This window comes from Bacillus cereus group sp. BfR-BA-01349 (assembly GCF_022663795.1).
Classification (GTDB): Bacteria; Bacillota; Bacilli; order Bacillales; family Bacillaceae_G; genus Bacillus_A; species Bacillus_A cereus.
Genome location: NZ_JAKUGE010000002.1, coordinates 172,237 through 270,932, shown reverse-complemented (window position 1 = coordinate 270,932; position 98,696 = coordinate 172,237). Strand labels below are relative to the sequence as shown.

Sequence of the window (98,696 nt, the reverse complement as noted above, 5' to 3'; positions counted from 1 at the left end):
AAACTTCACGGCCTTTCCCCGATAGAATATCGGGAAAAGGCCGTGGCATAATACTCTTTTTATTACTGTCTACTTGACAGGGAGATGACCAGGGCTCGCCTTTTTTTATTCAGAAATATTGAAAATTCTATTTTTCAGTATTTAAAATGAATTTACCTACGATAGCTGCGAAGATACCACCAAGAATTGGTGCTACGATGAATACCCATAGTTGAGAAAGTGCTTCTCCACCAACAAATAAAGCTGGTGCGATACTACGAGCTGGGTTAACAGATGTTCCAGTTAACGGAATTCCTAATAAGTGAATTAAAACTAATGTGAAACCAATTACTAGTCCAGCTAAAGAAGAACTTCCTTTTTTACCTGTTACAGCAACGATAACTAAAATAAATACGAAAGTTAAAATGAACTCAACTAAAAATGCTCCAGATAAACCAAGAGTTCCGAAACCATTTTGTCCTAAATTATCTAAAGGTGTTTTAGCAGATTTTAAAATTGTTACTAACGTTGCAGTTCCTAATAAACCACCTAAAATTTGAGCTAATACATAATAACAAAGTTCCATAGCGTTCATTCGTTTGTTGATGAACATAGCTACTGATACTGCTGGGTTAATGTGACATCCAGAAATTGTTCCGATGCTATATGCCATAGCTACAATAGATAGACCGAAAGCCATAGCGATTCCTAATGTTCCAATTCCTTCAATTCCGCCGCCAGTGACAGCTACTCCAGTTCCGAATAATACAAGTACAAATGTACCAATAAATTCAGCGATTGCTTTTTTTAACATAATTTACCTCCTATTAATGCGCATGAAACGTATTATAACATAAGTTTTAGTATAAGCAGCCAATGAAATACTATTCTGATAAGGCGAAATAGGGGGACAATAAAAAAGAGTATGGTTCATCTCTATAGAACCATACCCTTTTTTTATGCCGATTTTTTCTGTTTAACGACTGGAACAGAACGGTTTAAAATACTATTTGCAACCATTCCTAACATGATAATAATCATTCCGATGAGAGAAAGTCCTCCAGGGAGTGAACCATTTAAGAAAATGATTTCTCCAAGTACGGTAAAGACCATCGTTCCAGCTTGTGTTGCTTCAACAGCTCCAAGTAGAGCGAGGTTATCTTTTGCTAAGTCAGTAGCAAAGAAAAATGTCATCGTTGCAATAACGCCGGAACATAATGCTAACAAAAATCCTTGAAGTATTTGGTTGGATGTTGGAATGCCAGTAGTAGAAAATCCGTATATACCAAGCAAGATTGTTATAGGAAGACTTCCAATTGCCATTCCTAATACACGTTGGAACGTATCAAGGCGTCCACCAACAAGCTCCATCATTTTTCGGTTACCGAACGGATATAAGAAAGCGGCTAATACGACAGGTAAAAAACCTGAAATGAACTGAGTCATTGTAATATGGCCTGCGGCAGTTGCTTGCATACAAATTACACCAAGTAAAATAAATAATGCAACATATAAGCTACGAAGTGGAATTTTTCCACGTACAAGTTTCGTACCTGATTTTGTTTCTATTTTCACGAAAAATAGTGGTGATAGTAGTAAACCAGCTAAAATCGTAACTTGCCAAGTTCCAGCAACGAGCCAAGCTGGAGAAAAGACAGCTGCGAAACTTAATAAAGAATAAAAACCAATACCGGCAACAGAACCCCATCCGATCCATGCCAATGGATGTTTTTTTAAATCTTCCCATAATCCCCTAAAGTTTTTGCGAAATAAAACGATAAGGAATAAAATAGGAAGAGCAAATAAAAAACGGAAGGAAGCTGTCCAAGCCCAGCTCGTTGCAGATACATTCATTGCTCTATTAATAATAAAGGTTGCAGAAAAAAAGGCCGATGATAAAAGACCTAATAAAATTGCGCGCATGAAGTATAACACTCCTTTCGAAAATAAATAATTATGTATAGTATGATATACTTTTAATTATTAAAAGTAAACTATTTTATACTTTAAGGTGGTTTTATATATGAAAGAAAATGAAGATATGCAAACGAAAGAAGTCATTCAACAAGTTGGACAGTTATTGAGACAAATTCGAAATGAACAGAAATTAAGTTTAGAAGAATTAGCTCATAAAACAGGAGTTAGTAAATTAACATTAGGAAAGATCGAAAGAGGGGAAACAAATCCGACACTAGCTGTCATTTGGAAAATAACGAAAGGGTTATCAATTCCTTTATCCAGATTAATGGTTGTTGGAGAACCTGTAGCTGTTGCGCGCTGTGGAGAAGGATTTGCAGTAGATGAAGGACAAGCGTGGCATTTAGAAACGATGTTCCGTTATACGAAAGAAACAGGGATGGAAATGCACCGCGCTTGTTTACGATCAAATAGTATATATGAGCCAGAAGCTCATCATGAAGGTGCGATTGAGCTTGTAACGGTAATGAAAGGGAAAGTGTCTATTCAAGTGGAGAATGATGTATACGAATTAAATGAGTTTGATTCCATTCAATTTGAAGCGAATAAGAAGCATATTTATAAAAATGAAGAAGAAGAAGTAGCGGTATTACATTTAACGATGAAATATTCTTCATGAAAAAATCACCTATAGGATTCTATAGGTGATTTCTCTTCTTAAGTATGTGAAATAATGCCGTTAGTACGAACGTGGCATAAGTAATAAACAAATGAAATAAACTAAAAATCCTGTCCCAAAACATAAAACAGCAATAACCCAAATGATACGAATAAGAGTAGAGCTAATATCAAAATATTCTCCTAAACCACCACATATACCAAATAGCATTTTATCAGTTTCGGATTTACATAACTTTTTTGACATATTCCAATCAACTCCTTTTTATATCAAACTGCATACTTTTATTCTATATGGAAATTTATGAGAAGACTATGGGGTTGTATTACATTTTTTTGTGAGAAGTGATCGTATTAATTGTCTTAATTTTCAGTGGATATTAAACTTGTAGTTATGAGGTGATTTTTAATAAAGGGTGGGGAAATAGAGATGACAGTATATTGGTTGACTAACGTAATGCTTGAATCAGGATATACATATGAAGAAGAGAGAATTTCACAAACAGAAACAGAATTATGCAGTTTACTTATTGAAGATGGTCGAATTAAAAAAATTATAAAAGGGATTGTTCAAGAGGAAGATATAGTAACTTTTGATGCTAAGAACTTATTAATGTTGCCAGCTTTCAAAGAGATGCACATTCACATTGATAAAACATATTATAGTGGCCCATGGAAAGCTTGTATGCCAGCAGAAAGTATTTTTACACGTTTTAATGAAGAAGAAAAAATTTTACCAAAGCAATTAGCGACTGCCCAAAATAGAGCGGAAAATATGCTAGAGTTACTACTGCAAAATGGTGCAACGAATATTAGAACGCATTGTAATGTCGATCCGATTATTGGGCTTGGTAATCTGGAGGCGACGTTAGCGGCATTAGAAACATATAAAAATCGAGTGTCTAGTAGAATTGTTGCGTTTCCGCAACATGGATTATTGCGCAGTGATTCTGTGCAACTCGTGAAAGATGCGATGCGTATGGGTGCTCATCTAGTCGGAGGAGTAGATCCAGCTACAGTAGATAATGACATTGAAAAGTCATTACATACAATTATGGATATCGCAGTAGAATTTAATGCGGATGTTGATATTCATTTGCACGATGCGAATAATCTTGGAACGTTTACGATGAAGAGATTGGCAAGTTTAACAGAAGAAGCAGGATGGCAAGGCCGTGTAACGATTAGTCATGCACTTGGACTTGGTGGTGTTACTGATAAAGAGGCTGAAGAAGTGGCAGAAAGACTCGCAAATGTAAATATTGATATTACTTCAACAGTGCCAATTGGTAAACAAGTAATCCCAATTCCGTTATTAGATAAAAAAGGTGTTAAGGTTGCATTAGGCAATGATAGCATTACAGATCATTGGTCACCGTTTGGAACAGGTGATATGCTTCAAAAGGCGAATCGATTAGCAGAGCGTTTTGGGTGGAGTGACGAAAGGTCTTTAGGAAAAGCACTCCGCTTTATTACAGGAGGAAAAGAAACGTTAAATAATGAAGGGAAGCGAGTATGGCCGAATGTAGGGGATGAAGCGAGCTTTGTTTTGACGAATGCGACATGCGCTGCTGAAGCAGTAGCGCGTCAAACAGAAAAACGTTTAGTCGTGTATAAAGGAAATATTGTTGTTGGAAGTTTAAATGAGGTGGAATTAAATAATCTTGTGTAGAAGAATCGTTTAAATATTTTGAGGAGGGTTCTAATGGTGAGTATAGAACTCTTCTTTTTTATTCTTACAATATATTTTTATAGGAAAGCTAGAAGGGATGAAAAAATTGGACAATCAACATAACCAAAATCATATTATGGGAACTTTGCAATGGTTTATATTTTTATTAGCAAATTCAATCGCACTACCAATTGTCGTTGGCGGATTATTTCATCTTACGACGGAAGAAATATTTTATTTAATGCAGCGTACGTTTTTTGTAGTTGGTATATCTTCTTTTTTACAAGGGTGGCTTGGGCATAGACTGCCAATTGCGGATGGGCCGGCTGGATCTTGGGTTGGTGTATTTACCGTACTTGCTTATGCAACGGCCGGACAGGATCAATTACATAGTACACTGCAAATTTTAGAATTAGGAATAATAATCTCCGGTGTTATTTTAATAGGATTAGGAGTAACTGGTTTTATAGGACGTATTTTATTTTTATTTACGCCGCTTGTGACAGGGACGTTTTTACTTTTATTATGTTTACAATTAAGTGGTGTATTTTTAAAAGGAATGTTAGGAATTACAGCTACTATTTCTCAAATCGACGGATTTACAGCAATGATCGCGTTTAGTATATTTCTGTTCGTTATTATACTATCTAATTTTGGAAAAGGCTTTGTCAAAAGTTATGCAGTTTTAATAGGATTAATTAGTGGGTGGATTATTTTTCTCATTGCAGGAAAAGTGACAATCCCATCTCAAGTAACTCATTTTGTGCAACTTCCACATATATTTGCTTGGGGACTTCCAAAATGGAATACTGGTATGGCTGTATCCAGTTTCGTTATGGTATGTATTTTAGTTTCGAATACGGTGGCAGCTATTATAGCAATTAATCAAGCAACTATTCATAAAGCGACTATTGAACAAAAACAGTTGAAAGATGGAACATGGGTTGGGGGGATTTCACATCTCATCTCTTCTGTATTTTCAACTGTAGGTGTCGTTCCGTTACCAGCAACGGCAGGATTTATACGTTTAACAAAACAAAAGTATATACGATCGTTCTTAATGGCATGTGCATTACTAGTCGTAATGTCTCTTTTTCCAAGTATTATTCGTTACTTAGCATCTTTACCATCAGCTGTTGCATCGGCTGTTTTAATGGCTTCGTTCGTACAGTTAATTGGAATTGGATTTAATAATATAAAACAAGTGCCGATGAGTGAAAGGAATGTAACGATCTTAGGCGTTGCAGTATTATTTGGCAGCGGCGTAATGTTTTTACCGTCTGGAGCACTCCAATCCTTGCCGTCTATTATGCAATATATATTCGGTAATGGTTTATTTGTAGGTACGGTTGTAAGTATATTGCTAGAACAAATATGGCGCGTTGGAAAGTAAGTGGATAAAAAGAGTGTACGCACTGTATAAAAGTCTAAAATAACATAGGAAATAAAGCCCATTTTTATTCACCACCTGCACATTTCGTTCATACAATATCTTGACTAAATAAACACCCAACTTACACATACACAGCTCTGGCTTAAGCAAGGAGGGTTATACCAGTTGAAGGAAAAAGCGTATCAATCTAAACCTTTACTCACAAAGAGAGAGAGAGAAGTATTTGAATTGCTGGTTCAAGATAAAACAACGAAGGAAATTGCAGGTGAACTTTTTATAAGTGAAAAGACAGTTCGCAACCATATCTCAAACGCAATGCAAAAGCTAGGGGTTAAAGGACGTTCACAAGCAGTTGTGGAGCTTCTTCGTATGGGAGAGCTCGAATTATAAGAAAGCAGCCGACTTTTATATAAAAGTCGGCTATTTTTTGTTTGCTTCACTTGCTATATGAATGATAAGAACACTCCATACATAAATAGGTAATAAGGAGGGGATATGTTGAAAAGGATACTGTTAGTTTCAACAAGTGCTCATGATATGAATGGACACCCGACTGGTTTGTGGCTGGAAGAGCTCGCAGCTCCTTATCATGTATTTAAAAAGGCTAAGTTTGATGTTGATATTGTGTCAATAAAAGGTGGGAGAGTACCTATAGATAGAGTGTCTATTCCGAATGGTATACCTCGCGAATCCAAGCATGTAGCTTCTTTATTGCAAAATACGAGGCCGATTTCAAATGTTCATTTTTCGGATTATGATGCGGTTTTATTTTGTGGTGGGCACGGGGCGATTGTAGATTTTCCAGGTAATCCATATGTAGCAAATTTGATTGAGAATATGTATAACAATAACCGGATTGTAGCGGCTGTTTGTCACGGAGTAAGCTCTTTAGTCGGTGTGAAAAATAAGGATGGCTCGTTTTTTGTTGCGGGTAAGCGTATAACAGGTTATACAAACGATGAAGAAAGAGCTGTACATTTAGAAAAGCGCGTTCCGTTTTTGTTAGAAAGTAAGTTGAAAGAAGAAGGAGCTTTGTTTTATGTAGCCCCCAATTTTACGCCGCATGTAGTAGTAGATGGTCATTTAATTACAGGACAAAATCCACAGTCTAGCGTGGAAATAGGTAAGGCTATAAAAAGGGCTGTAAATAAATTATCGTCATTTTAATTTCTGCTCATTTCTTCTTATTAATGGGAATGTCTTCTTTTCAAAAAAAGATGGAGCAATGAATATGCACTTTATATAGAAGAAACCGACTTTCTTATAGAAGGTCGGTTATTTTTCTATCTTGCAAATTACGAAAAAAAGGAGCAAAATAAAAAAGGTCCTAGTCTATACATGGGCAAATGAAAATTTTCATACAGAAGCATTTGAAGTGAGCGAACTTAAAGTGTGTAAAATATAATGATAAACATAAAAGATGATGAATGAGAAAACGGGTGATGAAGTTGAATAGAGCAATCGGTGTTATCGATTCAGGAGTTGGCGGTTTAACAGTAGCGAAGGAATTAATTCGTCAATTGCCGAAAGAGCGTATCATATATTTAGGAGATACAGCACGTTGTCCTTATGGTCCACGTTCTCGAGAAGAAGTACGTCAATTTACGTGGGAAATGACGGAGCATTTACTAGATTTAAATATTAAAATGTTAGTTATTGCGTGTAATACAGCAACTGCAGTTGTATTAGAAGAGATGCAAAAACAATTACCAATTCCAGTAGTAGGAGTTATTCACCCAGGATCACGTACAGCTTTAAAAGTGACAAACACGTATCACGTTGGGATTATTGGAACGATTGGAACGGTGAAAAGTGGTGCATACGAAGAGGCGTTAAAGTCTATTAATAACCGTGTTATGGTAGAAAGTTTAGCTTGTCCACCTTTCGTTGAACTTGTAGAGAGTGGGAATTTCGAAAGTGAAATGGCGTATGAAGTTGTAAGAGAAACGCTGCAACCACTGAAAAGTACCGATATTGATACACTTATATTAGGTTGTACACATTATCCGATTTTAGGACCTGTTATTAAAAAAGTAATGGGAGATAAAGTGCAACTAATTAGTTCTGGTGATGAAACAGCACGTGAAGTAAGTACAATCTTATATCATAGTAAAATGTTGAATGAAGGAGAAGAACAAAGCGATCATCTCTTCTTAACAACAGGAAAAATAGGCTTGTTTAAAGAAATTGCATCAAAATGGTTTGGTCAACCGATTGAAAATGTGAAGCATATTCATTTAGAAAAAGAATAATAGTAGAATTTATATAAGTGAGCTCCTGAGAAATCAGGAGCTTTTGTTTTATCTTGCTATTTGCTGGGTAGTAAGACCCCTGCTGATTAAAGTTTCAATTTATAAGAGGCACAGATTGTTCTAAAACGTGAAACAGCTCGTATACATAATAGTACAAACTTAGATTTTAGGGGGGGAATGGCATGCCTAAATCCACTTTTAAATGGGTTGTTGGTGCTACTGTGAGCGCTGTTTTACTAACAGGGTGTGGCTTTATAAATCAAGAGAAAGCAACTGAACAAATTGATCCGCCAAAACAAGTTACGTATACAGAGGGTGGGAAGAAAGAAGTAGCTAAAAAAGATAAGCAAGGGCAAATGGTAAATAGAGAACTATACCTTGTTGATAAAAATGGTTATGTTGTACCACAAACGTTAGCTATACCTACTCCGAAAGCAAATGAGACTGTGAAGCAAACGTTAGAATACCTTGTGAAAGATGGACCGGTAACGAATTTATTACCAAATGGGTTTCGTGCAGTCATTCCGGCGAATACAACGATGACCTTAGATTTGAAAAAGGACGGAACGGCAGTTATTGATTTCTCTAAAGAAATGAAAAACTATGCGAAAGAAGAAGAGCGTCAAATCGTTGAATCTATAGCTTGGACGTTGACGCAATTTACAGAGATAAAACAAGTGCAGTTCCAAATAAATGGTGAGAAATTGGCAAAGATGCCGGTTGGTGGTACACCGCTTGGTGAAGGAGTGAGCCGTGCAAATGGTATTAACTTCGATGATGAACAAGTAGCAGATGTAACAAATACAAAACCAGTCACACTGTATTTTATGGCGCAAAATAATAATAAACAGCAATACTACGTACCAGTCACACGCCGCGTTGCGGAAGGTAAAGAAAATGACTATGCAGCAATTATAGATGAGCTTGTAAAAGGTCCGATCCATCAATCGCTCCTGAATGATTTTAATCCAGGCGTTAAGCTTATTACGAATCCGAAATTACAAGACGGAAATCTTACATTAAACTTTAATGAAAATATATTTGTAAACCCAGATAAAAATATGATTTCAAATTACGTATTGAAGTCGTTAGTTTTATCTTTAACAGAAAAGAAAGGTGTGAAAAATATTTCTATTGAAGTAAATGGAAAAGCAAATCTTATAGATGAAAAGGGCGGAAAGTTAATAAAACCTGTAGATCGTCCAGAAAACGTGAATACAGGTAGTTTTTAATCTTGAATAATTTGATATACTTAAGTAAGAAAGGAGAATTGCTTTTTGGGTTCTCCTTCTTTTATTGTATACATATCATACATTTAAATTTGGCTATACTAACGAGTAGTAATTAAGAGGAGGTTATTTTTATGCGAGTAGATGGTAGAGAGAAAACAGAATTACGCCATATACATATTCATACGAATTATTTAAAACATCCAGAGGGATCTGTATTAATTGAAGTTGGGGATACAAAGGTGATTTGCTCAGCAACAATTGAAGAGCGTGTACCACCGTTTATGCGTGGAGAAGGAAAAGGATGGGTAACAGCTGAATACGCGATGATTCCGCGTGCAACAGAACAACGTACGATTAGGGAGTCAAGCAAAGGGAAAGTAACAGGACGTACAATGGAAATTCAACGTCTAATTGGACGAGCATTACGTGCGGTAGTTGATTTAGAAGCGCTTGGCGAGAGAACAGTTTGGATTGACTGTGATGTCATCCAAGCAGATGGTGGAACGAGAACAGCTTCTATTACAGGTGCATATGTAGCGATGGTATTAGCTTTCGAGAAATTATTACAAGCAGAAAAAGTATCTAAAATTCCAGTAAAAGATTATTTAGCAGCAACGTCAGTAGGAATTGTTGAAGAGCAAGGTGTTGTTTTAGATTTAAACTATGCAGAAGATTCTAAAGCAGACGTTGATATGAACGTGATTATGACTGGAAAAGGCCAGTTTGTTGAGGTGCAAGGAACTGGAGAAGAAGCGACGTTTAGTAGAGCGCAGTTAAATGAACTACTTGATGCTGCGGAACAAGGCATTTTCCAACTGATTGATATGCAAAAAGAAGCTTTAGGTGACATCGTATCTCATATAGAGTAGAGGTGGAAAGTATGAAACAAGTTGTTGTAGCGACAAAAAATATGGGTAAAGTACGTGAGTTTGCTGAGTTATTTGAGAGATTTGATTTAGAAGTGAAATCATTACACGATTTTCCTCATATTGAAGAAGTCGAAGAAACTGGTGAAACATTTGAGGAAAATGCGATTTTAAAAGCGGATAGTCTGAGCAAACAGTTGAATGCAATTGTAATCGCAGATGATTCAGGTCTTATTGTAGATGCTTTAAATGGAAAGCCAGGCGTGTATTCAGCTCGTTTTGCTGGAGAGCCGAAAGATGATCAAGCGAATATTGATAAAGTGTTACAAGAATTAAATGAAATACCGTTTGATAAGCGTAAAGCTCGCTTCTACTGTGCATTAGCAGTAGCTTTCCCTGAAGGTGATAAAAAGCCTGTTATTGTAAACGGGACGTGTGAAGGATATATTTTAGAACAGCGCCGCGGAGAAAACGGCTTTGGATATGATCCGATTTTTTATGTGGAAGAATATAAAAAAGCGATGGCGGAACTAAGCTCAGATGAGAAAAATGCCATTAGCCACCGCGGACGTGCTCTTCGTAAATTAGAAGAAAAAATCCCGGAATGGTTTTTAGGAGAATAAGGGAGAGAGATTGATGAAAGCTTTAATCGTAAGCGATAGTCATAGCTCTGTGAAGGAATTACAGCAGTTAAAAGAGAAATATGAAGGGAAAGTAGATATCATGATTCATTGCGGTGATTCGGAGCTAACGCCTGCTCATGAAGAGTTGTAAGGTTTCCATGTTGTAAAAGGGAATTGTGATTATGCTAACTTTCAAGACGAAATCGTAACTGATGTAGATGGCATTCGTTTCTTAGTTGTGCACGGACATCGTCATAACGTGAAAATGACATTGCAAACATTAGCGTACCATGCAGAAGAGGTAGGGGCGCAAGTTGCGTGCTTCGGACACTCTCACGTATTAGGTGCAGAATTAATCAACGGCGTTTTATTTATTAACCCAGGCAGTGTTTTATTACCACGTCAGCGTGTAGAAAAGACATTTGCTTTATTAAAAATGGATGAAAATCAAATGGAAGTTCGTTTTGAAACGTTAGACGGACAGCTAGTTGAACAAGCAGTTTTTAAAAGAGGATAAGAAAAATTATCCTCTTTTAAAAAAGGTGTTGACTTTATGTATGGTTATACATATAATAAATATTGTCGATAGGGCAACGGCGCTAACGAAGAAAAATAAAATAACATATGCGGGTGTAGTTTAGTGGTAAAACAGGAGCCTTCCAAGCTCTGGTCGAGAGTTCGATTCTCTTCACCCGCTCCATGTCCCAGTAGCTCAGCCGGATAGAGCATACGCCTTCTAAGCGTACGGTCGGGAGTTCGAATCTCTCCTGGGACGCTAAAAAAACCTTTTGCGGTGACGTCAAAGTCCGCAATATATAAGCTCTCTAATTCGTAAGTTGAATCGTACAATGTGCGGTCGCTAACGAGTTAGGGGGCTTATTTTTTTATGTGACAAATTGTATTATAAAAAAATACACCCCCAATTGTTAGTTATGTCTAACAATTTTATTTTCAATTATGTAACTAATTGCATTCATTCTCCCTGTTAGTAATTTCTAATATTTGGAACAGTGAAATAACCATACATGGTATAATTTTCTTATAAAATGCTTTATAAAGAAGGAGGATCAATGCATGAGTTTAAATATGTATTTGGGAGAAGTACAAAGCCAAACTCATAGCATGAACGCTGTATGTTCCTCTACCATTCAAGGTATGGAACAAGCCATTCAGTCGATTGATGCTTTTACAAGCGATACTGTTCTACAAGGGCAAACTTACGATAGTGCAAAAGCATTCTTCGCAGAAACTTTTCGTCCTTTAGCATAAGGAATCATTTATTTATGTGAAGAATTAATCCGTCAGAATGATGCCTTTCCAAATCAATTTCAATCACAAGTTGCTTCCACAGATGTAGTTGAACAAGAACTGTTAGAACAAATTCGAGAGATTGACCGAATGATAGCAAGTACAGAAGCACTCAATCAAGCTATGCCAATCTCGGGCATGGACGCTATGGTAAATCTTTTTATTGAGATGCGGCGTAAAATTCAGGAAAAATTAGAACATCTATATGAATTTAATCGAACGTCTAGTAATAATTACGCAACAGTACTTCAACTAGCCGCTAGTATTGCAACAGGTCTTTCAGAAGTACAAAGTGGAAAAGGATTTAGTCCTGCAAGTGGTACATTTAGTACGAAAGAATTAAATATGGAGTGGGTGACTTCTATTGAAGCGATTGCAGAAGATAGGAATCGTCAGGCTGATAATTCAATTGAAGAAGGTGCAATGTGTGGCAAACCAAAATCTGATTTAGAGAAAGCTTGGGATGGTCTTTATGATGGTGCAGGAAAAGGTGTTGGAGATGCTTGGGAAGGATTTAAAACGTTAGGTGACGATGAAACATGGTCAGACATGTGGGATGCAGTTGTCAATTATGACGAAACTCTCCCTGCCATGTGGAATGCCTTTTCAGATTCTTTTATGGATGATGTTTGGCATGGTGATGTTGAAAGTGGCTTTCGTTGGGGTTCTTACCTTGTAACATCGGTCGGATTAGGATTCCTTGGAGGTAAAGGGTTGGATAAAGTTTCTACACTTGCTAGAGGAGCTAGATTCTCTAAAATAACTCAGATTACGCCACCACGTTTACAACCTGCTTTTGCAGGTGTTGGTCTAACTGGTGAAGCTATACTTAGTACATTACCACCATCGGGACGCTGTAAGTGGTTATCTTATGTTTGCTAGACCTTCATGGAGGCAGTCTGAACTTGACGTAGGGAAAGAGAACCCCAACTATCGAGAACAAGTTATTTTTAAAGATGGCGAAGAGTTAGAGAAAAAAACAAAAGGTTCTTCTATTCCTGATTTATATAGTGAAGGGGTTAAACATGCAATCGAAGTGAAAAATTATGATGTGTCTACATCAGCTAAGAGAACGAGATTAGCGTATGTTATCGGGAAACAAGTGGAGGCGAGATTAAAAAACTTACCTGAAGGAACTACTCAATCAATGGTTGTTGACATTCGGGGACAAGAGATTGGTGCTAGAGAGATTTTAGAACTAAAGAAAAAGATTCTTGATAAAACAAATAATCAAGTAACAGTGAAAATTAAAAAACAATAATATAAAGGAGGGAATTGAAGATGACAGTAGGATTTGGCGTAGATGTTATTTTTTATGAAGTAGGTCATCCTGATTTGTTACACAGCTTTTTTTCAACAATGTCTTACCATACAGAACCTGAAGGGTGGGGGACAAAATATCCTTTACTTATGAAAGATTTGTACTTTGAAAAATTAAGTTGGGAAGATGTAAAAGAAGCGAGAGAAAATTTAAAAGAGATTCAAAGTGTATTACAAAAAAAGAAACCCGATGAAGTGGTATGGGATATTGAAGATTTAGAAAAGAGACCTCCTTGGGATGGGCAACAGCTTCCACCACAAGTGACAGATTTAACTACATATTATGCCACATCTAGAGGAGTTACCTATTTCGACCTGCTATTTCACGCATTTGATGATGCACAAGAAGTAGAAATAGATATTGTAATACGAAAAAGTTTAGCAGATAAAACACCTTAACTTTTACTGTTAGCATCTTAAACTGAAATAAGGTGATTGAATATGGCAACAGGATTTAAAGCAGATTTTCTATGGTATAGATTAGGTACATCGGATTTTGTACATTCATTTTTCTCAACTATTAGTTTTCATTTAGAAAAAGAAGGTTGGGGAACAAGATATCCACACTTAATGAAAGAACTATATAATGGAAGGTTAACACTCAAAAATATCCCAAAGGCGATTGAGGAAGCGAAAGAAGCTCGTGAAAAATTAAAACTATTCTCACCATCAGAAGTAGTGTGGGACATTGAAGATTTATCTAAGCAACCACCTTGGGGAGATAATATTTCAACAGATATAACAGACTTATCTAACTATTTCTACACAAGTGGCGGTAAAGACATGTTTGAAATGTTATTTAAGGCATGTAACGAAGCTCTAGAATTAGAAGTAGATTTAGAAATAGAGACATTATAACAGGAAAAAGCATGTGTTTTATAATTTTTTTGACTGCTTATGAAAAAGATTGCGTCGAGAAATTGTACTATAATTCAATTAGAAATTGATTATATGGGGTAGGGAATAGGTCAATTAATTGAAAAAGCATCATCTTGACGATAAGGTATATAATAAGGTAGAATTTTAACAAATGGTCAGTTGGCCGAAACAATGAACGATTCAACAAACGGATTATACTAGTGTTTATATATTTAGGTTAAAGACGGGTCGGGAGTTCGAATCTCTCCTGGGACGCTAAAAAAACCTTGTTATCTTTTGATAACAAGGTTTTTTGTTTGTCTACAAATTGATGTATGTGCAAGAGGTTAAAAAATATTATAACGGGATATATGATAATGAGTATATGCAACAGATTAAAGTGCATTAAAAAGAGCGCTTAAAAAAGCTCTTTGCTAGTCAGTTATATTATTTGTTTGTTCAGGCTCATCAAATGGTTTATGCACGTATTGAAAACCATATCCAGCTTCAACGAGAACCTCATCAACCTTTTCTAAAAATTCTTTGCCCCATTCAGTAAAAAGATATTTCCCCAATATCTTAATAACAAAACGATACCCTTTTACTTCAGGATACCTTTCGTAAACCTCGTCACTTTCTATAAAGCCCAAATACAAATTGATTTTTTCTTGCAGTAATTCAATATGTTTTTCCTCATCAGACCAGTCTAATTCATCAGCGATGACTAAATAGGCTATTTTTTCTTCTTTATTGTAGCCCATAAAATCAACTTTTTCTAATTCGTATAAAGACATAAGTACACCTCTTATCTATTGTTTTCTTCTAATTTCACCTTTAGTTGGAGGTATTTCCGTACCACCTACAAAAGGTGGTTGCCCTTTGCCTATAACTGTTGCGCCCTATTCCTCTTATTTAATTTAAAGAATCAATAGGTTTATGGTGGAACTCAAATCCATATCCAGATTCTCCTAACTGTTCACTTACAATATTATAAAACTTTTTACCGCTCTAGTACGATTGAGCAACCGTTATCGAAACTTATTCCTGTTAGTGTGTTACAATTAATAGAAGCGGAAAACGAGAATCTCCAATTGACTGGACCTGTGATTGGTTAGATGGTTTAAGAAGGTCGTATAAAAAGGGAGATGGCGCAAAGATGGCGAGATCAAATGAGAATGATTTAACGGAGAAATTGGCAGAAGGTCACCGGAAATATGGTGATGGCAATTTTACAGTACAGAACATCGGTGATGAAACTAACCCGAATTGGACTGTCGTAAAAAATGTGAGGAAAGGATCGGCAGGCATTCGCGAAGGAGAAGATATATTAAGACTGCGATCAAAATATATAAAGTAGTAAGGAAATGGGCGGAGCGGGAGTTCGAATCTCTCCTGGGACGCTAAGAAAACCTTGTTATCTTCTGATAACAAGGTTTTTTGTTTGTTTTAAATTAGTTGTTAATAAACTTGTCAAAGACAAAACCATAATCTTTCACATTATATTGTTTCTTCGTATCAACAAGCCAGTTAAAGGCGATCTCGTTCATCTCTTTAAATTGCTCTGCTAAGTTTACTTGTGCGTTTGAAATACGGCTGAAAGCATTAGATGCCATATCTAAACTTTTGTGTGCATATTGTAATGTAATATCGTTGTCGTATGAAATTTCTTCGATTTTAAGTAAAGCCTTATATAAATCTTTTAATTCTTCAATATGTTTTTTATGAACATCAATTGAGTAATGCTCATCGCCCATTTGAAACTTAATTTCTACATCTAAATCAATCGTTCCGGCAGTTTCAAGTGCTACGTTTTTAATTTGATATTTGCTATAACTAAAGCGGCGTAGTGTACGTTTTTTACTTGTCGCACTTGTACCATCTAGATGGAGTAATCCTTTGTTTGTGAAGCAATATTCATCTGATTTCGATTTAATTAGAAAGTAAATTTTCTCTCCATCTTCATGCATTACGTAATCATCAGCATCGACTTTATCGTAATCTTTCGGTGTAATGACAGAACCTACATCGCTTAATCCTAAAACATCGGCAGCTACTTTTTTGAACATATATAATCCCCCTTGCAAAAAAATTCTTAATTGCACAAAAATATATTAACATGATTTTAACAAAGGGTGTTCTTTTAATGAGAAAATATTGGGAGGTAAGTTAAGAAAAGGAACGAATATTATTATAAAATATGTAAAAAGGTGCTGAGAAGAAGTGTACCATCATACAAAAACAAAAGGAGATTTAGCTGTTTTAAAGGCACAAGTTGATTTGTATGAAAAAGGATACATGATTTTAATGCCACAAACAGAGCATTCGCCGTTTGATCTTGTAGTGTATAAAGACGGGAGATTTAAAAGGGTACAAGTGAAATATAGAGAATTGAATGCAAGAGGGATACTAGAAGTTAGATTCCGATCTAGTTATTCTACGACAAGCGGAGTCACTACAAAAGAAGTGAATAAAGAAGAGATAGATGTGTATTGTGTATACTGTCCTCAAACAGATTTTTGTTATTATTTCAATCCAAAAATTTTTAGTAAATCTATTAGTTTAAGAGTGGATTCTCCGAAAAATAACAAAGAGAAAAAGTTAATTTTGCAAGTGATTATAAATAAATTCCGTGAAAGCACCTCAAGCGATATGAGGTGTTTTTCAATCTCTTTTTGAAATCTTACAATTCTGTAAGGTAACTGTAAGGTAGTTCGATGGTAAGAAATTGCTAATCTTATATAATGAAGATAACAACGATAAAACGAGGAGGCAGAAATGATGAAAGGATTAGTTGTAACGGGCTTGACGGTTGCTTTTGGATTTGTAGCGTATGAGAAATTAACGTATGTAGTTGATGTTGTGAAACATTTGATTGCTTAGAGAAAACAGCCATGAGAGGGAAAGGGAATGAGTGAATGAATGGAATGGTTATTTGGAATTATAGGTACTTGTAGTGTAGTGTTATTGTTCTTTGTCCCAAGTGGTATACTTAGTTCGACAACAAGTTTGTTCTTCTTAAGTTTGTTTGCTTGTACGATGCTTATTATTATGTTTTTAATGAAGCGAAGTAAACCAATCTTCTATTTTAGCATGATTGTTATGGCAATTATTGTTCTCCAAATTATTACCCTTGTAATATACCCCACAATTATAAAAGCTTTCCATTAATGATGAATCCTCTGCGTTTGTTGCTGGGGATTTTTACTTGTACAATTTTAATTTTTAGTAGAGATTTATTTGTATTGGAATGTAAAAATTAAATATTTTCATATTTCAAACAAATAGTTTTGGGATGTTGTGTTCTCATTACGCATTTGATATATTTACTTTGAACATAATTAAAATCAAGAAAAAGAGGCGGACGTATGGATAAAAAAGAAAATACGGTCGTATTGTTTCCGCAGCTATCAGAGCGCTATATTGATGAAGGTTTTTTAGCGCTGAAAGAGCGGAAGTTCGAAGATGCATTGCGCTGCTTTGAAATATTACGTCAGTATAATGCGGAAACGGAACAAACGGAATTAGCTTCAGTTATTTGTTTACTCGAATTAAAACGTATGGAAGAAGCGAAAGACAAATGTGAACAGTTGCTTAAAACAGGAGTTGTCTTATTTGGTGATATTCTTGAAACGTACGTGACTATTTTAGTTCAAACAAATGATTATGAAGGTGTTATTGAAACTGTTGAAAAGGTTTTACAAACGAAAGATATAATGCCTGATCAAAAGGAAAAATTAGCGCAGCTTGCTTTATTTGCAGAAGGTATGCTAAATGAGGGAGACGCATCGCTAGTGGATTCAAATTTTGAGTTGGATGAGTTTACTAATGAAATTTTTGGAGAAAACTTTGGACAGAAGCTAAGAGCGATTCAGCGACTTTCGTTAAAAGACTTAGATCTTGCATTACCTGTTTTAAAGAAATTTTTAATAGACGAAGAGCAACACCCCTATTTGAAAACTTCTATTTTGTATAAAATGATAGAAAGTCAGGTAGAAGAGGAAATAGAGGTAGAAAAGTTTGGGAATACGATTAAGGTAATTCCAGCATTTACAGGTCATAATGAGGAGCAATCCAATAACATTATACATAAATTATCAAGTCGATTAGAGCAAAATTATCCCGATATATTTGAAGCGATGGTTACATATTGGAAAGAATTGCAAATTAGCATTTTCCCATTCGCTCTATTAATGGATAAAGAAGAGATTTGGTCAGCTGTTTTAGAGAGAATTGGAAGAAAGCGTTTCGGATTGGCTATTGATGAAGAAGAGCTTATGGCAGCATACAATATCGAATTGGAAGAGTTTCATATTGCCTATCAATGGTTATTACGTGTTGAAAGAGAAGGATATTTGCCCGTATAATTATGAAAAAGAATCGTTCAGTTCTTGAAACGAGCATATTCTATGTTATAATATAAGGGTTGCAAAAGGCAGAAAACTGCCTGTTTGTAAGAGAAGAGAAGTGTAATTCTCTTACTTAATATGTTTCATATTATTCTCGAACAAAATATACCGTAGTTGTCTTCTGGGCAATTAGTAGATTGGAACATTATATCTGAAAGCTTTTGCTAGAGGATTATTTGTGTATTTGTTATTTCAAAAAAGAGATAATGAAGATCTTAATCTATAGAGGTATGTGCATACATTATTATAGTTGGAGGGAAAGAATAAATGTCTACAAAATGGGAAAAATTAGAAGGTAACGTTGGCGTTTTAACAATCGAAGTTGATGCTAAAGAAGTAAACAACTCTATCGACGCTGCGTTCAAAAAAGTAGTAAAAACAATTAACGTACCAGGTTTCCGTAAAGGAAAAATGCCTCGTCCATTATTCGAACAACGCTTTGGTATTGAATCTTTATACCAAGATGCTTTAGATATCATTTTACCAAAAGCATACGGTGAAGCGATTGAAGAAGCTGGTATCTTCCCAGTTGATCATCCTGAAATCGACATCGAGAAGTTCGAAAAAAATGCTAACCTTATCTTCACTGCAAAAGTTACAGTGAAACCTGAAGTTAAATTAGGTGAGTACAAAGGTTTAGCAGTAGAAAAAGTTGAAACAACTGTAACTGATGAAGATGTAGAGAACGAATTAAAATCTTTACAAGAGCGTCAAGCTGAACTAGTTGTTAAAGAAGAAGGAACTGTTGAAAACGGTGATACAGCTGTAATCGACTTCGAAGGTTTCGTTGATGGCGAAGCATTTGAAGGCGGAAAAGGCGAAAACTACTCTCTAGCAATCGGTTCTGGTACATTCATCCCAGGTTTCGAAGAGCAAGTAATCGGTCTTAAATCTGGTGAGTCTAAAGACGTTGAAGTATCATTCCCAGAAGAGTACCATGCTGCTGAATTAGCTGGCAAACCAGCAACATTCAAAGTAACAATTCATGAAATCAAAACAAAAGAACTTCCTGAGTTAAACGACGAGTTCGCTAAAGAAGCAGACGAAGCGGTTGCAACTCTTGATGAATTAAAAGCAAAACTTCGCACAAACTTAGAAGAAGGCAAAAAGCACGAAGCTGAGCACAAAGTACGTGACGAAGTAGTAGAATTAGCTGCTGCTAACGCTGAAATCGAAATTCCAGAAGCTATGATCAACACTGAGTTAGATCGTATGGTTCGTGAATTCGAGCAACGTTTAAGCCAACAAGGTATGAACCTTGAGCTTTACTACCAATTCACAGGTACTGACGCTGACAAATTAAAAGAGCAAATGAAAGAAGATGCACAAAAACGTGTAAGAATCAATCTTGTTCTTGAAGCTATCATTGAAGCTGAAAACATCGAAGTTACTGAAGAAGAAGTAACTGCAGAAGTTGAAAAAATGGCTGAAATGTACGGTATGCCAGTAGACGCTATCAAGCAAGCTCTTGGAAGCGTAGACGCTTTAGCTGAAGATCTTAAAGTGCGTAAAGCTGTAGACTTCTTAGTAGAAAACGCTGCATAATAAAATAACAAGGCACGATTAAAATCGTGCCTTGTTTTATAAATATAGAAATATATTTATAAAACTTTTCGATGGAGAAGGAAAAGTTCCTTTACAAGTCGAATATACATATTTCAAAAGTTTTAAAAATTTTTTATTTGTACATAACTAGTCATATTATTTGTATTTCTCGCCACGTAGTGACATAATATGTATTTACATACGATACATTTATCGTGTACATACGAAGGCAAGAGGTTAGCACTTTGTAAGGGGTGTGAAAATATGTTTAAATTTAATGATGAAAAAGGGCAATTAAAATGTTCTTTCTGTGGTAAAACACAAACGCAAGTTCGAAAGTTAGTGGCAGGTCCAGGTGTTTACATTTGTGACGAGTGTATCGAACTTTGTACTGAAATTGTACAAGAGGAGCTTGCGAAGGACGAAGAAGTAGAATTCAAAGATGTATCGAAACCGGTAGAAATTCGTGAAATCTTAGATGAGTATGTCATCGGGCAAGATAGCGCGAAAAAAGCACTAGCGGTAGCGGTATATAACCATTACAAACGCATTAATTCTAACAGCAAAATTGATGATGTAGAATTAGCGAAGAGTAATATCGCACTTATCGGGCCAACAGGTAGTGGTAAAACATTACTTGCACAAACGTTAGCGCGTATTCTAAATGTTCCATTTGCAATCGCGGACGCAACATCTTTAACAGAAGCTGGATATGTTGGTGAAGATGTAGAAAATATCTTACTAAAATTAATTCAAGCAGCTGATTATGATGTAGAGAAAGCGGAAAAAGGAATCATTTATATTGATGAGATTGATAAAGTGGCACGTAAGTCCGAAAATCCATCAATTACACGTGATGTATCTGGTGAAGGTGTGCAACAGGCACTTCTGAAAATTTTAGAAGGTACTGTAGCAAGCGTTCCACCTCAAGGTGGTCGTAAGCATCCGCACCAAGAGTTTATTCAAATTGATACAACGAACATCTTATTCATTTGTGGTGGAGCGTTTGATGGCATTGAGCCGATTATTAAACGTCGCCTTGGTGAAAAAGTAATTGGATTTGGTTCTGAGAAGAAAAATGCTGATGTAAATGAGAAGCATGTTTTATCTCACGTATTACCAGAGGATCTTTTAAGATTTGGTTTAATTCCAGAGTTTATCGGTCGTCTTCCAGTTATTGCGAACCTAGAGCCACTTGATGAAGATGCTCTTGTTGATATTTTAACGAAACCGAAAAATGCACTTGTTAAGCAATTCCAAAAACTATTGGAGCTTGACGATGTTGAGTTAGAGTTTGAAGAAGGTGCACTAATCGAAATTGCGAAAAAAGCAATTGAACGTAAAACGGGTGCTCGTGGACTTCGTTCTATTATTGAAGGCTTAATGCTTGATGTAATGTTCGAACTTCCATCTCGTAAAGATATCGAGAAGTGTATTCTTACAAAAGAAACAGTAGCTGATAATGAGCCGCCAAAATTGGTGTTACAAGACGGTACTGTACTTGATACAAAAACATCTGCATAATGCGAATGCGAAAGGGAAACAGCAATTTTTATAATTGCTGTTTTTCTTTATGTTTAGCTACGTTCCTCCGCGGAAATACTAAGAGATAAAATATTGCGGGAGGAAATAAATAATGAGCTGGACAAATATATTTTTAGTTGTTCAACTTGTTTTTGGTGTAATTGTCGGATTGTATTTCTGGCATTTACTTCGAAATCAACGAACACAAAAAGTTTCAATTGATCGAGAATCGAAAAAAGAATTAGAACAACTTCGTAAAATGCGTGAGATTTCTTTAACAGAGCCGCTAGCAGAAAAGGTGCGTCCTACAACCTTTTTAGATATTGTAGGGCAAGAGGACGGGATTAAGTCGTTAAAAGCGGCTCTTTGTGGTCCGAATCCGCAACATGTAATCATATATGGCCCACCAGGTGTTGGGAAAACAGCGGCAGCACGTCTTGTATTAGAAGAAGCGAAACGAAATCCTAAATCTCCATTTCGTACGAATGCAACATTTATTGAACTTGATGCGACAACAGCTCGGTTTGATGAACGTGGTATCGCAGACCCTTTAATTGGTTCGGTGCATGATCCGATTTATCAAGGTGCTGGGGCGATGGGGCAAGCAGGTATTCCGCAACCGAAAAAAGGTGCTGTAACAGATGCACATGGTGGTATTTTGTTTATTGATGAGATTGGCGAGCTCCATCCGATTCAAATGAACAAAATGTTAAAGGTGTTAGAAGATCGAAAAGTATTTTTAGAAAGTGCGTACTATAGTGAAGAAAATACAATGATCCCAACATATATACATGATATTTTCCAAAAAGGCTTACCGGCAGATTTTCGCTTAGTTGGAGCAACGACACGTTCGCCAGAGGAAATTCCTCCTGCTATTCGGTCACGTTGCTTAGAAGTATTTTTCCGTGAATTAGATACGGAAGAAATTCAAAAAGTAGCGAAAAATGCCGCGGAAAAAGTGGAAATGCAAATAGGTGAAAATGGTATTGAAATGATTGGGATGTATGCAAGGAATGGACGAGAAGCGATTAATCTCGTGCAAATCTCTGCGGGTATGGCGATAAATGAAGAACGTTCTTTCATTAAGGATGAAGATATAGAGTGGGTTGTTCACTCAAGTCAGCTTACACCGAAATATGAAAAGCGCATTTATCCGATTCCAAGGATTGGTCTTGTAAATGGTCTTGCTGTATACGGACCCAATACAGGTGCGTTATTAGAAATTGAAGTAACAGCAATTCCGGCGAAAGATAAAGGATCGGTAAATGTTACGGGAATTGTGGAAGAAGAAAGTATTGGTAGTCAAACGAAATCGATTCGTCGTAAAAGTATGGCGAAAGGCTCTGTTGATAATGTATTAACAGTACTTCGTTCTTTAGATGTGTTGCCAGAAGGATATGATATACATATTAATTTTCCAGGTGGTATCCCAATTGATGGACCTTCTGCGGGAATCGCTATGGCAACAGGTGTATATTCTGCGGTGCACCGCACGTATGTAAATAATGAAGTAGCGATGACAGGGGAAATAAGTATACACGGAGAAGTAAAACCTATTGGTGGCGTGTACGCAAAAATAAAAGCTGCGAAAAAAGCGGGAGCTAAGAAAGTCATTATTCCTGCTGAAAATATGCAACCATTTTTGTATACGATTAAGGGAATTGAAATTATTCCTGTTCGTAAGTTAAAAGAAGTATTTGAGTTAACGTTTATGCAAGAAAATATGCATAGAGAGCTAGATGTACATACTCACGTAGACGAAACAGATGCACAATCTATGTAAAAATAAACAATAATAAAATTTGCCAGACTTCGTTTAAGTTTGTATGCTTAATCGGAGTCTTTTTCTTTTCGTGAGGTAGAAAAACAAGCTATTTACAATTGCGCGGAATCTCAGCAATTGCATCTAGGTGTATTGTAATATAAAATAGTTGAACAGGAGTTTAATTTATTATGGAGGTGCTATGTCTAGTATGAATACGAACGAAAGAATCGTGCCCCTCCTACCATTAAGAGGCGTTCTCGTATATCCAACGATGGTTTTGCATCTTGATGTAGGACGTGATAAATCGATACAAGCACTAGAGCAGGCGGCAATGGATGAAAATATCATCTTTTTAGCAATGCAAAAAGAAATGAATATCGATGATCCGAAAGAAGATGACATATATAGTGTAGGTACAGTGGCGAAAGTGAAGCAAATGTTAAAATTGCCGAACGGTACGCTTCGTGTCCTTGTGGAAGGTTTACATAGAGCAGAAGTAATAGAGTTTATCGAAGAAGAAAATGTAGTACAAGTGTCTATTAAAACGGTAACTGAAGAAGTAGAAGATGATTTAGAAGAGAAAGCTTTTATGCGTACGTTACTGGAGCATTTCGAACAATATATTAAAGTTTCGAAAAAAGTTTCAAATGAAACTTTTGCAACGGTAGCTGATGTGGAAGAACCAGGGAGATTAGCTGATTTAATTGCTTCTCACTTGCCAATTAAAACGAAGCAGAAACAAGAGATTTTAGAGATTGTATCTGTAAAAGAACGATTACAAACACTTATTTCAATTATTCAAGATGAACAAGAGTTACTTAGTCTAGAAAAGAAAATTGGGCAAAAAGTGAAACGTTCCATGGAGCGCACGCAAAAAGAATATTTCTTACGTGAGCAAATGAAGGCGATTCAAACTGAACTTGGCGACAAAGAAGGCAAGGGCGGAGAAGTAGAAGAACTTCGTGAGAAAATTGAACAGTCAGGAATGCCGGAAGAAACAATGAAGGCTGCCCTGAAAGAATTAGATCGTTATGAAAAGTTACCAGCAAGTTCTGCGGAGAGTGGTGTTATTCGCAATTATATTGATTGGTTATTAGCGCTTCCGTGGACAGAGGCAACAGAAGATATAATTGACCTTGCTCATTCGGAAGAGATTTTAAATAACGATCATTACGGTCTTGAAAAAGTGAAAGAGCGTGTACTTGAATATTTAGCTGTACAGAAGTTAACGAATTCATTAAAAGGACCTATCCTTTGTTTAGTAGGCCCTCCTGGGGTCGGCAAAACTTCGTTAGCGCGTTCAATTGCAACATCATTGAATCGTAACTTCGTCCGTGTATCTCTTGGTGGTGTGCGTGATGAATCTGAAATTCGTGGTCACCGTCGTACATATGTTGGAGCAATGCCAGGACGCATTATTCAAGGTATGAAAAAGGCGAAAACAGTTAATCCAGTCTTCTTATTAGATGAGATTGATAAAATGTCTAACGATTTTCGTGGAGATCCATCAGCGGCATTACTTGAAGTATTAGATCCAGAACAAAACCATAACTTCAGTGATCATTACATTGAAGAACCATATGATCTATCAAAAGTTATGTTTGTAGCAACTGCTAATACACTTTCAAGTATTCCAGGTCCATTACTTGACCGTATGGAAATCATTTCGATTGCTGGCTATACAGAACTTGAAAAAGTACACATTGCTCGTGAGCATTTGTTGCCGAAACAATTAAAAGAACATGGCTTACGAAAAGGTAATTTACAAGTGCGTGATGAAGCGCTGCTTGAGATTATTCGTTATTATACACGTGAGGCTGGTGTTCGTACGCTAGAGCGCCAAATTGCAAAAGTTTGCCGTAAAGTAGCGAAGATTATCGTTACAGCAGAACGTAAACGTATCGTTGTGACAGAGAAAAAGATTGTTGATTTACTTGGTAAACACATATTCCGTTATGGGCAAGCTGAAAAAACAGACCAAGTTGGTATGGCAACAGGTCTAGCTTACACAGCAGCAGGCGGCGATACACTTGCCATTGAAGTTTCTGTAGCGCCAGGAAAAGGGAAACTAATTTTAACAGGGAAACTTGGGGATGTTATGAAAGAATCAGCACAAGCTGCGTTTAGTTATATACGTTCTCGTGCAGAAGAGCTTCAAATCGATCCGAATTTCCATGAGAAAAATGATATTCATATTCACGTTCCAGAAGGAGCAGTTCCAAAAGACGGACCGTCAGCAGGTATTACGATGGCAACGGCACTTATTTCTGCGCTAACAGGTATTCCTGTAAGTAAAGAAGTGGGTATGACAGGTGAAATTACACTTCGTGGTCGTGTATTACCAATTGGTGGTTTAAAAGAAAAAACATTAAGTGCTCACCGCGCAGGCTTAACAAAAATTATTTTGCCAGCAGAAAACGAGAAAGATTTAGATGATATTCCAGAGAGCGTAAAAGAAAACCTTACGTTTGTGCTTGCATCTCATTTAGATGAAGTATTGGAGCACGCATTAGTAGGAGTGAAACAATGAAAGTAACAAAAGCAGATATTGTAATTAGTGCTGTTAAACCAGAACAATATCCAGACAGTGATTTACCAGAAATTGCATTAGCAGGTCGTTCAAATGTGGGGAAGTCTTCCTTTATAAATAAAATTTTAAATCGTAAAAAGTTAGTGCGTATTTCTTCTAAACCAGGAAAAACGCAAACGCTGAACTTTTTCTTAATCAATGAGATGATGCACTTTGTTGACGTTCCAGGTTATGGATATGCGAAAGTATCTAAATCCGAGCGCGCTGCATGGGGGAAAATGATTGAAACGTACTTTACAACGCGTGAGCAATTAGACGCAGCTGTATTAGTAGTTGATTTACGTCACCAACCAACAAGTGATGACGTGATGATGTATGATTTCTTAAAGCATTATGAAATCCCAACAATTATTATTGCGACGAAAGCCGATAAAATTCCAAAAGGGAAATGGCAAAAGCATTTAAAAGTTGTAAAAGAAACGCTTGCTGTTGAAATTGGCGATGAAATTGTTCTATTCTCTTCTGAAACAGGACTTGGAAAAGAAGAAGCGTGGAAAGCAATTCATAAATTTACAAAAACAAAAAACGCGTGACGAATGTCGCGCGTTTTTGTTTTGCTAAATTTTTTAGCGTACGTTTAATGTAACTTCAATATTTCCTCGTGTTGCTTTCGAGTAAGGACATACACCGTGAGCCGCTTCTACAAGTTCTTGTGCTTCGTTATGTGAAACGCCAGCCACATGTACATCAAGTACAGCAGATAGGCCGAAACCACCATCTGTATCTTTTCCGATAGAAACGTGAGCAGTTACTTCTGTACTTTCTACTTTCACACGTTTTGTACGAATGACAAGTTGTAATGCACTATCGAAACAAGCTGCATAACCAGCTGCAAATAGTTGTTCTGGATTTGTTGCTTCTCCGCCTGCACCACCTAGTGCTTTCGGCATTTTTACATCAAGATTTAATATGCCATCATCTGAAACTACTTTCCCATTTCTTCCACCTGTTGCTGTTACTGAAGCAGTATATAATTTATCCATATTTATTCCCCTTTTCTATCATTAATTGTTTTCATTGTGTCAATTAGTTTATTTAGCTGAATTAATAAAGAGCGATATTCTTGCTCTGTAATTCCTAAGTTTGTAGCCATCGTTGTCGGTAATGAACAAGCCTTTTCCTTTAAATCTTTGCCTTGTTCTGTTAATTCAATACAAACTTTTCGCTCGTCTTCTTTGGAACGAACACGTTTTACAAGTTTTAATGATTCCATGCGTTTTAACATAGGTGTTAACGTACCAGAATCTAAAAATAGACGTTCTCCAATTTCTTTTACTGTTAGTCCATCTTGCTCCCATAGTACGAGTAAAGTAATGTACTGGGGATACGTAATACCCATTTCTTCTAAATAAGGTCGATAAAAACGAGTAACCTCTCTAGAGCAGGCGTAAATAGAAAAACAAAGTTGGTTATCTAGATGCAAAGAGTCCTCTGTCATAAATAACTCTCTTCTAATTAAGTTGTGCGCAATTTAATTTCGTAAAACCAATATAACGAAAAAGAAATACAATGTCAAATACATTGTATTGAGAAAGTCTTTGTTGCATTTTGGAACAATCATACATATTTTCCTTCATGATGAAAGAAGATAGGGAAGATGATGTTATAATTTATATGGAATAGTTTCCATCACTTGATTATGAGGGCTTTTTTTGGTAACGTACAAATAGAGTTATTAATTTATAATCATTATAAAGTAGAAGTTTTTTTATTAGTGTTACTGAATCTCCTTTATTACATACGGAGAATAATTAAAAAATAATCAGTTGTTCACACGATTGTCAGATTCATAAGAGGAAAGTTGTATTATGATAGTAGATAAAGTGATAAAACGGGTGAAGGGGGACATGCTGCGTGCATATTCTTGTTGTTAGTGTAAATTATCGAACAGCCCCTGTAGAATTTCGTGAGGAACTCACATTTCAGGCAGCAGAACTAGAGCGAGCGATGACTACATTACAAAATCAAAAGAGCGTGTTAGAGAATGTCATTGTATCAACTTGTAATCGCACTGAGATTTATGCTGTTGTCGATCAATTACACACGGGACGGTATTATATTAAGAAGTTTTTAGCTGATTGGTTTCAGCTTGAAATAGAAGAAGTCGCGCCATATTTAACTATTTTTGAACAAGATGGTGCAATAGATCATTTATTCCGCGTAACGTGCGGTTTAGATTCTATGGTAGTCGGAGAAACGCAGATTTTAGGTCAAATAAAAGATAGCTTTTTAGAAGCGCAACAAGTTAAAGCAACAGGCACAATTTTTAATGAATTGTTTAAGCAAGTCATTACATTAGCAAAACGTGCCCACTCAGAAACAACAATCGGGGAAAGTACGATGTCTGTTAGTTATGCTGCTGTTGAGCTTGGAAAGAAAATATTTGGCGAGTTAACAGATTGTCATGTGCTTATTCTTGGTGCTGGTAAAATGGGCGAACTTGCACTGCAAAACTTATATGGAAGTGGTGCTCGTAAAGTAACAGTTATGAATAGGACGCTTTCGAAAGCAGAAGTAATGGCTGAGAAATATATGGGACATGCAAAATCGTTAAGCGAATTACAATGTGCATTATTAGAAGCAGATATTTTAATTAGTTCAACTGGTGCATCTGAGTATGTCATTACGAAAGAGATGATGACAAAGGTGGAGAAAATGCGCTGTGGTCGCCCTTTGTTTATGGTTGACATTGCAGTGCCACGTGATATTGATCCAGCGATTGATGAGCTAGAAGGTTCTTTCTTGTATGATATTGATGATTTACAAGGAGTAGTGGAGGCAAACCGTGCTGAGCGTTTGAAAGAAGCAGAGAAAATTCAATTTATGATTGAAGAGGAAATTGTTCTATTTAAAACGTGGTTAAGTACACTTGGTGTTGTTCCATTAATATCAGCTCTTCGTGATAAGGCACTTGCAATCCAAAGTGAAACGATGGTAAGCCTAGAGCGAAAAATACCAAACCTTAGTGATCGTGAGAAAAAAGTTATTAGTAAGCATACGAAAAGTATTATTAATCAATTATTAAAAGACCCAATTTTAGTAGCGAAAGAAATAGCTGCTGAAGAGGGAGCGAGCGAAAAATTAGCGTTATTTGCGAAGATTTTCGATTTAGAAACGGAAGACGTAGAGAATTGTGCGGAAGAAGTAGAACATAAAAAAGTGTGGACACCATCCGTTCCATCTTTATAATTTGGAAGGATGATCGGATGAGTTTTTTAAATAACAGTATTATTTATCATATTGCAATTATTTTATATGCTTGTAGCATTAGTTTATATTTTATAGATTATTTCCAAAGTAACCGAAAGGCGAACCGATTTGCTTTTTGGTTACTTTCGATTGTATGGGTCCTGCAGTCTATTTTTATGTTACTTAGGGCTACAGATTCAGAAACGAATCCTATTTTAACTTTATTATCAGGGATATATTTTTATGTTTGGTTATTGATTACGATGTCGTTAGTCATTAATCGATTTATGAGAATTGACTTTTTAGTCTTTTTTACAAATGTTGTTGCATTTGGCGTAAGCGCTTTTTCTATTTTTACACCGCTCGGAAAGATGTCGCCAGTACTTGCGGAACAATTAGTTTCAGAACTTGTATACGTGCATGTCGGTATGGCAATTATTTCTTACGCAACGTTTACTGTATCGTTCATTTTTTCTATTATGTACTTATTACAATATCGCCTATTAAAAAAGAAAAAATGGAATGCGAGATTAAGAAGATTAGGGAATTTACCGAAGCTAGAATCTATGTCTTACGGATTAAATTTATTTTCTGTTCCATTTTTCTTACTAGCAATTTTATTGGGATGTATATGGGGATATACAAAATTGGACAATTTCCATTGGTATGATACGAAAGTAATCGGATCTTTTGTCGTTCTATTTGTGTATTGCACAGGTTTATATTTACGAGCGGCAGATGTGTTGCAAGGTAAGAAAATTGTACAGTGGAATATCGGATCGTTTCTCGTAATGCTAGTAAACATTTTTCTATTAAGCAGTTTATCCAATTTCCACTTTTGGTATTTATAATGAGGAGAGAGAATTATGCGCAAAATTATTGTAGGATCACGAAAGAGTAAACTAGCATTAACGCAAACAAACTGGTTTATTGATCAGTTAAAAGCCCTAGGTCTACCATATGAATTTGAAGTGAAAGAAATTGTCACAAAAGGTGATGTTATTTTAGATGTTACTCTTTCAAAAGTAGGCGGCAAAGGCTTGTTTGTAAAAGAGATTGAACACGCGCTACTTACGAAAGAAATCGATATGGCTGTACATAGTATGAAAGATATGCCAGCCGTACTTCCAGAAGGTTTAATGATTGGCTGTACACCAAAGCGTGTTGACCCTCGTGATGCTTTTATCTCAAAAAATGGAGCATCGTTTAAAGAGTTAGCGGAAGGTGCTATTTTAGGTACGAGTAGTTTAAGACGTAGTGCACAGCTACTCGCTGCGAGACCAGATTTACAAGTGAAGTGGATTCGCGGGAATATCGATACACGTTTACGTAAATTAAAAGAAGAAGATTACGATGCGATTATTTTAGCGACAGCTGGATTACAAAGAATGGGCTGGGATGATGAAGTTATTACAGAACATTTAGATGAAACGTTATGTGTACCTGCTGTAGGACAAGGTGCATTAGCGATTGAGTGTCGTGAGGATGATAAGGATTTATTGCAGTTGTTAGCGCATATTAATGATGCGATAACAGAAAGAACAGTGGCGGCGGAGCGAGTATTTCTTCATAAACTTGAAGGTGGATGCCAAGTTCCAATCGCTGGATATGCAACCCTTACAGAAAACGATGCAATCGAATTAACAGCTCTTGTCGGCTCTATGGATGGCTCTGTTTTATTAAAAGAGACAGTAGTGGGTACTGATCCTGAGGAAGTAGGATTAGAGGCCGCGGACCGTTTAATTAAGCAAGGCGCCAAAGAACTCATTCTTGCTGCAAATAAGGAGCAACAATAAATATGAACGCTCTCGCTGGAAAAACGGTATTGATTACACGTGCCCAGCATCAAGCGAAACAAATGAGTGTAGCAGTGAAAGAAAAGAGCGGAATTCCATTGGAAATTCCGCTTTTGCGTATGGAAGGTATGTCTCATAGGCAAATTCAACATATTGAAGAGCAGCTACATTCATACGACTGGGTTATTTTTACGAGCAGAAATGGTGTAGCTTTTTTTCTAGATAGTTTAAAAAAGAAACTACCACTAACCATTAAAATCGCTGCGGTAGGTGTGAAAACAAAATTAGAGTTAGAAAAAAGGGGCTATCAAGTTCATTTTGTTCCGACTTCATTTGTTGCAGAAGCATTTGCAGAAGAGTTTCTAAAAGAATTAAGTGGAAATGAACGTATTTTATTTCCGAAAGGGAATTTAGCAAGAGAGGTAATTCCGGTTGCACTTCGGGAAATTGGTGTTTCTCTAGATGAGCTAACCGTATACGGTACGAAAGTGAATATAGAAAAAAAGCAAGAGCTTATAGCGGCATTGAAGTTAGGGAAAGTAGACATTATTACATTTACGAGCCCTTCAACTGTTACTAGTTTTGTTCGTTTACTTGAGGGTACAAACTGGAGAGAATGGACAAAAAAATGTACAATTGCTTGTATAGGACCTATTACGGAAAAAGAGGCAAGTCTTTATTTTCCGTCTGTTATTGTGCCGAAAGAGTACACTGTAGAAGCATTACTACAATATGTTTGTGAATCTATAAAATGAAAGAATGGGGATAGAAATCTATGAACTCTTTACAATTTAATCGTCATCGTCGTTTAAGACAAAGCGGGGGCATGCGTGCGCTTGTGCGTGAAACGTTTTTACATACGGAAGATTTTATTTACCCTATTTTTGTATTAGAAGGTGAAAATGTTCGTAATGAAGTTCCTTCTATGCCAGGCGTATATCAAATGTCTTTAGATTTATTGCAAGCTGAAATGCAAGAAGTTGTTGATTTAGGTATTCGTTCTGTTATTGTATTTGGTTTACCTGCTGAAAAGGATGAAGTTGGATCATCAGCATATTGTGATCATGGAATTGTACAACGTGCTATTCAGCAAATTAAAGGTGATTTCCCTGAGCTAGTAGTAGTTGCAGACACATGTTTATGTCAATTTACAAGCCATGGTCATTGCGGTGTAATTGAAGATGGTATTATTTTAAATGACGAGTCTCTTGCAGTTCTTGCGAAAACAGCTGTAAGTCAAGCGAAAGCAGGAGCGGACATTATTGCGCCATCAAACATGATGGACGGCTTTGTAACAGCAATTCGCCATGCATTAGACGAAAATGGTTTTGGACACGTGCCAGTTATGTCGTACGCTGTGAAATATTCATCAGTATTTTATGGACCATTCCGTGATGCTGCGCACGGTGCACCGCAATTTGGTGACCGTAAAACATATCAAATGGATCCGGCAAACCGTATGGAAGCATTCCGTGAAGCAGAATCAGATGTAATGGAAGGTGCAGATTTCTTAATCGTAAAACCAGCTCTTTCTTACTTAGATATCGTTCGTGATGTGAAAAACAACTTTAATTTACCAGTTGTCGCTTATAATGTAAGTGGTGAATATTCGATGATTAAAGCGGCAGCGCAAAATGGTTGGATTAATGAAAAAGAAGTTGTTCTTGAAAAATTAATTAGTATGAAACGTGCAGGAGCAGATTTAATTATTACGTATCATGCAAAAGATGCAGCAAGATGGTTACAAGAAGGAGGCGCTAAATAATGAAAAAGTTTGATAAGTCAATTGCAGCGTTTGAAGAGGCGCAAGACTTAATGCCTGGTGGCGTAAATAGCCCGGTTCGTGCCTTTAAGTCTGTTGGGATGAATCCGTTGTTTATGGAGCGTGGAAAAGGCTCTAAAGTATATGATATCGATGGGAATGAATACATCGACTACGTATTATCATGGGGTCCTTTAATTCATGGTCATGCAAATGATCGTGTTGTAGAAGCGTTAAAATCTGTTGCTGAAAGAGGTACAAGCTTCGGTGCACCAACAGAAATTGAAAATAAATTAGCAAAACTTGTTATTGAGCGCGTGCCATCAATTGAGATTGTGCGTATGGTTAACTCTGGAACGGAAGCAACAATGAGTGCACTACGTTTAGCTCGTGGTTATACAGGTCGTAATAAAATCTTGAAATTTATCGGTTGTTACCACGGTCATGGTGATTCGTTATTAATTAAAGCTGGTTCTGGTGTGGCGACTTTAGGTTTACCAGATAGCCCTGGTGTACCAGAAGGTGTAGCGAAAAATACGATTACAGTAGCTTATAACGATTTAGAAAGCGTAAAATACGCGTTTGAACAATTCGGTGATGATATTGCTTGTGTAATTGTAGAACCAGTAGCAGGAAATATGGGGGTTGTTCCTCCGCAGCCTGGATTTTTAGAAGGTCTTCGTGAAGTAACAGAACAAAACGGTGCATTGCTTATTTTTGATGAAGTAATGACAGGGTTCCGAGTAGCTTATAATTGTGGCCAAGGTTATTATGGCGTAACGCCTGATTTAACATGCTTAGGTAAAGTAATCGGTGGTGGTTTACCAGTAGGAGCATACGGTGGTAAAGCGGAAATTATGCGCCAAGTTGCGCCAAGCGGACCAATTTACCAAGCTGGTACTTTATCAGGTAACCCACTTGCAATGGCGGCAGGTTATGAAACGTTAGTACAGTTAACGCCAGAATCATATGTAGAATTTGAGCGTAAAGCTGAAATGTTAGAAGCTGGATTACGTAAAGCAGCTGAAAAACATGGCATTCCGCACCATATTAACCGTGCAGGCTCTATGATTGGTATTTTCTTTACAGATGAACCCGTTATTAATTACGATGCAGCAAAATCTTCAAACTTAGAATTCTTTGCGGCTTACTATCGTGAAATGGTAGAACAAGGTGTATTCTTACCACCATCTCAATTCGAAGGTTTATTCTTATCGACAGCACATAGTGATGCAGATATTGAAGCGACGATTGCAGCAGCTGAAATTGCAATGTCAAAATTAAAAGCGTAATGTATTAGAGAAAATCGCTCTCCATAAGGGGAGCGATTTTTTTTATTCATAAAGTAAGCTTTCCGCACATAAATCTGTAATGACATATAGTTTGGGAGGGGGAAAAGAAGTGGCTGCAGATCATTCATTACGATTTTCATTAAAAGAATCTGTGTGGTTCCAAAAAGGACAGGAAGTCGAAGAACTTTTGTCAATTTCGTTAGATCCAGACGTTGAGATAGAAGAGCTTGATCATGAAGTAATCGTGAGAGGACAATTAGATTTAACGGGAGAGTATGTTGCACGAAAAGATGATTCGGCGTATTCATTAAGAGAACTATCGCCAGCAAAGTCAATTGATTATGTAGAAACAAGAGAAGATGGGGTTAATGAACTTGTTCATTCCTTTCCACTTGAAATATCAATTCCGAGAAATCGAGTGAAAGTAATTGAAGAGCTATATGTATCAATCGAGGAATTTGATTATGAATTAAAGGAAAATGGTTGCTTACAATTATTAGCGGATATATCTATTACCGGTTTGTGTGATGAAGAGAGAGGCGAGGATGAAGTTGAAGAGGAAGAAACGGTGTATGCTGAGTTAGAAGAAGATTCAGCGCAAGAGGATGAAAATAGACCGGCGCCGCATGTAGAAGAACCGGCATATAAGGAATCAGATGAGTGGGAAGATTACGCATTTGAACCGTTCCAATTAGAGGAAAGAAAAGAGCAGGAATTAGAAGAAGAGAAAATAGAAGAACATGAATTTGTGGAACGTGAAGAGGAGCAAGAAACAACGCCGCAATTTGAACTGTTCGGACGAAAAGATTTCAAGAAAGAAAAAGCGAAAAAGCAGGAAGAACAAGAAGAAGAGTACTCACAGCGAGATGAAAATGCGCTTTATTTAACAAAACTATTTACGAAAGAACCGGAAGAAGAATTTACAAAGTTAAGAATGTATTTCGTGCAAGAAGGAGATACAATTGAATCTATTGCAGACCGTTATGAAACGTCTGTACAAAATTTATACCGTGTTAATCAAACAGAAGATATATTTTTAAATACGGGGCAAATTATTTATATTCCCGTTTCAAGGGTAAAGACGAAATAAGGAAGTGAGTGTTTTCACTCACTTCCTTTCTTAGAGGCTATGTTTTGAATAGAAAGGGTTATTCGTATGGATATTGAGTTGCGAAATCACTATGAACCTATCGTGAGGCAATATAGATTGGATACGCAGCATATGGAAGAGCACGGAAATGTAATGAAAATTTATACGAATCAAGGTCCATATGCACTCAAGAAAATAGAAGGCAGAAAGTTAGAGCGGAATAACTTTCTGCATCATATTCAATATTTGAAGGAGAAAGGTTTTTCAAATTATGTACCTATATATCATGCGACGGATGGAAGTTATATTTTAAGTGACGGGACGTATAATTATTATTTAATGCCTTGGTTAGAACGTGCAGAAGGAAACGGTGAGGACAATGATCAATATCATAAAATGTTTCAGACACTTGGAACGTTGCATCAAAAAACTGTGAAGGAAGAAATGTATACGGAAGAAGATTTAGAAAAACATTATACAAGTATATCCGATCGTTGGGAAAATGATGGTGAGATGTTAGAAGAGTTTCTCGTAGAATCTGAATCAAAATGGTATATGTCCCCGTTTGAATTGCAATATTGTACGTACTATCATCATGTAATGAGAGCGCGTGAATTTGCAACGAAGCAATTAAATGAGTGGAACGATGCGATGAAAGAAAAAGAGAAAACGCGTATTACTTTTGTGCATGGTAATGTGTCACTTAATCATTTTTTATTTGACTATGAGCGGAATGGCTATTTTATTAGTTTAGAAAAATCGAAGTTTGCAACGCCTGTGCAAGATATAGTAGGTTTTTATTCACGGTCTTTAAACACATATCCAATCGCAAGAAGTGATCGGTTTGAATGGTTTCAAATGTATCAAAAAAATTTCCCTTTTACGAAAGAAGAGCAACTACTTATGTTTGCGTATATGACGTATCCATCGCAATTTATTCGGCAAATCCAGTCCTATAAGAAAAGAAGAGATAATCGCAACGAGGAAAATGAACTGCGCGGAGTAAAGAGTTTGCAACAATCGCATTGGCTCGTTAGCAATATAGAATATTTCCTGTCACAATTACAAGCTGCCCAGCAAGGGAACGGATAAAGTAAAGGCATTCCCCGCTGATGATTAGCCTTCACCAATTGGGCGTTTACGGGCACCAGGGCTCCCATCTAACTTCTTTGCTTCAGCTGAGTTTTAAGGTGGAGGTCTTACTGCCCGCAAATAGCGGGGGAAAGAAGATAAGTAGAGGATTCTACTTATCTTCTTTTTTTGGCACGAAAAGCTGTAGTTTTAAATTTGTCTTGACGAATAAGGTTTCGTTTTTTACACTATTGTATATAATAATTAACAATCATATAAATGCCTTGAAGGGGAAGAGTATAACATGAAACGTCTTCAGAGAGGAGAATCATTAGCTGGGAGATTCTCTAGATAGTTATGTTAGAAGGTAGCCCTGGAGCATCTTTTCTGAACGGAATAGTTCTTATTAGGAAAAGACGGATTTGTCCGTTATCAAATTAAGAGTATAAGCAAATTATGAATTTGTTTGTAAATAAAGGTGGTACCGCGATGTCCCTCGTCCTTTTTGGATGAGGGACATTTTTTATTTTAAGGAGGGAAAATAATGTCAAACACGGAAAAGAATTTACCAACTAAATATGATCATATGTCCGTTGAAGAAGGCCTTTATCAATGGTGGCTTGAAGGCAAATATTTTGAAGCAACAGGAGACGAGAAGAAACAACCATATACAATTGTAATTCCACCTCCGAACGTAACTGGTAAGTTACACTTAGGTCATGCTTGGGATACAACTCTTCAAGATATTTTAACTCGTACGAAGCGTATGCAAGGATACGATGTGCTATGGCTTCCAGGAATGGACCATGCTGGTATTGCAACACAAGCAAAAGTAGAAGGAAAACTTCGTGAAGAAGGTATTTCACGTTACGATCTTGGCCGTGAAAAATTCCTTGAAAAAGCTTGGGAGTGGAAAGAAGAATACGCTTCTCACATTCGTCAACAATGGGGAAAAGTTGGTTTAGGACTAGACTATTCTCGTGAACGCTTCACATTAGACAAAGGTTTATCAGATGCGGTTAATAAAGTATTCGTTCAATTATACGAAAAAGGCTTAATTTACCGTGGTGAATATATCATCAACTGGGATCCAGCAACACGCACAGCTCTTTCTGATATTGAAGTAATTCATAAAGAAGTTCAAGGTGCATTCTACCATATGAACTATCCGTTAACAGATGGTTCTGGTCACATTCGTCTTGCGACAACTCGTCCAGAAACGATGCTGGGTGATACAGCAGTAGCAGTTCATCCCGAAGACGATCGTTACAAACATTTAATCGGAAAAACAGTTACACTTCCAATCGTAGGCCGTGAGATTCCGATTATTGCTGATGAGTACGTAGAAAAAGATTTCGGAACGGGCGTTGTAAAAATTACACCAGCTCATGACCCGAATGACTTTGAAGTAGGTAACCGTCATGACTTACCACGCATTTTAGTAATGAACGAAGATGGAACAATGAACGAAAAAGCTGGTAAGTATAACGGTATGGATCGTTTCGAATGCCGTAAAGAATTAGTGAAAGACTTACAAGAAGCTGGCGTATTAGTAGAAATCGAGCCACATATGCATTCAGTAGGTCATAGTGAGCGTAGCGGTGCAGTTGTTGAGCCTTATTTATCAACACAATGGTTCGTAAAAATGGCTCCACTTGCTGAAAAAGCAGTAGCGCTTCAACAAAAAGAAGAAGAAAAAGTAACGTTCGTACCAGAGCGTTTTGAAAACACATATTTACGCTGGATGGAAAATATTCATGACTGGTGTATTTCTCGTCAATTATGGTGGGGACACCGTATTCCAGCTTGGTACCATAAAGAAACTGGTGAAGTATACGTAGGTACAGAAGCACCAGCAGATATTGAAAACTGGAATCAAGATAATGACGTACTTGATACATGGTTCAGTTCAGCGTTATGGCCATTTTCAACACTTGGTTGGCCAAATGAAGATTCAGCAGACTTCAAACGTTACTATTCAACAGATGCACTAGTAACGGGTTATGATATCATCTTCTTCTGGGTATCTCGTATGATTTTCCAAGGTTTAGAGTTTACAGGAGAGCGTCCATTTAAAGATGTATTAATTCACGGTTTAGTTCGTGATGAGCAAGGTCGTAAAATGAGTAAATCTCTTGGTAACGGTATTGATCCAATGGATGTTATCGAGAAGTACGGTGCAGATGCAATGCGTTTCTTCTTATCAACAGGAAGTGCACCAGGTCAAGATTTACGTTTCAGCATGGAAAAAGTAGAATCTACTTGGAACTTCATTAATAAAATTTGGAACGCATCACGTTTCGTATTAATGAACATGGATGATATGAAGTATGAAGAAATCGATTTAACTGGTGAAAAATCAGTAGCAGATAAGTGGATCTTAACTCGCTTAAACGAAACAATCGAAAGCGTAACACGTAACATGGATAAATATGAGTTCGGTGAAGCTGGTCGTTCATTATACAACTTCATTTGGGACGATTTCTGTGATTGGTATATTGAAATGGCGAAACTTCCACTATACGGTGAAGATGAAGCAGCTAAGAAAACAACTCGTTCTATTTTAGCTTACGTATTAGATCAAACAATGCGTCTATTACACCCATTCATGCCATTCGTAACAGAGAAAATTTGGCAACATTTACCGCATGAAGGCGAGTCTATTACAGTAGCTGCGTGGCCAACAGTTCGCGAAGATTTACAAGATACGGAAGCTGCGGCAGAAATGCACCTTCTAGTTGATATCATTCGCTCTGTTCGTAACATCCGTGCAGAAGTAAATACGCCAATGAGCAAAAAAGTTCAAATGCAAATTAAAGCAAAAGATGAGGCTGTACTTGCTCAACTTACGAAAAACAGCTCTTACATTGAGCGTTTCTGTAACCCAAGCGAATTAACAATTCAAACGGACTTACAAGCGCCAGAAAAAGCAATGACTGCAATCGTATCAGGTGCAGAGTTATTCTTACCGTTAGCTGATCTTATCAATCTTGATGAAGAGAGAGCTCGTCTTGAGAAAGAACTTGAGAAGTTCGATAAAGAAGTAGAACGTGTACAGAAGAAACTTTCTAACCAAGGTTTCGTAGCGAAAGCTCCTGCAGCGGTTATTGAAGGAGAGCGTGCGAAAGAGCAAGATTACCTAGAAAAACGCGAAGCAGTTCGTCAACGTCTAGCAGATCTTGAAAAGTAAAAATGTTTTTAGAGACTCACTATATTGGTGAGTCTCTTTTCTTTGCGTATAATAGAACTATGAAAGTTGTCTTTTGAAAGGGGAAAAACATACGTGATACATACATACGAAGAAGCGATAGGGTGGATCCATAGCCGATTGAAATTTGGAATTAAGCCAGGATTAGAAAGAATGAGATGGATGTTAGAAGAACTTGGAAATCCAGAGCGTCATATAAAATGTGTTCATCTTGCTGGTACAAATGGAAAAGGTTCAACGTTAACATATATGCGTTACATGTTAGAAGGCGCGAAATATAAGGTAGGAACGTTTACCTCTCCTTACATCGAATCATTTAATGAACGCATTAGTGTGAATGGAACACCAATTGCAGACGAAGAGATTACTGAACTTGTAAAGATGGTAAAACCAGTCGTGGAAAAACTAGATGAAACGGATTTAGGGGAAGCGACAGAGTTTGAAATTATTACTGTTATGGCGATTTGCTATTTCGGAAAATTCAATTTCTGTGATGTTGTTTTATTTGAAACAGGGCTTGGTGGACGTTTTGATTCTACCAATGTTATACACCCTGTTCTCACGATTATTACAAATATAGGTCACGATCATATGCATATTTTAGGAAATACACTAGGGGAAATTGCATATGAAAAGGCGGGGATTATTAAGTCTGGCGTGCCCGTAATTACTGGTGTACAAGATGAAGAAGCTTTGCAAGTCATTCAAAATGTTGCAAAGGAAAACCATGCAAACTTATACGAACTTGGCAAGCATTTTACAGCGTTACATAAACAGTCTAACGAAGATGGGGAACAGTTTGATTTTACTTGTCCTTTTTCCGCATTTGAAGATTTGCAAATCTCAATGAAAGGCATTCATCAAGTAGGAAATGCAGCGCTAGCACTTATGGCAGTAATGTATGTGAAAACATATTTATCATTTTTAATTGAGGAAGATGAGATAAGAACGGGATTACGGGAAGCATATTGGATTGGGCGCTTTGAAAAGCTGCAAAGTAACCCGGATATTATTATAGATGGTGCTCATAATCCAGAAGGTATCGAAAGCCTTGTGAAAACAGTAGAAGCACATTACAAAGATAAAAATGTAATAGTGTTATTTACTGCCCTTGGTGATAAACAATTACATAACATGGTAGGCCAATTAGAAACCATTGCAGATGAAATTATTTTTACAACATTCGCCTTTGATCGTGCTATTTCTGCTGACAAGCTTGCATCATATTCACAGAAAGAATCAAAATTAGTTTTTGAAAATTGGAAAGAGGCAATTGATACAAAAGTTGAAAAGATAGCAGAAAATGATGCTTTTATCATAACAGGTTCTCTTTATTTCATTTCTGAAGTACGAAAATATATTCGCGAGAAAAACTAGATAGTCTTTGCTATCTAGTTTTTTTGTTCTACAAATGAAGTCAAATGCATACATATAAGATAAATATATAGGGTTATTTGGCGAATTCCTCTGACAAATATCTCGTTTTTTTATGAAATGAATATGATATGATGCGGACAACGATAAGAGGTGAGGTGTGAGTGTATGGACAAGCAATCACGAACGATCTCAGTGAAAGTGAATGGAACAGAAGCGAAGTATGAGGAAAAAAAGAAAGATGAATTTGAATGGATGGTAGTAGAAAGTGAACGACCGAAAAATGTTGTTCCGTTTCAAAAAGCGAAATCAATGTCTGTGGAAAAATACCGAAAGAAGTGGAGTAATACATTAATTGTAATCGTTGCAACTGCAATCATTATCGGTACGGCGTTTGGAATGGGGATGCTTCATTTACTTACTGGACAAGGAACGACAGGAGGAAGTGAAGTGACAGCTTCAAGGCCGACTGGAAATGGAGAATCAAAGGTGGGTGGAACGGCAGAACAAACACCAGCACCGAAAGAAGAAAAACAAAAAGCACAGACAGGAACGTCATTGGATCCGATGAAATTATTTTTTGTTCAAGGGGGGCTTTATTCTTCTGAAGAAAAGGGACAGGCAGCTCTTGAAGAATGGAAAGGCAATGGGGGCATTGGTGCTTTGAGACCGAGCGGTGATAAGTATGCAATAGTTGTTGGTATTGCTAGCGATGAACAGTCTATAAATCAATTAATGACTAAGTATAAAAATGATGGTGTCTCCGTTTTAAAAAAGAGCTGGGATATAACAGATAAAGCATTGCTGAAAGATGATAAAGAAGTAGGGACATTTTTAACAAAAGTGCAGCCATTATACACTCATTTAGCAAAATATGCTTCTAGCGTACAAGTTGGTGGAAAAAGCAGCCCAAAAGATATAGAAGCAATTGAAAAAGAATGGAAAAAGGTTGAAAAAGAAGGGGAAAGTATGAAACGAGAAGAAGCAAAGAAACTGTATATGTATACGTCGGTAGCTGTACAAACAGTAAAAGATGGGAAGGTGGATAAGGAATCTTTGGCGAAATTAAATCAAGTTATTATTGATGGTTTACTCTCGTATGAAAAAATTGTTTCGTAGAAAGTGAAATGATAGGATAATAAAATGAGTAAGAAAGAAGTACATGTACTTCTTTCTTTTCTTTTGAATTTAGAGCAAAGTGCTTTCTCTATGACGGGAATATAATCGTATGCAATAAAGAAGTTTTATTTTAGTTAGAGAAATTAATATTTCTTTCATTTGTGGGCAAACTATTCCTTTGATACGATTAATATAAATTGTTCTGCTTCATGTGAGAAAGGAAGGAGAAAATATGAGAAAAATAATTTTAGCTTCAGGATCACCTCGGAGGAAGGAATTACTTGAGTTAGCTAGTGTGCCATTTGAAATCGTTGTAAGTGAAGTAGAGGAAACAATTGGTGCATATTCATCGCCTTCTGATATTGTAATGTCGCTTGCCTTGCAAAAAGCATCAGCGGTGGCAGAAAATAATAGTGATTACATTGTGTTAGGTGCAGATACAATTGTTACATATGAGTCGCGTATTCTTGGTAAGCCTTCTAATGAGGATGAGGCGAAAGAGATGTTACAATTACTATCAGGGAAAACACATGAAGTGTATACAGGTGTTGCGATTATAGCAAAAGAAAAAACGGTTACTTTTTATGAGCGTACAGAAGTTACATTTTGGGAGTTAACAGAAGAGGAAATTGATACATACGTCGCGTCGAAAGAACCTCTTGATAAAGCCGGTAGTTATGGGATTCAAGGTAAAGGATCTATTTTCGTTCAAAATATTCAAGGGGACTACTATAGTGTAGTTGGCTTACCAATTGCACGTCTCGTTCGGGAATTAAAACAATTTGATATTGATGTAACCCATGCGTAAAATTGCATGGGGTTTTCTTTGAGAGAACAAATAAAGGGGTGGAGAGATGAACGGTATTCGTGATGTTGTAAGAGAAGAACAGCCACGGGAGCGTTTATTGTTAGAAGGTGCTGGAAGTTTATCAAATCGAGAGCTTCTCGCAGTGTTACTCAGAACAGGTTCTAAAGAAGAAACAGTTTTAAAGTTGTCAGATAAAATTTTACACCAATTTGATGGCTTACGTATGTTGAAAGATGCAACATTAGAAGAGCTAATTAGTATACATGGTATTGGGATTTCAAAGGCATCGCAACTTATGGCAGCCTTTGAACTAGGCAGAAGAATGGTACGTTTAGAATATCAAAATAGATATAGTATTCGAAGTCCAGAAGATTGTGCGAAATACATGATGGAAGAAATGCGTTTTTTACAACAAGAGCATTTTGTTTGTTTATATTTAAATACAAAAAATCAAGTTATACATAGGCAAACGATCTTTATTGGAAGTTTAAACACGTCAATTGTACACCCGAGGGAAGTTTTTAAAGAAGCCTTCCGTCATGCAGCAGCCTCTATCATATGTCTTCATAACCATCCCTCAGGAGATCCCACGCCGAGCCGTGAAGATATTGAAGTAACCAAACGCTTAGTAGTTATGAATACTAGGGTGAGCATATTTAATTAACATTGGTATGACAGAAAAATTAATATTAAATGCTTCAAAAAAATTATTTGATAATTCTGAAAAAGATTGTTTTTTAATCTAAATATTGGTTAAATAAATAATATAGTATTAATGTGAGTGAGATTCAATAAAACTTTTAGTAGCCCCTACTATGACAACGCTAAAATGTAGTTGTTTGTTGTAGTAAATATATTTGGGGTTAATGAAGTGAATTTTTTGAAGTTAGTTTTTGGTGAAGGGAGGAAATAGATTTAACGGTAGAAAAATATGCTCTTAAAGTACTTTTTTGTAACTAGTTAGAAAAATAAAAGGAATGAAACTATAAATGGGATATATTAAATTAAATCAATTGATTAATGTATTAGACGATAATGATAGATTACTGGGGTTTATTGAGTACTATAAACATTTAGATATAGACGGTATGCATTATGTTGAATTTAACAGTAAAGAGAATATCATTCATATCAGCACACCCGATCACGATATTCATAAAGAAACTACATGTTTTTTAATTAAATTAAAGTATTATAATGTGCCAATTAACACTGTGAATAGGTCAGCCCATGATTTAAAAAAGTTTCTTGATTTTCTAATGTTTTGGAAAATAAACCTTTTAGAAATTGACTTATTTGTGATAATAGTATCTTTTGTTTCCTACCTTCGAGTATTAAAAAATCAAAGAGCAAATAAAGCTTCAATTCAATGGGCTATAATCGATAAAGTGCCACTTCATCAAAAGGCACTCAATTTTAAAAAATTATCATCTATTAGATATAACAATGAAGGGTTTATGGAGAATGAGTTGTTTGAGGATTTTAAAATTCATACAATTCAAAGTAGTATATACACAGTTTTAGCATATTTAGAATTTCTTCGAGATTTTACATACAAATACAAAGGATTACAAATTGACGTATTACCTACAAAATTATCAAGAGCGTCTAATATTTTAACAGGGACTCTAAAAACAAAAAAAGAGTATGTAACGTATGATGTGAATTCAATTATGCAAGAAGCTGGGATAAACGTTAATAGATTTTCAATTGAACGAATAAAACCACTTTCAGAGGAAATATTTTCGCTTCATGAAATAAATCTTTTTATGAATAGTATCCCCGAAAACGATAAGGTCGCCAAGTTAATGTTTAATATTTTAATGTTTTTTGGTTTAAGAAGAGCTGAGGCATGTAATTTAATGATTAATTCAAGAAATATTCCGCAAGATCTATATTTATGGGATGTTAATGTAGCTAAAAAATGGTTGAAAGAGAATTTGAGAGGGGATATTGAGTATGACATAAAACTAAAAAAATGGGTATGTCACATTATTCGAAGAGAAGCTAGTAACTTTCAATCACAACATAAAAGTATTAATCGTAGAATTCCCTTAATGTTTTCACAGGAAGATTTCTGTTCTGTTCTTTTGGAACACATAATTCTTAGACAAATAACTTTAAATGAGACTAGACATAAACATGATTTTCTTTTCTTCTCGACTTCAAACAATTCTAAAGGAAAACCAATAACTGGTGGAACTATTTATTCCAAATATAATAGTATTAAGAAAAATTCAGGACACGAAGAATTTTTTTCAAAGTATTCCCCGCATACTTTTAGACATTTTTTTGCAACGTATTTAATTAGATATAAGAAGATATCAATTTATGATGTTAGTGTATGGCTAGGGCATAGAAATGAGAAAACAACAAAAAAAGTATACTTACACTATCTACCTCAAGAAAATGACGATGACATAAGCATTGTAGAAGATATGGTTGATGTTTTTCGGAAGAATTAGGTTGAACTTTTATACCAATTAATTGGCGTCACTAAGGAGGAGGAGATTAAATGAGCATTGAATGGGTAGAGGTGGATCATTTACTTGTGAGTGATGAGAAAAGTAAAGAACTGAAACCCGCTCTTAAACTAATTCTTATTGAGTTGAAAAAGGTATTTATTAATGGTGAAAACTGGCTGAATACACCTTTATATAAAAAACAAACAATCGAAAAAAGGAGATATAAGGATATTCATTATTTAATTCCTTGGTCATACCATCAAGGGATATTTACGAATCCTAAATACTCCTTGGATCTGAAGGAATATTTTTTTGGAGGTAGATTTAGTAAGGTAGGTGGTACATTTACAAGATATGCTCTTGCATACGGCTTATTAACAAAAAAAGAAATAGAAAAAATTAAGGAATTATATGAGTGGACAGTAGCAATTGCATATATATCCTTTGCTTCAGTATATTGTTTCTTTATAAATAAACCGTTTAGTGAAATGACAGACGAGGACTTTGATAGAGAGGATCTACATTGGGTTTATTGCTTGAATAAAAATGGTCTTGTAAGCAGAATAGGGATTCAAAATATTAGACTCCAATTGGAATATTCTAATCGTGTATTTAGTATTAAAAGACCATCTCTAACAATTTTTCAAAAATTAAAGAATAATTATACCGAATACAAATGCGTTTTGGAGGATTATTATAAATATTTAATTGCTTCAGGTCTTAAACCGAAAACAGTTTATGAGAAATTTGCAAAGTTAAAATGGTTATTTGAATACTTAGAAATGAATAATATATCATTGTTAAATTTTAGAAATAAAGATTTTTCTATGATCAATCAAAGTATGGAATTGAAAGGTTTTGGTGTTTCGTACAGAATGAAAATTTTATCTAATATAAGGTTGTTTCTTGAGTGGGGTACATTAATTTATGAGTGTTTTCCTACAAAAGTTGAATTTCCAAAACAGTTATTTAAGAATCTAAGTAAAACATGGGAAAAGGAATTAATTGAAGGAGACGGTAAAGCTTTTCCAATTGAAGGTTTAGAAAAAAAGATTATGAATATAGTGTTTAATTTTGAGCCACAAAGCGAAATAGAAGAATTGTGTAAAGAATTTTGGTTGATCGCAGGTAGTTGTCCAACGAGGTTTGAATTTATTAGAAATCTCTCTGTTGATTGTATAAATCCAATGCTAAACAATAATACTTTATATGGCTTAACCTCAGAATATGAGGATAAAGGTGGAAATGTTTACGGTGAATTTCCCATATTTGATCGAATTGGCATAGAAGCAGTATTACGGTTGCAAAAGAGAATTGAAGGAAGCGGGTTTTTACCAATAGAAAATCCCAGAAATAGACTTAAATACGTTCATTTATTTCAACTTGGGAAAGCACCTTTCATTCTTTCAGGGTATTTAATTAGAACGTTCCTACACGAAAAGATTTTACTTAATATTCCTGAAATTGAAAGTTATATAAATGAAGGAAATGAAAAGTTTGAAATTGGATCGCATGGATTTAGACATTACATAGCAACAACAGTTATGGTGAAAACTCGTGATATAAAAGCTGTTCAGTACATTCTGGGTCATCATGATGTCACCATGACAAAATTATATTTGAGAAGTAAAGTTTCAAAAAATACCCTTCTATATTCTATTTTAGATGGATATGAAAAGAAAGAGTTATCAGGGAAATTTTATCTTAGTCTTATAGACATTCTATTTAATGAAGAGTTAACTAATTATGAAATGTTAAATGCGCTGTCAACACAGATGGAAGTAAATTTATTTTTAAAACAGTTTGGTAGAAAACGAGATATGGGTTGGTGTATGACAGAAGAGAGTTGTGATAATTTCTATCGTTGTTGGAGCTGTGAACACTTTTTATTAAGGAAAGAGGAGATTGAGGAAGCGATTGATAAGTTAGCAAAGCATATTATTGAGCATAAAAAATTAATAAATGAGAGTAGAGACTTTAAATACAATAATCCTATAGCAACAGACTCCATAAAAAAAATCGCTTTGATTCAGAAAAGGATTATGGACTTAGGCCTTAAACCAGAAAAAATATGGCAAATGGTTCAAAATACCCTATTGGGGAAAGACATCAAGGAGGTGCTTAAGGATGTCTGAAATAATTGTTCAGGGTAATTTAACAGATCGAGTTCTCATAAATAATACGTCAATTAGGATGTATACAAACGATCATTTTAATGATGTTGAATTAAAAGCGTTGTTCAAAAATGTGAATATGGAGTTCAGAAAATGTAGAACCATCCCTGTTAATGAACTCTTACATAATGCTAGCATACCATCCTACGTAAAACAGAAGAGAATAAGATATCTGAGAATGTTGGCTTTTTTTCAAAGATATCGATTTTCACTTGAAGAAATTTTTGATATGAAAAAAACTATAAGAAGATTCAAGTATCCAATTGAAATAATGCCTAACTTTCATATTCTCAATAAACTTTTAAGTCAACATTATCAAAATTGGTTTAAGCATCACGGTGAAGATAATAAAATATTTGAAAAGATAAAAGACGTACTGGAATCATTGGTTTTACGATTGTGGTTAGCGGGTTATGGTTTAGTACAGGGAGTTGGTCTTGAACCACTTACGAATGAAACATTATTGAACGTGCTAGATAAATTAGAAGTTGGTAGCACAACTCGGTCTTTGTATAGAAATGCTTGTATCTTTTTAAGTTATGCATTGTTAAACGAGTCGAATTCCTTGATAAATGAACCAATTAAAATAAGGGTAAAACAGACGGTGTTGGAATTAGAGAAGAAGCGTTGGAATCAAACCCTCGATATGTATCCGATAGAATTAGCAAAGATATTTAAAGAATATGTTTTTAATGTCTTATACCGGCGTACTAAAGGACAACTCATTGTTGAAAACAAAGATTCAGAAGGGCGTTTACAAAGAAAAACTCTGGCAAAGATTACTACAAGTACTTTTAAAAATCACTCTAGATCACTTTCTTCTTTATGTACTTATTTAAGTAAATGCAATTGTTTAACGATAGATGATGTATTAAAAGGGAAATTATTTGAAGTGTTCTATTTGATAACTGAAAATTACAAAAAAACAACCTTAAAACAATACAGCAGCTCTACAAAGAGTTGGCTTGAATACTATTTTAATGAAAATAAATTAGCTGTAAACATCTCCACAGTTATCCCAACAACAAGGATAGGAAAGAAGAATACGAGATATGGAAAGCATATAGATTTTATACAAGCAACAAAATTGATAGAAGTACTACTAGATGATCAATCACCATATCATAAGGATAATGATTTATTAAACTTTAGAAATAGAAGAGTGTGTTTAATTCAGCTGGAAACAGGAAAAAGAATTCATGAGGTAGCGGTGCTGAAAAAGAATTGTTTAATAAAAAATAAATACAATGATGTTTTTATAGAGTTTCATAAAACTAAAAGTGGTAAACCAAGCAGAGTTTCATTATCAAAAGAGGGACAAAGATGGATTCATCAATTACAGGAACTTTCTCCAATTTTACCCATTGATATAGATTCAAAATTTTATTTGTTTGGGGATGATCTAAATACATATAGGTTATTGGCGGATCATACAAATTTAGCTCCTTATTCAAGGGAGAGTCTTAAATACTATCTGAGTGACTTGCAAAAAAAGATTTGGGGAGATAGTCCACCTGGGGGAAGGTTTTTTTCTACCCATGATATGAGAAGAATGTGTGCGACCTATATGAAGCTGAAGGGATATAATGAAGTAGAAATAGCAGATAGATTGGGACAAGAAAATCTTAAATCGCAATTTACATATACTTTAACAATGGGAAATGAGACTTTACAAAAGTATAGTGAAATAGCTCAAACAGGATTATATGGAATAAAGCTAGATTTTAATTCAAATGTAGTTAAGGATTATCATACAATTGATGCTGAAGAGGTATTGGGACAAACCTCGATGATAATTGATAACCTAGAAGATGAAAAAATCGCAAAAAAATTTATTGAAAAAATCTTTCGAGAAGTAGGAGATATAGATTTTTCTAATAATAAATTACACAAAAGCAGTGAAATGATATCTGGATACCCATTGAGGACACATAACTGTAAGGCACATACAAGAGTAACTTGTTTTCACACCTCATTAAAATGTTATAAATGTGATAAATATAGTCCAGAAAAAGACACGCTGTTAAATCATAAATCTGAAATAGTACGTTGGATTGTATTTCTTCATCATAATGAATCTTTATTAAAACAGGCAAAAGATTTGGTTGAAAAAAGAGTATTGCCTCATAAAATTGATGGTATAAAAACAGACCTTGATGAGGCTTTCGGGAAATTATTTGTTAAATTTGATTCAGTTGATGCTAACGATGTAAATAATATAGAAAAAGAATTATATGGAGTAGCAAAAAAATATATAAAAAGATATTATAAACAATTTCCTAATCCTACTGTTGCACAAATGGATATGTTTTTGGAAAAGGGTGATATTAATGGCCAAAGTAAAATTTGAGCAGGATTCTTTATCAAAGGCGGCGGCAAGTGTAAAGAGGACAATTTTACGTAGGGCGAAAAATGGTGCATATTTGGATGAAAAGTTAAATAAAACTACAATATTGAATAAGATATCAGCTTCTTTGAACGTTACAACTAGAAGTTTATATAGCGAAAGTCGAAAGAATTACTTAGATGAGTGGTTTAGAAAATTACTTGAAGCGATAGAAGATGAGAATATGAATTTATTAAGAGAAAGCGGACTTTCTTCATTAGAAGAGCTAAAGAATCATACAATTGAAGAACTACAAGAAGAAATACAAGAATTAAAAAAACTAATAAAAGCTTATCAAATAAAAGTACAAAAGAACCAAGTCTTGATAGAAGATTTATTGAAAAACGAAGTGCAGAGGTACGAAAGACTATAAGTCTGTTAATGGAAATTATTGATTTATTTATAAAATGAGTTAAGTTGAGATGAAATTGATTATTTGAAAGAACGTTTAAGTGTTTATTGCAAATTAAATTTGAAACTTGCTAAAAGCTTCTTCGTATTTAATAGGGGGAAAATAATATTCACTAAAAAACTTACTATTTTAAAGGGATTTTTATTACAATAGAATTGTATAAGAAAATAGATATGCTGAGGAGCGAAGTCATCTTGAGTAAATTAACCTTACAAGAACTTGAATCACATCTGTGGAAATCAGCAGATATCCTTCGGGGATCTGTTGATTCCAGTGACTATAAAAATTACATATTTGGTTTACTGTTTTTAAAGCGTTTAAGCGATACCTTTGCAGAGCAAAGAAGTAATCTTGTTCAAGAGCACGGAAAAGAAATCGGCACGGTACTTGCTGATGATCCAGAACAATACCAATTTTTTGTACCAAAAAAGGCACAGCGGGAAGAAATTCGTAAGTGTGCAGAAGATATTGGCTCTGCCATTAATGTGGCTTTTGAATCACTTGAAAATGAAAATGCAACGCTTGAAGGGGTATTAACACCTATTGATTTTAACCGTAAAGAAATTTTGACAGATAGCGTATTGCAACGATTGTTGCAACATTTCTCTTTATTAGATCTAACTAATAAAAATTTATCCGAACCTGATATGTTGGGGCGTGCCTATGAGTATTTAATTAAAATGTTTGCGGACGATGCAGGTAAAAAGGGTGGTGAATTCTATACTCCTACTAAAGTGGTTGAGTTAATAGTTAAATTAATTAAACCAGAAGAGGGTATGCGTGTTTATGATCCTACTTGCGGATCTGGAGGTATGCTGATTCAATCTATAGATTATGTAAAAGAGCATGGGGGCAATCCTCAATCTTTATCCTTATATGGCCAGGAAAAGAATCTTGGGACTTGGTCTATTGCTAAAATGAATTTATTGCTCCATGGTTTACCAGATCACCGGATTGAAAAAGGTGATACTATCCGTCATCCGAAACTAATTGAAGATGGAGAAATTATGTTATTTGATCGAGTGATTGCAAATCCTCCATTTTCTTTGAAGGAATGGGGGCGTGAAGAAGCTGAGTATGATCCATATGGTCGTTTTCAATACGGGATACCTTCGAAAAATGCTGGGGATTATGCCTTTATTCAACATATGGTTGCTTCACTAAAATCAAATGGTGTTGCGGGTGTTGTTATGCCACATGGTGTTTTATTCCGTGGTGGAGCTGAAGGAAAGATTCGTCAAGGATTGCTGGAAGCAGATTTATTAGAAGCGGTTGTAGGTCTTCCTTCTAATCTCTTTTATGGTACTGGCATTCCAGCTTGTATATTAATTTTCAACCGAAATAAACCTAAAGAACGTAAAGAAAAGGTATTATTTATTGCTGCTGAAGGTGATTTTCAAGAAGGGAAAAGCCAGAATACATTGCGTGAGGAGGATATTCAAAAAGTTGTTACTACCTTTGACGCATATACAGATGTTGAGAAATATGCACGTGAAGTATCTTTAATTGAAATTAAAGACAATGATTATAACTTGAATATTACTCGTTATGTTGATAAATCAGAAGATGAGGAGCAAGTGGATTTATCAGCTGTACTTAAAGATATTAAAGAGTTGGAAGAGAAGCAAGTCAACATTAAGATAAAGTTAAATAAGTACTTAAAAGAAATTGGAATTGGTGAAGTGTGATGGTAGCAGAAATTAAGTCTATTCGAGAAGGATATAAGATGACGGAGCTAGGCGAAATCCCAGTGAACTGGGAAATCGTTAGTATAGGAGAAATTGCCTCGGAAAAATCAGAGAGAGCTGGTGAGAAAGAGCTAAAAGTGCTGTCTGTTACAAAATATGATGGGATTGTTGCGGCAAGTGAGTATTTTAATAAAACAGTTGCTTCCAGGAATACATCAAATTATAAAATGGTACGTAAAGGGGACTTTGCATATGCAACTGTTCACCTCGATGAAGGCTCTATTGGATTAAGTAATTTTGAAATTGGAATTGTAAGCCCTATGTATACAGTGTTTAGGGCGAACTCGGAAAGAGTAGATTTTTCCTTTTTATTTTCACTATTAAAATCACATCGCATGATGAATATATATCAGCTTATTGGTCAGGGGGGAGTCGATCGTCGCCGGTCCATTGCATTTAAAACATTATCAGAGACTAGAGTGGCACTGCCCTCTTTAGAGGAACAGCAAAAAATTGCTGAAATTCTTTCTAACGTAGATGAGCAAATTGAGATCACTGATCAAAAGATTGTTAAAACGAAAGAACTTAAAAAAGGCTTGATGCAGCAATTGCTGAACAAAGGGATTGGACATACTGAATTTAAGAAGCCGAAGTTCGGGAGTATTCCAGTTGAGTGGGAAGCTAAGACTGTTGGTGAACTAATAAAATTTGAGGGTGGTCAGCAACCTCCTAGAAAATATTTTATAAATGAAAAAAAAGAAGGATATATTAGACTTATTCAAATTAGGGATTATAAGACGGACAAATATAAAACCTACATTCCAATTGAAATGGCAAAACGTTTTTGTGAAGAAGAAGATATTATGATAGGAAGATATGGTCCACCAATTTTTCAAATTTTAAGAGGTATAAAGGGGTCATACAATGTGGCCTTAATAAAGGCTACTCCTAATAATAAATTGCAAAAAAATTACGCTTATTATTATCATTTGTAATGAACAACTTTTTAATTTAATTGAAAGGTTATCACAGAGAACGTCAGGACAAACAGGAATTGATATGGAAGCATTAAAATCCTATCCTTTACCTTTGCCTCCAATAGAAGAACAACAAAAAATTGTTGAAATTCTTTCATCTGTGGATGAACAAATTACAAGTTATCAACAAGAAAAAGAAAAATATAAAGAACTAAAAAAAGGTTTAATACAAAAACTATTAACTGGGGAAATTAGGGTGACGGTGTAAACCGTTTCCCTTATTACATGGGGGAGAAAAAATGAAACCTTTAGAATATACGGAAGTGGAATTACCTTTTATTGAACAATTACAAAGCTATGGCTATACATATATTAAAGGCTCAGAGTTAGACGCAGAACGTAATGGCAGAGGTAGTATTGTTTTAGAAGGATATTTAGCAAAAGCAATTCGAAGGTTAAATAAATGGATTAGCGAAGTGAATATAGAAAAGGTTGTAAAACAGTTGGTAACTCTTCAATCTGAGGATTTATGGGATGCCAATAAAACCTTATTTGACTGGTTATTTGGTCAAGGGATTTCTATTCTTCAAGATTTGGGTAGCGGGAAAAAAATCATACGGTACGTCTATTCGATTTTGAAAATATTTATAATAATGATTTTTTGGTTGTCAACCAAATTTCCTATATCAATGCAAATGGAATGATTCGGCCGGATATTGTTATTTATATCAATGGGCTTCCTCTTGTATTGGTGGAATGTAAGAGCCCTAAATTGAAATGGGATCAGCAATTACCAGAAGGAGTTCGTCAGTTTGATCGCTATCAAGAGACGAATGAAAAATTATTTTGGTACAATCAGATGTTGATTGTTACAAGTCGTGACCGGGCACGTGTAGGGACTATTTTGGCTAGACCACAACATTATGCACTCTGGAAAGATCCTTACCCATTAACCGTGGAGGAAGTAGGTAAGAATAGGGCTCAAGATATCTTGGTTGCCGGTATGCTTCGAAGAGAAGCCATTATGGATTTAATGCGGAATTTCATTGTCTTTGATGGAAATGTGAAAAAGCTCGCCCGTTATCAGCAATATCGCGCTGTAAATAGGACAATTGATCGAATTGTCAACGAGGATATCCCTTCTCTTCGAGGTGGAGTAGTGTGGCATACGCAAGGATCTGGAAAATCTTTAACCATGGTATATTTAGCTATGAAATTACGTCGAGTGAAAAATCTTGCAAACCCAATGATTGTAGTTGTGACCGATCGTCAGGATTTGGATGAGCAAATCACAAAAACTTTTCAGCAGTGTGGGTTTCCTAATCCAACACAAGCTACTTCAGTAGCGGATTTGAAACTTCAGTTAGGAAAAGGGCCTGGAACCACAGTGATGACCTTGATTCAAAAATTCCAAGGAGATGAAAAGGAAGAAGGCACACTTTCTTTTCCAGTCCTTTCAGAAGCAAAGAATATCATTATTATGACGGATGAATCGCATCGGTCTCAATATAAAGGATTAGCCATGAACATGAGAAAAGCTTTACCGAATGCGACTTTTATTGGCTTTACTGGAACTCCAATTGATAAAAAGACACATTCTACAACAGGGAAATTTGGTTCGTATATTGATAAATATACGATTGAACAAGCTGTGGAAGATGGAGCTACGATTCCTATTTATTATGAATCTCGCTTGCCCAATGTTCATATAAAAGGGGATTCTTTGGATGAAATGTTTAATCGGGTATTTTATGACTATGATGAGGATACACGTGAAAAAATTAAGCAAAAGCATGTTAATGAAGCATTAATCTTAACGGCACCTGAAAGGATGGACGAAATCGCACTGGATATTGTACGTCACTTTGAATCTCATATTCTAGTAAATGGATATAAGGCACAAGTGGTCGCTGTTTCTAGAACGGCAGCTGCAAAATATAAGACGCTCATTGATCAATATGCAGCTGGTCAATTTGAAACAGCTGTTATTTATTCAGCTGGGCATAATGATGAAAAAGATCTTCGCGATTATCATATTACAAAAGAACAAGAAAAATCTTTAATTGAACGATTTAAAAGGCCTTTTTCAGAAGATAAATTAGCAATGCTGATTGTATGTGATAAGCTTTTGACAGGATTTGATGCTCCTGTGGAACAAGTCATGTATCTTGATAAACCGATACGGGAACATAACTTGCTTCAAGCAATTGCAAGAACCAATCGCCGCTATGATGACAACAAAACCTACGGTCTCATTGTTGATTATTTTGGTGTTTCTCGTTTTTTAGATGAGGCACTTGATATTTTTAGTTCAAATGACGTTAGAGGTGCGCTTCAGTCCATTGATGAAGAGTTACCGCGTCTAGAACAACGACATCGCTCTGCGATGCGATTTTTTGATGGGCTGAATAGAACTCAGCGTGAAGAAAGCATTCTTCGTCTGGCTGATGAAGATATCCGTTCTGATTTTGAAGTGACTTACAAGCGCTTTGCTGAAAGTATGGATAAAGTGATGCCGAGTCCTAAGGCTGAACCATTTGTTAATGACTTAAAGTATTTAGGTTTAATTCGTCAATTAGCTAAATCACGTTTTCTTATAGATGACGGACTCGATATTTCAAATTGTGGGGAAAAAGTACGCGATCTAGTATATAAACATTTGCAATCCGAAGGAATTGAGGTTCGTGATCCAGTTTCTATTTTAGATGTTTCGTTTAAAGAAGAAGTTGAACAAAATATGTTACCAGAAACCAAGGCGGCGCAAATTGAACATGCAATTAAACGAGAGATCTCAGTTCGGATGGAAGAAGACGAAGTTTTTTATACTTCTCTTAAGAAAAAAGTGGAGAATTTATTAGAACAGTTTAAAGAGCGACAAATGAGTGTCTATGAACTTTTAGAAAAACTTTATTCTGCCAGAGAAGAGATTTTGAACAAGGTAGAAGGACAAACCAAGAGTGGATTAAAGCCAGAGGAAGAACCGTACTTTAATAAATTAGTAGAAGTATTTGAAGGAAACAAAGAAAAAGAAGAGTTAAAAGAAATTGCTACGGAGATTCATCGATTTATAGATGAACGTGTAACTGGGATACCGGATTGGACCTACAAAAAAGATTTTAAACGAGCTTTAAATGCAGATTTAAAAGTCAAGCTATTAAAGAAAAATATGTCAATGAGTGATGCTTCAATGCTGGTGGGATATTTTACAGCTTTAGCAGAAGTGCAATACGGATAAAAAAATGATCAGAAACCAGGGATGGTTTCTGATCATTTTTTATACGTTTAGGGTTCTACCATTAATTCTGAGCCATTCTTTTCGTTGTTCATAATCTGGGAGTAGCATCCGTAGAGTCTCCCAATATTCTTTGGAATGGTTCATATGCTTCAAATGAACTAGTTCATGGGCTAATACATAGTCAATCACAGACGTAGGGGCTAAAAATATTCGCCAATTTAATAAGATGTTACCAGTAGGTGTACAGCTTCCCCATCGTTGTTCTTGATCTTTAATAATGATTTTTTGCGGTTCCTTCTGAAGTTTTAAGGTGAATCGTTTTAAGCGATCCTGTGCAAATTTATTTGCTCGTTTTTTAACCCAATTTACGAATAATGGATATAAAATTTCTCGATGTTTATCTTCAGAAATCCCTTTTGGCAGTTCTGCCAAAAATCGGCTTTGATAAAAGTGAAAGGCGGGTTCATTTATATTTGTTTTAATGACTTTAAGCCGATATTGTCGGCCGAGATAAGGAAGTTTTTCGCCAGACAAAAAAGATCGCTGTGAAACGCTTGTATGTATCTCGTTGAAATCAGAAAGTTGTTTGATAATCCAAACAGCTTTTTTATGTAAGGTGGTTTCAATTTTTTCCATATTTATATCGGAAGGAGATATAACAGTTACTCCATGCTGGTCAACAGAAATAGATAACGTTTTGCGCCGGCTGCTTTTTGTTAGTGTATACGGTATCGTTTGATTTCCAAACTGGATCGAAAGCATCAATCATCTCCCTTTCTAATGTTTATTATAACAGGCGATTAGATTCTAACAAACATAAGATTGCATAGTAGAGTCTAATCATATAATAAGCAATTGGAATTTCTCTATTCTTAATGTCTTGCAAAATTTGTATTGATTCTTTCATGGTATAATCTGTTAAAAAAATTGTTTAAGGGGAATGATATTTTTGAAAAGTAAGAGAATCATTTTATGCGGAAGTTCTAATTGAGGATAGCGTGCTAGTTATTGTTCGTAATTTTTTATTTTGCGGAGGTTGTTAACGGAAGAGTTAGAGGCTTAATTATATATCTTTAATATAATTAAGTACAGGTGGTTAGAGTAGCCTTAAAAGCCGCCAATTCTCAATGTGATTTTTAAATTTATGAAAGAAAAAATCAAATAAAATGCACTAAACTTGCCATTCTTCAAAAAAAAATATACTTACTATTCATAATAAAAGAATGCGGCCAGATTATCGGAATTGAAGTGCTTGATCATATTATAATAGGTGACCATAAATTCGTGAGTTTAAAGGAAAAAGGTCATATTTAAGACTATGCTTTTTACTTATTTTGTTTTATAATGTGATTTATGAGTTTTTTGTAGAAATTTATCTACAAAAAGGATAAAGATATAAAAAACGTACTGTTTTTATAATATAAATTAAGAAAAAATGAGTCCGTGAAAACAAGAAAGGAAGATAAATAATATGTTTGGATTTGGTGGATTTACTCGCGATCTTGGAATAGACTTAGGAACTGCGAACACGCTTGTATATGTAAAAGGAAAAGGTGTAGTTTTACGTGAACCTTCAGTAGTGGCGTTACAAACTGATACGAAACAAATCGTTGCTGTAGGTAGCGACGCAAAACAAATGATTGGTCGTACACCAGGGAACGTTGTGGCACTTCGCCCGATGAAAGACGGTGTAATTGCTGATTACGAAACAACTGCAACAATGATGAAATATTACATTCAACAAGCTCAAAAATCAAACGGTTTCTTCTCACGTAAGCCGTATGTAATGGTATGTGTACCATCTGGTATTACAGCTGTAGAAAGACGTGCAGTAATCGATGCGACTCGTCAAGCGGGTGCTCGTGATGCTTATCCTATCGAAGAGCCATTTGCAGCAGCAATTGGTGCAAACTTACCTGTTTGGGAACCAACTGGTAGTATGGTTGTTGATATCGGTGGTGGTACAACAGAAGTTGCAATTATTTCTCTAGGTGGTATTGTAACAAGCCAGTCAGTCCGTGTTGCTGGTGATGATATGGACGATTCAATCATTCAGTACATTAAGAAAAGCTATAACTTAATGATCGGTGAAAGAACAGCTGAAGCATTAAAATTAGAAATTGGTTCTGCAGGCGAGCCAGAAGGTATCGAGCCTATGGAAATTCGCGGTCGTGATTTAGTAAGTGGTTTACCAAAAACAGTACTAATTCAGCCAGAAGAAATTGCAGATGCATTAAAAGATACAGTAGATGCGATTGTAGAATCAGTTAAAAATACGTTAGAAAAAACTCCACCTGAATTAGCGGCTGATATTATGGACCGCGGTATCGTATTAACAGGTGGCGGGGCATTACTACGTAATTTAGATAAAGTAATTAGTGAAGAAACGAAAATGCCAGTTCTTGTTGCAGAAGATCCATTAGATTGCGTAGCAATTGGAACAGGTAAAGCATTAGACAATATCGATCTTTTCAAAACTGCTGCTCGATAATATTGCAAAATAAAAATCAGTGAAATTAAGAGGGTGTGAACGTGCCACAGTTTTTCTTAAACAAAAGATTAATTGTTTTGTTGGTTAGTATTATTCTTCTCGTGGCATTGATTGGAATCTCATTGAAAGAACGGAACAGTTTAACATGGCCAGAGCAGTTTGTTAAAGATACTGTCGGTGTTGTAGAACGTGTATTCCAAAAGCCAGCGAAATACGTAGCTGGATTCTTCGAAAATGTAGAGGATGTAAAGCGCACGTATGAAGAGAATAAAGAATTAAAAGCAAAATTAGATAATTATGCAGGTCTATCAGGGAAAGTAAAACAATTAGAAGATGATAACAAGAAGCTACAAGAGCTAACGGGTAAAAAAGAGTTAAATAGCGGGTATACTGAAATTCCAGCTACTGTTGTTTCTCGTAATCCAGATAAATGGTACGATTTAATTGGAATTGATAAAGGGGCACAGCAAGGAATTAAAAAAGATATGGCTGTAGTAACTTCACAAGGGTTAGTTGGAAGAGTGAAAAGTGTATCTCAGTTTACATCATCAGTAGAATTACTAAGTTCTATGAGCCGAACAAATCGCGTTTCTGCTATTGTACAAGGGCAAGAGAAAATCTTTGGATTGATTGAAGGTTATGACAAAGAAAAGCAATTACTTCTTTTCACAAAGATTGGCTCTGATGCACCGGTAGATAAAGATCAACTAGTTGTAACATCTGGACTGGGTGATATTTTCCCGAAAGGTCTTGTAATTGGAAAAATCGTTGAAGTTCAGCCGGATGCATATGGCTTAACAAAAACAGCTTATGTAAAACCTGCCGCTGATTTAAATGACGTAGAGCATATTACGGTTGCTAAACGTGCAACACCTTCAGCGCCATTAGAATAGGAGGAGAAGAAGAGATGATGAAGATATTAAAAAGAGCAGCTCTTCCTCTTTTGCTCCTTTTTGTGTTTCTATTTGAAAATATGTTTGCTACTGTTGTTCCAACGGATGTGTTTTGGAAAGACAGCATAGCAGCACCGCATTTCTTTATAATCGTCTTATGTTTTATTACAGTGTATTATAGTCCGGTCCAAGGGATTTATTACGGACTATTATTTGGCTTCTTATTTGATACCGTATACACAGAACTTGTCGGGATATATATTTTTGCTTATCCGATTTTAGCTTATTTAGTATATAGTGTGATGAAAGTACTACAATTGAATTTATTTATTGTTGTTTCTATCATATTAGCTAGTGTTGTAGCACTAGAGTATTATGTGTATGGATTCTTAACTTTATTAGGACGTACTCATATGCCAGCGTATGTCTTTTTCACAGATCGTCTCCTTTCTACTTTATTGTTAAATGCTATTTTCTTATTGATAGTTTGTTTCCCACTGAGACGATATATAGTGCGTCTTTCAAAAGCGATGGAAGAAAAAGAAAAAAGGATTTTCTAATTTTATGTCGAATTGAATCGGTGGGGTGAACTTTAGTGGAAGAAAAAAAGCAACAAAATGTAACGATAAAAGGGACAAAAGATGGGATAACGCTTCATTTAGATGATTGTTGTTCATTCTCAGAATTATTGGTGGAATTAGACGAAAAACTTTCTACACATTACTACGATGGTGATGGACGCTCTTTAATTGAAGTGCATGTGAAAGTAGGAAATCGTTATTTAACAGAAGTCCAACAAGAAGAGATTCGTACGTTAATTCGTAATAAAAAGAATCTTGTTGTGGATTCAATTGAAAGTGATGTTATCACTAAAGCAGAAGCAATAGCTTGGAAAGAAGAAACAGAAATTGTCCCTATTTCCAAAATTGTTCGTTCTGGACAAGTTTTACATGTAAAAGGAAATTTGTTGTTAATTGGAGATGTTAATCCAGGCGGAACGGTTATCGCTGGGGGGAATATTTTTGTCGTAGGATCATTAAGAGGAATTGCACATGCTGGGTATTATGGGGATTCGGATGCTGTAATCGCTGCATCTGTTATGAACCCGATGCAACTTCGAATTAGTGATGTGGCAATGCGGGCTCCGGAAGAGAAAGAAGACGGAGCGGAGGCGGCAGAATGTGCGTATATTAATGAGAACAATCACATTGTTGTCGATCGCCTGCAACTTCTCACTCATCTTAGACCTAATTTAACAAAGTTAGAAAGGGGAATTGTATAGCTGTGGGAGAGGCAATAGTAATTACATCTGGAAAAGGCGGAGTAGGTAAAACTACTACATCTGCGAACATTGGTACGGCCCTAGCGTTATCTGGAAAGAAAGTGTGCTTAATTGACACAGATATCGGTCTTCGAAATTTAGACGTAGTAATGGGGCTGGAAAATCGTATTGTATTTGATCTTGTTGATGTCGTTGAAGGGCGTTGCCGTTTACCTCAGGCTCTTATTAAAGACAAACGTTTTGATGATCTTTATTTATTACCTGCAGCACAAACGAGTGATAAATCAGCGGTAACACCTGAACAAATGGATGAATTAATACAAGTATTACGTCAAGATTATGATTACATATTAATCGATTGTCCTGCGGGGATTGAGCAGGGATTTAAAAATGCGGTAGCTGGTGCGGATAAAGCGATCGTTGTTACGACTCCAGAAGTATCCTCAATGCGCGATGCGGATCGTATTATTGGGCTTTTAGAAAAAGAGGATATTGAACCACCGAAACTTGTTATTAATCGTGTACGTAGTCATATGCTTCATGAACAGGATATGTTAGATGTTGATGAAATTGTACGTACATTGTCAATCGAGCTTCTTGGTGTTGTCGAGGATGACGATGAAGTTATTCGAGCTACAAATACAGGTGAACCTGTGGCGTTGCAACCAAGCGGAAAAGCAGCGTTGGCTTATCGTAATATTGCAAGACGCTTGTTAGGTGAGAATGTACCATTACAAGCATTTGAACAAGAAAAGATATCGGTATTTGCAAAGGTGAAAAACTTCTTTGGAATCCGTTAAGAGCACTTCGCACATATGCGAAGTGCTTTCTTTTTTCTTCACACGAATATCTTTCTTTCTTAGCTCATACATATGTACAAACTGTATACAACTGTTTCTAATGAAATTAGCTTAACGAAAGAAAGGAGACGGTATGAAGAATAGACGCGTAGAAGAAATTAAAAAGCGGATTGCAAAAAGGAAGGCCGAGCAAGAAAGGATGGAGGAAGAGCAGTATTTTAACGGAGGGAATTTTGATAGTGAAGCAGTATTTATTGAAGATGGAGAAAAGGAAATGCATCCTTTATTTCGAAAGGAAGTCTTTTTCTTCAAAGTTTTATTATCAGCAATATTAGTTCTTTCGGTTGCTATTTTATATAAGAATGCTCCTTCTTCATTCAATGGAGCTAAAGCTGTTACAGAAAAAGTGATGAAAGAGGAATTTCAGTTTGCTACTGTAGCGAAATGGTACGAAAAGCAATTTGGAAAACCGCTCGTATTCTATTCGCCGAACGAGAAAAAAGAAGGAAGTATTCAGCAAAAAGATTATGCAATTCCTGCTTCTGGAAAGGTAATGCAAGGGTTTCAAAAAAATGGCCAAGGTGTATTTGTCCAAACAGCTACAAATGCAAAAGTGGAGTCAGTAAATGAAGGGTTAGTTGTTTTTGCAGGCAAGAAAGAGGAACTTGGAAATACAGTTCAAATTCAACATGCAGATGGTACGGAGTCATGGTATGCAAACTTAAACGATATGTCAGTGAAATTATATGATTACGTTTCAAAGAAACAAAAAATTGGAACGGTGAGTAATGATACAAATGATAAAAATGGAAAGTTTTATTTCGCGATAAAAAAGAATGAAAAATTTATTGATCCGATCCAGGTGATATCATTTGATTAAATATAGGGACGTTTTAACGAAAATTTCCGTGCATCCATTATTTTGGGTTATTATTGTCATTGGTATTTTTACTGCGCGTTTTAAAGAGTTACTACTGTTATTTTGTATTGTTCTTATTCATGAACTTGGGCATGCTTTTGCAGCAGCACACTATAATTGGCGTATAAAAAGAATTCAGCTTTTGCCGTTTGGTGGCGTTGCCGAGCTTGAGGAACATGGTAATAAGTCATTGAAAGAGGAACTTGTTGTCGTAATTGCAGGACCGATTCAACATGTTTGGATGATGCTGGTAGGTTATATGTTGTTCGAAGCCGGTTGGCTGAATACAGATTTATATTATTTCTTTATGTGGAATAATATAATTATTTTAGCATTTAATTTACTCCCTATTTGGCCGTTAGATGGCGGGAAAGTATTGTTTAATGTATTATCATATCGTTTCCCTTATTTACAAGCACATGAAAAGATGATGCAATTGTCATGTGTTTTTTTTGGTGTAATATTAGGATGGCAGTTACTCTGGAATAGTAACAATATTATGATGTGGGTACTACTCATATTTTTAGCAGTGTCATTATATCAAGAGTGGAAACAAAGACGGTATGCATTTATGCGTTTTTTATTAGAACGTTATTATGGAAACAAAAGAGGAATCGAAAAGATTGCACCTATTGAAGTGCAAACGGAAGATCGTTTATATACGATCTTCACAAAATTTCGTAGAGGATATAAGCATTCTATTATCGTCCGTGGAAAATATAAAGAGCATTACACATTGGATGAAAATGAATTGCTCTATGCATATTTTACTGAAAAACGAACAACTTCATCAGTTGAAGAATTAATCGGTTAGTGTTGACGATAGCACTAACCTTTTATTATTGTAAAAGCAAAGAAGATTATAAAGTGAGGAAATAATTTTGAAAACGTTATATGTGAATTACGCTGGTTCGGAAAAGCGCGTTGCAATTGAAGAGAAGAAAAAAATTGTTGAGTTTTTATGGAAACGTAATGAAGAGCAAGAGATTGTTGGGCATATTTATGTTGGACGTGTCGTAAGAACAATTGCTGGAATGAATGCAGCTTTTGTAAACATCGGTTTAGAAAAACATGCTTACCTTTCATACGATGATGTACCATCTTCTTATCGTATACATGAAGGGCAAGCGATACTCGTACAAGTTGCGAAAGAGGCAATTGATACGAAAGGGCCTAAATTGACAGCGAATATAGAATTTACCGGGAAATATGTCGTTTATATGCCGTTTGGTGAGATGCGCGCTGTTTCTCGAAAAATAAAAAATAATAAAAGAAGACAACAATTACTCCAAATTGAAATAGAGGGAACGGGGGGATACATTTTCCGTTCTGCTTCTGAAAAAGGAGCAATTGAAGAAATACAAGCTGAAATGCAAGAGTTACAACAGTTGTATGAAGAGTTAAAAAGAAAAGAGGGCCAAGGAAAGGCGCCGTTATTACTTCATCGACCGGCGACCTTTTTAGATCGTGTATTTCAAGAGAACCCAATTGAAACCATTGAAAAAGTAGTTGTAGATACAAGAAGTATAGTAAAAGAATTAGAAGACAAAATTGGAAAAGAAAAAGTATCTTTTTATAATGAAAAGTCTTCGATGTTTAACCATTTTGGAATAGAGCGTGAAATTGAGAAAGCACTTCAAAAAATTGTTTGGCTTTCAAATGGTGCTTATTTAATTGTAGAACAAATGGAGACGATGACTGTAATTGATGTGAATACGGGCAAGTTTACGGGAAAACAAAATTTACAAGATACAGTACTTCGCACAAATGAGATGGCAGCTGAAGAAATTGCACGCCAATTAAGAATTCGTGATATTGGTGGTATGATATTAATTGATTTTATTAATATGAAAAAAAGAGAAGATAAAGAAAAGGTAAGAGAATGTCTCATAGCTGCTATGCAAGATGACCGCACATATACAAGGGTGCTCGGCTTTACGGAGCTAGGGATTTTGGAAATGACACGTAAACGTAAAAAGCATTCTTTACGAGACGTATTATTAAAAGAGTGTGTACCTTGCAAAGCGACGGGTTATGTGATGTCGCATGAAACAATTGCGTATGAGTTAGAGAGAGAACTAATCACATATGGCAATATAGAAGATGAAGCGGTATTAATCGCTGCGCCTAAAGAACTGCAAAAACAGTTTTTGCAAAAAGAATTACAAAAAAATATTCCATTTGAAATTTATTTCAAAGATGATAATATCGAAAAGTATGCTATCGTTCGTTTTGGAAGTAAAAAAGAAATTGTAGAGCGGAAAAAATAGTTAGCAGAACATTTATTGACAACCGTCTATGATTCATGATAACATCTTTATGTTATAGTTTATAGCACCTAAACGGCTATATGCTACAACCGCACAAGACAGGTTCCCTAAAGGCATTTATGTCTACCTCGTTTTTGGCGAGTCTTAGTAATTAAGAGGAGGTGCAAGTATGTACGCAATTATCGAAACAGGTGGAAAACAAATTAAAGTTGAAGCTGGTCAAGCAATCTACATTGAAAAATTAGATGTTGAAGCTGGTGAAACTGTTACTTTTGACAAAGTTCTTTTCGTTGGTGGCGAAAACGTTAAAGTTGGTAGCCCAGTTGTAGAAGGTGCAACAGTTACTGCGAAAGTTGAAAAACAAGGTCGCGCTAAGAAAATTATCGTTTTCAAATACAAAGCGAAAAAGAACAATCGTAAGAAACAAGGTCATCGTCAACCTTACACTAAGCTAGTTGTTGAAGCTATCAACGCTTAATTCTGGTTAACATGATTAAAATTACGATAAGTCGCACGAAATTAGGAAGTATCCAATCATTTAAAATGACTGGACATGCCGATTATGCGCCACATGGACAAGACCTTGTCTGTGCTGGAACTACAGCGGTTGTGTTTGGTTCTATAAATGCAGTGGAAGAACTTTGTAATGTGCAAGCAACTATTGAACTCGGAAGTGATGGCGGATTCTTAACGTATGAATTGCCTAATGATTTAGACGTTCATACAGCAGAAAAAGCACAAACACTTTTAGAAGGATTAGTTGTTTCGCTTAAGACGATCGAACTTGATTACGGAAAGTATATCCGTTTAATAGAAAAAGTGCAGGAGGTGTAACGTATGTTAAGATTAGATCTTCAGTTTTTCGCATCTAAGAAAGGTGTAGGTAGTACAAAGAACGGTCGTGACTCTCAGTCAAAACGTCTTGGTGCTAAACGCGCAGATGGTCAAACGGTTACAGGTGGTTCAATTCTTTACCGTCAACGCGGTACAAAAATTTATCCAGGTGTTAACGTTGGTCGTGGTGGCGATGACACTTTATACGCGAAAGTTGACGGCGTAGTACGCTTTGAGCGTCTTGGTCGTGACCGCAAACAAGTGAGCGTATATCCTGTTGCTCAAGAAGCATAAGAACTCACGGAAAACTCTAACCTGAGTGCAGGTTAGAGTTTTTCTATATTAAGGGGTATCTAAATGAATGAAAAATGGACAATTATAGATGCATTGCGCCATTCAAGACATGATTGGCTCAATCGTATGCAGATGGTGAAAGGAAACCTTTCCCTTGGAAAAGTGGAAGAAATTCATAGTCTCATCGATCGTTTTGTCCAAGAAGCGAGACAAGAATCCAATCTGATGGGGCTATCAATGCCTTTATTTTCAGAGTGGATTTTAACATATAATTGGAAACAGCAGCCGTGCTTATTGGAGTACGAAGTATTAGGGAAATTACATAACTTATCTCACTTAGATGAGACTGTATGTACATGGACGAATCAATTTTTCTCGATGCTTCAGCATAGTTTAGACGTATATGTTGAAAATTATGTTTGTATCACAATTGAATGTGACGCGGATAATGCTCGTTTCTTTTTTGATTTTCGTGGTAAGCTAACGAGTGTAGAAGAACTACAGAATTGGCTTGCGACCCAAAACAATAAATGGTATTCCATTTCTTATACAGTGCGAGACGAAGAAGTCTCAGTTATATTACAACCAATTGAAAAAAGTGTGGTGAAATAATGTTTGTAGATCAGGTCAAGATATATGTAAAAGGCGGCGACGGTGGTAATGGTATGGTTGCGTATCGTCGTGAGAAGTATGTACCAAAAGGTGGCCCAGCAGGTGGCGACGGTGGTAAAGGTGCAGATGTTGTTTTCGTAGTTGAGGAAGGCTTACGTACATTAATGGACTTCCGCTACCAACGTCATTTCAAAGCTGATCGCGGTCAGCACGGAATGAGTAAAGGTCAGCACGGACGTAAGTCTGAAGATTTACTTGTAAAGGTTCCACCAGGAACAGTAGTAAAAGATGAAAAAACTGGTCAAATTCTTGCCGATTTAGTAACGCATGGACAAACTGCTGTAATTGCAAAAGGTGGCCGCGGTGGCCGTGGTAACTCACGTTTCGCAACAGCTACGAACCCAGCGCCAGAAATCGCTGAGAACGGGGAACCAGGTCAAGAGCGTGATGTTATTCTAGAACTTAAAGTACTAGCAGACGTTGGACTTGTTGGATTCCCAAGTGTAGGTAAATCTACATTATTATCTGTTGTATCATCAGCGCGTCCGAAAATTGCAGAGTATCATTTCACAACAATCGTTCCAAATCTTGGTGTTGTTGAAACGGGTGATAACCGCAGCTTCGTTATGGCTGACCTTCCAGGACTAATTGAAGGCGCACATGCTGGCGTCGGACTTGGACACCAATTCTTACGTCATATTGAGCGTACACGTGTAATCGTGCATGTTATTGATATGTCTGGTTTAGAAGGCCGTGATCCATATGAAGATTACGTAACGATTAATAATGAATTAAAAGAATACAATCTTCGCTTAACTGAGCGTCCACAAGTTGTTGTTGCAAACAAAATGGATATGCCAGATGCAGAAGAAAACTTACAAGCATTTAAAGAGAAAGTGGGAGACGAAGTAAAAATCTTCCCAATCTCAGCTGTAACAAGACAAGGTGTTCGTGACTTACTGTTTGAAGTAGCGAACTTAATAGAAACAACACCAGAATTCCCAATACATGAAGTTGCGGATGAGTCTGATACAAGTGTAATGTACAAATTTGATACTGAAGGTGTTAAATTTGAAATTACACGTGAAAGTGATGGCACGTTTGTTATCTCTGGTTACGATATCGAGAAAACATTCAAGATGACAGACTTCTCACGTGATGAATCTATACGTCGTTTCGCTCGTCAAATGCGCGGAATGGGTATTGATGAAGCGCTTCGTGCACGTGGTGCGAAAGACGGAGATATTGTAAAAATTCTTGAATATGAATTTGAATTTATCGATTAAGACTGCCGAAATACGGCAGTCTTTTTTTTATATCGTAAAAATCGGATTTATATAGGAAAAAATCCCCACTAATTAAATTTTCAATTTATAATAAAAAGGGAGTGGTTTTAGAAGAATTTTTTATGGGGAGAAAACGAGCATGTATAAAATATTAATTGTAGAAGATGATGAGAAAATCGCGGGAATATTGGAAGAGCATTTAGAAAGGTATGGCTATCAATCATTTAGAGCAAGTGATTTACGTCAAATAAAAGATGAGTTTGTAAAAGTGAATCCTCATCTCGTGTTACTTGATATTAATTTACCGTACTTTGACGGTTTTTATTGGTGTCGTCAAATTCGTACTGTATCGAATGCGCCAATTATTTTTGTTTCTGCAAGAACAGGAGAAATGGATCAAGTAATGGCGATTGAAAATGGCGGTGATGATTATATTACGAAGCCATTCCATTTAGATGTCGTAATGGCAAAGGTGAAGAGTGCACTTCGCCGTGGTTACGGAGAGTATGCTTCTGCTGCTGAGAGTGATTGTTTAGGTGTAAATGGACTGTTGTTATTCCCGTCTCAGCATATTGTTGAGTGGCAAGGACAACAAACTGAACTGACAAAAAATGAATTTTACTTATTAGAGTGTTTAATGAAACAGGTGAATCAATATGTATCGCGCGAAGAACTGTTAGAAGCTCTATGGGATGAAGTAGCATTTGTGGATGATAATACATTAACCGTAAATGTAAAACGTGTAAGGAAGAAACTAGAGGAGTTAGGCATTAAAAATGCAATTGTAACGAAACGTGGATATGGTTATGCGCTTCTTACGGAGTGGGGCGAAGGGCATGAAGGTTAAAAATTACCTTATGGACCGCTTTTCTTTAATTCTTTCTTATATTGTTAGCCTTTGTTTATTTGGGCTCGTTTTACAGTTGCAAAGTCTTTTGGAAAAGAAATCCATTGATTGGAGTACGTGGTTATATGGACTTTTATTAGGAACAGTTGTGTTTACTGTATACCTCATTTACGATTACCGAAAACGGAGTGTGTTTTTAAAGAGGATCGAAAAGTATGTTACTGGTGGAAATACATTACATGACTCTTTACTTATTGATGAATCTTATACATCAGAGCAAGAAATGGTCGTTGAATCTTTTACGTTATTAAGACAGCAATATATGAATGAAGTTCATAAACAGCATACGAAAGAGCAACAACAAATGATATTTATGAACCAATGGATTCACCAAATGAAAACACCAGTATCTGTTATTGAATTATTGTTGCAGAAGTTTGGCAAAGAGCATCGTGAGGCAAGAGCAACAGTTGAAAGTATTCGTGAAGAAAATAACCGTATACTAAATGGTTTAGATTTAGCGTTACATATGGCAAGACTAGAGCAGTTTGCGAAAGATTATAAGGTAGAAGTAGTAAATGTTATAGATGTCGTGCGAGGTATTATTAATGAAAATCGAAAATCCTTCATTCAATCGTCTGTATTTCCGAAAGTGATGTTTGAAGAAGATACTTGTATGGTTGCATCTGATAGAAAATGGCTGAGTATTGCTATAGGTCAAATTGTTGTAAACGCAATCAAGTATACAAAAATTTCAGCGGCAGAGAAAAAAGAAATTCAATTTCAAATTGAAGAGAAAAATCAAAAGGTGTTATTACATATTAAGGACAATGGAATTGGTATTCCAGAGCAAGACGTAAAGCGCATATTTGATCCATTTTTTACGGGAATAAATGGACGTAAAACGAGAGAAGCGACTGGGATGGGCTTATATATTACGAAGGAAATTTGTGATAATTTACATCATGGAATGTATGTCCAATCGGCTGAAGGAGAAGGGACAACATTCACGTTCCAATTTGCAAAAGATGAAGAATATCATACATTGATGAGAAAAATGACAAAACTGTAAGATAACAAAACGTTTTGTAAGGGAAATCACTCGTTTCTTTTTCTTATTTTTCTTATAGTAAATGTAAGAAGAAAACACATAGGGGGATTAGAAATGAGTGTTCTTGAAGTAAAAGGCTTAACGAAGGTGTACCAATCAAAAGGTTCAGTAGCGACGACTGCTTTAAACGATATAAATTTTAAAATAGAAGAAGGCGAATTTGTAGGGATTATGGGCCCTTCAGGAAGCGGAAAAACGACGCTTTTAAATTTATTAGCAACAATTGATAAGCAAACTTCAGGTCATGTGCTTGTAAATGGTGAAGAAATTAATCAAATGCGTGCTGCAAAATTAGCGGAGTTTCGCCGTACACATTTAGGATTCATCTTCCAAGATTTTAACTTACTTGATACGTTATCCATTAAAGAAAACATTATTTTACCACTTGTAATGGCGAAGAAATCTGTAAATGAAATCGATGCGAAAGTACTGGAAATTGCAAAGTTTTTAAACATCGAAGAAATTTTAAATAAAAAAGTATACGAAGTATCTGGGGGACAACAACAACGTGCAGCAGCAGCGAGAGCAATCATTCATGAACCGACGTTAATTTTAGCAGATGAGCCAACTGGAAACTTAGACTCAAAGTCAGCGAAATCGCTAATGGGAGCCCTGCAAGATTTACACGAGCAAAAGAAAGTAACGATTGCAATGGTTACGCACGATCCAGTAGCGGCTAGTTATTGTGAACGTATCCTTTTCATACGCGATGGAGAAATTTTCTCGGAAATACATAAAGGAAGAACGAAACAAGCCTTTTTCCAAGAAATTCTGGACGTACTTGCGATGCTAGGAGGAGAATATCATGAACTTTCGCCAGCTCGCGCTTAATAACGTAAAAGGAAATTGGCGTAACTATAAAGCGTTTCTTATAAGTAGTTGTTTATCGATTGTCGTATTTTTTATGTATGCTTCTTTTATTTATCATCCAGATGTCGTAAGCGGTAATATTAGTATGAGAAAGATGATCACAAAAGGATTAGAATCGATGAATTATATTGTGGTCATCTTCTCGGCACTCTTTATTTTATATGCAAATTCAACGTTTTTACGAGCAAGAAAAAAAGAGTTTGGTCTACTAACATTAATAGGCGGAACGAAATCGCAGCTCGGCCGAATGATTATATTAGAGCAACTGATGTTAGGTAGTATTGCAATTGTAGTTGGTATTGGGGTTGGAATGCTTTGTTCAAAATTATTTTTCCAAGCGTTAAGCGTATTATTAAAAATAGATAAGACACTTCCACTTGTTTGGAATAGTAAAGCAGTTCTTATTACAGCTGGTGTATACTTTATTCTATTTTTAATCCTATCATTGTTTAGTGTTTGGACAGTAGGACGCTTGCAAATTATTGATTTATTAAGAGAGGCAAGAAAGCAAAAAGTAGAGCCATTTGCATTTACATGGTTATGTGTAGTTGGTATAGGATGTATTATTGTTGCATATGTACTTAGCTTCCAAGTAACGTTTCTGAATTTCCTCATCCTCTTTTTACCGGTGGTAGGACTGACAATTGGCGGAACGTATTTACTATTTACACAAGGTAGTACAGTTGTATTAAAAGCATTACAAAAAAGAAAGCAATCTTTCTATACGTATCCAAATATGTTTGTTCTTAGCAACCTTATTTATAAAATGAAAGATAATGCTCGTTTTCTATTTGTAATTTCTATTATTACGGCGATTGTATCCTCGGCAGTTGGCACGCTTTACGTATATTTTGAAAATTTGAGTGCGAAAACGGTAGAACTTACACCACATGCTATTTCATATGAGGAAAAGGGGTTAAATACATATAGCCTTATTAATGAAGAAAAGGTACAGGAGCTTGTGAAGAGACACGGGTTTGAAGATGCACGAAAAGTAACCTACGTTAAACTACCAGCAACACAGAAAATAACGTTGTTTAATAGTGAACATGAAGTACCGATGACGATTATTTCAGAAAAAGAATATAATGCGGAAGTGCGTAAACAAAAGAGAGAGCAACCTTCAGAAATTCATAATGCAATGGGTAGTGCAACGATGGTTATGGTTGATATGTCAAATGAACTGATGAAGATAGACCGTACGAAACCGTATGAATTTACAATTAACGGACAAAAGCAGTCTGTTCAATTAAATGCCCCAACGCAGTATTCTGTTTTTAATGATAGTGAATATCTCGTTGTAAATGAACAAGATTTTGAGAAATATGCAAAACTCGTACCAGATGAAGAAAAGACGAAATATTATGGTTATTATATTGAGGATTGGAAAATTACAGAAGATCTTGTATTAGATTTGAAAAATGAAATTGCACCAGAAAAGCAAGGAGAATTGAGAAATTCAGTGTTTGCGTATAAGGATATAAGAGAAGGTGGAGCAATTACAATGTTCATCGGTTTCTTCGTAGCGGTACTATTCTTCTTCTTCGCTTGTAGTATGACATACTTTAAATGGTTTAACGATAAAGAACAAGATCGTATTCAATTTAAATCGTTAAAGAGAATCGGTATGACAGATAAAGAAATTCGCAAAATTGCGATTCGACAAATGGGAGTTATCTTCTTTATCCCAATTTTAATCGGTTCCATTCATAGTGGAGTTGCTCTTCATACGTTAGGAAAAATGCTTTATATTGATTTGTGGAAATCAGGCGCGCTTGTAATTGGAGCATACATTTTAGCTTCTGCCATTTACTTTATGATCGCACAAAGAGGATATTTAAAACACGTAAAAAGCTAGGGGAACCTCTAGCTTTTTGCCTATGTAGTAAGTTACAGGAGGACGATAGATGAAAATTCGGCAACTAGCGCTGCAAAATATAAAAGGAAATTGGCGTAATTATAAAGTATTTTTCTTAAGTAGTTGTTTTGCAATATTTGCTTCTTACGCATATATGTCTGTCATTGTGCATCCATATATGCAAGAGACGATGTGGTATCAAAACGTACGCTGGGGACTTATCATATGTAATGTTATAATCATTTCTTTTTTCGTCATATTTATTTTGTACTCTACTTCTATTTTCATAGAAGCATGTAAGAAAGAATTAGGGTTATATATGTTAATGGGAGCAACGAAGTCTAACGTAATAGGAGTGATTATGACCGAGCAAATTTTAATCGGGGTCTTCGCGAATATTTTCGGTATTGGGCTTGGTATGATATTTTTAAAACTCTTTTTTATGGTATTTAGTATGTTACTGGGGCTTCCGAAAGAACTCCCTGTCATATTTGACGTAAGGGCGATTGGTGTAACATTTATTACATATATGGTCGTTTTTATTTTGTTATCTTTTATAAGTGCTTTACGTATATGGAATATAAAAATCATTCGGTTGTTGAAAGAATTTCGAACAGATAAAAAAGAGAAGAAAACATCAAAGTGGCTCTGTTTATTCGGCTTTGCTTGTTTAGTGGGCGGATATGCGTTGGCGCTACAAGTGACGATGGCTACGATAGTGATATACTTTTTCCCTGTGTCTATACTTGTCTTTTTTGGAACGTACTTTTCTTTTACACATGGAGCTACCCAAGTGTTAGAAATGATAAAGCGAAATAAAAAGATTATGTATACATATCCGTATTTATTTATAGTGAATCAATTGTCACATCGAATGAAGGAAAATGGTCGCTTTTTCTTTCTGATGTCTATGGCAACGACGTTTGTAGTTACAGCAACAGGTACGGTGTTCTTATATTTTTCTAGCATGCAAGATATGTGGCGAACTGGAGGGGTACACTCGTTTTCGTACATAGAAAAAGGTATTTCTACTCATGAAGTCTTTGAGGAAGGTGCGGTTGAAAAATTACTGCATCAATATGAGTATGACGATTTTCAATATATGAGTTTTGTTGGAGTGTATGCATCCTTTCAGTCTAGTAAAGGAGAAACAACAATAGTACCGCTTATAAAAGAAAGTGAATATAACCAAGAAGCAAGGAAACAAAAACAGAAAACGTATCGTCCTAAAAAAGGTACAGTGACACTCGTTTATTATAATAAATACAATAATTCGAATGTATATAATCAAAAAGAGATTCAATTGCAAGTAATGAATCAACCATATCAATTCGTATTTAACGGTCAGAAAGAAGGGGTTCAATTTAACCATCATCCTTCGTACATTAATGGTCTGTTCTTCGTTATGAATGATGAAGATTTTGATAGTATAGCAAATCAGGTTCCTGATTCTGAAAAAATGATATATAGAGGCTACACATTACCAAATATCGAAAAGACGAAGAAATTAAATGAAGATTTACGGAAACATATGAAACAAGATAATAATGCATTTCGAAGCAATATGGAGTTGTATGTAAATATGAAAGAAGGCGGCGATATTACTCTATTTGTAGGCTCATTTATTAGTATATTATTCTTTCTTACTTCATGTAGTATCGTTTATTTTAAATGGTTCCATAATATTGCATCGGACCGAAAGCAGTATGGTGTACTCTCTAAACTTGGAATGACGAAGGAAGAAGTATGGAAAATTTCTCGTTGGCAATTATGTATGCTATTTTTTGCGCCAATTATAGTAGGGAGTATGCACAGTGCAGTTGCGTTATATACGTTTCATAATACGCTTTTTATGGATGGATCATTAAGAAAAGTAGGTTTGTTCATTCTGTTTTATATCGCAGCATGTATCATTTATTTCTTCTTCGCTCAAAGAGAATATAAGAAACATTTAGACTAGCGAATGCTAGTCTTTTTTTAATATTCGAAATTTACATAGAAGAATATAAAAAAGTATGGTATAACAGTAAGAAAACGAAAAAGAGGGGAAAAAACGATGATTCGAGTAGGATATTTAGGACCAGAAGCAACATTTACAAATATGGCGGTGAGTCGTTTTTTTCCGGAAGCAGAGCATGTACCGTATCGAACGATTCCAGATTGTATAGATGCAGCTGCAAATGAAAATGTAGACTTCGCAGTTGTACCGTTAGAAAATGCAATAGAAGGTTCAGTGAATATAACGGTTGATTACCTTGTACATGAGCAGCCGCTTTCCATTGTAGGAGAAATTACAGTACCAATTCAGCAGCATTTACTTGTACATCCGCAGTATGCAGAAGTGTGGGGTGAAGTATATGCAGTGCATTCTCATCCGCATGCCATTGCACAGTGCCATAAATTTTTAAATGAAGAATTAAAAGGAGTAACTGTTCGAGATATGACATCCACAAGTGCTGCTGCGCAATATGTGAAAGAACATCCTGAAGAGAAAGTTGCTGCTATTGCAAATGAAGCAGCTGCAGAAAAATACGGATTAACAATTGTGAGGCGTAGTATTCATACGCATAAAAATAATCACACACGTTTCCTAGTACTCCATAAGAAAAAGAAAGCAGTACTCCCGAATAACGGAGAGAATCGCGGAGAGAAAACGACGCTTATGATAACGTTACCTGCAGATTATGCAGGTGCCCTATATCAAGTGTTATCAGCTTTCGCATGGAGAAAATTAAACTTATCAAAAATCGAATCGCGTCCGATGAAAACAGGTCTTGGAAATTACTTTTTCTTAATCGATGTCGATAAAGCATATGATGACGTATTATTGCCAGGCGTAACGATGGAACTTGAAGCACTCGGTTTTTCTGTTACTGTGTTGGGAAGTTATTCTTCTTATTGGTTGTAGAGGGGAGCTGTTGTTAAACTTGATTGAAATGAAAAGCTGTTTTTCGGTTTGAGGCAGAGTAAGCTATCGATTCTATTGAAGTAAGTGATTAATTAAGCTAGCAAAATAAAGAAGCCGTCCTAAAAGATATTTAGGACGGCTTTCTGTTAGGAATAGGTAACTCTTTTGTCGTGTTTTTAGTACGCATCATTACAACTATTATAATAGTAGGATTCATCATTGTTCGAATTACTGCAGCAAATACAATTCGTTTGTTGTATTAATAGATTGAGTGTAGATGGAGCTACAGTATCTGAGAAAGTAATACTCTCAACATCTTCTACTAAAAATGTTTTAATATCTCCTGGTGTTAAGGTAAATGTAAGTGGAGAGCGATGGTTTAATCTTGCAATTGTTAATCTAATCGTTGTTGCAAATGCAGGACTGAAACTAAATTTAATAAGTGTCTTATTATGATTTTTAGTGAAGTTTTCAAATACAGTTCGAGGAATTCCAGTTGTTATATCAAGATCTTGAGGGGTATTTCCCGTGCCGAAAATAGTATAGTTCTGTATAAAACAGTTATTTGAATCTGAATTTGAAGAATTACATGGACGATCATTTTTCTTATAATATTTTTTTCCATTTTTTAAGAAGTAATCCGCCATAATTAATCACTCCCTTCACATATAAGAATTAAAGGTTGTCCATATATAATATGAAATATATTTTTATATGTTTGGACGTGAAGGAAGAGAAAATAAAAAGAGTCCATCTGGTATGATGGACTCAATACTGTTTTACCTGGTGTGATTCTTTATTTTAACTTCGCAAGACGATCTTCTAACTGACCACGCCAAATATCAGCTAGTTCTGGAACGGCAAGAATTTTTTCAATGCCATCTTTATCTTTTCTATTATGAAAATAAATTTCGTTAGAGAACAAAACAGAAACATTGCTCGGTTGACGTTCTAGTAATGTAATTTTAGAATCTTTACGTACAGTACCTTCTTGAAGAACGCGGCATAGGTAGCCTGTAAATCCAGTTGCTACAATGCGTGGCAGTATGCCAGGGATGCCAAGACGTTTTGAAATTGTGCTACAAGGTACTCTTGATTGTGTCACTTGAATGATTGTTTCACCTAGTTGATATGTATCTCCGATGCAAACATCACGCTCTAACATATTTGTTACGGTAATGTTTTCGCCAAATGTGGAAGCTGGAAGCGTAGTTTGAAATTCCTCTTCCCATAGTGCGTAATGCTCGTGTGGGTACACACAAACAGCACGATCAGGACCGCCGTGATGTTTTAAATCCGCTACATCATCACCACGAAATCCGTCTTTTGAGAGAAAGGCCTCTTCTGTAGGGTCTTTACATATACCTGTTATCATTTCTTTATCTTCGCCATATTTCATTTGTTTCGGTTTGCCAATGCTAAAGTGAACGAGTTCAATTCCCATATTTGATCTCCTTTACGATTGATTACAATATTATAGCATTAAAAAAGCACAGAGAATGATAAAAACTCTGTGCCTTACATTAATAAACCAGAAATCCTGCTTTATCTAACGCCTCACAAGCAGCATCTAACTTTTCTTTAGAATCTGCTTCAATTGTATGTAAGTGAATACCATCTGTTAGTTGTGAAAGATAGGAAGCATTTGTGTTTTCGATTTTTTGTAAATATTGCTCTACATCAAAGCGATTGCTTACCATGATGGATGCTGTTAAGTCACCGTATACAGGATGCTCAACTTTTACATCTTTAATCGTAACGCCGTGGTCAACAAGCATTGTAAGTTCTTGACGTACTTCTGCTGGTTTGTGCTGGCATACGATTACGCGTTCAAAAGCTTGTTGTTTCTCTTGTGGTTTTAAATATAAATAGCCTTGGGCAGTCGCAATAATTGGTTCGTTTCGTGCTTTAAGCAAGGAAATATCTTGCACGATAACTTGCCTACTTACGTTTGTCTTCTTCGATAGTTCATTCCCAGATAACGGCTCATTTGCAGCGAGAAGCCACTGAAGGATAAGCTGTCGTCTTTCTTCGCCTAAAATCTTTTTTTGGTCATTTTGTTTCATTATGATTTAACACCTCTATAAAATTGATTTCCAATTGTGTGTAGTGCATGAATAGTAGTATCAATTTGATCTTTCGTTGTTTGTTGTCCGAAAGAGAAGCGGACATATTGTTTGGCCTCTTCATACGTTTTTCCAATTGCAAGCATAGTTTTCGAAGGTTCTTGTTTACCGACTTGGCAAGCACTTCCAGTGGAAATGGCGATACCATGGCGATTACATTCTAGCATAGTATATTGACCTTCTATTCCTTTTATTGTAACCCCAACAATATGTGGTAAACAAGAAGTAGAATGACCTTCTACTTCAATTTCTAGCGGAAGTGTTTGTATTTGCCCTAAAAAGTAGGAGCGTAACTCTTTAAAACGTAAACTTTCTTCCCATTGAGTTTTTAATATATTTTCAGCAGCTGTTAAAAAAGATGCGATGCCGGGAACGTTCACTGTACCTGGGCGAAATCCTTTTTCGTGAGAAGTTCCCGGAAATACTTGCTCCCAGCGAGATTGCGGATTTATGTAGCAAGCGCCGACACCTTTTGGTCCGTATATTTTATGTGCTGAAACAGAAAGACTATCAATGCCCATCTCAAAAACATGGATAGGCAGTTTACCAAACGTTTGCACACAATCTGTATGAAATAAAACATTATATTTTTTTAAAAGTGCCCCGATTTCTGTAATGTTTTGAACGGTTCCGATTTCAGAGTTTCCATGCTGTATACTTGCTAGCACAGTATCTTCTGTAATAGCTGCCTCTAAATCTACTAAACAAAGGAGTCCGCTTTTATCAACAGGAATTTCAGTGATCGTATAGCCTTTTGATTTTAGAGATTGAAAATAACTTCGAATGGATGCATGTTCCATAGGTGTCGTAATAATATGCTTCTTAGTTCGGGCATTTAGAAGTGATTGAATCGCAAGATAGTTTGATTCCGATCCGCCACTTGTGAAAAATACTCCTTGTTCTTTTCCTCCAATCATTTCCGCAAATGTTTTTCGGCAAACTTGTAATAAAGAAGCAGCTGTTCCTCCAATATCATGTAAACTTTGTTCATTTCCGAAGTATTGCGACGCTGCTTTCATATATGTTTGTAACGCTTCCTCGCTCATAGGTGTAGTAGCTGCATAGTCAAGATATATCATCATGTAAGTTCCTCTCTCTAGTAAGAGTTACAGTTCTTTTACTTTTTAAATGGTAGTGAAAATAAGAATTATAAAAAAACTCTTGTCATTATTTTAAAACTATGTAAATATAGGTGTCAAGACAGTTGAAAAGTGTAAAGTAGGAGGCAACAATTATGCCAAGTGCAGATGTCTTAATTATTGGAAGTGGTGTTGCGGCACTTCGTGTTGCAAAAGAGATTTGTCACGAAAAGAATGTGATTATTATCACAAAGGAGACGAAACGTAATAATAATACACATTTAGCTCAAGGTGGAATTGCCGCAGCGGTAGCTACATATGACAATCCTAATGATCATTTTGAAGATACATTAGTAGCAGGGTGTCATTATAACAATGAAGAAGTGGTCCGTTATTTAGTCGAGGAGGGACCGAAAGAAATTAATAACCTTATTGAAAGAGGAATGAAATTTGATGGAGATGAAACAGGTCCTCATCTTGGAAAAGAAGGAGCGCATCGAAAACGTCGTATTTTACATGCAGGTGGCGATGCAACAGGAAAGAATTTATTAGAGCATCTTATTCAAGAAGTAGCTCCATACGTTACGGTAGTGGAACAGGAAATGGTGCTCGATTTTATTATAGAAAAAGATAAATGTGTTGGGGCTTTAACTCGCAACAATAAAGGAGAATTGAAACGTTACAATGCAGATTGTACGGTGTTAGCTTCAGGCGGTATTGGCGGTTTATACGCCTTTACTTCTAATGATGAGACGATTACAGGCGACGGACTTGCAATGGTGTACCGTGCAGGCGGAGAGCTTGTAGATTTAGAGTTTATACAATTTCATCCGACGATGTTATACGCGGGTGGGCGTTGTTCCGGCCTCGTGTCCGAAGCTGTTCGCGGAGAAGGAGCTGTCCTTATAAATGGAAAAGGGCAGCGTTTTATGATGGATATACATTCCGAACAGGATCTAGCACCTCGTGATGTAGTCGCACGGGCTATTCATGAACAGCTACTTGCGGGTGAAAAAGTGTACTTAAACATCGAAATGATTCAAAACTTTGAACAACGCTTTCCGACCGTGTCATCGATATGTAAAACAAATGGAGTCGATATAAATAAAAAACTTATTCCAGTCGTGCCTGGTACTCATTTTCACATGGGCGGCGTGAAAACGAACTGTGATGGAGAGACGTCTATTCCGAACTTATACGCAGTCGGTGAAGTAGCTTGTAACGGAGTTCATGGTGCAAATAGATTAGCGAGTAATTCATTATTAGAAGGTCTTGTGTTTGGAAAAAGAATCGGACGACACATTTTATCTAGAGAGACAAAAGAAAAGGTGAACATGCTAGCTGAAAAGGAAGAAAAGTTTATCGTTCTGAATCATTTACCGACGAAAGAAGAAATACAAAAATGCATGATGAAATATGTTGGGATTGTGCGAACAGAGCAAAGTTTATCTTATGCGAAGAGATGGTTTAGTAAGTATGGTGTTCGAAATATGATATTACAACATGATGTTCTTACGAATGAAGAGATAACGCTTATTAATATGTTAACGGTTTGTGAGCTTATAGTTGTGTCAGCCTTGCAAAGAGAAGAAAGTATTGGCGGGCATTACCGGAGTGATTATCCAGATAGAAATATAGGAAAGAAAGAGATTGTTCGAGTAAAGAGAAAACTACAACTTGTGTGATGAGGGGAAGAGGGGCTTTATGAACACGATAAAAGTTAAAGAAGCATTAAACCGATTTTTTTTAGAAGATATAGGAGAAAGAGATGTAACATCTCAGCTTATTTTTCCAGATAACTTGCTTTCGAAAGGAACGTTTCTTGCGAAGGATACAGGGGTCTTTGCAGGATGTTTAGTAATTGAATCAGGATTTAAATTAATTGATGAGAGAATTGAAATAGAGCTTCATAAAAAAGATGGGGATCTTGTAGAAAAAGGAGAAATTATTGCAACAGTGCAAGGTCCAATCGCATCGTTATTAACAGCAGAGCGCGTTATATTAAACGTTATTCAGCGTATGAGTGGAATAGCGACGATGACGCGTAAAGCGGTTCTTGCTTTAGATAGTAGTCATACTCGCATTTGTGATACGCGAAAAACGATGCCAGGACTACGTATGTTTGATAAGTATGCAGTCGTGTGCGGCGGTGGATTTAATCATCGCTTCGGTTTATATGATGGTGTCATGATTAAAGACAATCATATTGCTTTTGCTGGTTCTATTACAAAAGCTGTTACATCAGTAAAAGAAAAGTTAGGACATATGGTGAAGGTAGAAGTGGAAACAGAAACTGAGGAACAGGTGAGAGAGGCTGTCGCTGCTGGTGCGGATATTATTATGTTCGATAATCGTACGCCAGATGAAATCCGGGAGTTTTCAAAGATTGTACCAAGTGCCATCGTTACGGAAGCTTCAGGGGGCATCACAATTGAAGATTTATCGAAATACGGAAAAACAGGGGTAGATTATATTTCACTTGGAGCGTTAACACATTCAGTGAAAGCACTTGATATTAGTTTCAATATTGAAGAGTAAGGAAAGTGGCTTAGAGGGGGAGAAACGTATATGAGTATTTTAGAAAAAGTACAGCCGATTGAAACGATGTTACCAGAGCGTTATTACACAATGTCAACGGAAGATATGGAAAAGCGTGTTCGTGAAATTAAAGAGAAAATGGGGAAAATGTTATTCATTCCAGGGCATCATTATCAAAAAGATGAAGTGGTACAATTTTCAGATGCAGCAGGGGATTCACTTCAACTTGCGCAAGTTGCAGCGAGCAATAAAGACGCAAAATACATTGTGTTTTGCGGGGTACACTTTATGGCGGAAACAGCAGATATGTTGACGACAGATGATCAAGTTGTCATCTTACCAGATATGCGTGCAGGTTGTTCGATGGCGGATATGGCAGATATTGAACAAACAGAAAGAGCATGGACAGAGCTCACTAAATTATTTGGAGATACGATGATTCCGTTAACATATATGAACTCTACAGCTGCAATTAAAGCGTTTTGTGGTCGTAACGGAGGAGCAACAGTAACTTCTTCTAATGCAAAGCAAATGGTATCTTGGGCGTTTACTCAAAAAGAACGTCTCGTCTTTTTACCAGACCAACATTTAGGGAGAAATACAGCGTACGATCTAGGTATCCCGTTAGATAAAATGGCAGTATGGGACCCGCACACAGATTCATTAGAGTACGATGGGGATATAGAAGAAATTCAAGTGATTTTATGGAAAGGACATTGTTCTGTTCATCAAAATTTTACAGTGAAGAATATTGAGAGTGTACGAAAAAATCATTCTAATATGAATATTATTGTACATCCAGAATGTTGCTATGAAGTTGTAGCTGCTTCAGATTATGCAGGCTCAACGAAATATATTATTGATATGATTGAATCAGCGCCATCTGGTAGCAAATGGGCGATTGGTACAGAAATGAATTTAGTGAATCGAATTATTCAGCAACATCCAGATAAAGAAATTGTTTCGCTTAATCCATTTATGTGTCCGTGCTTAACGATGAATCGAATAGATCTGCCTCACTTATTATGGACACTTGAAACGATAGAAAGAGGAGAAGAAATTAACGTTATTAGCGTAGACAAACAAGTAACGGCAGAAGCAGTTCTTGCATTAAATCGTATGTTAGAGCGTGTGTAAAGCAACGGTATTCCCGTTGCTTTTTTTCATACATATAATCATAACGAGAACGAAATGGGCATACATTGTTTTGAAGAAATCATTGTGGTTCTTTATGCTTATTCCACTTCGAATGATATTGAAAATCGAAGAAGTGATAAAAGTAAAAAGAAGTTAATGTTATTTAGAAAGAGTTACTTCATGAGATTTGTTACTTATAGATAAGTTATACAGGAGGGGGAAAATTTGAAAATTCATATCGTGCAAAAAGGGGATACCCTTTGGAAAATTGCGAAAAAGTACGGAGTGGATTTTGACACGTTGAAAAAAACAAATACACAACTTAGTAATCCAGATTTAATCATGCCAGGTATGAAAATTAAAGTGCCATCAAAGAGTGTTCACATGAAACAACAGGCTGGAGCAGGTTCAGCGCCTCCAAAGCAATACGTAAAAGAAGTGCAGCAAAAAGAATTTGCAGCAACACCAACTCCGCTTGGAATAGAAGATGAGGAAGAAGTTACGTATCAATCAGCACCAATTACACAGCAGCCAGCTATGCAACAAACACAAAAAGAAGTGCAAATAAAACCGCAGAAAGAGATGCAAGTAAAGCCACAAAAAGAAGTACAGGTGAAACCACAGAAGGAGATGCAGGTAAAGCCGCAAAAAGAGGTGCAAAAAGAACAGCCAATTCAAAAAGAAAAACCAGTTGAAAAACCGTCTGTTATTCAAAAACCACCTGTGATAGAAAAACAAAAACCGGCGGAAAAAGAAAACACGAAGTTTTCGGTAAATGTATTACCGCAGCCGCCACAACCACCAATAAAACCGAAAAAAGAATATAAAATTTCAGATGTAATAAAAAAAGGAAGCGAGTTAATTGCTCCTCAAATTAGTAAAATGAAACCTAACAATATCATTTCTCCGCAAACGAAAAAAAATAATATAATATCGCCGCAAGTGAAGAAAGAGAATGTAGGGAATATAGTGTCACCACAAGTGAAAAAAGAGAATGTAGGGAATATAGTGTCACCACAAGTGAAAAAAGAAAATGTAGGAAATATAGTGTCGCCGCAAGTGAAAAAAGAAAATGTAGGAAATATAGTGTCGCCGCAAGTGAAGAAAGAAAATGTAGGGAATATAGTGTCACCACAAGTGAAAAAAGAAAATGTAGGAAATATAGTGTCACCACAAGTGAAGAAAGAAAACGTAGGGAATATAGTATCGCCAAATGTATCGAAAGAAAATGTAGTTATTCCACAAGTCATACCGCCAAATATTCAAATGCCGAATATAATGCCAATTATGGATAACAATCAACCACCGAATATAATGCCAATTATGGATAACAATCAAATGCCGAATATAATGCCAATTATGGATAACAATCAACCACCGAATATAATGCCAATTATGGATAACAATCAAATGCCGAATATGATGCCAATTATGGATAACAATCAAATGCCGAATATAATGCCGATTATGGATAATAACCAAATGCCGAATATGATGCCAATCATGGATAACAATCAAATGCCGAATATAATGCCAATTATGGATAACAATCAAATGCCGAATATGATGCCGATTATGGATAACAATCAACCACCAAATATGATGCCCTATCAAATGCCATATCAGCAAGGAGCGCCGTTTGGACCGCAACATACGTCTATGCCAAACCAGAATATGATGCCAATGGATAATAACATGCCGCCGCTTGTGCAGGGTGAGGAAGATTGTGGATGCGGAGGAGAAAGTAGACTATATAGTCCACAACCAGGTGGTCCGCAATATGCGAATCCTTTATATTATCAACCAACTCAGTCTGCATATGCACCACAGCCAGGAACGATGTATTATCAACCAGATCCACCAAATGTATTTGGAGAGCCCGTTTCAGAAGAAGAGGACGAAGAAGAAGTTTAAAAAGGCGGGAGTATTCCCGCCTTTTTAAACTTCTTTTTGATTAAGAAAATGCAGTTTTTTTATGAAGTGCTAGAAAATTCCCAGTGAAATATTAACAGTGTAAAAACCTTCTCTGTTACTCATCATAAGAGGGAGCTTTTCAGTAGAGAAGCTCATTCTAACAGAGGGGGTTTTTGTATTGAATACGAAAGTAAAAGTGATTGCTGCTTCTTTGTTAGTTACTAGTGCATTAGCTGCATGTGGTACACCAAAAAACAATGCAATGGATGGACGTAACTACAATTACGAGCGTACATCTTATAATGATACACACCAGTATCGTGATAATGTGACGCGTAATGATCGTTATACAGATTATGTAACATATAGAAATGGTCGTAACGATACAGGATACAATTATTACCGTGATGTAAATTACAATGGACAAATTGCTAATCCGCATCCAACTCGTAATATTACAATGAACAATTCATACATTAACAATGATGGTAAAACAGCTGAAAGAATAACAAATCGTGTGAAACGTATGAATAACGTAGACCGTGTGTCTACAGTTGTATATGGAAACGATGTAGCGATTGCGGTAAAACCACGTAACACAGTGACAAATGAAACGGCGATGGCGAACGAAATTCGTCAAGCTGTTGCAAATGAAGTTGGAAACAGAAACGTATATGTTTCTGTAAGAAATGATATGTTTACTCGTGTCGATGCAATGAGTACGCGTCTACGTAACGGTACAGTTACAAACGATTTTAATCGTGATATAGGAAATATGTTCAGAGACATTCGTTACGGTTTAACTGGTACAGTGCGATAGCAAAACAAAAGAGGAAGGGGGAGCCCTTCCTCTTTATTCATCTTCGTCTTGTAAACGACGTTTTTTAATGAAATAACTAACGGAATAAGAACCTAAAAAGCATATGAAGAGAATACCACCTGTTAAAATAGCTTCAAATAGGGGGCTTTCTGGACTGAAAATGATATAAATAATAGCCATAACGATTCCTACAATAAGAGAGCGTAAAACAATTTTGTAATAAGGAGTTAATTTTATCTCCTTTTCACTTTCTTCTACATCAATTGAAACACTTAACTGTAAATAACTAAGGATCATACTCGTAAGAATAAATACTAGCCATAATGGAGATTTCGTAATTTGATCTATTCCTTCAGTGAATCCGATATAGCCTAAAATACCGATTATACCAAGTGATTGAAAAAGAAAAGCAATACGTACGTTTTTTAACGTTTGCAGAATGAGACGTTCATCCTTTATTTTTTTCACACTACCCATCTCCTGTTTATTATAATTTCGCTGTTACATTAATTGTAATATATATATTTCATTTATCAATTTATAATTTACATATAATTTGTTTAGATGAAAGAGGAAATAAAATATTTTTATAAACATGTTGCACTTATACTTTATTAATGTTATATTAGCAAAGCGATGAGCTAATTTACGTAAGACGAGAGATATGCTTAAGTGCTAAACACGCGAATGTGGTCGCCTGGTCTCTCGCCGTAAACGCATCAAGACGCCTGCTTTGCAGGCGTCTTTCATTTTATATAAAAGTAAATGATACATGCAGATGAGGTGAATCCTTATCTGCATTTTTTATATTTTCAAAAGAAATGTAATATGGATAAAACCCCCATTTCCGGAAAAACTACTAATGAAAGTATGATCTTGCCTAAAAGAGGTGAACGGAAATGAAATGGATACTGATTGCGATGCAAGCTTTCGTTATGATGTTTTGTTTCGTTTATGAAACGAATGTGAAGGCGGAAGGGCCAGTACCAAAAGTAACGAAAAAAGAACCTGAGGTTACAATTTTATTAGAGCGTATGTATGTTGATGGCGAAGTAAGCGAAGAAATACTTACAGAAAAAGTGACGGATTTAGAAAAGTTTTTACAGCAGTATAAAGAATGGCAGCTCGTTGATCGTGATGATGTACAAATTGTATTGCAAAAGAAAGTTGATGATATTTCTCCGTTATTGAAAACGAGCGGGTATTTTGGTGTTTCAGAGGAAGGGATATTACAAATTTTCAAAGGTGTGCCAAAAAATGATAATGCGATCCATTCTTTCTTTCAAATTGATATGAAAAAGCTTGAGAGCTATGAGCGTGCGAAATTGAAACGTGGCATTCGTATTAAATCAAAAGAAGGTTTTGTGAAGACGATTGAAAAAATGAAGCAATACGCAGTTCAAAGTAAGAAAAAAAGCAGCTCATGGTGAGCTGCTTTTTTTCTTATTTATTTTTAGCTAAAATTTCTTTTGCGATTTCATCAATTAGCATATCTTTTCCGATTGGATTGAATGCTTTCGTATTGAAGACTTCATTTGATACTTCATATACGTGATTATTTTTAACTGCTTTATTGTCTTTCCAAACGGCACTGTTTTTGTAGTCTTCGTAAACTTTATCAGCTTCGCCGCCGAAGTTTACAATAAACATTTGGTCAGGCTGGAATGCAACTAGACCTTCTAGTGATACTTGCGCCATCGTTTGTTTTAAATCCGTACCTTTTGTTGCTGGAAGTTTTAAGTCATTAAAGATGATGTCACCGTATCCGAAGCTACCGTATACACGGAAGTTTTGTGGTGTAACTGCAACGAACATAAAGTTCTCATCTTTTGTTTTCTCTTTAATTTTTTTAGATAAAGAGTCTGCTTTCTTATCGTAGTCTGCAATCCATTTGTCTGCTTTCTTCTCTTCGTCAAATAGCTTACCTACTTCTTTAAACTTACCACGCCAGTCTTCTAAGTTTGTTTCTAGAACAACTGTAGGTGCAACCTTTTCTAGTTGATCATAAATTTTTAATTGACGGTTGTTTAAAATAATTAAGTCTGGTTTTAAAGCAGTAACAGCTTCTAAATCAACTTTAGGTGCCCAGTACCAACCTACTGCTTTTACTCCATCTAACTTGTCTGTTAAGTGATTTTGGATTTTATCTTTATATGTATTTGCTGTACCAACAGGTTTATGTCCAAGAAGTAATAGTTCTTCTGTTGATCCAGATAAGTCAGCAATTCTCTTTGGATTTACTGGAATTGTAGCTTCACCTTTAGCATGTTTTACAACTTTTGTTTTCGGTTGTTCTTTTGCTTTCGATTCTTCTTTTTGAGAAGAACAGCCAACGATAGAAAGAACAACAAGCATAATAGTAAATAAAATAAATAGCTTACGTTTCATCCTGATGTAACCCCTTTAATTAGTATTGATAATCATTATCGACTTCTGTATATTAAGGTGCTTTAACCTTTCTGTCAATGGAAAATAACAGAAGTTTCAAGTGGAGAACATTTGTTGGGGCAGTCTCGCTTTTCTATCATTAAATATGTTAAAATGGAATACATGATTTAAGAGGGAGAGATCGTATTTTGTTTGAATATGTTACAGGTTACGTGGAGTATGTAGGGCCGGAATATGTCGTAATTGATCATAATGGAATTGGTTATCAAATTTTCACACCAAATCCGTATGTATTTCAAAGAAGTAAGCAAGAAATCCGTGTCTATACATATCATTATGTGAGAGAAGATATTATGGCACTTTACGGTTTTAAAACACGTGAAGAGCGTTTATTATTTACAAAGTTGTTAGGCGTGTCTGGCATTGGGCCAAAAGGCGCTCTTGCAATTTTAGCTTCTGGTCAAACAGGACAGGTCGTTCAAGCAATTGAGCATGAAGATGAGAAGTTTTTAGTGAAATTCCCAGGCGTCGGAAAGAAAACAGCACGCCAAATGATTTTAGATTTAAAAGGAAAACTAGCAGATGTCGTACCAGATGCATTTGTTGATTTATTCTCAGACACAGAACGTTTTGATGAGAATAAAGGTTCATCAGCTGAGCTTGATGAGGCACTGGAAGCTCTGCGCGCACTTGGATACGCAGAACGCGAAGTTTCTCGTGTTGTACCAGAGTTATTAAAAGAAGCATTAACGACGGATCAGTATATTAAAAAGGCACTTAGTCTTTTACTAAATGGTAAGAGGTGAGTATAATGGACGAACGTCTCCTTTCAGGGGAATCTGCATATGAAGATGCGGATTTAGAATATTCATTACGGCCACAGACGCTCCGTCAGTATATTGGCCAAGATAAAGCGAAACATAATTTAGAAGTATTTATTGAAGCGGCGAAAATGCGTGAAGAAACGTTAGATCACGTGCTTTTATATGGACCACCAGGTCTTGGTAAAACGACGCTTGCGAATATTATTGCCAATGAGATGGGCGTTAATGTTAGAACAACTTCAGGTCCCGCAATTGAAAGACCAGGAGATTTAGCTGCTGTATTAACAGCGCTTCAGCCAGGTGATGTATTATTTATTGATGAAATTCATCGTTTGCATAGATCAATTGAAGAAGTATTGTATCCTGCGATGGAAGACTTTTGCCTTGATATTGTAATTGGAAAAGGGCCCTCAGCACGTTCTGTACGCCTAGATTTACCGCCATTTACATTAGTTGGAGCAACAACACGTGCTGGAGCATTATCGGCACCGCTTCGTGACCGCTTTGGTGTACTTTCAAGGTTAGAGTACTACACAGTAGATCAGCTTTCTGCGATTGTTGAACGTACAGCAGAAGTATTTGAAGTTGAAATCGATTCGTTAGCTGCATTAGAAATTGCAAGACGTGCTCGTGGTACACCTCGTATTGCGAATCGTCTTTTAAGACGTGTACGTGATTTCGCACAAGTTCGTGGTAATGGAACGGTTACGATGGAAATTACACAAATGGCATTAGAGCTACTGCAAGTAGATAAATTAGGTCTAGATTATATTGATCATAAATTACTGCTTGGTATTATTGAGAAATTCCGTGGCGGTCCAGTTGGATTAGAAACGGTTTCAGCAACAATTGGAGAAGAATCTCATACGATTGAAGATGTGTATGAGCCGTATTTATTACAAATTGGCTTTTTACAACGAACGCCGAGGGGCCGAATTGTAACGCCGCTTGCGTATGAACATTTCGGAATGGAGATACCAAAAGTATGACGGAGATGCCAAAGCTGCTTATTACAGCCGGGATCTTACTCATCGTTGTTGGATTAGCTTGGAAGTTCATTGGAAGGCTTCCAGGCGATATTTTTGTGAAAAAAGGAAACGTTACCTTTTATTTTCCTATCATTACATGTATTGTGTTAAGTATTGTATTATCTTTTATTATGTATATAATAAATCGATTTAAATAAGAAATAGGTGGATATAGCTATGGATATAAATCTGTTTGATTTTCATTTACCAGAAGAACTTATTGCACAAGTCCCGTTAGAAGAGCGTGAAACATCAAGATTAATGGTGTTAGACCGTGAAACAGGTGATATTGAGCATAAACATTTTACGGATATTCTTTCTTACTTACATGAGGGGGATTGCTTAGTTTTAAATGAAACGAAAGTTATGCCTGCTCGTTTGCACGGTGTGAAAGAAGATACAGGCGCGCACATTGAAGTACTTCTTTTAAAACAAGAAGAAGGTGATAAGTGGGAAACGCTTGTAAAGCCAGCGAAACGTGTAAAAGAAGGAACTGTTATCTCTTTTGGCGAAGGGAAATTAAAAGCAACTTGCACAGGAACTGCAGATCAAGGTGGACGTCAGCTTGAATTTTCATATGACGGCATCTTCTATGAAATTTTAGATGAACTTGGGGAAATGCCACTTCCTCCATATATTAAAGAGACGCTAGAAGATCGCGATCGCTATCAAACAGTATATGCGAAAGAAATCGGTTCAGCAGCAGCGCCGACTGCGGGACTTCACTTTACAGAAGAGTTACTTGAGAAGTTAAAGCTAAAAGGCGTTCAGTTAGCATTCATTACACTTCACGTAGGACTTGGAACATTTAGACCAGTTTCTGCAGACACGATTGAAGAACACCATATGCACGCAGAATATTATCATATGTCTGAAGAGACAGCGGCATTATTAAATCGTGTGAAAGAGAATGGTGGACGTATTATTACTGTAGGTACGACATCAACTCGTACGTTAGAAACAATTGCAACAGATCATGAAGGTAAGCTTTGCGCCGCTTCTGGATGGACAGATATTTTCATGTATCCGGGATATGAATTTAAAGCAATTGATGGTTTAATTACAAACTTCCATTTACCGAAATCAACATTAATTATGCTTGTAAGTGCATTTGCAAATAGAGATAATGTACTTCATGCTTATAATGAAGCAGTAAAAGAAAAATATCGTTTCTTTAGCTTCGGTGATGCAATGTTCGTTGCATCTCACGCTAAAATGAGAAACAAATAAAAGGAGTAAGTTATGACAGCAATTCGTTATGAATTTATTAAGACATGTAAACAAACGGGTGCCCGTTTAGGTCGTGTGCATACGCCGCACGGTTCATTTGATACACCAACATTTATGCCAGTTGGTACACTTGCAACAGTTAAGACAATGTCACCAGAAGAATTAAAAGCAATGGATTCTGGCATTATTTTAAGTAATACGTATCATTTATGGCTACGTCCAGGTCATGAAATTATTCGTGAAGCAGGCGGTTTGCATAAATTTATGAACTGGGATCGTGCAATCTTAACAGACTCTGGTGGTTTCCAAGTATTCAGTTTAAGTGACTTCCGTCGTATTGAAGAGGAAGGCGTTCATTTCCGTAATCACTTAAATGGAGATAAATTATTCTTATCACCAGAAAAAGCGATGGAAATCCAAAATGCATTAGGTTCAGATATTATGATGGCATTTGATGAGTGTCCACCATTCCCAGCTACTTTTGAATATATGAAGAAATCTGTAGAGCGTACGAGCCGCTGGGCAGAACGTTGCTTAAAAGCGCATGAACGTCCGCAAGATCAAGGCTTATTCGGTATTGTACAGGGGGGAGAGTACGAAGAGCTTCGTCGTCAAAGTGCGAAAGATCTTGTTTCAATGGACTTCCCTGGTTACGCTGTAGGTGGTTTATCTGTAGGTGAACCGAAAGATATTATGAACCGTGTACTTGAGTTTACAACACCACTTCTTCCAGATAATAAGCCTCGTTACTTAATGGGGGTAGGTTCTCCTGACTCGTTAATCGATGGCGCAATTCGTGGTATTGATATGTTTGACTGCGTACTTCCAACTCGTATCGCTCGAAATGGTACATGTATGACAAGTGAAGGTCGCCTCGTTGTAAAAAATGCGAAATTCGCAAGAGACTTCGGTCCGCTTGATCCAAACTGTGATTGCTACACATGTAAAAACTACTCTCGTGCGTACATTCGTCACTTAATGAAATGTGATGAAACGTTCGGAATTCGTTTAACGTCTTATCACAACCTTCATTTTCTGTTAAACTTAATGGAGCAGGTGAGACAAGCTATTCGTGAAGACCGTCTTGGCGATTTCCGCGAAGAGTTCTTTGAACAGTATGGCTTTAATAAACCGAATGCTAAAAACTTCTAATACATAATTTAAAAGGAGGAACAAAAGATGAATGCAGGTATGATGAATATCGTTATGATCGTTGCGATGTTTGCGATTTTCTATTTCTTATTAATTCGCCCGCAACAAAAACGTCAAAAAGCAGTTGCTCAAATGCAAAGTGAGTTAGCAAAAGGTGATGCTATCGTAACAATCGGTGGTTTACACGGTACAATCGAATCAGTAGATGAGACGAAAATTGTTATTAAATCTGGTGGTTCACACTTAACTTTCGATCGCAATGCGATTCGTGAAGTTGTGAAAAACTAATTTGGAAGGCCCCGCATAAAATATGCAGGGCCTTTTTTAGTTACTTTGCTTTGACATATTTACACCGAAAATACCACCGAGTGTACTCGCCCCCATTAATGCTAATTGATAAAGTAATTGTGAGTTCGATAAAGTTTGAGAAAAGCCTAAATAGTTAACTAGAAAAACGAGTATAGTGAACGTGAGACCTGTTGTGAGACCTACTAGCCATCCTTTCCCTTGAGCTTTTTTACCAGCAATAAAACCAGACATAAGCATAGATAAAAGAGCGAGTATAAAAATAGTAACGGCTAATGTCCCTTCGTTTATATTCGTAAACTTTAATAAAAGAGCCATAATCATGCTAGTAAGAGATGCGAGAATTAATAGTGTAATAATACCGAAGCCGATTGCAGTGGATAATTTTTTCGTTCCATCCATTTATACATTCCCCCTTTTTAATACAAGCATATTTTTCTTTTGTCTAAGTTAGACTAGTTTCTTTTTTATAGGGGAGTCTATACGTAAAAAAGGAGATGTAGAAATGGAATGGATATCAATAATTGGACGGACAATGCTTTTATATATCATCATCTTAATTATTTTTCGTCTTATGGGTAAACGTGAGATAGGAGAACTAAGTGTATTAGATTTAGTCGTATTTATTATGCTTGGAGAAATGGCCGTAGTGGCAATTGAAAATACCGATAAATCACTTTGGCATCAATTAGTTCCGATGACTTTTCTTATGTGCATCCAAATTATTTTGTCAGTCATTTCCCTAAAGTATCAACGCTTTCGGCATTTAATAGAAGGTGAGCCGGCTATTCTTGTAAACGCGGGAAAGATTGATGAAAAGAAGATGAGAAAGCAACGTTATAATATAGATGATTTAATGATGCAATTAAGGGAACAAGGAGTTGGAGATATTCGGGATGTAGAATATGCTATTTTGGAACCGTCTGGGAAGTTATCTGTCTTTCAAAAACAAAAAAATAAACAAGATACATTGCAGTTTACGCTTCCTCTTATTATTGATGGAGAAATTCAATCTAGTCATTTACAAATGATTGAACATACAGATGAATGGCTTATTGAGAAATTAAAAAACTTAGGTTATAACGATGTAACACAAATTTTATACTGTAGTTTTCAAAACGGAAAATTTTTTGTTGATGTAAAAGAAAATTAGAGATTTATCCTTTGAAAGAGTAAGAATGATTAGTTTAACTAATAATCAGTGGAGATTACCCCACTGATTAAAGTTTCAACTTATTTCAAAAATGAAAGTTTACGAATGATAGGGAGACGACTTAACTCTTCTTTTCGAATGAGTTTGAAAGTGAAGAGAAGTACGATATAAACAATTGTTGTTAAAGTGATTTCCCATAATGTTTGTATGCCAAGGGCATGAGAGAAAATAATATATTTATGAAGATAAAAACCGAAGGCGCCCGCGATACCGATGGCAAGGCCGCCGAAAATATAGTCTTTTGCGTAAATGGTAAATGTAATCTTTTTTAAAACAGTAGCGTAGTGAAGAAATGTTACTGTTACAATATTTGCAGCAATAGCGAGAGCAACCCCCATCATTTGAAATTCTGGCCTTGATGCTAGTACAAAAATAACGATTAATTTCACGATGGCACCAATAAATGTATTCATCATTGCAGCTCTTGCTAAGTTTAAAGCTTGCAAAACAGAGGTAAGTGGACTTTGGAAATAATGAAATAAAAAGCAAGGCGCAAGAAGTTGAATGAATGCTGTTGCGCTGTCTGATCCATACATAAGAGTTAAAACAGGAGAAGCGAATACGTATAATATAACGACAGACCATCCGCCGGTAATTAATGAAATTCGAAGTGCTTGTTGTAAACGGTGCTCTACTAATTTATGTTGTCTTTTTGCCATTGCTTCACTAATAGAAGGAACGAGCGCTGTAGAGAGAGCGTATGTAATAAAGGCGGGTAGTGATAGGAGCGGGAATGCATAACCGTTTAATATACCGTATTGCTGGGTTGCAATAGAAGCAGCGACACCAGCGATTGCTAAGCTTTGCATAACGACAATAGGTTCAAAAAAATAGGAAACGGAGCCGATTAAACGACTTCCTGTAGTTGGAAGGGCAATATCCATCAGAGAATAAAATGTTCCTTTGCTTTCCTTTACAGTAGTGAAAAATCCAGAGCGTATTGATAAATGTTTTTCTCGCTGAAATAACGTGAGTAAAAATAATAAGGATGCAACTTCACCGAGAACAGCTGATAACATAGCGCCGGCTGCAGCGTATTCTATGCCGTAAGGTAAAAATAATTGAATGCATATAGCGATAATGGTAATGCGGACGACTTGTTCTAGAACTTGCGCATAAGCGCTAGGTTTCATGTTTTGTTTCCCTTGAAAGTAACCACGCAAAACAGAAGAAACAGCAATAACAGGAACAACGGGCAAAATGGCCATTAATGGATAGTACGTTCTTTCGTCGGTTAATAATGTTTTTGCTAAAATAGGTGTGAGGAACATAATTCCGATTGTTAAAATGATACTAATAACGGATGTAACAGCTAGTGATACGGTTAATATTTTTTTAACTCTTTGTTTATCGTTCACAGCTTCCGCTTCTGCTACAAATTTTGCGATTGCAACAGGAAGACCAATTTGTGTCAATGTAATTGCTAAAATGAATGTAGGAACGGCCATCATATAAAGACCAACGCCTTCTTCTCCCAAAATACGTGCCATTACTATGCGGTTGATAAAGCCGAGTATTTTTGTAATAAAGCCGGCTATCATTAAAATAAATGCGCCTTTTAAAAAGCTTTGTCTCGTCATGTTCTTCTCCTACCTTCTCAAAATCAATGGAATGATTTACAATAATTTATATGCACGTACGAGACAAGAATGACAAGCATTTAAGAGAGTGAAGTATGATAGTGCTCTTGAAAGTAGTTATTGCTGTCCATTAGAGCGGGAATAAAAGCGACTTTTCGTGCGAAATAAGAAGGAGATGTTATAGATGTTAGATAGAGAGGCTTTGGTAGAATCATACCGCGGACAGTTACAAGTCGTTTTAGAAAGTAAAGTAGAAGAGTTTCAAATGTTCGGCTACGACAGAGTGACAGATGATGACATTTGGAAGTTTCTTAAAGTGAAAAAGTGGAAGAAGATAGACAGCGATGTTAGATTGTATGAATTAGTTAATGACGTATTAACAGTAAGTGCTAATGAATATATGACATATTTAACTGTTGAAGCATATCAAGCGCCACTTTGGTCATTTGATGAATATGAAAATAAATAACCGACTGCAATTGGTTTGTTCTTCCTTTTGCAGTATAATGATAGGTATTGATAATCAGGAAATAATTATGTCTAAGATCATATATAAAGGAGGTAGTGAAGAGAGAAAACAAATAATGAAAGTGCAGGTATCGTGAAAACGTACCGGCACAGCTAGTGATGAGCTAGCAAAATTATAGAAAGGAAGTCTACTAACTAGACGTATGCACACGTGTAAAAGTGAATCGTAAGAGATTTATTTAAAGTGTTAGTAGCGGAAAGAGGGTACATATGGCAAAGCGTGGTACGAGAATTGCCGCCTTTTTCCTCATCGTTTTATTAATCGGTGGAGTAATTGGTGCGGCAGGAAAAGACATAGCAAAAGGAATTAGTCTAGGACTAGACCTTCGCGGTGGTTTTGAAATTCTGTATGAAGTAAAACCAGCCAAAAAAGGTGACAAAATCGATCGAGACGTACTTGTAAGTACAGTAGGTGCTCTTGAGAATCGTGTCAATGTTCTCGGTGTAAGTGAGCCGAACATTCAAATCGAAGGGCAAGATCGAATTCGTGTACAGCTTGCTGGTGTACAAGATCAGCAAAAAGCACGTGAAATGTTATCAACACAAGCGAAATTAACATTCCGTGATGTAGATGATAATCTTCTTATGGACGGAACGGATTTAAAAGGCGGCGGAGCGAAGCAAACATTTGATGAGCAAGGCCGTGCGAGCGTAGGTCTTACACTAAAGAGCGCTGAAAAATTCCGTGAAGTAACTGAAAAAATTTCAAAAATGCCACCACCAACGAATTTAATGGTAATTTGGCTTGATTTTGAAGAAGGAAAAGATTCGTACAAAGCAGAATCTGCAAAACCGAATCCGAAGTTCTTATCAGCAGCAACAGTAAACCAAGTATTTAACCAAGCTGAAGTATCTATCGTAGGTGGAAACTTCACAGTTGAAAGTGCGAAACAACTTTCATCTTTATTAAATGCAGGTGCACTTCCTGTTGATTTAAAAGAAATGTATTCAACATCTGTTGGAGCGAAGTTTGGTCAACAAGCGTTAGAGCAAACGATTTTCGCTAGTGCGATTGGTATCGCTCTTATTTTCTTATTTATGCTTGTATTCTACCGTTTACCAGGACTTGTAGCGGTTATTATGTTAGGTTTATACATTTTCGTTACGTTACTTGTCTTTAACTGGATGCATGCAGTTCTTACGCTGCCGGGTATTGCGGCGTTAGTGCTCGGGGTAGGTATCGCTGTTGATGCGAATATTATTACGTACGAGAGACTGAAAGAAGAGCTGAAAATTGGTAAGTCAATGATGTCAGCATTCCGTGCTGGTAACCATCGTTCATTAGCAACGATTTTAGATGCGAACATTACAACACTTGCAGCAGCTGGTGTGCTATTCGTTTACGGTAATAGTTCCGTAAAAGGGTTCGCAACAAGTTTAATCGTAAGTATTTTAGTCGGTTTCATTACGAACGTATTCGGTACTCGTTTCTTACTAAGTTTACTAGTAAAGAGCCGTTACTTCGATAAAAAACCAGGATACTTTGGTGTGAAGCAAAAGGATATTATTCCATTAACAAAAGGTGTAGTACATCCACCAACGAAATTTGATCGTATTAATTTCGTAAATGTCGGTCATAAATTCCTTATCTTCTCGATTGTAGTTGTAATTGCAGGTGCAATTATCTTGCCAATTTTCAAATTGAATCTTGGTATTGACTTTGCGAGTGGTACACGTATCGACTTGCAATCAAAACAAGCAGTTACTGTGTCTGATGTTCATAAAGATTTTAAAGAGTTGAACATTGATGTGAAGGAAGAAAATATTGTACCGACTGGAGATGACAATAAAGGATTCGCAGTTCGTACATTAGGTGTTCTATCAAAAGATGAAATTGCAAAAACAAAAACATTCTTCCACGATAAATATGGTACAGATCCAAACGTAAGTACAGTTTCACCAACAATCGGGAAAGAAATTGTACGAAATGCATTTATCGCAGTATTAATCGCTTCTGCGGTTATCATTTTATACGTAAGTATTCGATTCCGATTTACGTACGCATTATCTGCAGTACTTGCATTATTACATGATGCGTTCGTTATGATTGTTATATTTAGTATTTTCCAATTAGAGGTAGACTTAACGTTTATCGCTGCAGTGTTAACAATCATCGGTTATTCTATTAATGATTCAATCGTTACATTTGATAGAAACCGTGAATTATACAAACAGAAAAAACGAGTTCGCGATATAAAAGACTTAGAAGAAATCGTAAATGCAAGTATTCGCCAAACGCTTGGTCGTTCGATTAACACCGTATTAACAGTGTTATTCCCAGTAATTGCACTGCTTATCTTCGGTAGTGAGTCACTACGTAACTTCTCGTTTGCGTTACTAGTTGGATTAGTTGTAGGTACGTATTCTTCTGTTTTCGTTGCTTCTCAAATTTGGTTAATGCTTGAAAACCGTCGTTTGAAAAAGGGCAAAAACAAGAAAAAGGTTGAGAAAGTAGAATCTGAACCGCAAGTATAGAAAAGATGATGTCTCTTTATGAGGCATCTCTTTTTTCGTTTGTGGATACAATAAGATAGCAACTTTTTAACAGAAAGAAGATGGAAGAAAGTGGTGGTATTATCGCTGTTTTTGTTAAAATAAAAAGATAGGTTAAGAAAAGAAGGGATTTTAATGATGGAAAAAGATGAACGTTTTAAACAGGCTGAGTTTGGTGCTATTGTCGGGATCGTTGGTAATATTATATTAGCGATTGTAAAGGCGGTAATTGGTTATATTGGGAACAGTAAAGCACTGTTAGCGGATGCGGTGCATTCTGCATCAGATGTAATTGGTTCGCTAGCTGTACTTTTTGGATTGCGAGCGGCAAAGCAGCCACCTGATGAGGATCATCCATATGGTCATGGTAAAGCGGAATCGATTTCGGCGATTATTGTTGCGGTATTATTATTTATTGTGGGACTTGAAATCGCGATTTCGTCTATAAAAGCTTTTTCGCAAGAACTAGAACCACCGAAAGGAATTACGATATTTGCTGTTGTTCTTTCAATCGTCGTGAAAGAAGGAATGTTTCAATATAAATTCCGATTAGGGAAAAGAGTAAACAGTGATGCAATTATTGCAAATGCATATGAGCACCGTTCGGATGTATTTTCTTCAATTGCAGCTTTAATCGGTATTTGTGCAGCTATAATTGGTGGTAAGCTTGGTATAGACTGGCTCGTATATGCTGATCCGATTGCGGGATTAGTTGTTTCACTTCTTGTTGTAAAAATGGCATGGAGCATTGGAGCGGAAGCAATTCATGCAACGCTTGACCATGTTCTTCATGAGGAGGATGTTATTCCGCTTAGAGAAGCAGTTCTTCAAGTAGATGGTGTGAAAAAAATTGGTTCTTTATATGCACGGGAGCATGGTCATTATGTTATTGTCGATATTAAAGTGTCTGTAGATCCATACATTACCGTAGAAGAAGGACACCGTATTGGAAAACATGTGAAAGAAATACTTATGAAACAAGATAATGTACAAAATGTATTCGTACATATAAATCCGTATTCTCCAAATTAAACATCATTAACATTTTAGTATATAGATATTGCATCGTAGTTTGCATTATATTGTCACCC

The 98,696-nt window shown here is 36.1% G+C and carries 91 protein-coding genes, 2 tRNA genes, 6 pseudogenes and 2 other annotated features; of the genes and pseudogenes, 82 read left to right on the top strand and 17 right to left on the bottom strand.

The window, feature by feature from the left end; translation table 11 throughout:
* Nucleotides 1–127 precede the first annotated feature (127 nt).
* Both MR169_RS02685 and MR169_RS02680 read right to left on the bottom strand, forming a co-directional pair.
* Nucleotides 128–793, bottom strand: a complete 666-nt coding sequence (locus MR169_RS02685; RefSeq protein ID WP_000913213.1) for an aquaporin — start codon at nt 791–793, stop codon at nt 128–130.
* 143 nt (nt 794–936) lie between these two features.
* On the bottom strand, nt 937–1,902 hold the full coding sequence (locus tag MR169_RS02680) for a DMT family transporter (RefSeq protein WP_242318846.1): 966 nt from the start codon (nt 1,900–1,902) through the stop codon (nt 937–939).
* A 100-nt stretch (nt 1,903–2,002) separates the two neighbouring features.
* On the opposite strand from MR169_RS02680, the gene MR169_RS02675 reads away from it, so the two are divergent.
* Nucleotides 2,003–2,575, top strand: coding sequence for a helix-turn-helix domain-containing protein (locus MR169_RS02675; protein ID WP_000661924.1), 573 nt, complete (start codon nt 2,003–2,005; stop codon nt 2,573–2,575).
* A gap of 60 nt (nt 2,576–2,635) precedes the next feature.
* Here MR169_RS02675 and MR169_RS02670 read toward each other — a convergent pair whose 3' ends face one another.
* On the bottom strand, nt 2,636–2,821 hold the full coding sequence (locus MR169_RS02670; RefSeq protein WP_000038411.1) for a PspC domain-containing protein: 186 nt from the start codon (nt 2,819–2,821) through the stop codon (nt 2,636–2,638).
* A 183-nt stretch (nt 2,822–3,004) separates the two neighbouring features.
* Between MR169_RS02670 and MR169_RS02665 the strand changes: the two genes are divergently transcribed.
* From MR169_RS02665 to MR169_RS02595, 14 genes and pseudogenes are all read left to right on the top strand, one after another.
* Nucleotides 3,005–4,246 carry an amidohydrolase family protein gene (locus tag MR169_RS02665; RefSeq protein ID WP_000219559.1) on the top strand — a complete coding sequence of 414 codons (1,242 nt, stop codon included), beginning with the start codon at nt 3,005–3,007 and terminating at the stop codon, nt 4,244–4,246.
* 97 nt (nt 4,247–4,343) lie between these two features.
* A complete protein-coding gene (locus tag MR169_RS02660; RefSeq protein WP_016118683.1) occupies nt 4,344–5,639 on the top strand; it encodes a purine/pyrimidine permease in 1,296 nt (431 codons plus the stop codon).
* A 165-nt stretch (nt 5,640–5,804) separates the two neighbouring features.
* Nucleotides 5,805–6,029, top strand: a complete 225-nt coding sequence (gerE, locus tag MR169_RS02655) for a spore germination transcription factor GerE (RefSeq protein WP_000659484.1) — start codon at nt 5,805–5,807, stop codon at nt 6,027–6,029.
* 105 nt (nt 6,030–6,134) lie between these two features.
* Nucleotides 6,135–6,806 carry a type 1 glutamine amidotransferase domain-containing protein gene (locus MR169_RS02650; RefSeq protein WP_242318845.1) on the top strand — a complete coding sequence of 224 codons (672 nt, stop codon included), beginning with the start codon at nt 6,135–6,137 and terminating at the stop codon, nt 6,804–6,806.
* Between the two features lie 275 nt (nt 6,807–7,081).
* Complete coding sequence (gene racE / locus MR169_RS02645; protein ID WP_000774005.1) at nt 7,082–7,891, top strand: glutamate racemase; 810 nt, start codon at nt 7,082–7,084, stop codon at nt 7,889–7,891.
* Between the two features lie 182 nt (nt 7,892–8,073).
* Nucleotides 8,074–9,123 (top strand): spore germination protein GerM, encoded by a 1,050-nt coding sequence (gene gerM / locus MR169_RS02640; protein WP_001126746.1) that lies wholly within the window; start codon nt 8,074–8,076, stop codon nt 9,121–9,123.
* A gap of 131 nt (nt 9,124–9,254) precedes the next feature.
* Nucleotides 9,255–9,992 carry a ribonuclease PH gene (rph, locus tag MR169_RS02635; RefSeq protein ID WP_001261765.1) on the top strand — a complete coding sequence of 246 codons (738 nt, stop codon included), beginning with the start codon at nt 9,255–9,257 and terminating at the stop codon, nt 9,990–9,992.
* An 11-nt stretch (nt 9,993–10,003) separates the two neighbouring features.
* Nucleotides 10,004–10,612, top strand: a complete 609-nt coding sequence (locus MR169_RS02630) for an XTP/dITP diphosphatase (protein WP_000815929.1) — start codon at nt 10,004–10,006, stop codon at nt 10,610–10,612.
* A 13-nt stretch (nt 10,613–10,625) separates the two neighbouring features.
* Nucleotides 10,626–11,129 (top strand): annotated as a pseudogene (locus tag MR169_RS02625) (metallophosphoesterase).
* A gap of 109 nt (nt 11,130–11,238) precedes the next feature.
* Nucleotides 11,239–11,312: transfer RNA gene (locus MR169_RS02620), tRNA-Gly, on the top strand.
* A 1-nt stretch (nt 11,313) separates the two neighbouring features.
* Nucleotides 11,314–11,387: transfer RNA gene (locus tag MR169_RS02615), tRNA-Arg, on the top strand.
* 299 nt (nt 11,388–11,686) lie between these two features.
* Nucleotides 11,687–13,181, top strand: a pseudogene (locus tag MR169_RS28285) (T7SS effector LXG polymorphic toxin).
* Between the two features lie 20 nt (nt 13,182–13,201).
* Nucleotides 13,202–13,639: an Imm70 family immunity protein gene (locus tag MR169_RS02600; RefSeq protein ID WP_044796513.1), complete on the top strand. Its 438-nt coding sequence runs from the start codon at nt 13,202–13,204 to the stop codon at nt 13,637–13,639.
* A 42-nt stretch (nt 13,640–13,681) separates the two neighbouring features.
* The gene (locus tag MR169_RS02595; protein ID WP_016118675.1) at nt 13,682–14,098 is read left to right on the top strand and encodes an immunity 70 family protein; all 417 of its coding nucleotides are present in this window, start codon (nt 13,682–13,684) and stop codon (nt 14,096–14,098) included.
* Nucleotides 14,099–14,532: 434 nt separating this feature from the next.
* On the opposite strand, the gene MR169_RS02590 is transcribed toward MR169_RS02595, so the two are convergent.
* Both MR169_RS02590 and MR169_RS28425 read right to left on the bottom strand, forming a co-directional pair.
* Complete coding sequence (locus tag MR169_RS02590; RefSeq protein WP_000061064.1) at nt 14,533–14,892, bottom strand: DUF6572 domain-containing protein; 360 nt, start codon at nt 14,890–14,892, stop codon at nt 14,533–14,535.
* Between the two features lie 118 nt (nt 14,893–15,010).
* A pseudogene (locus tag MR169_RS28425) lies at nt 15,011–15,103 on the bottom strand (DUF6572 domain-containing protein); the annotation flags it as partial.
* Nucleotides 15,104–15,254: 151 nt separating this feature from the next.
* Between MR169_RS28425 and MR169_RS02585 the strand changes: the two are divergent.
* Entirely contained in the window at nt 15,255–15,455 is a 201-nt protein-coding gene (locus MR169_RS02585; protein WP_000124460.1) for a hypothetical protein, read from the top strand.
* 94 nt (nt 15,456–15,549) lie between these two features.
* Here MR169_RS02585 and MR169_RS02580 read toward each other — a convergent pair whose 3' ends face one another.
* Nucleotides 15,550–16,164 (bottom strand): PH domain-containing protein, encoded by a 615-nt coding sequence (locus MR169_RS02580; protein WP_000475205.1) that lies wholly within the window; start codon nt 16,162–16,164, stop codon nt 15,550–15,552.
* Nucleotides 16,165–16,318: 154 nt separating this feature from the next.
* On the opposite strand from MR169_RS02580, the pseudogene MR169_RS02575 reads away from it, so the two are divergent.
* From MR169_RS02575 to ysxC, 8 genes and pseudogenes are all read left to right on the top strand, one after another.
* A pseudogene (locus MR169_RS02575) lies at nt 16,319–16,722 on the top strand (group I intron-associated PD-(D/E)XK endonuclease).
* Between the two features lie 295 nt (nt 16,723–17,017).
* The gene (locus tag MR169_RS02570; protein ID WP_001983650.1) at nt 17,018–17,266 is read left to right on the top strand and encodes a hypothetical protein; all 249 of its coding nucleotides are present in this window, start codon (nt 17,018–17,020) and stop codon (nt 17,264–17,266) included.
* A 197-nt stretch (nt 17,267–17,463) separates the two neighbouring features.
* Nucleotides 17,464–18,462, top strand: coding sequence for a hypothetical protein (locus MR169_RS02565; protein WP_000358274.1), 999 nt, complete (start codon nt 17,464–17,466; stop codon nt 18,460–18,462).
* A gap of 309 nt (nt 18,463–18,771) precedes the next feature.
* On the top strand, nt 18,772–20,049 hold the full coding sequence (gene tig, locus MR169_RS02560) for a trigger factor (RefSeq protein WP_000105215.1): 1,278 nt from the start codon (nt 18,772–18,774) through the stop codon (nt 20,047–20,049).
* 264 nt (nt 20,050–20,313) lie between these two features.
* On the top strand, nt 20,314–21,573 hold the full coding sequence (gene clpX / locus MR169_RS02555) for an ATP-dependent protease ATP-binding subunit ClpX (protein ID WP_242318843.1): 1,260 nt from the start codon (nt 20,314–20,316) through the stop codon (nt 21,571–21,573).
* Between the two features lie 112 nt (nt 21,574–21,685).
* Nucleotides 21,686–23,356, top strand: coding sequence for an ATP-dependent protease LonB (gene lonB / locus MR169_RS02550; RefSeq protein ID WP_000119179.1), 1,671 nt, complete (start codon nt 21,686–21,688; stop codon nt 23,354–23,356).
* 181 nt (nt 23,357–23,537) lie between these two features.
* Nucleotides 23,538–25,868 carry an endopeptidase La gene (gene lon, locus MR169_RS02545; protein WP_000097285.1) on the top strand — a complete coding sequence of 777 codons (2,331 nt, stop codon included), beginning with the start codon at nt 23,538–23,540 and terminating at the stop codon, nt 25,866–25,868.
* Nucleotides 25,865–26,461 carry a ribosome biogenesis GTP-binding protein YsxC gene (gene ysxC, locus MR169_RS02540; protein ID WP_000869116.1) on the top strand — a complete coding sequence of 199 codons (597 nt, stop codon included), beginning with the start codon at nt 25,865–25,867 and terminating at the stop codon, nt 26,459–26,461. Before lon ends, ysxC begins: the two co-directional genes overlap by 4 nt.
* Nucleotides 26,462–26,494: 33 nt before the next feature.
* Here the strand turns inward: ysxC and MR169_RS02535 are convergent, their stop codons facing one another.
* Entirely contained in the window at nt 26,495–26,911 is a 417-nt protein-coding gene (locus tag MR169_RS02535) for an organic hydroperoxide resistance protein (protein WP_000359779.1), read from the bottom strand.
* A 2-nt stretch (nt 26,912–26,913) separates the two neighbouring features.
* Complete coding sequence (locus tag MR169_RS02530) at nt 26,914–27,366, bottom strand: MarR family winged helix-turn-helix transcriptional regulator (protein ID WP_016118673.1); 453 nt, start codon at nt 27,364–27,366, stop codon at nt 26,914–26,916.
* 416 nt (nt 27,367–27,782) lie between these two features.
* Between MR169_RS02530 and hemA the strand changes: the two genes are divergently transcribed.
* The 22 genes from hemA (at nt 27,783) to MR169_RS02420 (ending at nt 55,974) form a co-directional block, all read left to right on the top strand.
* The gene (gene hemA, locus MR169_RS02525; RefSeq protein WP_242318842.1) at nt 27,783–29,117 is read left to right on the top strand and encodes a glutamyl-tRNA reductase; all 1,335 of its coding nucleotides are present in this window, start codon (nt 27,783–27,785) and stop codon (nt 29,115–29,117) included.
* A 17-nt stretch (nt 29,118–29,134) separates the two neighbouring features.
* Nucleotides 29,135–29,968, top strand: a complete 834-nt coding sequence (locus MR169_RS02520; RefSeq protein ID WP_000008999.1) for a cytochrome c biogenesis protein — start codon at nt 29,135–29,137, stop codon at nt 29,966–29,968.
* A 15-nt stretch (nt 29,969–29,983) separates the two neighbouring features.
* Nucleotides 29,984–30,913 carry a hydroxymethylbilane synthase gene (gene hemC, locus MR169_RS02515; protein ID WP_001226399.1) on the top strand — a complete coding sequence of 310 codons (930 nt, stop codon included), beginning with the start codon at nt 29,984–29,986 and terminating at the stop codon, nt 30,911–30,913.
* A gap of 2 nt (nt 30,914–30,915) precedes the next feature.
* The gene (hemD, locus tag MR169_RS02510) at nt 30,916–31,668 is read left to right on the top strand and encodes a uroporphyrinogen-III synthase (protein ID WP_000992349.1); all 753 of its coding nucleotides are present in this window, start codon (nt 30,916–30,918) and stop codon (nt 31,666–31,668) included.
* Nucleotides 31,669–31,688: 20 nt separating this feature from the next.
* Nucleotides 31,689–32,678 (top strand): porphobilinogen synthase, encoded by a 990-nt coding sequence (gene hemB, locus MR169_RS02505; RefSeq protein ID WP_242318841.1) that lies wholly within the window; start codon nt 31,689–31,691, stop codon nt 32,676–32,678.
* Nucleotides 32,678–33,967 carry a glutamate-1-semialdehyde 2,1-aminomutase gene (gene hemL / locus MR169_RS02500; protein ID WP_000712943.1) on the top strand — a complete coding sequence of 430 codons (1,290 nt, stop codon included), beginning with the start codon at nt 32,678–32,680 and terminating at the stop codon, nt 33,965–33,967. Before hemB ends, hemL begins: the two co-directional genes overlap by 1 nt.
* Nucleotides 33,968–34,046: 79 nt before the next feature.
* Nucleotides 34,047–35,057, top strand: a complete 1,011-nt coding sequence (gene spoVID, locus MR169_RS02495; protein ID WP_128267123.1) for a stage VI sporulation protein D — start codon at nt 34,047–34,049, stop codon at nt 35,055–35,057.
* 66 nt (nt 35,058–35,123) lie between these two features.
* The gene (gene ysxE / locus MR169_RS02490; protein WP_000350655.1) at nt 35,124–36,149 is read left to right on the top strand and encodes a spore coat protein YsxE; all 1,026 of its coding nucleotides are present in this window, start codon (nt 35,124–35,126) and stop codon (nt 36,147–36,149) included.
* A gap of 254 nt (nt 36,150–36,403) precedes the next feature.
* Nucleotides 36,404–36,635: a binding site (T-box leader), on the top strand.
* A gap of 37 nt (nt 36,636–36,672) precedes the next feature.
* On the top strand, nt 36,673–39,318 hold the full coding sequence (locus MR169_RS02485; RefSeq protein WP_000072250.1) for a valine--tRNA ligase: 2,646 nt from the start codon (nt 36,673–36,675) through the stop codon (nt 39,316–39,318).
* Nucleotides 39,319–39,411: 93 nt separating this feature from the next.
* Nucleotides 39,412–40,713, top strand: coding sequence for a bifunctional folylpolyglutamate synthase/dihydrofolate synthase (locus tag MR169_RS02480; RefSeq protein ID WP_061664901.1), 1,302 nt, complete (start codon nt 39,412–39,414; stop codon nt 40,711–40,713).
* A 165-nt stretch (nt 40,714–40,878) separates the two neighbouring features.
* Nucleotides 40,879–41,829 carry a hypothetical protein gene (locus tag MR169_RS02475; RefSeq protein ID WP_000361012.1) on the top strand — a complete coding sequence of 317 codons (951 nt, stop codon included), beginning with the start codon at nt 40,879–40,881 and terminating at the stop codon, nt 41,827–41,829.
* 232 nt (nt 41,830–42,061) lie between these two features.
* On the top strand, nt 42,062–42,637 hold the full coding sequence (locus MR169_RS02470; protein WP_001226294.1) for a Maf family protein: 576 nt from the start codon (nt 42,062–42,064) through the stop codon (nt 42,635–42,637).
* A 46-nt stretch (nt 42,638–42,683) separates the two neighbouring features.
* Complete coding sequence (gene radC / locus MR169_RS02465) at nt 42,684–43,301, top strand: RadC family protein (protein ID WP_242318840.1); 618 nt, start codon at nt 42,684–42,686, stop codon at nt 43,299–43,301.
* A 325-nt stretch (nt 43,302–43,626) separates the two neighbouring features.
* Nucleotides 43,627–45,102 (top strand): tyrosine-type recombinase/integrase, encoded by a 1,476-nt coding sequence (locus MR169_RS02460; RefSeq protein ID WP_242318839.1) that lies wholly within the window; start codon nt 43,627–43,629, stop codon nt 45,100–45,102.
* 50 nt (nt 45,103–45,152) lie between these two features.
* Nucleotides 45,153–47,237 carry a tyrosine-type recombinase/integrase gene (locus MR169_RS02455; protein WP_242318838.1) on the top strand — a complete coding sequence of 695 codons (2,085 nt, stop codon included), beginning with the start codon at nt 45,153–45,155 and terminating at the stop codon, nt 47,235–47,237.
* On the top strand, nt 47,230–49,626 hold the full coding sequence (locus MR169_RS02450; protein ID WP_242318837.1) for a tyrosine-type recombinase/integrase: 2,397 nt from the start codon (nt 47,230–47,232) through the stop codon (nt 49,624–49,626). The genes MR169_RS02455 and MR169_RS02450 overlap by 8 nt, the downstream gene beginning before the upstream one ends.
* Nucleotides 49,607–50,035, top strand: a complete 429-nt coding sequence (locus tag MR169_RS02445) for a hypothetical protein (RefSeq protein WP_242318836.1) — start codon at nt 49,607–49,609, stop codon at nt 50,033–50,035. Before MR169_RS02450 ends, MR169_RS02445 begins: the two co-directional genes overlap by 20 nt.
* Nucleotides 50,036–50,268: 233 nt before the next feature.
* The gene (locus MR169_RS02440) at nt 50,269–51,762 is read left to right on the top strand and encodes a type I restriction-modification system subunit M (RefSeq protein WP_242318835.1); all 1,494 of its coding nucleotides are present in this window, start codon (nt 50,269–50,271) and stop codon (nt 51,760–51,762) included.
* The gene (locus tag MR169_RS02435) at nt 51,762–52,757 is read left to right on the top strand and encodes a restriction endonuclease subunit S (RefSeq protein ID WP_242318834.1); all 996 of its coding nucleotides are present in this window, start codon (nt 51,762–51,764) and stop codon (nt 52,755–52,757) included. Before MR169_RS02440 ends, MR169_RS02435 begins: the two co-directional genes overlap by 1 nt.
* A complete protein-coding gene (locus tag MR169_RS02430) occupies nt 52,714–53,007 on the top strand; it encodes a restriction endonuclease subunit S (protein WP_347408016.1) in 294 nt (97 codons plus the stop codon). The genes MR169_RS02435 and MR169_RS02430 overlap by 44 nt, the downstream gene beginning before the upstream one ends.
* A 31-nt stretch (nt 53,008–53,038) precedes the next feature.
* Complete coding sequence (locus MR169_RS02425) at nt 53,039–53,443, top strand: hypothetical protein (protein WP_242318832.1); 405 nt, start codon at nt 53,039–53,041, stop codon at nt 53,441–53,443.
* Nucleotides 53,401–55,974, top strand: a complete 2,574-nt coding sequence (locus MR169_RS02420; RefSeq protein WP_242318831.1) for a type I restriction endonuclease subunit R — start codon at nt 53,401–53,403, stop codon at nt 55,972–55,974. Before MR169_RS02425 ends, MR169_RS02420 begins: the two co-directional genes overlap by 43 nt.
* Before the next feature lie 39 nt (nt 55,975–56,013).
* Here the strand turns inward: MR169_RS02420 and MR169_RS02415 are convergent, their stop codons facing one another.
* Complete coding sequence (locus MR169_RS02415) at nt 56,014–56,736, bottom strand: M48 family metallopeptidase (RefSeq protein ID WP_242318830.1); 723 nt, start codon at nt 56,734–56,736, stop codon at nt 56,014–56,016.
* Between the two features lie 459 nt (nt 56,737–57,195).
* Here MR169_RS02415 and MR169_RS02410 point away from each other — a divergent pair.
* From MR169_RS02410 to pheA, 20 genes and pseudogenes are all read left to right on the top strand, one after another.
* A pseudogene (locus MR169_RS02410) lies at nt 57,196–57,288 on the top strand (JAB domain-containing protein); the annotation flags it as partial.
* 157 nt (nt 57,289–57,445) lie between these two features.
* Nucleotides 57,446–58,465: a cell shape-determining protein MreB gene (mreB, locus tag MR169_RS02405; protein WP_000466736.1), complete on the top strand. Its 1,020-nt coding sequence runs from the start codon at nt 57,446–57,448 to the stop codon at nt 58,463–58,465.
* A 41-nt stretch (nt 58,466–58,506) separates the two neighbouring features.
* The gene (gene mreC / locus MR169_RS02400; protein ID WP_001135486.1) at nt 58,507–59,358 is read left to right on the top strand and encodes a rod shape-determining protein MreC; all 852 of its coding nucleotides are present in this window, start codon (nt 58,507–58,509) and stop codon (nt 59,356–59,358) included.
* A 14-nt stretch (nt 59,359–59,372) separates the two neighbouring features.
* Nucleotides 59,373–59,918, top strand: a complete 546-nt coding sequence (gene mreD / locus MR169_RS02395) for a rod shape-determining protein MreD (RefSeq protein WP_000975766.1) — start codon at nt 59,373–59,375, stop codon at nt 59,916–59,918.
* A 35-nt stretch (nt 59,919–59,953) separates the two neighbouring features.
* Entirely contained in the window at nt 59,954–60,640 is a 687-nt protein-coding gene (gene minC, locus MR169_RS02390) for a septum site-determining protein MinC (protein ID WP_000391525.1), read from the top strand.
* Nucleotides 60,641–60,642: 2 nt separating this feature from the next.
* Nucleotides 60,643–61,440: a septum site-determining protein MinD gene (gene minD / locus MR169_RS02385; RefSeq protein ID WP_097920301.1), complete on the top strand. Its 798-nt coding sequence runs from the start codon at nt 60,643–60,645 to the stop codon at nt 61,438–61,440.
* Nucleotides 61,441–61,573: 133 nt separating this feature from the next.
* Nucleotides 61,574–62,320, top strand: coding sequence for a stage IV sporulation protein SpoIVFA (gene spoIVFA, locus MR169_RS02380; RefSeq protein ID WP_000797471.1), 747 nt, complete (start codon nt 61,574–61,576; stop codon nt 62,318–62,320).
* Entirely contained in the window at nt 62,313–63,173 is an 861-nt protein-coding gene (spoIVFB, locus tag MR169_RS02375) for a stage IV sporulation intramembrane metalloprotease SpoIVFB (protein WP_000599054.1), read from the top strand. Before spoIVFA ends, spoIVFB begins: the two co-directional genes overlap by 8 nt.
* A 67-nt stretch (nt 63,174–63,240) precedes the next feature.
* On the top strand, nt 63,241–64,629 hold the full coding sequence (locus MR169_RS02370) for an Rne/Rng family ribonuclease (protein WP_016118671.1): 1,389 nt from the start codon (nt 63,241–63,243) through the stop codon (nt 64,627–64,629).
* Between the two features lie 77 nt (nt 64,630–64,706).
* Nucleotides 64,707–64,784: a sequence feature (ribosomal protein L21 leader region), on the top strand.
* A gap of 14 nt (nt 64,785–64,798) precedes the next feature.
* The gene (gene rplU, locus MR169_RS02365) at nt 64,799–65,107 is read left to right on the top strand and encodes a 50S ribosomal protein L21 (RefSeq protein ID WP_000270907.1); all 309 of its coding nucleotides are present in this window, start codon (nt 64,799–64,801) and stop codon (nt 65,105–65,107) included.
* Between the two features lie 11 nt (nt 65,108–65,118).
* Nucleotides 65,119–65,463 carry a ribosomal-processing cysteine protease Prp gene (locus tag MR169_RS02360; protein WP_002001054.1) on the top strand — a complete coding sequence of 115 codons (345 nt, stop codon included), beginning with the start codon at nt 65,119–65,121 and terminating at the stop codon, nt 65,461–65,463.
* A 3-nt stretch (nt 65,464–65,466) separates the two neighbouring features.
* Nucleotides 65,467–65,757: a 50S ribosomal protein L27 gene (gene rpmA, locus MR169_RS02355; RefSeq protein WP_000944958.1), complete on the top strand. Its 291-nt coding sequence runs from the start codon at nt 65,467–65,469 to the stop codon at nt 65,755–65,757.
* Nucleotides 65,758–65,820: 63 nt separating this feature from the next.
* On the top strand, nt 65,821–66,369 hold the full coding sequence (locus MR169_RS02350) for a sporulation initiation phosphotransferase B (RefSeq protein ID WP_001003584.1): 549 nt from the start codon (nt 65,821–65,823) through the stop codon (nt 66,367–66,369).
* The gene (obgE, locus tag MR169_RS02345) at nt 66,369–67,655 is read left to right on the top strand and encodes a GTPase ObgE (protein WP_000497127.1); all 1,287 of its coding nucleotides are present in this window, start codon (nt 66,369–66,371) and stop codon (nt 67,653–67,655) included. The genes MR169_RS02350 and obgE overlap by 1 nt, the downstream gene beginning before the upstream one ends.
* Nucleotides 67,656–67,794: 139 nt before the next feature.
* Nucleotides 67,795–68,502, top strand: coding sequence for a response regulator transcription factor (locus MR169_RS02340; RefSeq protein ID WP_000276725.1), 708 nt, complete (start codon nt 67,795–67,797; stop codon nt 68,500–68,502).
* Nucleotides 68,492–69,574, top strand: coding sequence for a HAMP domain-containing histidine kinase (locus MR169_RS02335; RefSeq protein WP_000865402.1), 1,083 nt, complete (start codon nt 68,492–68,494; stop codon nt 69,572–69,574). The genes MR169_RS02340 and MR169_RS02335 overlap by 11 nt, the downstream gene beginning before the upstream one ends.
* Before the next feature lie 93 nt (nt 69,575–69,667).
* Complete coding sequence (locus tag MR169_RS02330) at nt 69,668–70,444, top strand: ABC transporter ATP-binding protein (RefSeq protein ID WP_000114529.1); 777 nt, start codon at nt 69,668–69,670, stop codon at nt 70,442–70,444.
* Nucleotides 70,419–72,341 carry an ABC transporter permease gene (locus MR169_RS02325; protein ID WP_016118669.1) on the top strand — a complete coding sequence of 641 codons (1,923 nt, stop codon included), beginning with the start codon at nt 70,419–70,421 and terminating at the stop codon, nt 72,339–72,341. The genes MR169_RS02330 and MR169_RS02325 overlap by 26 nt, the downstream gene beginning before the upstream one ends.
* Nucleotides 72,342–72,390: 49 nt before the next feature.
* Nucleotides 72,391–74,301, top strand: coding sequence for an ABC transporter permease (locus MR169_RS02320; RefSeq protein WP_242318829.1), 1,911 nt, complete (start codon nt 72,391–72,393; stop codon nt 74,299–74,301).
* 96 nt (nt 74,302–74,397) lie between these two features.
* The gene (gene pheA, locus MR169_RS02315; protein WP_000621707.1) at nt 74,398–75,249 is read left to right on the top strand and encodes a prephenate dehydratase; all 852 of its coding nucleotides are present in this window, start codon (nt 74,398–74,400) and stop codon (nt 75,247–75,249) included.
* A 176-nt stretch (nt 75,250–75,425) separates the two neighbouring features.
* On the opposite strand, the gene MR169_RS02310 is transcribed toward pheA, so the two are convergent.
* From MR169_RS02310 to MR169_RS02295, 4 genes are all read right to left on the bottom strand, one after another.
* Nucleotides 75,426–75,896 carry a hypothetical protein gene (locus tag MR169_RS02310; RefSeq protein WP_000796370.1) on the bottom strand — a complete coding sequence of 157 codons (471 nt, stop codon included), beginning with the start codon at nt 75,894–75,896 and terminating at the stop codon, nt 75,426–75,428.
* A 149-nt stretch (nt 75,897–76,045) separates the two neighbouring features.
* Nucleotides 76,046–76,693 (bottom strand): MOSC domain-containing protein, encoded by a 648-nt coding sequence (locus MR169_RS02305; protein WP_000510669.1) that lies wholly within the window; start codon nt 76,691–76,693, stop codon nt 76,046–76,048.
* Between the two features lie 79 nt (nt 76,694–76,772).
* Nucleotides 76,773–77,315 carry a transcription repressor NadR gene (locus MR169_RS02300; RefSeq protein WP_000812240.1) on the bottom strand — a complete coding sequence of 181 codons (543 nt, stop codon included), beginning with the start codon at nt 77,313–77,315 and terminating at the stop codon, nt 76,773–76,775.
* Nucleotides 77,315–78,457, bottom strand: a complete 1,143-nt coding sequence (locus MR169_RS02295) for an IscS subfamily cysteine desulfurase (protein WP_000973759.1) — start codon at nt 78,455–78,457, stop codon at nt 77,315–77,317. The genes MR169_RS02300 and MR169_RS02295 overlap by 1 nt, the downstream gene beginning before the upstream one ends.
* Nucleotides 78,458–78,609: 152 nt before the next feature.
* On the opposite strand from MR169_RS02295, the gene nadB reads away from it, so the two are divergent.
* From nadB to MR169_RS02270, 5 genes and pseudogenes are all read left to right on the top strand, one after another.
* The gene (nadB, locus tag MR169_RS02290) at nt 78,610–80,139 is read left to right on the top strand and encodes an L-aspartate oxidase (RefSeq protein WP_001138536.1); all 1,530 of its coding nucleotides are present in this window, start codon (nt 78,610–78,612) and stop codon (nt 80,137–80,139) included.
* Between the two features lie 19 nt (nt 80,140–80,158).
* Nucleotides 80,159–80,992 (top strand): carboxylating nicotinate-nucleotide diphosphorylase, encoded by an 834-nt coding sequence (gene nadC, locus MR169_RS02285; protein ID WP_001092207.1) that lies wholly within the window; start codon nt 80,159–80,161, stop codon nt 80,990–80,992.
* A 30-nt stretch (nt 80,993–81,022) separates the two neighbouring features.
* The gene (gene nadA, locus MR169_RS02280) at nt 81,023–82,129 is read left to right on the top strand and encodes a quinolinate synthase NadA (protein WP_242318828.1); all 1,107 of its coding nucleotides are present in this window, start codon (nt 81,023–81,025) and stop codon (nt 82,127–82,129) included.
* Between the two features lie 225 nt (nt 82,130–82,354).
* Nucleotides 82,355–82,511 (top strand): annotated as a pseudogene (gene safA, locus MR169_RS28420) (SafA/ExsA family spore coat assembly protein); the annotation flags it as partial.
* 1,710 nt (nt 82,512–84,221) lie between these two features.
* Nucleotides 84,222–84,863 carry a YhcN/YlaJ family sporulation lipoprotein gene (locus MR169_RS02270; RefSeq protein ID WP_001093541.1) on the top strand — a complete coding sequence of 214 codons (642 nt, stop codon included), beginning with the start codon at nt 84,222–84,224 and terminating at the stop codon, nt 84,861–84,863.
* A 33-nt stretch (nt 84,864–84,896) separates the two neighbouring features.
* Here MR169_RS02270 and MR169_RS02265 read toward each other — a convergent pair whose 3' ends face one another.
* Nucleotides 84,897–85,331 (bottom strand): hypothetical protein, encoded by a 435-nt coding sequence (locus tag MR169_RS02265; RefSeq protein WP_000721244.1) that lies wholly within the window; start codon nt 85,329–85,331, stop codon nt 84,897–84,899.
* 431 nt (nt 85,332–85,762) lie between these two features.
* Between MR169_RS02265 and MR169_RS02260 the strand changes: the two genes are divergently transcribed.
* A complete protein-coding gene (locus MR169_RS02260; RefSeq protein ID WP_000871178.1) occupies nt 85,763–86,293 on the top strand; it encodes a BofC C-terminal domain-containing protein in 531 nt (176 codons plus the stop codon).
* Nucleotides 86,294–86,306: 13 nt separating this feature from the next.
* Here MR169_RS02260 and MR169_RS02255 read toward each other — a convergent pair whose 3' ends face one another.
* On the bottom strand, nt 86,307–87,251 hold the full coding sequence (locus MR169_RS02255; protein WP_242318826.1) for an iron-hydroxamate ABC transporter substrate-binding protein: 945 nt from the start codon (nt 87,249–87,251) through the stop codon (nt 86,307–86,309).
* Between the two features lie 188 nt (nt 87,252–87,439).
* Between MR169_RS02255 and ruvA the strand changes: the two genes are divergently transcribed.
* Genes ruvA through yajC form a run of 6 tightly spaced genes read left to right on the top strand, consistent with a single transcriptional unit; the run spans nt 87,440 to nt 91,773 of the window.
* Nucleotides 87,440–88,057: a Holliday junction DNA helicase RuvA gene (gene ruvA / locus MR169_RS02250; RefSeq protein ID WP_000464513.1), complete on the top strand. Its 618-nt coding sequence runs from the start codon at nt 87,440–87,442 to the stop codon at nt 88,055–88,057.
* 5 nt (nt 88,058–88,062) lie between these two features.
* The gene (gene ruvB, locus MR169_RS02245) at nt 88,063–89,064 is read left to right on the top strand and encodes a Holliday junction branch migration DNA helicase RuvB (RefSeq protein WP_242318825.1); all 1,002 of its coding nucleotides are present in this window, start codon (nt 88,063–88,065) and stop codon (nt 89,062–89,064) included.
* Nucleotides 89,061–89,261: a DUF2905 domain-containing protein gene (locus MR169_RS02240; RefSeq protein WP_000138162.1), complete on the top strand. Its 201-nt coding sequence runs from the start codon at nt 89,061–89,063 to the stop codon at nt 89,259–89,261. The genes ruvB and MR169_RS02240 overlap by 4 nt, the downstream gene beginning before the upstream one ends.
* Before the next feature lie 19 nt (nt 89,262–89,280).
* Entirely contained in the window at nt 89,281–90,333 is a 1,053-nt protein-coding gene (gene queA / locus MR169_RS02235; RefSeq protein WP_000354027.1) for a tRNA preQ1(34) S-adenosylmethionine ribosyltransferase-isomerase QueA, read from the top strand.
* A 12-nt stretch (nt 90,334–90,345) separates the two neighbouring features.
* A complete protein-coding gene (gene tgt, locus MR169_RS02230) occupies nt 90,346–91,485 on the top strand; it encodes a tRNA guanosine(34) transglycosylase Tgt (protein WP_000125365.1) in 1,140 nt (379 codons plus the stop codon).
* A 27-nt stretch (nt 91,486–91,512) separates the two neighbouring features.
* Nucleotides 91,513–91,773: a preprotein translocase subunit YajC gene (gene yajC / locus MR169_RS02225; protein WP_000991115.1), complete on the top strand. Its 261-nt coding sequence runs from the start codon at nt 91,513–91,515 to the stop codon at nt 91,771–91,773.
* Between the two features lie 36 nt (nt 91,774–91,809).
* Here the strand turns inward: yajC and MR169_RS02220 are convergent, their stop codons facing one another.
* Nucleotides 91,810–92,193: a TIGR04086 family membrane protein gene (locus tag MR169_RS02220; RefSeq protein ID WP_000349141.1), complete on the bottom strand. Its 384-nt coding sequence runs from the start codon at nt 92,191–92,193 to the stop codon at nt 91,810–91,812.
* Between the two features lie 103 nt (nt 92,194–92,296).
* On the opposite strand from MR169_RS02220, the gene MR169_RS02215 reads away from it, so the two are divergent.
* Nucleotides 92,297–92,944 carry a DUF421 domain-containing protein gene (locus MR169_RS02215; RefSeq protein WP_000454820.1) on the top strand — a complete coding sequence of 216 codons (648 nt, stop codon included), beginning with the start codon at nt 92,297–92,299 and terminating at the stop codon, nt 92,942–92,944.
* Between the two features lie 80 nt (nt 92,945–93,024).
* Here MR169_RS02215 and spoVB read toward each other — a convergent pair whose 3' ends face one another.
* A complete protein-coding gene (spoVB, locus tag MR169_RS02210) occupies nt 93,025–94,584 on the bottom strand; it encodes a stage V sporulation protein B (protein WP_016118661.1) in 1,560 nt (519 codons plus the stop codon).
* A 184-nt stretch (nt 94,585–94,768) separates the two neighbouring features.
* On the opposite strand from spoVB, the gene MR169_RS02205 reads away from it, so the two are divergent.
* The 3 genes from MR169_RS02205 (at nt 94,769) to MR169_RS02195 (ending at nt 98,637) form a co-directional block, all read left to right on the top strand.
* Nucleotides 94,769–95,053 carry a post-transcriptional regulator gene (locus MR169_RS02205; protein ID WP_000886978.1) on the top strand — a complete coding sequence of 95 codons (285 nt, stop codon included), beginning with the start codon at nt 94,769–94,771 and terminating at the stop codon, nt 95,051–95,053.
* A 269-nt stretch (nt 95,054–95,322) separates the two neighbouring features.
* Nucleotides 95,323–97,587, top strand: a complete 2,265-nt coding sequence (secDF, locus tag MR169_RS02200) for a protein translocase subunit SecDF (RefSeq protein WP_242318824.1) — start codon at nt 95,323–95,325, stop codon at nt 97,585–97,587.
* Nucleotides 97,588–97,743: 156 nt separating this feature from the next.
* A complete protein-coding gene (locus tag MR169_RS02195) occupies nt 97,744–98,637 on the top strand; it encodes a cation diffusion facilitator family transporter (protein ID WP_000409743.1) in 894 nt (297 codons plus the stop codon).
* Nucleotides 98,638–98,696 lie beyond the last annotated feature (59 nt).

What these genes read in the sequence shown, in the direction of transcription:
- MR169_RS02630 (WP_000815929.1), top strand. Translation starts at nt 10,004, where the DNA reads ATGAAACAAGTTGTTGTAGCGACAAAAAATATGGGTAAAGTACGTGAG.
- MR169_RS02485 (WP_000072250.1), top strand. Translation starts at nt 36,673, where the DNA reads ATGTCAAACACGGAAAAGAATTTACCAACTAAATATGATCATATGTCC.
- spoVB (WP_016118661.1), bottom strand. Translation starts at nt 94,584, where the DNA reads ATGACGAGACAAAGCTTTTTAAAAGGCGCATTTATTTTAATGATAGCC.
- radC (WP_242318840.1), top strand. Translation starts at nt 42,684, where the DNA reads ATGAACGGTATTCGTGATGTTGTAAGAGAAGAACAGCCACGGGAGCGT.
- MR169_RS02680 (WP_242318846.1), bottom strand. Translation starts at nt 1,902, where the DNA reads ATGCGCGCAATTTTATTAGGTCTTTTATCATCGGCCTTTTTTTCTGCA.
- ruvB (WP_242318825.1), top strand. Translation starts at nt 88,063, where the DNA reads ATGGACGAACGTCTCCTTTCAGGGGAATCTGCATATGAAGATGCGGAT.
- nadC (WP_001092207.1), top strand. Translation starts at nt 80,159, where the DNA reads ATGAACACGATAAAAGTTAAAGAAGCATTAAACCGATTTTTTTTAGAA.
- MR169_RS02595 (WP_016118675.1), top strand. Translation starts at nt 13,682, where the DNA reads ATGGCAACAGGATTTAAAGCAGATTTTCTATGGTATAGATTAGGTACA.
- MR169_RS02570 (WP_001983650.1), top strand. Translation starts at nt 17,018, where the DNA reads ATGGAATGGTTATTTGGAATTATAGGTACTTGTAGTGTAGTGTTATTG.
- gerM (WP_001126746.1), top strand. Translation starts at nt 8,074, where the DNA reads ATGCCTAAATCCACTTTTAAATGGGTTGTTGGTGCTACTGTGAGCGCT.
- MR169_RS02295 (WP_000973759.1), bottom strand. Translation starts at nt 78,457, where the DNA reads ATGATGATATATCTTGACTATGCAGCTACTACACCTATGAGCGAGGAA.
- MR169_RS02565 (WP_000358274.1), top strand. Translation starts at nt 17,464, where the DNA reads ATGGATAAAAAAGAAAATACGGTCGTATTGTTTCCGCAGCTATCAGAG.
- pheA (WP_000621707.1), top strand. Translation starts at nt 74,398, where the DNA reads ATGATTCGAGTAGGATATTTAGGACCAGAAGCAACATTTACAAATATG.
- ysxC (WP_000869116.1), top strand. Translation starts at nt 25,865, where the DNA reads ATGAAAGTAACAAAAGCAGATATTGTAATTAGTGCTGTTAAACCAGAA.
- MR169_RS02455 (WP_242318838.1), top strand. Translation starts at nt 45,153, where the DNA reads ATGAGCATTGAATGGGTAGAGGTGGATCATTTACTTGTGAGTGATGAG.
- queA (WP_000354027.1), top strand. Translation starts at nt 89,281, where the DNA reads ATGGATATAAATCTGTTTGATTTTCATTTACCAGAAGAACTTATTGCA.
- MR169_RS02650 (WP_242318845.1), top strand. Translation starts at nt 6,135, where the DNA reads ATGTTGAAAAGGATACTGTTAGTTTCAACAAGTGCTCATGATATGAAT.
- hemL (WP_000712943.1), top strand. Translation starts at nt 32,678, where the DNA reads ATGAAAAAGTTTGATAAGTCAATTGCAGCGTTTGAAGAGGCGCAAGAC.
- lon (WP_000097285.1), top strand. Translation starts at nt 23,538, where the DNA reads ATGTCTAGTATGAATACGAACGAAAGAATCGTGCCCCTCCTACCATTA.
- MR169_RS02325 (WP_016118669.1), top strand. Translation starts at nt 70,419, where the DNA reads ATGAACTTTCGCCAGCTCGCGCTTAATAACGTAAAAGGAAATTGGCGT.
- nadA (WP_242318828.1), top strand. Translation starts at nt 81,023, where the DNA reads ATGAGTATTTTAGAAAAAGTACAGCCGATTGAAACGATGTTACCAGAG.
- MR169_RS02350 (WP_001003584.1), top strand. Translation starts at nt 65,821, where the DNA reads ATGAATGAAAAATGGACAATTATAGATGCATTGCGCCATTCAAGACAT.
- secDF (WP_242318824.1), top strand. Translation starts at nt 95,323, where the DNA reads ATGGCAAAGCGTGGTACGAGAATTGCCGCCTTTTTCCTCATCGTTTTA.
- yajC (WP_000991115.1), top strand. Translation starts at nt 91,513, where the DNA reads ATGAATGCAGGTATGATGAATATCGTTATGATCGTTGCGATGTTTGCG.
- racE (WP_000774005.1), top strand. Translation starts at nt 7,082, where the DNA reads ATGAAGTTGAATAGAGCAATCGGTGTTATCGATTCAGGAGTTGGCGGT.
- MR169_RS02205 (WP_000886978.1), top strand. Translation starts at nt 94,769, where the DNA reads ATGTTAGATAGAGAGGCTTTGGTAGAATCATACCGCGGACAGTTACAA.
- MR169_RS02590 (WP_000061064.1), bottom strand. Translation starts at nt 14,892, where the DNA reads ATGTCTTTATACGAATTAGAAAAAGTTGATTTTATGGGCTACAATAAA.
- mreD (WP_000975766.1), top strand. Translation starts at nt 59,373, where the DNA reads ATGATGAAGATATTAAAAAGAGCAGCTCTTCCTCTTTTGCTCCTTTTT.
- tgt (WP_000125365.1), top strand. Translation starts at nt 90,346, where the DNA reads ATGACAGCAATTCGTTATGAATTTATTAAGACATGTAAACAAACGGGT.
- MR169_RS02530 (WP_016118673.1), bottom strand. Translation starts at nt 27,366, where the DNA reads ATGACAGAGGACTCTTTGCATCTAGATAACCAACTTTGTTTTTCTATT.
- MR169_RS02335 (WP_000865402.1), top strand. Translation starts at nt 68,492, where the DNA reads ATGAAGGTTAAAAATTACCTTATGGACCGCTTTTCTTTAATTCTTTCT.
- MR169_RS02470 (WP_001226294.1), top strand. Translation starts at nt 42,062, where the DNA reads ATGAGAAAAATAATTTTAGCTTCAGGATCACCTCGGAGGAAGGAATTA.
- MR169_RS02195 (WP_000409743.1), top strand. Translation starts at nt 97,744, where the DNA reads ATGGAAAAAGATGAACGTTTTAAACAGGCTGAGTTTGGTGCTATTGTC.
- clpX (WP_242318843.1), top strand. Translation starts at nt 20,314, where the DNA reads ATGTTTAAATTTAATGATGAAAAAGGGCAATTAAAATGTTCTTTCTGT.
- MR169_RS02520 (WP_000008999.1), top strand. Translation starts at nt 29,135, where the DNA reads ATGAGTTTTTTAAATAACAGTATTATTTATCATATTGCAATTATTTTA.
- MR169_RS02240 (WP_000138162.1), top strand. Translation starts at nt 89,061, where the DNA reads ATGACGGAGATGCCAAAGCTGCTTATTACAGCCGGGATCTTACTCATC.
- MR169_RS02580 (WP_000475205.1), bottom strand. Translation starts at nt 16,164, where the DNA reads ATGTTCAAAAAAGTAGCTGCCGATGTTTTAGGATTAAGCGATGTAGGT.
- hemC (WP_001226399.1), top strand. Translation starts at nt 29,984, where the DNA reads ATGCGCAAAATTATTGTAGGATCACGAAAGAGTAAACTAGCATTAACG.
- MR169_RS02320 (WP_242318829.1), top strand. Translation starts at nt 72,391, where the DNA reads ATGAAAATTCGGCAACTAGCGCTGCAAAATATAAAAGGAAATTGGCGT.
- hemD (WP_000992349.1), top strand. Translation starts at nt 30,916, where the DNA reads ATGAACGCTCTCGCTGGAAAAACGGTATTGATTACACGTGCCCAGCAT.
- MR169_RS02415 (WP_242318830.1), bottom strand. Translation starts at nt 56,736, where the DNA reads ATGCTTTCGATCCAGTTTGGAAATCAAACGATACCGTATACACTAACA.
- MR169_RS02670 (WP_000038411.1), bottom strand. Translation starts at nt 2,821, where the DNA reads ATGTCAAAAAAGTTATGTAAATCCGAAACTGATAAAATGCTATTTGGT.
- rplU (WP_000270907.1), top strand. Translation starts at nt 64,799, where the DNA reads ATGTACGCAATTATCGAAACAGGTGGAAAACAAATTAAAGTTGAAGCT.
- MR169_RS02305 (WP_000510669.1), bottom strand. Translation starts at nt 76,693, where the DNA reads ATGGGAATTGAACTCGTTCACTTTAGCATTGGCAAACCGAAACAAATG.
- MR169_RS02460 (WP_242318839.1), top strand. Translation starts at nt 43,627, where the DNA reads ATGGGATATATTAAATTAAATCAATTGATTAATGTATTAGACGATAAT.
- MR169_RS02220 (WP_000349141.1), bottom strand. Translation starts at nt 92,193, where the DNA reads ATGGATGGAACGAAAAAATTATCCACTGCAATCGGCTTCGGTATTATT.
- tig (WP_000105215.1), top strand. Translation starts at nt 18,772, where the DNA reads ATGTCTACAAAATGGGAAAAATTAGAAGGTAACGTTGGCGTTTTAACA.
- mreB (WP_000466736.1), top strand. Translation starts at nt 57,446, where the DNA reads ATGTTTGGATTTGGTGGATTTACTCGCGATCTTGGAATAGACTTAGGA.
- MR169_RS02255 (WP_242318826.1), bottom strand. Translation starts at nt 87,251, where the DNA reads ATGAAACGTAAGCTATTTATTTTATTTACTATTATGCTTGTTGTTCTT.
- MR169_RS02260 (WP_000871178.1), top strand. Translation starts at nt 85,763, where the DNA reads ATGAAATGGATACTGATTGCGATGCAAGCTTTCGTTATGATGTTTTGT.
- MR169_RS02585 (WP_000124460.1), top strand. Translation starts at nt 15,255, where the DNA reads ATGGCGAGATCAAATGAGAATGATTTAACGGAGAAATTGGCAGAAGGT.
- MR169_RS02475 (WP_000361012.1), top strand. Translation starts at nt 40,879, where the DNA reads ATGGACAAGCAATCACGAACGATCTCAGTGAAAGTGAATGGAACAGAA.
- MR169_RS02360 (WP_002001054.1), top strand. Translation starts at nt 65,119, where the DNA reads ATGATTAAAATTACGATAAGTCGCACGAAATTAGGAAGTATCCAATCA.
- MR169_RS02535 (WP_000359779.1), bottom strand. Translation starts at nt 26,911, where the DNA reads ATGGATAAATTATATACTGCTTCAGTAACAGCAACAGGTGGAAGAAAT.
- MR169_RS02600 (WP_044796513.1), top strand. Translation starts at nt 13,202, where the DNA reads ATGACAGTAGGATTTGGCGTAGATGTTATTTTTTATGAAGTAGGTCAT.
- MR169_RS02665 (WP_000219559.1), top strand. Translation starts at nt 3,005, where the DNA reads ATGACAGTATATTGGTTGACTAACGTAATGCTTGAATCAGGATATACA.
- MR169_RS02425 (WP_242318832.1), top strand. Translation starts at nt 53,039, where the DNA reads ATGAAACCTTTAGAATATACGGAAGTGGAATTACCTTTTATTGAACAA.
- spoIVFA (WP_000797471.1), top strand. Translation starts at nt 61,574, where the DNA reads ATGAAGAATAGACGCGTAGAAGAAATTAAAAAGCGGATTGCAAAAAGG.
- MR169_RS02300 (WP_000812240.1), bottom strand. Translation starts at nt 77,315, where the DNA reads ATGAAACAAAATGACCAAAAAAAGATTTTAGGCGAAGAAAGACGACAG.
- MR169_RS02340 (WP_000276725.1), top strand. Translation starts at nt 67,795, where the DNA reads ATGTATAAAATATTAATTGTAGAAGATGATGAGAAAATCGCGGGAATA.
- nadB (WP_001138536.1), top strand. Translation starts at nt 78,610, where the DNA reads ATGCCAAGTGCAGATGTCTTAATTATTGGAAGTGGTGTTGCGGCACTT.
- obgE (WP_000497127.1), top strand. Translation starts at nt 66,369, where the DNA reads ATGTTTGTAGATCAGGTCAAGATATATGTAAAAGGCGGCGACGGTGGT.
- ysxE (WP_000350655.1), top strand. Translation starts at nt 35,124, where the DNA reads ATGGATATTGAGTTGCGAAATCACTATGAACCTATCGTGAGGCAATAT.
- MR169_RS02450 (WP_242318837.1), top strand. Translation starts at nt 47,230, where the DNA reads ATGTCTGAAATAATTGTTCAGGGTAATTTAACAGATCGAGTTCTCATA.
- MR169_RS02445 (WP_242318836.1), top strand. Translation starts at nt 49,607, where the DNA reads ATGGCCAAAGTAAAATTTGAGCAGGATTCTTTATCAAAGGCGGCGGCA.
- lonB (WP_000119179.1), top strand. Translation starts at nt 21,686, where the DNA reads ATGAGCTGGACAAATATATTTTTAGTTGTTCAACTTGTTTTTGGTGTA.
- MR169_RS02215 (WP_000454820.1), top strand. Translation starts at nt 92,297, where the DNA reads ATGGAATGGATATCAATAATTGGACGGACAATGCTTTTATATATCATC.
- MR169_RS02675 (WP_000661924.1), top strand. Translation starts at nt 2,003, where the DNA reads ATGAAAGAAAATGAAGATATGCAAACGAAAGAAGTCATTCAACAAGTT.
- rph (WP_001261765.1), top strand. Translation starts at nt 9,255, where the DNA reads ATGCGAGTAGATGGTAGAGAGAAAACAGAATTACGCCATATACATATT.
- spoVID (WP_128267123.1), top strand. Translation starts at nt 34,047, where the DNA reads ATGACATATAGTTTGGGAGGGGGAAAAGAAGTGGCTGCAGATCATTCA.
- hemB (WP_242318841.1), top strand. Translation starts at nt 31,689, where the DNA reads ATGAACTCTTTACAATTTAATCGTCATCGTCGTTTAAGACAAAGCGGG.
- MR169_RS02310 (WP_000796370.1), bottom strand. Translation starts at nt 75,896, where the DNA reads ATGGCGGATTACTTCTTAAAAAATGGAAAAAAATATTATAAGAAAAAT.
- MR169_RS02435 (WP_242318834.1), top strand. Translation starts at nt 51,762, where the DNA reads ATGGTAGCAGAAATTAAGTCTATTCGAGAAGGATATAAGATGACGGAG.
- MR169_RS02330 (WP_000114529.1), top strand. Translation starts at nt 69,668, where the DNA reads ATGAGTGTTCTTGAAGTAAAAGGCTTAACGAAGGTGTACCAATCAAAA.
- MR169_RS02685 (WP_000913213.1), bottom strand. Translation starts at nt 793, where the DNA reads ATGTTAAAAAAAGCAATCGCTGAATTTATTGGTACATTTGTACTTGTA.
- rpmA (WP_000944958.1), top strand. Translation starts at nt 65,467, where the DNA reads ATGTTAAGATTAGATCTTCAGTTTTTCGCATCTAAGAAAGGTGTAGGT.
- MR169_RS02660 (WP_016118683.1), top strand. Translation starts at nt 4,344, where the DNA reads ATGAAAAAATTGGACAATCAACATAACCAAAATCATATTATGGGAACT.